Annotated in this window: 107 protein-coding genes and 2 pseudogenes (2 of these 109 only partly in view); 56 read left to right on the forward strand and 53 right to left on the reverse strand. The window is 67.9% G+C overall.

Features of this window, described 5'->3' with window-relative positions:
* The 3 genes from ACLBYA_RS05165 to ACLBYA_RS05175 form a co-directional block, all read right to left on the reverse strand.
* On the reverse strand, nucleotides 1–1039 hold the 5' portion of the coding sequence (locus tag ACLBYA_RS05165) for a DUF222 domain-containing protein (protein WP_447708291.1). The gene continues 251 nt to the left of window position 1, outside the view; only the first 1039 of its 1290 coding nucleotides appear in the window; its start codon is at nucleotides 1037–1039; the stop codon falls past the left edge of the window.
* Between the two features lie 382 nt (nucleotides 1040–1421).
* Entirely contained in the window at nucleotides 1422–2477 is a 1056-nt protein-coding gene (locus tag ACLBYA_RS05170; RefSeq protein WP_447708292.1) for a saccharopine dehydrogenase family protein, read from the reverse strand.
* Nucleotides 2474–3049 carry a TetR/AcrR family transcriptional regulator gene (locus ACLBYA_RS05175; RefSeq protein ID WP_447708293.1) on the reverse strand — a complete coding sequence of 192 codons (576 nt, stop codon included), beginning with the start codon at nucleotides 3047–3049 and terminating at the stop codon, nucleotides 2474–2476. Before ACLBYA_RS05175 ends, ACLBYA_RS05170 begins: the two co-directional genes overlap by 4 nt.
* A 46-nt stretch (nucleotides 3050–3095) precedes the next feature.
* Here ACLBYA_RS05175 and ACLBYA_RS05180 point away from each other — a divergent pair, with 46 nt between their 5' ends.
* Nucleotides 3096–3743, forward strand: coding sequence for a GNAT family N-acetyltransferase (locus ACLBYA_RS05180; RefSeq protein ID WP_447708294.1), 648 nt, complete (start codon nucleotides 3096–3098; stop codon nucleotides 3741–3743).
* On the opposite strand, the gene ACLBYA_RS05185 is transcribed toward ACLBYA_RS05180, so the two are convergent.
* Complete coding sequence (locus tag ACLBYA_RS05185; RefSeq protein WP_447708648.1) at nucleotides 3740–4828, reverse strand: phosphodiester glycosidase family protein; 1089 nt, start codon at nucleotides 4826–4828, stop codon at nucleotides 3740–3742. The two genes, ACLBYA_RS05180 and ACLBYA_RS05185, sit on opposite strands and share 4 nt — an antisense overlap.
* A gap of 172 nt (nucleotides 4829–5000) precedes the next feature.
* On the opposite strand from ACLBYA_RS05185, the gene ACLBYA_RS05190 reads away from it, so the two are divergent.
* Complete coding sequence (locus ACLBYA_RS05190) at nucleotides 5001–5279, forward strand: GlsB/YeaQ/YmgE family stress response membrane protein (RefSeq protein ID WP_447708295.1); 279 nt, start codon at nucleotides 5001–5003, stop codon at nucleotides 5277–5279.
* Here the strand turns inward: ACLBYA_RS05190 and ACLBYA_RS05195 are convergent.
* Together ACLBYA_RS05195 and ACLBYA_RS05200 are read right to left on the reverse strand one after the other, a co-directional pair.
* Complete coding sequence (locus ACLBYA_RS05195) at nucleotides 5272–6576, reverse strand: PQQ-dependent sugar dehydrogenase (RefSeq protein WP_447708296.1); 1305 nt, start codon at nucleotides 6574–6576, stop codon at nucleotides 5272–5274. The genes ACLBYA_RS05190 and ACLBYA_RS05195 overlap by 8 nt on opposite strands.
* On the reverse strand, nucleotides 6557–7318 hold the full coding sequence (locus tag ACLBYA_RS05200; RefSeq protein ID WP_447708297.1) for a pirin family protein: 762 nt from the start codon (nucleotides 7316–7318) through the stop codon (nucleotides 6557–6559). The genes ACLBYA_RS05195 and ACLBYA_RS05200 overlap by 20 nt, the downstream gene beginning before the upstream one ends.
* Nucleotides 7319–7385: 67 nt before the next feature.
* Between ACLBYA_RS05200 and ACLBYA_RS05205 the strand changes: the two genes are divergently transcribed.
* From ACLBYA_RS05205 to ACLBYA_RS05220, 4 genes are all read left to right on the forward strand, one after another.
* Complete coding sequence (locus ACLBYA_RS05205) at nucleotides 7386–7829, forward strand: MarR family winged helix-turn-helix transcriptional regulator (RefSeq protein ID WP_447708649.1); 444 nt, start codon at nucleotides 7386–7388, stop codon at nucleotides 7827–7829.
* 36 nt (nucleotides 7830–7865) lie between these two features.
* On the forward strand, nucleotides 7866–8108 hold the full coding sequence (locus ACLBYA_RS05210) for a hypothetical protein (protein ID WP_447708298.1): 243 nt from the start codon (nucleotides 7866–7868) through the stop codon (nucleotides 8106–8108).
* Nucleotides 8109–8161: 53 nt separating this feature from the next.
* On the forward strand, nucleotides 8162–8938 hold the full coding sequence (locus ACLBYA_RS05215) for an SDR family NAD(P)-dependent oxidoreductase (RefSeq protein ID WP_447708299.1): 777 nt from the start codon (nucleotides 8162–8164) through the stop codon (nucleotides 8936–8938).
* 346 nt (nucleotides 8939–9284) lie between these two features.
* A complete protein-coding gene (locus ACLBYA_RS05220; RefSeq protein WP_447708300.1) occupies nucleotides 9285–12014 on the forward strand; it encodes a hypothetical protein in 2730 nt (909 codons plus the stop codon).
* A gap of 56 nt (nucleotides 12015–12070) precedes the next feature.
* Here ACLBYA_RS05220 and ACLBYA_RS05225 read toward each other — a convergent pair whose 3' ends face one another.
* A complete protein-coding gene (locus ACLBYA_RS05225) occupies nucleotides 12071–13195 on the reverse strand; it encodes an NDMA-dependent alcohol dehydrogenase (RefSeq protein ID WP_447708301.1) in 1125 nt (374 codons plus the stop codon).
* 128 nt (nucleotides 13196–13323) lie between these two features.
* Here ACLBYA_RS05225 and ACLBYA_RS05230 point away from each other — a divergent pair, with 128 nt between their 5' ends.
* The gene (locus ACLBYA_RS05230; RefSeq protein ID WP_447708302.1) at nucleotides 13324–13824 is read left to right on the forward strand and encodes a VOC family protein; all 501 of its coding nucleotides are present in this window, start codon (nucleotides 13324–13326) and stop codon (nucleotides 13822–13824) included.
* Here the strand turns inward: ACLBYA_RS05230 and ACLBYA_RS05235 are convergent.
* Nucleotides 13807–14829, reverse strand: a complete 1023-nt coding sequence (locus ACLBYA_RS05235; protein ID WP_447708303.1) for a sigma-70 family RNA polymerase sigma factor — start codon at nucleotides 14827–14829, stop codon at nucleotides 13807–13809. The two genes, ACLBYA_RS05230 and ACLBYA_RS05235, sit on opposite strands and share 18 nt — an antisense overlap.
* A 44-nt stretch (nucleotides 14830–14873) precedes the next feature.
* Between ACLBYA_RS05235 and ACLBYA_RS05240 the strand changes: the two genes are divergently transcribed.
* The 5 genes from ACLBYA_RS05240 (at nucleotide 14874) to ACLBYA_RS05260 (ending at nucleotide 18696) form a co-directional block, all read left to right on the forward strand.
* Nucleotides 14874–15713: an alpha/beta hydrolase gene (locus ACLBYA_RS05240; RefSeq protein ID WP_447708304.1), complete on the forward strand. Its 840-nt coding sequence runs from the start codon at nucleotides 14874–14876 to the stop codon at nucleotides 15711–15713.
* Complete coding sequence (locus ACLBYA_RS05245) at nucleotides 15710–16762, forward strand: hypothetical protein (protein WP_447708305.1); 1053 nt, start codon at nucleotides 15710–15712, stop codon at nucleotides 16760–16762. The genes ACLBYA_RS05240 and ACLBYA_RS05245 overlap by 4 nt, the downstream gene beginning before the upstream one ends.
* Nucleotides 16763–16829: 67 nt before the next feature.
* Entirely contained in the window at nucleotides 16830–17576 is a 747-nt protein-coding gene (locus ACLBYA_RS05250) for a DUF2786 domain-containing protein (protein WP_447708306.1), read from the forward strand.
* Nucleotides 17576–18052, forward strand: a complete 477-nt coding sequence (locus ACLBYA_RS05255; protein ID WP_447708307.1) for a TIGR04338 family metallohydrolase — start codon at nucleotides 17576–17578, stop codon at nucleotides 18050–18052. Before ACLBYA_RS05250 ends, ACLBYA_RS05255 begins: the two co-directional genes overlap by 1 nt.
* Nucleotides 18049–18696 (forward strand): O-methyltransferase, encoded by a 648-nt coding sequence (locus ACLBYA_RS05260; RefSeq protein ID WP_447708308.1) that lies wholly within the window; start codon nucleotides 18049–18051, stop codon nucleotides 18694–18696. Before ACLBYA_RS05255 ends, ACLBYA_RS05260 begins: the two co-directional genes overlap by 4 nt.
* A gap of 13 nt (nucleotides 18697–18709) precedes the next feature.
* On the opposite strand, the gene ACLBYA_RS05265 is transcribed toward ACLBYA_RS05260, so the two are convergent.
* Nucleotides 18710–19252, reverse strand: a complete 543-nt coding sequence (locus tag ACLBYA_RS05265) for a hypothetical protein (protein ID WP_447708309.1) — start codon at nucleotides 19250–19252, stop codon at nucleotides 18710–18712.
* Nucleotides 19253–19473: 221 nt separating this feature from the next.
* On the opposite strand from ACLBYA_RS05265, the pseudogene ACLBYA_RS05270 reads away from it, so the two are divergent.
* A pseudogene (locus ACLBYA_RS05270) lies at nucleotides 19474–19733 on the forward strand (DAPG hydrolase family protein); the annotation flags it as partial.
* 5 nt (nucleotides 19734–19738) lie between these two features.
* Here ACLBYA_RS05270 and ACLBYA_RS05275 read toward each other — a convergent pair.
* The 3 genes and pseudogenes from ACLBYA_RS05275 to ilvD all read right to left on the reverse strand — a co-directional run bounded on the left by ACLBYA_RS05275 (nucleotide 19739) and on the right by ilvD (nucleotide 22362).
* A pseudogene (locus ACLBYA_RS05275) lies at nucleotides 19739–20337 on the reverse strand (SDR family oxidoreductase).
* A gap of 24 nt (nucleotides 20338–20361) precedes the next feature.
* Entirely contained in the window at nucleotides 20362–20619 is a 258-nt protein-coding gene (locus ACLBYA_RS05280) for an IclR family transcriptional regulator domain-containing protein (protein WP_447708310.1), read from the reverse strand.
* 27 nt (nucleotides 20620–20646) lie between these two features.
* Entirely contained in the window at nucleotides 20647–22362 is a 1716-nt protein-coding gene (gene ilvD, locus ACLBYA_RS05285) for a dihydroxy-acid dehydratase (RefSeq protein WP_447708311.1), read from the reverse strand.
* A 75-nt stretch (nucleotides 22363–22437) separates the two neighbouring features.
* Between ilvD and ACLBYA_RS05290 the strand changes: the two genes are divergently transcribed.
* Together ACLBYA_RS05290 and ricR are read left to right on the forward strand one after the other, a co-directional pair.
* A complete protein-coding gene (locus tag ACLBYA_RS05290) occupies nucleotides 22438–23031 on the forward strand; it encodes a DUF305 domain-containing protein (protein WP_447708312.1) in 594 nt (197 codons plus the stop codon).
* Nucleotides 23028–23321 (forward strand): copper-sensing transcriptional repressor RicR, encoded by a 294-nt coding sequence (gene ricR / locus ACLBYA_RS05295; protein ID WP_447708313.1) that lies wholly within the window; start codon nucleotides 23028–23030, stop codon nucleotides 23319–23321. Before ACLBYA_RS05290 ends, ricR begins: the two co-directional genes overlap by 4 nt.
* Here the strand turns inward: ricR and ACLBYA_RS05300 are convergent.
* The gene (locus tag ACLBYA_RS05300) at nucleotides 23318–23623 is read right to left on the reverse strand and encodes a thiamine-binding protein (RefSeq protein ID WP_447708314.1); all 306 of its coding nucleotides are present in this window, start codon (nucleotides 23621–23623) and stop codon (nucleotides 23318–23320) included. The two genes, ricR and ACLBYA_RS05300, sit on opposite strands and share 4 nt — an antisense overlap.
* Before the next feature lie 189 nt (nucleotides 23624–23812).
* Here ACLBYA_RS05300 and ACLBYA_RS05305 point away from each other — a divergent pair, with 189 nt between their 5' ends.
* Nucleotides 23813–24793 (forward strand): L,D-transpeptidase, encoded by a 981-nt coding sequence (locus tag ACLBYA_RS05305; RefSeq protein WP_447708315.1) that lies wholly within the window; start codon nucleotides 23813–23815, stop codon nucleotides 24791–24793.
* Nucleotides 24794–24854: 61 nt separating this feature from the next.
* On the opposite strand, the gene ACLBYA_RS05310 is transcribed toward ACLBYA_RS05305, so the two are convergent.
* The gene (locus ACLBYA_RS05310; protein ID WP_447708316.1) at nucleotides 24855–26822 is read right to left on the reverse strand and encodes a M13 family metallopeptidase; all 1968 of its coding nucleotides are present in this window, start codon (nucleotides 26820–26822) and stop codon (nucleotides 24855–24857) included.
* A 31-nt stretch (nucleotides 26823–26853) separates the two neighbouring features.
* Here ACLBYA_RS05310 and ACLBYA_RS05315 point away from each other — a divergent pair, with 31 nt between their 5' ends.
* Both ACLBYA_RS05315 and ACLBYA_RS05320 read left to right on the forward strand, forming a co-directional pair.
* Nucleotides 26854–27411: a hypothetical protein gene (locus tag ACLBYA_RS05315; protein ID WP_447708317.1), complete on the forward strand. Its 558-nt coding sequence runs from the start codon at nucleotides 26854–26856 to the stop codon at nucleotides 27409–27411.
* Entirely contained in the window at nucleotides 27408–28094 is a 687-nt protein-coding gene (locus ACLBYA_RS05320; RefSeq protein WP_447708318.1) for a hypothetical protein, read from the forward strand. The genes ACLBYA_RS05315 and ACLBYA_RS05320 overlap by 4 nt, the downstream gene beginning before the upstream one ends.
* A gap of 3 nt (nucleotides 28095–28097) precedes the next feature.
* On the opposite strand, the gene ACLBYA_RS05325 is transcribed toward ACLBYA_RS05320, so the two are convergent.
* Nucleotides 28098–28574 (reverse strand): XRE family transcriptional regulator, encoded by a 477-nt coding sequence (locus ACLBYA_RS05325; RefSeq protein WP_447708650.1) that lies wholly within the window; start codon nucleotides 28572–28574, stop codon nucleotides 28098–28100.
* A 2-nt stretch (nucleotides 28575–28576) separates the two neighbouring features.
* Nucleotides 28577–31420 (reverse strand): MMPL family transporter, encoded by a 2844-nt coding sequence (locus ACLBYA_RS05330; RefSeq protein ID WP_447708319.1) that lies wholly within the window; start codon nucleotides 31418–31420, stop codon nucleotides 28577–28579.
* Between the two features lie 272 nt (nucleotides 31421–31692).
* On the opposite strand from ACLBYA_RS05330, the gene ACLBYA_RS05335 reads away from it, so the two are divergent.
* From ACLBYA_RS05335 to ACLBYA_RS05345, 3 genes are read left to right on the forward strand one after another with little or no spacing between them, the layout of a single operon-like run.
* Nucleotides 31693–32223 carry a hemophore gene (locus tag ACLBYA_RS05335; RefSeq protein WP_447708320.1) on the forward strand — a complete coding sequence of 177 codons (531 nt, stop codon included), beginning with the start codon at nucleotides 31693–31695 and terminating at the stop codon, nucleotides 32221–32223.
* 29 nt (nucleotides 32224–32252) lie between these two features.
* A complete protein-coding gene (locus ACLBYA_RS05340) occupies nucleotides 32253–32963 on the forward strand; it encodes a response regulator transcription factor (RefSeq protein WP_447708651.1) in 711 nt (236 codons plus the stop codon).
* A 3-nt stretch (nucleotides 32964–32966) separates the two neighbouring features.
* Entirely contained in the window at nucleotides 32967–34382 is a 1416-nt protein-coding gene (locus ACLBYA_RS05345; RefSeq protein ID WP_447708321.1) for a sensor histidine kinase, read from the forward strand.
* On the opposite strand, the gene ACLBYA_RS05350 is transcribed toward ACLBYA_RS05345, so the two are convergent.
* From ACLBYA_RS05350 to ACLBYA_RS05360, 3 genes are read right to left on the reverse strand one after another with little or no spacing between them, the layout of a single operon-like run.
* Nucleotides 34303–34686, reverse strand: coding sequence for a DUF3054 domain-containing protein (locus ACLBYA_RS05350; protein WP_447708322.1), 384 nt, complete (start codon nucleotides 34684–34686; stop codon nucleotides 34303–34305). The genes ACLBYA_RS05345 and ACLBYA_RS05350 overlap by 80 nt on opposite strands.
* Entirely contained in the window at nucleotides 34679–35965 is a 1287-nt protein-coding gene (locus ACLBYA_RS05355; protein WP_447708323.1) for a M23 family metallopeptidase, read from the reverse strand. The genes ACLBYA_RS05350 and ACLBYA_RS05355 overlap by 8 nt, the downstream gene beginning before the upstream one ends.
* Nucleotides 35955–37037: a lysylphosphatidylglycerol synthase transmembrane domain-containing protein gene (locus ACLBYA_RS05360; protein WP_447708652.1), complete on the reverse strand. Its 1083-nt coding sequence runs from the start codon at nucleotides 37035–37037 to the stop codon at nucleotides 35955–35957. Before ACLBYA_RS05360 ends, ACLBYA_RS05355 begins: the two co-directional genes overlap by 11 nt.
* Before the next feature lie 107 nt (nucleotides 37038–37144).
* On the opposite strand from ACLBYA_RS05360, the gene ACLBYA_RS05365 reads away from it, so the two are divergent.
* Nucleotides 37145–38281 (forward strand): AI-2E family transporter, encoded by a 1137-nt coding sequence (locus ACLBYA_RS05365; RefSeq protein WP_447708324.1) that lies wholly within the window; start codon nucleotides 37145–37147, stop codon nucleotides 38279–38281.
* On the opposite strand, the gene ACLBYA_RS05370 is transcribed toward ACLBYA_RS05365, so the two are convergent.
* From ACLBYA_RS05370 to trmB, 3 genes are all read right to left on the reverse strand, one after another.
* Nucleotides 38241–41111, reverse strand: coding sequence for an MMPL family transporter (locus ACLBYA_RS05370; RefSeq protein WP_447708325.1), 2871 nt, complete (start codon nucleotides 41109–41111; stop codon nucleotides 38241–38243). The genes ACLBYA_RS05365 and ACLBYA_RS05370 overlap by 41 nt on opposite strands.
* A gap of 63 nt (nucleotides 41112–41174) precedes the next feature.
* Nucleotides 41175–41879 (reverse strand): NYN domain-containing protein, encoded by a 705-nt coding sequence (locus tag ACLBYA_RS05375; protein ID WP_447708326.1) that lies wholly within the window; start codon nucleotides 41877–41879, stop codon nucleotides 41175–41177.
* Entirely contained in the window at nucleotides 41876–42634 is a 759-nt protein-coding gene (gene trmB, locus ACLBYA_RS05380) for a tRNA (guanosine(46)-N7)-methyltransferase TrmB (protein ID WP_447708327.1), read from the reverse strand. The genes ACLBYA_RS05375 and trmB overlap by 4 nt, the downstream gene beginning before the upstream one ends.
* A gap of 129 nt (nucleotides 42635–42763) precedes the next feature.
* Here trmB and ACLBYA_RS05385 point away from each other — a divergent pair, with 129 nt between their 5' ends.
* The 4 genes from ACLBYA_RS05385 to ACLBYA_RS05400 all read left to right on the forward strand — a co-directional run bounded on the left by ACLBYA_RS05385 (nucleotide 42764) and on the right by ACLBYA_RS05400 (nucleotide 47791).
* Nucleotides 42764–43438, forward strand: a complete 675-nt coding sequence (locus ACLBYA_RS05385; protein WP_447708328.1) for a hypothetical protein — start codon at nucleotides 42764–42766, stop codon at nucleotides 43436–43438.
* Complete coding sequence (locus ACLBYA_RS05390) at nucleotides 43435–44739, forward strand: hypothetical protein (protein WP_447708329.1); 1305 nt, start codon at nucleotides 43435–43437, stop codon at nucleotides 44737–44739. The genes ACLBYA_RS05385 and ACLBYA_RS05390 overlap by 4 nt, the downstream gene beginning before the upstream one ends.
* 144 nt (nucleotides 44740–44883) lie before the next feature.
* The gene (locus ACLBYA_RS05395; RefSeq protein WP_447708330.1) at nucleotides 44884–46710 is read left to right on the forward strand and encodes a phosphoenolpyruvate carboxykinase (GTP); all 1827 of its coding nucleotides are present in this window, start codon (nucleotides 44884–44886) and stop codon (nucleotides 46708–46710) included.
* 130 nt (nucleotides 46711–46840) lie between these two features.
* A complete protein-coding gene (locus ACLBYA_RS05400; RefSeq protein WP_447708331.1) occupies nucleotides 46841–47791 on the forward strand; it encodes an SDR family NAD(P)-dependent oxidoreductase in 951 nt (316 codons plus the stop codon).
* A 7-nt stretch (nucleotides 47792–47798) separates the two neighbouring features.
* Here ACLBYA_RS05400 and ACLBYA_RS05405 read toward each other — a convergent pair whose 3' ends face one another.
* The 4 genes from ACLBYA_RS05405 to ACLBYA_RS05420 all read right to left on the reverse strand — a co-directional run bounded on the left by ACLBYA_RS05405 (nucleotide 47799) and on the right by ACLBYA_RS05420 (nucleotide 51636).
* Nucleotides 47799–48242 carry an SRPBCC family protein gene (locus tag ACLBYA_RS05405; RefSeq protein WP_447708332.1) on the reverse strand — a complete coding sequence of 148 codons (444 nt, stop codon included), beginning with the start codon at nucleotides 48240–48242 and terminating at the stop codon, nucleotides 47799–47801.
* Nucleotides 48239–49573: a DUF2867 domain-containing protein gene (locus tag ACLBYA_RS05410; protein WP_447708653.1), complete on the reverse strand. Its 1335-nt coding sequence runs from the start codon at nucleotides 49571–49573 to the stop codon at nucleotides 48239–48241. The genes ACLBYA_RS05405 and ACLBYA_RS05410 overlap by 4 nt, the downstream gene beginning before the upstream one ends.
* Before the next feature lie 38 nt (nucleotides 49574–49611).
* The gene (locus ACLBYA_RS05415) at nucleotides 49612–50796 is read right to left on the reverse strand and encodes a mechanosensitive ion channel family protein (RefSeq protein WP_447708654.1); all 1185 of its coding nucleotides are present in this window, start codon (nucleotides 50794–50796) and stop codon (nucleotides 49612–49614) included.
* A 93-nt stretch (nucleotides 50797–50889) separates the two neighbouring features.
* Complete coding sequence (locus tag ACLBYA_RS05420; protein WP_447708333.1) at nucleotides 50890–51636, reverse strand: hypothetical protein; 747 nt, start codon at nucleotides 51634–51636, stop codon at nucleotides 50890–50892.
* Between the two features lie 296 nt (nucleotides 51637–51932).
* Between ACLBYA_RS05420 and fadD4 the strand changes: the two genes are divergently transcribed.
* The gene (gene fadD4, locus ACLBYA_RS05425) at nucleotides 51933–53450 is read left to right on the forward strand and encodes a fatty-acid--CoA ligase FadD4 (protein WP_447708334.1); all 1518 of its coding nucleotides are present in this window, start codon (nucleotides 51933–51935) and stop codon (nucleotides 53448–53450) included.
* Nucleotides 53447–54349, forward strand: a complete 903-nt coding sequence (locus ACLBYA_RS05430) for an enoyl-CoA hydratase/isomerase family protein (protein ID WP_447708335.1) — start codon at nucleotides 53447–53449, stop codon at nucleotides 54347–54349. Before fadD4 ends, ACLBYA_RS05430 begins: the two co-directional genes overlap by 4 nt.
* On the opposite strand, the gene ACLBYA_RS05435 is transcribed toward ACLBYA_RS05430, so the two are convergent.
* Entirely contained in the window at nucleotides 54327–55037 is a 711-nt protein-coding gene (locus ACLBYA_RS05435) for an SDR family oxidoreductase (protein WP_447708336.1), read from the reverse strand. The two genes, ACLBYA_RS05430 and ACLBYA_RS05435, sit on opposite strands and share 23 nt — an antisense overlap.
* Before the next feature lie 86 nt (nucleotides 55038–55123).
* Between ACLBYA_RS05435 and ACLBYA_RS05440 the strand changes: the two genes are divergently transcribed.
* From ACLBYA_RS05440 to ACLBYA_RS05460, 5 genes are read left to right on the forward strand one after another with little or no spacing between them, the layout of a single operon-like run.
* Nucleotides 55124–55936: a helix-turn-helix transcriptional regulator gene (locus ACLBYA_RS05440; protein ID WP_447708655.1), complete on the forward strand. Its 813-nt coding sequence runs from the start codon at nucleotides 55124–55126 to the stop codon at nucleotides 55934–55936.
* 41 nt (nucleotides 55937–55977) lie between these two features.
* Complete coding sequence (locus tag ACLBYA_RS05445; RefSeq protein WP_447708337.1) at nucleotides 55978–57228, forward strand: MFS transporter; 1251 nt, start codon at nucleotides 55978–55980, stop codon at nucleotides 57226–57228.
* A complete protein-coding gene (locus tag ACLBYA_RS05450) occupies nucleotides 57164–57526 on the forward strand; it encodes an ArsR/SmtB family transcription factor (protein ID WP_447708338.1) in 363 nt (120 codons plus the stop codon). The genes ACLBYA_RS05445 and ACLBYA_RS05450 overlap by 65 nt, the downstream gene beginning before the upstream one ends.
* Before the next feature lie 60 nt (nucleotides 57527–57586).
* Nucleotides 57587–58693 (forward strand): CoA transferase, encoded by a 1107-nt coding sequence (locus tag ACLBYA_RS05455; protein ID WP_447708339.1) that lies wholly within the window; start codon nucleotides 57587–57589, stop codon nucleotides 58691–58693.
* Entirely contained in the window at nucleotides 58687–59988 is a 1302-nt protein-coding gene (locus tag ACLBYA_RS05460; protein WP_447708340.1) for an amidohydrolase family protein, read from the forward strand. The genes ACLBYA_RS05455 and ACLBYA_RS05460 overlap by 7 nt, the downstream gene beginning before the upstream one ends.
* On the opposite strand, the gene ACLBYA_RS05465 is transcribed toward ACLBYA_RS05460, so the two are convergent.
* Entirely contained in the window at nucleotides 59989–60129 is a 141-nt protein-coding gene (locus ACLBYA_RS05465) for a hypothetical protein (RefSeq protein WP_447708341.1), read from the reverse strand.
* A gap of 344 nt (nucleotides 60130–60473) precedes the next feature.
* Here ACLBYA_RS05465 and ACLBYA_RS05470 point away from each other — a divergent pair, with 344 nt between their 5' ends.
* A complete protein-coding gene (locus tag ACLBYA_RS05470; protein WP_447708342.1) occupies nucleotides 60474–60860 on the forward strand; it encodes a heme-binding protein in 387 nt (128 codons plus the stop codon).
* On the opposite strand, the gene ACLBYA_RS05475 is transcribed toward ACLBYA_RS05470, so the two are convergent.
* Nucleotides 60836–61756, reverse strand: a complete 921-nt coding sequence (locus ACLBYA_RS05475; protein ID WP_447708343.1) for an alpha/beta hydrolase — start codon at nucleotides 61754–61756, stop codon at nucleotides 60836–60838. The two genes, ACLBYA_RS05470 and ACLBYA_RS05475, sit on opposite strands and share 25 nt — an antisense overlap.
* A gap of 14 nt (nucleotides 61757–61770) precedes the next feature.
* A complete protein-coding gene (locus ACLBYA_RS05480; protein ID WP_447708344.1) occupies nucleotides 61771–62274 on the reverse strand; it encodes an HD family phosphohydrolase in 504 nt (167 codons plus the stop codon).
* A 107-nt stretch (nucleotides 62275–62381) separates the two neighbouring features.
* Here ACLBYA_RS05480 and ACLBYA_RS05485 point away from each other — a divergent pair, with 107 nt between their 5' ends.
* Nucleotides 62382–63440 carry an ABC transporter ATP-binding protein gene (locus tag ACLBYA_RS05485; RefSeq protein ID WP_447708345.1) on the forward strand — a complete coding sequence of 353 codons (1059 nt, stop codon included), beginning with the start codon at nucleotides 62382–62384 and terminating at the stop codon, nucleotides 63438–63440.
* Here the strand turns inward: ACLBYA_RS05485 and ACLBYA_RS05490 are convergent, their stop codons facing one another.
* Entirely contained in the window at nucleotides 63441–65609 is a 2169-nt protein-coding gene (locus ACLBYA_RS05490) for an acyl-CoA dehydrogenase (RefSeq protein ID WP_447708346.1), read from the reverse strand.
* A 125-nt stretch (nucleotides 65610–65734) separates the two neighbouring features.
* On the opposite strand from ACLBYA_RS05490, the gene ACLBYA_RS05495 reads away from it, so the two are divergent.
* The 3 genes from ACLBYA_RS05495 to ACLBYA_RS05505 all read left to right on the forward strand — a co-directional run bounded on the left by ACLBYA_RS05495 (nucleotide 65735) and on the right by ACLBYA_RS05505 (nucleotide 69240).
* A complete protein-coding gene (locus ACLBYA_RS05495; RefSeq protein ID WP_447708347.1) occupies nucleotides 65735–66973 on the forward strand; it encodes an alpha/beta hydrolase fold domain-containing protein in 1239 nt (412 codons plus the stop codon).
* Nucleotides 66974–67061: 88 nt separating this feature from the next.
* Nucleotides 67062–68405 carry a WS/DGAT/MGAT family O-acyltransferase gene (locus ACLBYA_RS05500; RefSeq protein WP_447708656.1) on the forward strand — a complete coding sequence of 448 codons (1344 nt, stop codon included), beginning with the start codon at nucleotides 67062–67064 and terminating at the stop codon, nucleotides 68403–68405.
* Nucleotides 68406–68457: 52 nt separating this feature from the next.
* On the forward strand, nucleotides 68458–69240 hold the full coding sequence (locus ACLBYA_RS05505; protein WP_447708348.1) for a hypothetical protein: 783 nt from the start codon (nucleotides 68458–68460) through the stop codon (nucleotides 69238–69240).
* A gap of 9 nt (nucleotides 69241–69249) precedes the next feature.
* On the opposite strand, the gene ACLBYA_RS05510 is transcribed toward ACLBYA_RS05505, so the two are convergent.
* The 3 genes from ACLBYA_RS05510 to ACLBYA_RS05520 are packed head-to-tail and all read right to left on the reverse strand — an operon-like array spanning nucleotide 69250 to nucleotide 72897.
* Nucleotides 69250–70452 carry an alpha/beta hydrolase gene (locus ACLBYA_RS05510; RefSeq protein ID WP_447708349.1) on the reverse strand — a complete coding sequence of 401 codons (1203 nt, stop codon included), beginning with the start codon at nucleotides 70450–70452 and terminating at the stop codon, nucleotides 69250–69252.
* Nucleotides 70453–70462: 10 nt separating this feature from the next.
* Entirely contained in the window at nucleotides 70463–72088 is a 1626-nt protein-coding gene (gene fadD12, locus ACLBYA_RS05515; protein WP_447708350.1) for an acyl-CoA ligase FadD12, read from the reverse strand.
* Nucleotides 72088–72897, reverse strand: a complete 810-nt coding sequence (locus ACLBYA_RS05520) for a 1-acyl-sn-glycerol-3-phosphate acyltransferase (RefSeq protein WP_447708351.1) — start codon at nucleotides 72895–72897, stop codon at nucleotides 72088–72090. Before ACLBYA_RS05520 ends, fadD12 begins: the two co-directional genes overlap by 1 nt.
* A gap of 83 nt (nucleotides 72898–72980) precedes the next feature.
* On the opposite strand from ACLBYA_RS05520, the gene ACLBYA_RS05525 reads away from it, so the two are divergent.
* Nucleotides 72981–73805 (forward strand): arylamine N-acetyltransferase family protein, encoded by an 825-nt coding sequence (locus ACLBYA_RS05525; protein ID WP_447708352.1) that lies wholly within the window; start codon nucleotides 72981–72983, stop codon nucleotides 73803–73805.
* Here the strand turns inward: ACLBYA_RS05525 and ACLBYA_RS05530 are convergent.
* Nucleotides 73783–74769, reverse strand: a complete 987-nt coding sequence (locus ACLBYA_RS05530; RefSeq protein WP_447708353.1) for an acyl-CoA dehydrogenase family protein — start codon at nucleotides 74767–74769, stop codon at nucleotides 73783–73785. The two genes, ACLBYA_RS05525 and ACLBYA_RS05530, sit on opposite strands and share 23 nt — an antisense overlap.
* Complete coding sequence (locus tag ACLBYA_RS05535) at nucleotides 74769–75923, reverse strand: acyl-CoA dehydrogenase family protein (protein WP_447708354.1); 1155 nt, start codon at nucleotides 75921–75923, stop codon at nucleotides 74769–74771. The genes ACLBYA_RS05530 and ACLBYA_RS05535 overlap by 1 nt, the downstream gene beginning before the upstream one ends.
* A 67-nt stretch (nucleotides 75924–75990) precedes the next feature.
* Here ACLBYA_RS05535 and ACLBYA_RS05540 point away from each other — a divergent pair, with 67 nt between their 5' ends.
* Both ACLBYA_RS05540 and ACLBYA_RS05545 read left to right on the forward strand, forming a co-directional pair.
* A complete protein-coding gene (locus tag ACLBYA_RS05540) occupies nucleotides 75991–76893 on the forward strand; it encodes a helix-turn-helix domain-containing protein (RefSeq protein ID WP_447708355.1) in 903 nt (300 codons plus the stop codon).
* Between the two features lies 1 nt (nucleotide 76894).
* Nucleotides 76895–77428 (forward strand): dihydrofolate reductase family protein, encoded by a 534-nt coding sequence (locus ACLBYA_RS05545; RefSeq protein WP_447708356.1) that lies wholly within the window; start codon nucleotides 76895–76897, stop codon nucleotides 77426–77428.
* Here the strand turns inward: ACLBYA_RS05545 and ACLBYA_RS05550 are convergent.
* On the reverse strand, nucleotides 77425–77550 hold the full coding sequence (locus ACLBYA_RS05550; protein ID WP_447708357.1) for a hypothetical protein: 126 nt from the start codon (nucleotides 77548–77550) through the stop codon (nucleotides 77425–77427). The two genes, ACLBYA_RS05545 and ACLBYA_RS05550, sit on opposite strands and share 4 nt — an antisense overlap.
* Nucleotides 77551–77717: 167 nt before the next feature.
* On the opposite strand from ACLBYA_RS05550, the gene ACLBYA_RS05555 reads away from it, so the two are divergent.
* A complete protein-coding gene (locus ACLBYA_RS05555; protein ID WP_447708358.1) occupies nucleotides 77718–79550 on the forward strand; it encodes an acyl-CoA dehydrogenase in 1833 nt (610 codons plus the stop codon).
* A 71-nt stretch (nucleotides 79551–79621) separates the two neighbouring features.
* On the opposite strand, the gene ACLBYA_RS05560 is transcribed toward ACLBYA_RS05555, so the two are convergent.
* The gene (locus tag ACLBYA_RS05560) at nucleotides 79622–80560 is read right to left on the reverse strand and encodes a LysR family transcriptional regulator (RefSeq protein ID WP_447708359.1); all 939 of its coding nucleotides are present in this window, start codon (nucleotides 80558–80560) and stop codon (nucleotides 79622–79624) included.
* Nucleotides 80561–80675: 115 nt separating this feature from the next.
* Here ACLBYA_RS05560 and ACLBYA_RS05565 point away from each other — a divergent pair, with 115 nt between their 5' ends.
* Entirely contained in the window at nucleotides 80676–81461 is a 786-nt protein-coding gene (locus ACLBYA_RS05565; RefSeq protein ID WP_447708360.1) for a maleate cis-trans isomerase family protein, read from the forward strand.
* Between the two features lie 16 nt (nucleotides 81462–81477).
* Entirely contained in the window at nucleotides 81478–82818 is a 1341-nt protein-coding gene (locus tag ACLBYA_RS05570; RefSeq protein WP_447708361.1) for an SLC13 family permease, read from the forward strand.
* A gap of 79 nt (nucleotides 82819–82897) precedes the next feature.
* On the opposite strand, the gene ACLBYA_RS05575 is transcribed toward ACLBYA_RS05570, so the two are convergent.
* The gene (locus ACLBYA_RS05575; protein WP_447708362.1) at nucleotides 82898–83701 is read right to left on the reverse strand and encodes a transglutaminase-like domain-containing protein; all 804 of its coding nucleotides are present in this window, start codon (nucleotides 83699–83701) and stop codon (nucleotides 82898–82900) included.
* A gap of 251 nt (nucleotides 83702–83952) precedes the next feature.
* Between ACLBYA_RS05575 and ACLBYA_RS05580 the strand changes: the two genes are divergently transcribed.
* The 3 genes from ACLBYA_RS05580 to ACLBYA_RS05590 are packed head-to-tail and all read left to right on the forward strand — an operon-like array spanning nucleotide 83953 to nucleotide 86490.
* Entirely contained in the window at nucleotides 83953–84321 is a 369-nt protein-coding gene (locus ACLBYA_RS05580) for a hypothetical protein (RefSeq protein ID WP_447708363.1), read from the forward strand.
* A gap of 35 nt (nucleotides 84322–84356) precedes the next feature.
* Nucleotides 84357–85853, forward strand: coding sequence for a sensor histidine kinase (locus ACLBYA_RS05585; protein ID WP_447708364.1), 1497 nt, complete (start codon nucleotides 84357–84359; stop codon nucleotides 85851–85853).
* On the forward strand, nucleotides 85825–86490 hold the full coding sequence (locus ACLBYA_RS05590) for a response regulator transcription factor (protein WP_447708365.1): 666 nt from the start codon (nucleotides 85825–85827) through the stop codon (nucleotides 86488–86490). Before ACLBYA_RS05585 ends, ACLBYA_RS05590 begins: the two co-directional genes overlap by 29 nt.
* A gap of 72 nt (nucleotides 86491–86562) precedes the next feature.
* On the opposite strand, the gene ACLBYA_RS05595 is transcribed toward ACLBYA_RS05590, so the two are convergent.
* The 6 genes from ACLBYA_RS05595 to ACLBYA_RS05620 form a co-directional block, all read right to left on the reverse strand.
* Nucleotides 86563–86742 (reverse strand): hypothetical protein, encoded by a 180-nt coding sequence (locus ACLBYA_RS05595; protein WP_447708366.1) that lies wholly within the window; start codon nucleotides 86740–86742, stop codon nucleotides 86563–86565.
* A gap of 204 nt (nucleotides 86743–86946) precedes the next feature.
* Nucleotides 86947–88416 (reverse strand): aldehyde dehydrogenase, encoded by a 1470-nt coding sequence (locus tag ACLBYA_RS05600; protein ID WP_447708367.1) that lies wholly within the window; start codon nucleotides 88414–88416, stop codon nucleotides 86947–86949.
* Nucleotides 88417–88463: 47 nt separating this feature from the next.
* A complete protein-coding gene (locus tag ACLBYA_RS05605) occupies nucleotides 88464–89225 on the reverse strand; it encodes a class I SAM-dependent methyltransferase (RefSeq protein ID WP_447708368.1) in 762 nt (253 codons plus the stop codon).
* 17 nt (nucleotides 89226–89242) lie between these two features.
* Nucleotides 89243–90001 carry a nuclear transport factor 2 family protein gene (locus ACLBYA_RS05610; protein WP_447708369.1) on the reverse strand — a complete coding sequence of 253 codons (759 nt, stop codon included), beginning with the start codon at nucleotides 89999–90001 and terminating at the stop codon, nucleotides 89243–89245.
* Nucleotides 89991–90515 carry a GXWXG domain-containing protein gene (locus ACLBYA_RS05615; RefSeq protein ID WP_447708657.1) on the reverse strand — a complete coding sequence of 175 codons (525 nt, stop codon included), beginning with the start codon at nucleotides 90513–90515 and terminating at the stop codon, nucleotides 89991–89993. The genes ACLBYA_RS05610 and ACLBYA_RS05615 overlap by 11 nt, the downstream gene beginning before the upstream one ends.
* Before the next feature lie 5 nt (nucleotides 90516–90520).
* On the reverse strand, nucleotides 90521–91450 hold the full coding sequence (locus ACLBYA_RS05620; protein ID WP_447708370.1) for an oxygenase MpaB family protein: 930 nt from the start codon (nucleotides 91448–91450) through the stop codon (nucleotides 90521–90523).
* Between the two features lie 120 nt (nucleotides 91451–91570).
* On the opposite strand from ACLBYA_RS05620, the gene ACLBYA_RS05625 reads away from it, so the two are divergent.
* Entirely contained in the window at nucleotides 91571–92197 is a 627-nt protein-coding gene (locus tag ACLBYA_RS05625) for a TetR/AcrR family transcriptional regulator (protein WP_447708371.1), read from the forward strand.
* Between the two features lie 12 nt (nucleotides 92198–92209).
* Nucleotides 92210–93382 carry a glycosyltransferase family 4 protein gene (locus ACLBYA_RS05630; protein ID WP_447708372.1) on the forward strand — a complete coding sequence of 391 codons (1173 nt, stop codon included), beginning with the start codon at nucleotides 92210–92212 and terminating at the stop codon, nucleotides 93380–93382.
* Here the strand turns inward: ACLBYA_RS05630 and ACLBYA_RS05635 are convergent.
* Together ACLBYA_RS05635 and ACLBYA_RS05640 are read right to left on the reverse strand one after the other, a co-directional pair.
* Nucleotides 93366–94934, reverse strand: a complete 1569-nt coding sequence (locus ACLBYA_RS05635) for a hypothetical protein (protein ID WP_447708658.1) — start codon at nucleotides 94932–94934, stop codon at nucleotides 93366–93368. The genes ACLBYA_RS05630 and ACLBYA_RS05635 overlap by 17 nt on opposite strands.
* A 50-nt stretch (nucleotides 94935–94984) precedes the next feature.
* The gene (locus tag ACLBYA_RS05640; protein ID WP_447708373.1) at nucleotides 94985–96199 is read right to left on the reverse strand and encodes a DUF3068 domain-containing protein; all 1215 of its coding nucleotides are present in this window, start codon (nucleotides 96197–96199) and stop codon (nucleotides 94985–94987) included.
* 103 nt (nucleotides 96200–96302) lie between these two features.
* Between ACLBYA_RS05640 and ACLBYA_RS05645 the strand changes: the two genes are divergently transcribed.
* Nucleotides 96303–97448, forward strand: coding sequence for an acyltransferase family protein (locus tag ACLBYA_RS05645; RefSeq protein ID WP_447708374.1), 1146 nt, complete (start codon nucleotides 96303–96305; stop codon nucleotides 97446–97448).
* On the opposite strand, the gene ACLBYA_RS05650 is transcribed toward ACLBYA_RS05645, so the two are convergent.
* The gene (locus ACLBYA_RS05650) at nucleotides 97442–98419 is read right to left on the reverse strand and encodes a phosphotriesterase family protein (RefSeq protein ID WP_447708375.1); all 978 of its coding nucleotides are present in this window, start codon (nucleotides 98417–98419) and stop codon (nucleotides 97442–97444) included. The two genes, ACLBYA_RS05645 and ACLBYA_RS05650, sit on opposite strands and share 7 nt — an antisense overlap.
* Nucleotides 98420–98505: 86 nt before the next feature.
* On the opposite strand from ACLBYA_RS05650, the gene ACLBYA_RS05655 reads away from it, so the two are divergent.
* Both ACLBYA_RS05655 and ACLBYA_RS05660 read left to right on the forward strand, forming a co-directional pair.
* A complete protein-coding gene (locus ACLBYA_RS05655) occupies nucleotides 98506–99426 on the forward strand; it encodes a metal-dependent hydrolase (RefSeq protein WP_447708376.1) in 921 nt (306 codons plus the stop codon).
* Between the two features lie 41 nt (nucleotides 99427–99467).
* Nucleotides 99468–100490 carry a PDR/VanB family oxidoreductase gene (locus ACLBYA_RS05660; RefSeq protein ID WP_447708659.1) on the forward strand — a complete coding sequence of 341 codons (1023 nt, stop codon included), beginning with the start codon at nucleotides 99468–99470 and terminating at the stop codon, nucleotides 100488–100490.
* On the opposite strand, the gene ACLBYA_RS05665 is transcribed toward ACLBYA_RS05660, so the two are convergent.
* Both ACLBYA_RS05665 and ACLBYA_RS05670 read right to left on the reverse strand, forming a co-directional pair.
* The gene (locus ACLBYA_RS05665) at nucleotides 100485–104630 is read right to left on the reverse strand and encodes an alpha-(1->3)-arabinofuranosyltransferase domain-containing protein (protein WP_447708660.1); all 4146 of its coding nucleotides are present in this window, start codon (nucleotides 104628–104630) and stop codon (nucleotides 100485–100487) included. The genes ACLBYA_RS05660 and ACLBYA_RS05665 overlap by 6 nt on opposite strands.
* A 25-nt stretch (nucleotides 104631–104655) precedes the next feature.
* A complete protein-coding gene (locus ACLBYA_RS05670) occupies nucleotides 104656–104829 on the reverse strand; it encodes a DUF2613 domain-containing protein (RefSeq protein ID WP_083056138.1) in 174 nt (57 codons plus the stop codon).
* A gap of 165 nt (nucleotides 104830–104994) precedes the next feature.
* Between ACLBYA_RS05670 and ACLBYA_RS05675 the strand changes: the two genes are divergently transcribed.
* Together ACLBYA_RS05675 and ACLBYA_RS05680 are read left to right on the forward strand one after the other, a co-directional pair.
* Nucleotides 104995–106149: a glycoside hydrolase family 3 N-terminal domain-containing protein gene (locus ACLBYA_RS05675; protein WP_447708377.1), complete on the forward strand. Its 1155-nt coding sequence runs from the start codon at nucleotides 104995–104997 to the stop codon at nucleotides 106147–106149.
* Between the two features lie 15 nt (nucleotides 106150–106164).
* The gene (locus tag ACLBYA_RS05680; RefSeq protein WP_447708378.1) at nucleotides 106165–106764 is read left to right on the forward strand and encodes a TetR/AcrR family transcriptional regulator; all 600 of its coding nucleotides are present in this window, start codon (nucleotides 106165–106167) and stop codon (nucleotides 106762–106764) included.
* A gap of 71 nt (nucleotides 106765–106835) precedes the next feature.
* On the opposite strand, the gene ACLBYA_RS05685 is transcribed toward ACLBYA_RS05680, so the two are convergent.
* Together ACLBYA_RS05685 and ACLBYA_RS05690 are read right to left on the reverse strand one after the other, a co-directional pair.
* Nucleotides 106836–107678, reverse strand: a complete 843-nt coding sequence (locus ACLBYA_RS05685) for a MaoC/PaaZ C-terminal domain-containing protein (protein WP_447708379.1) — start codon at nucleotides 107676–107678, stop codon at nucleotides 106836–106838.
* Nucleotides 107679–107682: 4 nt separating this feature from the next.
* Nucleotides 107683–109035: a 3-oxoacyl-ACP reductase gene (locus tag ACLBYA_RS05690; RefSeq protein ID WP_447708380.1), complete on the reverse strand. Its 1353-nt coding sequence runs from the start codon at nucleotides 109033–109035 to the stop codon at nucleotides 107683–107685.
* Nucleotides 109036–109080: 45 nt separating this feature from the next.
* Between ACLBYA_RS05690 and ACLBYA_RS05695 the strand changes: the two genes are divergently transcribed.
* Nucleotides 109081–110379 carry an acetyl-CoA C-acetyltransferase gene (locus ACLBYA_RS05695; protein WP_447708381.1) on the forward strand — a complete coding sequence of 433 codons (1299 nt, stop codon included), beginning with the start codon at nucleotides 109081–109083 and terminating at the stop codon, nucleotides 110377–110379.
* Nucleotides 110380–110582: 203 nt separating this feature from the next.
* Here the strand turns inward: ACLBYA_RS05695 and ACLBYA_RS05700 are convergent, their stop codons facing one another.
* Nucleotides 110583–111683 (reverse strand): TDT family transporter, encoded by a 1101-nt coding sequence (locus ACLBYA_RS05700; protein ID WP_447708661.1) that lies wholly within the window; start codon nucleotides 111681–111683, stop codon nucleotides 110583–110585.
* An 81-nt stretch (nucleotides 111684–111764) separates the two neighbouring features.
* Between ACLBYA_RS05700 and ACLBYA_RS05705 the strand changes: the two genes are divergently transcribed.
* On the forward strand, nucleotides 111765–112533 hold the 5' portion of the coding sequence (locus ACLBYA_RS05705) for a TIGR03564 family F420-dependent LLM class oxidoreductase (protein WP_447708382.1). It continues 146 nt past the right edge of the window; only the first 769 of its 915 coding nucleotides appear in the window; the start codon lies at nucleotides 111765–111767; its stop codon lies beyond the right edge, outside the window.

The following is a 112533-nucleotide window of genomic DNA, read 5'->3' on the forward strand; positions in this document are numbered from 1 at the left end:
CACACCCCGGGAAGGCACACCCACCGTCCCGGATCCCCAACGCTTTACGGATATGTGGCGGGAACAGGCGTTCGCTGCGGCCGACATCCAGTGGGACGCCGGTGTGGTCGACGATCACCGTGCTCAGCGTGCTGTCGCACGCGATCAGATCCGCGGTGGCGGCGCTGACGGGCCCGGTGAACCCGAGCTGATCCACACCTTCTTCGCCCCTGACACAGGTCTGTGGTGGCCGGATCAGGGTGACGTGCGGCAGCACGCCCCCGGACATGGGCCGGTCCGAGTGCGACAGATAGGTGCACACAATCTGCCCGAACGCATCCGCGCGGCGCCGCCCCGGCGGCCGCGGATCCGGGGACCCGTCCGGCAGCGGCACCGGTCGGGTCAACGGATCCGAGGCCGCCATGAACTCTTCTGCGGTCACCGCGTCCAGATCCATGGTCACGATCGACCGGCCGTCGCTGTTCCGCACGATAGCCACGACATTGAGGGCGGCGTCCTCCGCGACCGGCACCGCCCGCTCACCGGGTGGTTGTGTCGCGGTGCGGTCGATGGCGATCGCCCGCGCCTTCTCGGCCACCTCGGCCGGGGTGGTCTTGATCATCAACTTCCTCACCACCGTCGCCCGATCCTCCTCGGACAACGGCACCCGGGAATGCACATGGGCGACCCCGAGCCCGACCGCATCGGCGAACTCGATCCCCACCCCGCCCAGCCGTTGGGCCCGCGTCAACGCCGCCAGACCCGGCGCAGCTCGCCCGACCCGTACGGCCCGTTGCGCCGCACCCGGGGACATCCCGACCGAGGTGAGCAGGTCCGAACCGGATTTCAGGTGCTTACGCGCCGGCACCCCGAGCCGTTCCGCGGCGGCGACCGCGGACGCGATCACGAAATCGAACAGATTGCGCGCGGTCACCGCAGCCACCAACACCGCCAACAACGACTGCTCATCCACGATCCGCGGACACTCCAACAGGTGAAACAACGTCCGGCCCACATCCGCCTCCGGCGCAGCAGACGGCGTGAGATCGTCGATCAACATATTCAGAAAAGACTCAAGACAAGCGGCGTCCATCGCGGGACCCACCTTCCACACCAGGCCATCACGGCCCGCCCCAGCCAGCACCGCCCAACCACCCCGAAGGGTACGGTCGAACCTTGTCGACGACCGATGTCGCCGGCGCGTGCTCACCGAAGCGGGAGCAACAGCAATTCGAACTTGTGTTCGAGTCTACGCCTGAACGTCAACCCTGACAACGAAAATCCTTAAGAACTTCCTGAACATTTCGACGGGCGGCGAATACCGGCACGAAGCCCGCGTACTGGGGGTAGTAGCGGGGAACCCAACCCCGGCTACGCGGGTTTCGGCGCGGCAAGTACGCGGGGCATGTCTCAGGACATCGGTGACAGTTCTGCCACGCCGCTCAGCCGACGATCGCGCTCAGCAGATCCGGTGCCGAGTGCAGTTGCTCGACGTGCCAGACCCCAGGGCGTTCCTCCGTCTTCATCAGATGGGCCACCACAAGATGCGCGACCTGCGCGGTCATCGCCGCCTCGCCCCGGCCACGATGGAAGGCCCCGACCCGCAGCGAACGGCCGTCGCGGATGCCCGTCGCCTCGGCGCAGACGGCGAATCCGCCGGCCGCATGCGGAAGCCGCGACATCAACCGAACCAGTGGGTCGCGTACCGCGGCCGACCCGAGAATCCGGGCTGCTCCGATGCGCGCGCCGATCACGGCCGTCGTGTGCACCGCCCGCGGCTGTAGCGCCAGCCATGACCGCACGGTGGGAATCTCCAGCGTCCGAGCCAATGTGCGTTGTTCGGGAAAGTTGAACCCGGCGCCAGAGATTCGTGACGGTCCGCCGAAGTCGAGCTGTCGCCGCGTCGCGAACGGCAATTCCGTGCTCTGGCCACCACGCTGGGCCACCGCAAAGGGCACCGCGAGATTGGCCAACGTCCAGTCCATCGCCGCGACCCCGTGTTCGTCACCGATGCTGAGCTGAACCCCGATGTCGAGGCGATCGATCTGTTCCAATCCCGAGCAGACCTCCCGGGCAAGAAGATTCGTCAGCCCAGGCGCGACTCCCACACTGAGCACGCCGGTGGCTCCGTGCTCGATAGCGATCGGACGTAGGTCCTCCACCGCCGCGATTCCGTCGGCGTCCGCCGAGACGTCGGTGTAGTTCACGCCGGACTGCAGGCAGCCCGCGGCCAGTGCCGCCTCGGTCCTGGCGGCGCAGGAAACCACCAGGGCGGGTTGTTCGGTGCGGATCAGCATTTGTACCGACGCCGGGTCGGCTGCATCGAGATGAGCAGCGCGTGTGCCATATCCGAGCGCACCGGCCACGTCCTGTGCACGCGTTCGATCCCGTCCGCTGACGATCAGCTGACCCGGAAACCGTGGAGCGAGTCGCTCGCCGAGCAGGCGGCCCACCAGTCCGTAGCCGCCGGCGATGACGATTGCGCCCGACCCGGTCATGACTCGGCGGCCACATCGGCGAGGAGCGCCAGCGCATCCACCAGTTCGCTCGCGGCCGGGACGTTCTCGGGATCGAAGATGGACTGAACCGCCAGGCCGTCGAACAATGCGATGAGAATCGTTGCCACGGAGCGGACTTGTGCACCGTCGAGGGCGGCCATCGCTGGTCCCAGGCTGTCGCCGACGGCCGCGCGGAAGTCGTCGTAGGCGGACCGCAGCTCCTCGCGCAACGCGTCGCTGCGCTCTGCCTGGGCGAAGACCTCGATGGCCGCGACTGCGTCCGAGCGATCGGTGCGCAGGTCGTCCAGAAATCCTTGCAACACTGCCGTCAGTCTTGCCTTGGGGTCGGTCTCGCCGAGGTCGACCGCATTTCGCAGCGGTCCCTGCGCCCATCGACGGGTGGCATGCACGGCGGCCTGATGGAGCAGACCGTCCTTGGAGCCGAAATAGTAGTTGACATCGGGGGCGTGCGCGCCGGCCGTCGCCAGGATCCGACGAGTTGTCGTCCGTGCCCACCCGTCCTCGGCCAGGCAACGAACAGCCGCGTCGAGCAGCCTGTCACGTGTGCTCATGCAACCATCCTAGCGTGTGCTATTAGCAATCGCTAGGATGAGTCGTATGACAGCTTCCGTGATCCGCCCCGCACAACCGGCCGACCTCGACTTCCTGGCCTGGGTGATGCGTACCGCCGCGACATCCCATCTGCCGCAGTGTGTCTGGGACGTCCTGTTCGGACTGCCATCAGCAGATGTCGACGAACTACTACGGTCGGTGTGTACATCGCAGCAGGTGCACTGGTGTCACCTGGACCGATTCTGGATCGCCGAGGTGGCCGGACGGCCGGCCGCGGCGATGACCGGGTTCGACCCGGCCGCCGCCGGAAACCCCATGCTGGAACGGGCGATCCTGGAGCGCGTCGCCGCGTTGGGCCTGAATGACGAATCCCTGGCCGCGCTGCTCGGCCGCGCGGCGGCCCTGGCCCGCGCCACGCCACCCAACATCGACGGTAGCTGGGGCGTCGAGAATGTCGCGGTGGCGCCGAAGTACCGGGGAACCGGCATCATCGACGAGCTACTGGAGCATCTCCTGGCCACCGGCCGGGAGGCCGGCCATCGCGAAGCGCAGGTGCTCTGCCTCAACGGGAACGTGCGTGCCGAACGTACCTGGGAGCGCCACGGATTCGCGCTCACCACCGACTACCGCGATCGGAGCTTCGAGACGACGTTCGGGACAGCCGGCCTGCGGCTGTACACGCGCACGCTCTAATTGAACGCGAGCCAGCTGGGCAGTGCCCGCTCCCTGGAATCGCACAGCACCTGATAGGTGTCGCACGACCCTTTCGGCACCCCCGCGCCCGCCCACATGCCGCCGGTGTCGCGGCGCAACACGATCGCCGAGGAGCCGCCGCCGTCGAGCAGGATTGCGGTATCGGAACCCAAGCCGCGGAACAGATCCTGGATCTGGTCGGGTGTGTAGCTGCCGCCCTGGAAAACGTAGAACTCGTCGCGGTCCCGTACATAGGCCAGAGCGGTGCGGGCCGCCGACGGTCCCGGATCGTTCATCTGGCCGGTATCGCCCGGAGCCAGCAGGCCGAGTCCGGCGACGGCGACGAACCGGGTGCCCTTGCTCATCAGATCGGTGATCACGGGTGTGGCAGCGTCGAAATCGTTGTCCGAGCGCGGCATCACGATGAACGGGGCGCCTGAGGTCGGCAGGATCATCGTCGCCAGCGGCGTCCAGATCTCATTGCCGCCGGACAGTCCCTGCTTGCCCGCGTACGCGATGGTTCCGGTGAGCGGCAGGTTCAGCTTGCCGAGCCCACGGGTGGTGTCGACGTATGCACCCAGTGGAGAACTGCAGCCGGTGGTCTTCCAGGAGCCGCCCTGTTGACCGCGGATGTCGAAGAAGTTGGCGTTCACCGCGATCGTGGGCTGGCCGAGGGCCTGCCAGGCCGCGATCGGCGTGTACACCTCGGCCGCCTGTACCAAGCCCTCGCCGGTACGGGCACCGGGCGTGCGTTCGCAGCGGGCCTGATATCCGTTGTGCGTGTCGACGAGAAGTCGGGGCGCCAGTCGCTGGGAGGCGCCCTTGACGATCATCAACCGGCCACCGTTGCCCGATTCGTACCAGCGGCCGCCGGCGTCGAGAAGCGGGGCGGGATGGCCGCCGCCGAAGTTGTACACCAGATAGGAACCCTGGGTACCGGCCACCGCGGCGGCCAGCAAACTGCGGCCGTCGGCCGCGGTCGCGGCCGGCGCACCCGTGCTCGTCGCCAGTGCCGCGGTGACCGCAAGGGTGGCGGTACCAGCGGCAAAGCGCCGCAGACGGGTGGCAACGGTCGGCACGGTGATTCCTTCGGAAGAGGGTGAACAGGCGATCACCTTTAATCACAGCAGCAACACTGTCAACTTTCGTCACGAGTGCGTCACGGTTGGGCATCGGGTTATCCGCTTGGGCGTCAGCGGAATTGGGTATCCCCGCCGAACCAGTCAAGGCACTGATCCGCTCGACCTAGGAGTAGTCATGATCGGAACCATCCTCAGCGCACTACTTGTCGGCCTCGTCGTCGGCGCACTGGCGCGGCTGATCATGCCCGGCAAACAGAACATCGGCGTCCTCATGACGATCCTGCTCGGCGCCGTCGGCTCGCTCGTCGGCAGCTGGGTGACCTACCAGCTCGGCTACGCCAACGCCAACGGCGGGTTCGCGATCGTCCCGTTCCTTGTAGGCATCGTGGTGGCCATCGTGCTGATCGCGATCTACGTCGGTGCGACAGGTCGCCGCGGCACGCCGGTCAGGTAGCAGGTGTCAGCCGGTAGATCGCGTCGGCGTAGTCGTCGGTGATGTAGACCGAGCCGTCGGGGCCGGCGACGGCGGCCACCGGTCGGCCCCAGCGGGATCCGTCCTCGGCCTGGAACCCGCCGACCAAAGTCTGCTGGTCGCCCAGACTGCCATCGCGCCACGCGAAGTAGGACACCTCGGGTGCCTGCGGATCCTGCCGATTCCACGAGCCGTGCACACCGACCAGCGCGCCGCTGCCGTACGGTGCGGGCAGCTGGCCATCGGTGAAGGTCATGCCGAGCGGGGCGGAGTGCGCGGCCAGGCTCTGCTCGATGGGCGGCAGCGCGGCGCAATCCATGGCTGCCCCGTCCGCGTTCGTCTGCACATCGCGGATGAGCGGCAGGTTCGCCGGGCCGCCGTCGGGATTGCAGTAGGGCCAGCCGAGTTCGCGGCCGGGGGCGAGTTTGGCGACCGACTCGGGCGGGTTGTCGTCGACGTACCCGGGGTCGACCTGCCCGGTCGCCGGATCGGCGATGTTGTCGCGGTTGTTCACCGCCGTCCAGACGGCTCCGTCGGGTGCGATGGCCAGGCCGGTGCCGTTGCGCACCCCGGTCGAGAACGGTTGGGCCGGTCCGCCTTCGGGCGGCACCACCATGATGGTGGCCCGCGGCGGTGTCGCGGTGCGGTCGTCGGCCGAGATGTTGCCGGTGGACCCGATCGAGAAGTACACGGCCCCGTCCGGCCCGACCGCCACGCTCTTCAGCGCGTGCGAATAGGCGCCGCGCAGGTCTGCGCTCCGCCCGTCGGGCAGTCCGTCGGCGAGGGTGCGTGGGTCGGCGGCGGCGCCGTCGCGGTAGTCGTACGCACTGACCCGGTTGCTTTCGGCGAGGTACAGCGTGGAGCCGACGAAGGTGATGCCGTGAGGTTGGGTCAGACCGTCGAGCAGTGTCTCGGTGCGCCCCTCACGCATGGAAACCACTTGCCCGGTACTGGGAATGGTGACCAGCAGCGCTCCGTCGGGAGCCCAGGCCGCCAGTCGGGGTTTGTCGGTGCGGGCCCACACCGAGATCGTCCAGCCCGCCGGGACGAGTGCCCGGCGGGGCTCGTCGAACGGTGCCTGATCCATTCCTTCCGGCACGGTGAGGGTGACCTCGGCGAGCTCCGCGGCGCGTGGCACCCGCGGCGGCTCCCCGGCGGCCGAGGTCTCGGCCGTGGTGGCCGGTGTGCTGCCGGTCCCGGTGTCCCCCGAGCACCCGGCCACCAGCGCGACCCCGAAGAGGCCGTAGATGATTCGACGGCTAGCCTGCCAAACCTGCATGCATCTCCCAGATCAGAATTTCGGAGGATTCGGTGGCGGTGACCCGCTGGCCGCCGGTCGCGGTCAGTCGGGCGGCATCGCCCGCGAGTAGTTCGCCGGCGCCTTCGAGACTGACGGCGCCGCGGGGTACGAACAGATGCAGGTACGGGGCCTGCGGCAGTTCGACGGTCTCGCCGGCCTGCAGCCGCGCGCCGTGCAGCGCCGCGTACTTGTTACCGATCGTGATGGCCGAGCGATCCTGGTGCTCGGGCATCCCGGAGGCGATGGTGACCAGCCCGCCACGCAGCAGTTCATCGTCGATCTCGAGCTGCTGATATCCCGGATCGCGGCCCGACTCGTCGGGGACCACCCACATCTGCACGAAATGTACCGGCTCGCTGTGTGATTCGGTGCCCGTCAGGCGCCAGGAGTCGTTCTTCTCCGAGTGTAGGATTCCGCGTCCGGCCGACATCCGTTGTGCCAGTCCGGGATAGATGACACCCGAGTTGCCCGTCGAATCCTGGTGCACCAGTGAACCCTGCATGACCCATGTGACGATCTCCATGTCGCGGTGCGGGTGGGTATCGAACCCGGTCGCCGGCGCCACCCTGTCGTCGTTGTTGACCAGCAGCAGTCCGAAATGGGTGTTGGCGGGGTCGTAATGCTCGCCGAAGGAGAACGAGTGCTTGGAGTCCAGCCAGGAGATCTTGGTGGCGGCGCGGTCGGCGGCGGGTCGGATATCGATGGATGGGGTGCGGGTCATCTTGCTCCCTCGGGCTCAGTGCCAGCCTAGGTGGCGGCTCTGGACAGCACAACTTAAATGATGTGTCATATATTCCGTGTGGTTGACTACGCGCGAACAGACACTGTGGCGGGACTATCTGGCGATGACGGGCCGGCTGCAGGCGGCGATGAACCGGCAACTGCAGGCCGACTGTGGGCTGTCGCTGGCTGACTACGACGTGCTGGTCGCGCTCGACGAGGCGCCGGGGTGCCGGATGGCCGATCTCGGCGGACGCCTGGGGTGGGAGCAGAGTCGGGTATCGCATCAGTTGACCCGGATGCGCGATCGCGGACTCGTCGAGCGCCGTGGCGCCGACGACGATCGGCGTGCCGCGGTCGTCGACCTGACCGCGGCGGGGCGGGATGCGCTGGCCGCGGCCGCACCGGGGCATGCGTCCCTGGTTCGTAATGTGGTGTTCGACGGGATGTCCGAGGCGCAGTCGCGCTCAGTGCAACGGTGGTTGTCGACGGTGCTGGAGCGGCTGGAATGAAGTCGCCGTGCTGATCGACCGATAACATCGGCGGCCATGAGCCTGCCGCCGGAGGACACCTGGGACTATCCGGACTTCGACGATGTCGAGGAGATCCCACCCCGCCCGAGTAAGCGGATACCGGTCGCGATCTTCCTGCTCGGCTGGCTGGTGCTGCCCACTTTCGTGATCCTGATCGGCGACCTGGACAGCCCGTGGTTCGAGATCGGATGCGCCGTGACGCTCGCCTTCGTCGCCGTCTTCATCTGGGCCTGCGTGCGCGTGGTGAAGAACTTCTGAACAACCAACCGACCGGTGGATCGACGGCCCTCATCAGCCTTTAGTCTGTCGACGTGGATATCAATGGAGCTAGCGCAATCGTCACCGGTGGCGCGTCGGGTATCGGCGCCGCCTCCGCACGTCTACTTGCCGACCGGGGTGCCCGTGTCGTCGTCGCCGACCTCAACGCCGAACGCGGTGAGGAACTGGCCAAGGAGATCGGCGGTGTCTTCGTCACCGTCGACGTCACCAACACCGATCAGATCCTCGATGCGGTCAACACCGCCGCCGACCTCGGCCCGCTGCGGGCCCTGGTCAACTCGGCCGGCATCGGCTGGGCCCAGCGGACCATCGGCAAGGACGGTCAGTTCGAGTCGGCGCACAGTCTCGACGTCTACAAGAAGGTGCTGGCGATCAACCTCGTCGGCACCTTCGACTGCATCCGGTTGGCCGCAACGGCCATGAGCCGCAACGACTTCACCGAGACCGGCGAGCGCGGCGCCATCGTCAACCTGACCAGTGTGGCGGCCTTCGACGGCCAGATCGGCCAGGCCGCGTACTCGTCGTCCAAGGGCGGCGTCGTGGGTCTGACCCTGCCGGTGGCCCGCGACCTGTCGGCGGCGGGTATCCGTGTCAACACCGTCGCCCCCGGTCTGATCGACACCCCGATCTACGGTTCGGGGCCGGAGTCCGAGGCCTTCAAGGCCAAGCTCGGCGAGTCGGTGCTGTTCCCGCACCGCCTCGGCAAGCCCGAGGAACTCGCCTCGATGGTCATCGAGCTGCTCACCAACTCGTACATGAACGCCGAGGTCGTCCGCGTCGACGGTGGCATCCGGATGCCACCGAAGTAGTTTCCGAACCGCCGCAGAGCCCCCTGGCCCGTACGGGAGAGGGGGCCTTGTGTGTTCTGTGGCAATGCCGGCGAACATAGGTGCACTAAGTGACAGTTGCAGTCAAATTTGCCGGACGAGTAACTTGAAGAGTCTCTCGGCAAACTTTTGCTGGTCGGTGGCCCTCCGGGTGAACAAATCGCAGAGATCTTGATAATCCAGCTAAATAAGCAATTTTGTGTCGCAAGTCACGTGTACAGTCCCCCTCGAATCTTCTCGACATCAAACAAGGGGGCGCATCAAAGTGGCTGTGCATCGGCGATCGAAAGGTAACCATAAGATCCATAATTCGTTGCTGGGTCTCACCATGGCAACGGCCGTGGCCGCGACACTGACGGTTGCGGCTCCGGTACCGACACCGCCGGTACTGCTCGCGCAGGAACAGCAGCTCATCGAACAGCGCAATGTCAGCCTGGCCGCCGCCAGCACCCCCTACGAGCAGCTCCAGGCGGTCATCAATACCGTGCTGCCCGGTCTGGTCAACACCTTCGGCGCGCGGCCCCGCGTCACCCTGGACACCCTGCTGGCCCAGGTCCCCGACAGTCTGCTGACCGATCTGCTCAATGCCAACGGTGGCACCGTCAACGTGGCGACCTTGCTCAGCACGCTCGGTCTGAACGATCCCGGTTCGGAACTGAACGCAGCCGTCACCGAGGCGATCAGCGCGGCGCTGACCGACTTCCTCAACTCGGCGACGACAGGTGAGAATGCGGTGGCGCTGGAGGCGCAGCTGCGGGCGGCGATCGCCACGGCGGTGGACGCCCAGTTGCGAGCGGTGAGCGTCTCTGTGAAGCCGGTCAGCTTCTTGCCGGCGGTCACCATCCGACTGGTCGATGTCGTCGGCTCCGCCGGCGTCACCGACATCGCCAACGGGGTGGCCGGCTCCGTCGCCGGCAGCATCGTGAACAACCTGACCGTCATCCTGCCGACCGCCGACGAGCTGACCGCCGAGATCACCACGGTGCTGCCCGATCTGCTGACCACGTTGTTCAACGCCGCCGACCTGGCCGATGCTCAGGGCAACTTCCAGCTCGGCAATCTGCTGGAGCTGGTGGGGCTGAACCTGAGCAGCCTGGCCGACAGCGGTGCGCTGACCATGACGACGGCGGGTCCGCTGTTCACCATGGCGCGACTCCTTGCCGGAGTCGACCTGGGCTGGGTCCCGGGCACCCAGTCGGCGATCGCCGACTCGGTCAACGAAACCGCCTACCTGGACCTCGGTACGTCGACGTTGAAGACCAATCTCGCTGCGGCGCTTGCCGATGCATTGGCCGACGGCTCCTTGGCCGCCGATCTGGGTACCGTCCTGACGCCCGCGCTGAACAGCATCGTCGCGCAGATCGTGGTCAACGCGACCGACACGGTGGAGGCCGACCTGACGAACAGCATCCGCAGCGCACTGAGCGGATTGAACTTCCGGGTACTGGGCGTGAACGTCCCCGCCGGAAATCTACTCTTCGGCGCGCTGCAGCCACTCATCGCCGATCTGGCCGACGATCTGAGCGGTCAGTTGCAGGGCAACGTCTCCGAACTTGTGGACGGGTTGGTCGACAGCGGTACCGGCAGCATCGGCGACGCGCTCAACGAGGCTGTCAACGGTGCCATCGGCGCCATTCCGGACCAGGAGATCGCCTCGGTCCGAATCCCGATCGTCATCGGTACCGGCATGGGTGCCTTCTCAGCTGGTGCTGCCTATCGGGATGTGCTGGCGCAGCTGTCATCCCAGCCCGGCGGTGTCGACTACACCGGGGTCAATCCGCTGCTGGGCAGCCTGACCGTGTTGCCGGCGATTCTGCTCAACAACGCCGGCCGCGCCAACGGCGGCATCATGGCCCGATTCGCCGATCTGTTCGCCATGCTCGGAATCGACGGCGTCACACCCGACGTCGCGATCAGCAGCAGTGGCGGCACCCCGATCGGTGACACCGGTCTGGCGCTGGGCGGGGCGAACCTGATTCCGGTCAAGGTCGACGCGACCGTTCAGTATCAGCTGATGTCGGACTTCGCGGCCTGGGCGAACCCACTCTCGCTGCTCAACAATGTGGCCGCGGGCATGCTGCCCACCTACATGTTGCGGGGCCTGGATGTCGGCGGGGCGGCCGGCGATCTGACCGGCGCGCTGGAAGATCTGGTAGGCGACCTGGCCGACCAGAACGCCCCGAACACCAACATCTACCTGACGGTCCGGGCCAACACTTTGCCGATGTTGGAGCCGCTGTATCTCGTCGGTGACGTGCTGCGGCTGGTGGGCCTGGCCCCGGTCGCTAATGTGGTCAACGGGCTGGCCAACGCGTTGTCACCCGCGCTGACAAGCCTGGTGAACCTGGGCTACTCCGACGCCTTCTTCAACCCGGTCACCGGTGCGTATGAGCGCACCCTCGATACCGCCGCCACCCCGGTGCGTTTCGGCACGATGCCGACTGTCGACTGGAATCAGGTGCTGCCCAATGTGCTCAAGCAACTGGGTTCCGGATTCCAGAAGGCGATGACGTCGGACAACAACACCGCGCCGAACGCGCTCGAAGGTGTGGGGGACTTGCTGAACGGGAACTTCGACAACGTGCTGGGCGGGCTGACGGATGTGCTCGACGACGCGGTTGGTGACCAGCAGGTCCAGGGCACGGCGGACGCGCAGCTGACAGCGGCCGAGGTGGCCGACGACGCGCCCGCGGCAGAGCAGTCGAATGCCCCGGTGCTGCAACGCAATCACACGGCCCGGATCGCGGCGGCACCCACACCGCAGCCCGCCGCACCACCGGTGGGGCAGCCGGCCGAACCGGTGGTCGAGGAGGTCGAGGACGGAGTGGTCGTACCGCTGACGGCACAGGAGCGCGCCGCCGAACGAGCCGCAGCCAAGAAGGAAGCCAAGGAAGCTGCCAAGGAGGCTGCCAAGGAAGCCGAGAAGGAAGCCGAGCCGAACAACAACGATTCGCCAGCAGGGCCCAAGAGTGGCGACGGTAACGATTCCGCCGCAGGCGATTCCGATACCGGTGGCTCCGACAGCGGGGCCGGCGGCGGAAGTGAGAACGCCGCCTGAGTGACCGAACGCAGAAGCCCCCTACCGCGGTAGGGGGCTTCTGTGGTGCTGGAGTCTTACCAGTCGCTCTCGTCGTAGCGGATGACTCCGCGGATGTTGTTGCCGTCCAGCATGTCCTGATAGCCGGTGTTGATGTCTTCCAGCTTGTAGGAGCGGGTGATCATATCGTCGATGTTGAGCAGCCCGGACTTGTACAGCGCGGCCAGCCGCGGGGTCTCGACATGTGAGCTGCCACCACCGAAGATGTTGCCCTTCAACGTCTTCTGCAGCATGGTGAACAGGAACAGGTTCAGCTTGACATCGGCGTCCATCATCGAGCCCATTCCGGTGACCACGCAGGTCCCGGTCTTGGCGGTGAGGATCATCGCCTCCTCGACGTACTCGCCCTTCATCTCGCCGACGGCGATGATGACCTTGTCGGCCATCAGACCGTGGGTGGCGTCGATGACCGGCGCGATGGCCTCGGCCATCGACGGGTAGACATGGGTGGCGCCGAACTTGACGGCCTGCTCACGCTTCCACTCGTTCGGGTCGATCGCGATGACCTGCTTGGCCCCGGAGATCACGGCCCCCTGCAGTGCGCTCATGCCGATCCCGCCGACGCCGACGATGATGACGGTCTCGCCGGGCTGCACCTGGGCGACATTGGTGGCCGAACCGAAACCGGTCGGCACCGCACAGCCCATGATGGCGGCGGTCTCGAAGGGGATGTCGTCGTCGATCTTGACCACGGAGTCCTTGTGCACCGTCATGTACGGCGCGAAGGTGCCGAGCAGGTTCATCGGAGACACCTCGTGTGACCCCGCATGGATGCGGCTGGTGCCGTCGGCGATTGCCTTGCCGCCGAGAAGCACGGCGCCACGGTCGCACAGCGAGCGGAAGCCCTTCAGACACGGTGGGCAGGATCCGCAGGCCGGGATGAAGGCGAGGATGACGTGATCGCCTTCGGCCAGACCGGTGACGTTCTTGCCGACCTTGGTGATGACTCCCGCGCCCTCGTGACCGCCCAGCGCGGGCAATCCGATGGGGGTGGCGCCGGTGGTGATGTGGTAGTCGGAGTGGCACATGCCGGCTGCGTGCATACGGATCTGCACCTCGTCGGCGACCGGATCGCCCAGATCGATCTCGTCGACCTTGAACGGTGAGTTGAGCTCCCAGAGCAGGGCACCTTTGGTCTTCATGAGCAGTGATAATAGAACACGTTGCAAAACAACTGAATAGTTGCCTGTGAACTGCGAGTTTGAACGCTTTATTTCGTCGTCAACGGATTGTCCCGATGATTATTCGACGTGCCGCTGGTCATATCGGTATGACTGAGATCAGCGCGCGCATCATTCCCAACCTGTGGTTCAACACCGAGGCCGAGGAGGCCGCGGCCCACTACATCGCGGCGTTCGGCGGGAACGGCCGGATCCTGCGGACCCAGCCACCGATTCCCGGCTCGCCCGGCCCGCAGCACGTCCCGGTGGTCGTCGAATTCGAGCTGGACGGACAGCTGTTCGTCGGGATCAACGGCGGCCCGATGTTCACCTTCTCGGAGGCAGTATCGCTGGAGGTGCGCGTCACCGGCCAAGACGAGTTGGACCGGCTCTGGGCGGCACTCGTCGAGGGCGGGCAGGAGCAGCCGTGTGGCTGGTTGAAGGACAAGTACGGGTTGTCCTGGCAGCTCACGCCCACTGAGTACTACGACATGCTCGCCCGCGGTGACGTCGAGGCGAACGGCCGCCTGGACGCCGCGGTGATGGCGACCGTCGGGAAGTTCGATATCGCCGGGTTGGAGGCCGCCTACCGGTCAGAGGGTCGCGGGTAGCCCGAACTTCTCGAACTGCGAGGTGTCCAGAAAGGCCACCACGTGGGTGATCCCGGCATCGGTCACGTCCATGACGTGTAACTGGAACGGTTCGTGCACGCCCGTCTCGGGATTGCGCAGATACATCCCCGCGGCGGTCTGGCCGTTGGCCGTCGTCGGCACCAGACGCATATCCCCGGCGCGCTCGGCCGGGCACTTGTCGCGGGACAGCGCGCCGATGGCCGCCGGGCCGACGTACCAACTGTCGAACGGCGGCATCTCCCAGATGGCGTCGTCGGTGAACAGCCGCTCCAGCCTGTCGATGTCATACGCCTCGAATGCCGAGATGTAGCGCGTCAGCAGTTCCTGCGCCTCCGGCGATTCCGGGGCCTGCAGCGGCTGATCCTCGCTGGGGCCGACCGCGTCGAGTTGGGCCCGCGCCCGCTGCAGCAGGCTGTTGACGGCCGCCGTCGAGGAGCCCACCGCATCGGCGACTTCGGCCGCCCGCCACTGCAGCACATCGCGCAACACCAGCACCGCGCGCTGGCGCGGGGAAAGGTGCTGCAGGGCAGCGACAAAAGCCAGTCGCACCGACTCCTTGGTTCCCACCACGGTCTGCGGGTCGGATGGGTCGTCGGAGTCGGGCAGTGGCTCCAGCCAGGGCACCTCGTGGCGTTCGTAGATATCGGCATGCGGATCGGAACTCTGTGTGCCCAGCCCCGACGGCAGTGGCCGGCGCTGCTTGCCATCCAGCGCGGTCAGGCAGGTATTGGTGGCGATCCGGTACAGCCAGGTCCGCACCGAGGATTTGCCCTCGAACTTGTCGTAGGACTTCCACGCCCGCAGGTAGGTTTCCTGCACCAGATCCTCGGCGTCATGCGCCGAGCCGGTCATCCGGTAGCAGTGTGCGAGCAGTTCCCGCCGATACCGCTGGGCATCGGCCAGGAACGCGTCTTTGGAGTCGAATCTGTCGTCTACCGCTGTGAGGACGGTCACCCGGCTGAGCTTACCGAGCGCCACCGACACGTGCGTTGCAGCGACCGATCGGTGCCAGCCGATAGGCTCGTCGCGTGGCCACCACCCGTAGTGAACGCACCTTCGACGGTGTCGGCGGAACACCCATCGTGTACGACGTGTGGACACCGGCCTGCGACCCCACCGGGATCGTGTTGATCTGCCACGGGTACGCCGAGCACGCCCGCCGCTACGACCACGTCGCCCAGCGTTTCGGGGAGGCCGGCCTGCTTACCTACGCGCTGGACCTGCGCGGACACGGCCGCTCCGGGGGCAAGCGTGTCCATCTGAAGAACATCGACGAATACACCGCCGACTTCCACCACCTCGTCGGCCTGGCCACCGCCGCGCACCCGGAACTCAAGCGGGTGGTGCTCGGGCACAGCATGGGCGGCGGGGTGGTCTTCACCTACGGTGTCGAGCATCCCGACGACTATGCGGCGATGGTGCTCTCCGGACCTGCGGTCTACGCGCACGATGCGGTGTCGCCGGTGATGATCGGGGTGGCCAAGATCGTCGGCAGCGTGCTGCCGGGTCTGCCCGTCGAGAACCTGCCCGCCGATGCGGTCTCGCGCGATCCGCAGGTCGTCGCTGCGTACGAGGCCGACCCGTTGGTACACCACGGCAAGCTGCCCGCCGGTATCGCCAAGGCACTCATCGGCGTCGGCGAGACCATGCCGCAGCGGGCGGCCGCGCTGACCGCCCCGCTACTGGTGGTGCACGGTGGGCAGGACAAGCTGATCCCGGTCGCCGGCTCCGAGCGCCTGGTCGACTGTGTCGGGTCGAGCGATGTCAACCTCAAGGTGTACCCCGAGCTGTACCACGAGGTGTTCAACGAGCCCGAACGCGCTGTGGTACTTGATGATGTCACTACGTGGATTGCGACCCGATTGTGAAAAACGTTGTCCGGCAGTTGGTCTCGATCCTGGGGGCGGTGCTGCTGGTCGCCGGGTGCTCGTCCGGAGGCTCCGATGTCGAGGCAGTGCAGCAGGGTTGGGTCGAAGACGAGGTGTCCTTCACCGACTCCGCCGGTCTGACCATCTACGGCACCTACCGCCACCACGGTGACGACACCGGCCCCGCCGCGCTGCTGATCTCCGAGAGCGGCGCCACCGATCGCAACGGCGACAATGCGGTGGCCGGGCCGATCGGCAACATGCGCCAGCTTGCGGAATACCTGTCCGGCAAGGGAATCGCGTCGCTGCGGTTCGACAAGGTGGGGACCGGCAAGACCGCCCTGGGCCCGTACGCGACCAATCCCGCCGCTGTCGGCAGCGCCGCCTACTCCGAGGGGGCCCGCGCCGCGGTGCGTTACCTCGCGGGCCGACCCGGCACCGATCCCGATCGGATCTCCGTCTACGCCATCGGCGAGGGCACGGTGCACGCGATGACACTGGCCGACGATATCGAGCCCGACGCCCCGAAGATCCACTCGCTCGGCCTCTTCCAGCCGCTGCCGGGCCGCTATCTGGACATCGTGAGCGATCGGGTGCGCACCGATGTGCAGGCCGCCCTGGACTCCGGGGCCAAGACCCAGGAGCAGGCCGACCAGACGCTGGACGCCTGGGCAGCGGCCGTCGCCGACGCCAGGACCCGGGGCACCGCACCCGAGAAACTGCCGGATGGTCTGAGCGCAATCCTGAACCCGGGCAACGTGCAAGCAGTCGCCGAGGCCGACGCGATCGATCCGCTGCAGTTGGCGGCGAAGGTGCCCACCGAGACCCGGGTGCTGTTGACCTGTTCGGATTCGGACGGTCAGGCCTCATGCACCGCGGTGCGACCGTTGGTCGACGCGTTGCGGCGGACCGCGCTGACGGTGGTCGAACTCAAGGGCGTCAACCATGTGCTGCGCGACGATCCGACCGACAACGTCGCCAACTACGCCAACCAGGACCCGCTGTCGCCGCAGCTGATCACCGCGCTGGACAGCTTCGTCGGCCGGTGACCGTGGGCCTGTGGATAACTCCGTCTCCGGGGCCGTTTCTGTCGGTTCGGCGTCTTAGCGTGCGCCCATGAGCAACGACAAGATGCTGGCCCGGATAGCCGCACTGCTGCGACAGGCCGAAGGCACCGACAACACTCACGAAGCGGACGCCTTTCTGGCTGCCGCCCAACGACTGGCCACCGCGACCTCGATCGACCTGGCGGTGGCCCGCGCGCATTCGGCGCAACGAACCGCCGCTCAGGAGCCGGCGCAACGCACCATCAGCATCGGCGATCCGGGTACCCGCGGGCTGCGCACCTATGTGCAACTGTTCGTGGTCATCGCGCTGGCCAACGATGTGAAATGTGATGTGGCGTCGAACTCGACCTTCGTCTACGCCTACGGCTTCCCCGAGGACATCGACGCCAGCCATGCCCTCTATTCGAGCCTGGTCATGCAGATGGTGCGGGCGTCCAAGGATTACCTGGCCACCGGTGCACACAAGCCGACACCGACGATCACCGCGCGGATCAACTTCCAGTTGGCCTTCGGTGCGCGGGTGGGGCAGCGGCTGTCCGAGGCCCGGGAGGAGGCGCGGCAGTCCGCGGCCGCAGCCACCAGCAGTCCCGGCACGGCGCTGGCTCTGCGAAACAAGGATCTCGAACTCACGTCCTTCTACCGGACAGCCTCGGCGGCGCGCGGAACCTGGCGGGCCAGCAGTGCTTCGGCGGGGTATTCCTCCGAGGCGCGCCGCGCCGGTGACCGGGCCGGCCGGCGCGCGCGGCTGGGCCCCAGTCAGGAGCTGTCCGGAGCACGGGCCAAGCTGGAGCGTTAGTGCGTGATACCCAGCGGGCAAAGGTTTATGCCGCAGAGGATTTTGTTCGTACGCTGTTCGAACGTGCCGATGGTCGCGGGTCACTGGACTTCTTCGGCACCACACTGACGCTGCCGCCGGAGGCCAGGTTCGGTTCGGTGGATGCGGTGCGCGGGTACGTCGAGCAGGTGCTGGCGATGCCGGCGGTGCGGCAGCGTTGGCCGCAGGCGGGGACGTGTGCGGTGCGCAGCCGACGCGGGGTGACGGCCGCACATTACGAGAGCGGTACCATCGCGGTGCCCGATCGGCACACCACCTGGGCGCTGCGCGAACTCGTCGTGTTGCACGAACTGGCGCACCACCTGGCCGGTGCGGGCGTGCCCGCGCACGGACGGGAGTATGTCGCGACGATGGTCGAGCTGGCAGGCTGTGTGATGGGACCCGAGGCAGGCCATGTGCTGCGGGTGATCTACGCAAAAGAGGGGGTGGCCGGATGACCGAGCCGGCGGCTGTCGACACACTGTTCGATGAATTGCTGCACACCGAGGACGAGGCGTTGCGGCTGGCGCGGGAGTCCACGCGCCCGGCCGGCATGCCTGCCATCGAGGTATCTGCGCAGCACGGCCGGCTGCTGAACCTCTACACCCGGATCATCGGGGCTCGTCGTGTTCTCGAGATCGGCACGCTGGCAGGCTATTCCACCATCTGCCTGGCCCGTGGCGTCGGTGCGCAGGGGCAGGTCATCAGCCTGGAGTACGAGCCCCGGCATGCCGAGGTGGCGCGGGCCAACCTGGCCCGCGCCGGCGTCGCCGACCGGGTCGAGGTGATCGTGGGTGCTGCGCTGGAGAGTCTGCCGACCCTGCAGGGGCCGTTCGACCTGTTCTTCATCGACGCGGACAAGGAGAACAACCGGGCCTACGTCGAGGCCGCGATCGGGCTGGCCCGCCCGGGAGCGTTGATCGTGGTGGACAACATCGCACGCGGCGGGCGGGTGCTGGACCCGGCACCCGAGGATCACCAGGCGACCGCGGTACGCGACATGCTCGCCATGATGGGGGACCACCCGCGACTGGATGCCGCGGCGATTCAGACCGTCGGCGCCAAGGGCTGGGACGGTTTCGCGGTGGCGCTGGTCAACTGAGTCCGGACTGGTCTCAGGGCTGATCCGCCGGCGGCGGACCGAGGCCTTCCTCGGGCGCGGGTTGAGTGACCGTCTCGGTTTCGGTCTGCGTTTCGGTGACGGTGCTGGGCGGCGCCGTCGTTGTCGTGGTGGTCGTCGTTGTGGTGGTTGTCGTGGTCGTACTGGTGGTGCTTGGCGTCGTGGTGGTCGTCGGCTCCGCTGTTGTCGTCGCCGGGCCCGGTGTGGTGACGGTTTCGGTGACACCGGGCACCACCGGAGTCGACGTGTCGGCGGTGGTGGTCGTCGTGGTTGTGCTCGTCGAGTCTGTCGTCGACGAATCGCTTGAGGTCAGGCTGACGATGCCGAAGACAGCCAGCGCCAGTACGACGACGGCCGCCGCGCCGATCCCGATGAGCGCCGCGGGCTTGCGGTACCAGGGATCGGCAGGCACTTCCTCATGCGGTGCGGGCTCGCCGTACGGGTCGTAACCGTCGCTGTAGTTGGCGCCGGTGTAATTGGCGTACTGGGTCGGCTCGTCGTCGGAGTAGTAGCTCGGGTCCTCGGGTGGCCTCGACATAGTCGCGATGCTAGCCCTTGTTCGGGCCTGAACTTCGGATCTCACCAGGGGCCGCGGCTTACGCTCGCATTTCGGACACCACAACCGGACGGGAACACGGTGATGGCCTACCTCGGATATCGCGGCGCCGATGCCGACTCCCCGCTTGCCGCCTACTTCGATCCGGAGACGGCGCCTCTGCCCGGACATGTGGTCGTGGCGCTGGAACACGGCCCGCAGGCGGGACCGGTGCTGCCCGGGTGTGCAGCAGTTGGTTGGTCCACCACGTCCGCCCCACCACCGGCGGCGCTGAGATGCGTTCCCGATTCTGGATGGGCGGCCGGCACGTGGCGGTGCGTAAGGGTCCGGGCCTCGCCGACCGGCTGGTTCGTCCCGTTGCTGCCCGACAGATACCCGACCCCGCGACCTGCTGGTGCACTGCGCCCAGGAGATGAATCACCTGGCCGGGTTTCTGCCGGCGTTGTACGAACAGTTCAACTGAGGTCGTCAGCGCGCCAGCCAGCCGCCGTCCACCGGGATCACGGTTCCGTGGATGTACCGCGCATCGACGGTGGCGAGAAACGCGACCGCACCGGCGATGTCATCCGCCTGATCCCAGCGTGACGCCGGAATGCGTTGAGAAATATGCTCATTACGTGTGGCGTCGGCGAGCAGGGCTTCGTTCATATCGGTGACGACGTATCCCGGCGCGATGGCATTGACATTGACACCTCGGCCCGCCCATTCGTTGGCGAAGGCCTTGGCCAGCTGGGCCACCCCACCCTTGCACGCCGCGTAGCCGGGCACCGTCACACCGCCCTGGAAGCTGAGCAGCGATGCGATGAAAACGATGCTCCCCGAGCCCTTTCTCAGCATGCCCCTACCCAGTTCCCTGGTCAGGAGAACGGTGCGGTGAGGTTGACGGCGAGGACCTCGTCCCAGAGGTCGTCGCCGTGGTGTTCGGCGGGGGCTCGCCGATTGACGCCCGCGGCATGTATCAGGATGTCGGGGTCGTGCGGCTGGATCTCACCGATGGCGGCGTACAGCGCGGGACGGGATTGCAGTTCGGTTGCCACCGCGGTGAATTTCCGCCCAGCGGCGAGCACCCCGGTGCGGCACTCGGACTCGGGTCAGCCATCCTCGGCGTTCTCCCGGATACCTCGATACCCCATCAGCGCGGAAATGGCCTCGGCGGCTTCGACAACGGCTTCACCCAACCGATGGTCGCCGGCCACGTCGATCCGGTCCGCCGAGCCGCCGACGCTGACCGTCGCCGCGACGACGCCGGTGTGATCGAAGATCGGCGCGGCGAAGCCCCGGATGGCGGGATAGCCCCCGGCGAGTGACCGTATACCGTCTCCGGTTGCGGCGTGTCGGTGTACCGACACGGCCGCTCGCGGGTAGGTCAGCGAGTGTTACATGCAGACGGCGCCGACGGCCGCGGATTGCACCAGCTTGGTGTACTTGGCCAGCACGCCGGTGGTGTAGCGCGGCGGTAGTGGCTCGAAACCGACCTTGCGCGAGTCCAATTCGGCCTCGTCGACCAGCAGGTCCAATGTTCCGTTGGCGACGTCGAGGCGGATCCGGTCACCGTCGCGGACAAACGCGATCGGTCCGCCGTCCACGGCCTCGGGGGCGATATGCCCGACGCACAGTCCGGTCGTCCCGCCGGAGAACCGGCCATCGGTCATCAGCAACACGTCCTTGCCCAACCCGGCACCCTTGATCGCACCGGTGATGGCCAGCATCTCGCGCATCCCCGGGCCGCCCTTGGGGCCCTCGTAGCGGATGACGACGACGTCGCCGTGGGTGATGGTGCCGTCCTCCAGTGCATCCAGCGCTGCCCGCTCCCGCTCGAAAACCCTTGCGGTGCCCTCGAACACGTCGGAATCGAAACCGGCGGACTTGACCACCGCGCCCTCGGGTGCCAGCGATCCGTGCAGGATGGTGATCCCGCCGGTCGGGTGGATCGGGTTGTTCATCGCGCGCAACACCTTGCCGTCGGGATCCGGCGGCTCAATATGCGCGAGGTTCTCGGCCATCGTCCTACCCGTCACGGTCAGGCAATCACCATGCAGCAGGCCGGCATCCAACAGCGCCTTCATGACGACGGGCACGCCACCGATCTCGTCGACATGCTTCATGACGTGCTTGCCGAAGGGTTTCACATCGGCCAGGTGCGGCACCTTGTTGCCGACTCGGGTGAAATCGGCCAACGTCAGCTCGACCTCGGCCTCGCGGGCGATGGCCAGCAGGTGCAGCACCGCATTGGTGGACCCGCCGAATGCCATGACCACCGCGATGGCGTTCTCGAACGCCTCCTTGGTCAACAGGTCGCGGGCGGTGATGCCGCGGCGTAGCAGGTCCACGACGGCCTCGCCGGAACGGGCCGCGTACTCGTCGCGGCGCCGGTCGATCGCGACCGGAGATGCGCTGCCGGGCAACGACAATCCCAGTGCCTCGGCCGCCGAGGCCATGGTGTTGGCGGTGTACATACCGCCGCAGGCGCCCTCACCGGGACAGATCGCGCGTTCGATGATGTCGACGTCCTCCGGCGACATCAGCCCGCGCGCACACGCCCCGACCGCCTCGAAGGCGTCGATGATGGTGACTTCCTTCTCGGTGCCGTCGGTCAACTTGGCCGTGCCCGGCATGATCGAGCCGTTGTACAGGAACACCGATGCCAGATCGAGTCGGGCTGCGGCCATCAGCATGCCGGGGATCGACTTGTCACAGCCGGCCAGCAGCACCGTGCCGTCGAGGCGTTCGGCCTGCACCACCGTCTCGACACTGTCGGCGATCACCTCACGCGAGACCAGCGAGAAGTGCATGCCTTCGTGGCCCATCGAGATGCCGTCGGACACCGAGATGGTTCCGAATTCCAGCGGATAACCGCCCCCGGCGTGCACACCCCCCTTGACCGCTTGGGCGAGGCGCTGCAGTGACATGTTGCACGGGGTGATCTCGTTCCACGACGAACCGACACCGATCTGCGGTTTGGCCCAGTCGTCGTCACCCATGCCGACGGCGCGCAACATCCCGCGCGCGGCGGTCTTCTCAAGACCATCGGTGACGTCGCGGCTGCGGGGTTTGATATCGACGCCGGGAAGAGATTCGGAGGCTGAGGGCATGAATGCAAGTATGGCGTCTGCGGCTCGGCAAAACCGAATATCGATACCCCTGTGGGGTACCGGTAATCTGGTTGTATGAATGGTGCCCGAGTGCTGACCGCGGTCCTGCTGACCGTGCTGTCGGCGGCCTGCGGTGCGCCGAACCCCGCGCCCGAGTCGACCGGAGCCGACTCCGCCACGTCCACATCCGCCGCGGTGACACCCGGCGTCAACGCCACCGACCGCGCCTTCGCCTACGGACTGCTGGCGCAGCGGCCGCAGGTGGAGAACATGGTGGCGCTGGCACACGCGAACTCCGAGAACCCTGCGGTGATCGGGGCGGCCGACGCGTTGGCCACCAGTGAGAAACAGCAGAGCGACACCGTCAATGCGTTGTTGGTGCAATGGACCGACGGTGAGGAGGGCGGCCAGGGTCCGCCACCCGAGGGTGGGCCGACACTCTTCGACCGTGGCGCCCTGGAACGGCTCGGCTCGCTGCGGGGCCCGGAGTTCGACAAACTGTGGTTGCAGGCCATGCTCAACCACCACCAGGCGGTCATGGTGATGGCCAGTTCCGAGATCAGGGACGGTGAGGACATCAACGCCAAGACGCTGGCGCAGGCGATCATCGAAACCCGTCGAGCCGAAACCGCACAGATGCAGCAGATCCTGGGAGGGCTACCCCGATGAGCGATTCGGAACACGGTTACTCGCCGCAGAAGGAGAACTACGCCAAGCGATTGCGGCGCATCGAGGGGCAGGTCCGCGGGATCGCCAAGATGATCGATGACGACAAGTACTGCATCGACATCCTCACCCAGATCAGTGCCGTCAACAGCGCGTTGCAGTCGGTGGCGCTCGGGCTGCTCGACGAGCACCTCGGCCACTGCGTCACCCAGGCGGTCGCCGAGGGCGGCGATCAGGCGGACGCCAAGCTGGCCGAGGCGTCGGCCGCCATCGCACGGTTGGTCCGGTCTTAGCTGTCCCCGAGGGCCGCCTCCAGCCGGCTGAGCTTGCCGTCCATCTCGCCGTCGTGGCCCGGCCGGATATCGGCCTTCAACACCAGCGACACCCGAGACCCGAACGGCAGCACCGCTTCGGTCGCCCGTTTGACGACGTCGAACACCTCATCCCAGGAACCCTCCAGCTCGGTGAACATGCTCGAGGTCCGGTTCGGCAGACCCGACTCGCGCACCACCTTGACGGCGGCCGCGACAGCTCCGCTCACCGAGCCGTCCTGGCGGCCGTCACCGGATGGGCTGACACTGAAGGCAACGATCATGGAGCCATTCCAGCACGACCCCGACTGAGACTTCCCTCAGCTGTAACGGTCGACGCCACACCTGCGATGAACGGTGCAGGTCAGTGGCGTGGGTCGGGCGGCGATGAGGGGTCCGTCCGGCCTCGCCGGGGTTAGCCGGTCCGCATCCTATGTCAGACTGGACTGCAGATATGCCAGTGGAGGTGACATATGTCGCAGCGGACGAGACGGAAACTCGCCAGCGCGATCTTGGCGACCGGTTTGATGGTCGCAGCAGGTTTCGGTAGCCCGTCGGCCCTTGCGGAGCCGGCTCCGCCGCCACCCCCGGCCCCGGCCTTCCCCAATCCGTTCGCCCCGCCGGCTCCACCCGCGGAGCCCACCGCGGCCGATCCGTTCGCCCCGGTCGGTGGACCCGGCGCACAGCCGTTGCCGATCCCCGAGGGCACCCCACCCGGGCAGAACCCCAACCCGTTCCGCGGGCTGCCCCCGTTCGTACCGCCGTCATTCAACCCGGTCAACGGATCCATCGCGGGCGCGGCCAAGCCGATCTATATCAACTTCCAGCGGCCCATCGCCAACCGGCAGATGGCCCAGGACGCCGTCCACATCTCGTCCAACCCGCCGGTGCCCGGCCAGTTCTACTGGGTCACCGACACCCAGCTGCGCTGGCGCCCGCAGGACTTCTGGCCGACCGGCGCGGTGGTCACCATCGACGCGGCGGGCACCAAGTCGAGCTTCACCGTGCCCGAGCAGCTGACCGCCACCGTCGACGATGCCACCAAGACGATGACCGTCACCCGCAACGGCGAGGTCGAGAAGGAATTCCCGGTATCGCTGGGCAAGCCCGGCCACGACACCAAGAACGGCACCTACTACGTGCTGGAGAAGTTCGCCGACATGGTGATGGACTCCTCCACCTACGGTGTCCCGGTCGATTCCGCCGACGGGTACAAGACCCCGGTGAAGAACGCGGTGCGCATCGACAACAGCGGCATCTTCGTGCACGGGGCTCCGTGGTCGGAAGGCGCGCAGGGTAATTCCAACGTCAGCCACGGCTGCATCAACCTCAGTGCCGAAGACGCGAAGTGGTTCTTCGACAACTTCGGCAGCGGTGACGCGGTTGTCATCAAGAACACCGACGGCGGTGTCTACGACCAGCCCGACGGAGCGTCGGACTGGCAGATGTTCTAGGCGCACAACAAAAATCCCCCGCAGCCGGTTCGGCCGCGGGGGATTCTTATGCGAGTGTCAGCTACCAGATCCGCACCCGCTGTTCGGGTTCCAGATACAGCGCATCATCGGTGCCGACCTCGAAGGCCTCGTAGAACGCATCGATATTGCGGATGACGCCGTTGCAGCGGAATTCCGGCGGTGAATGCGGATCGGTGGCCAGTCGCCGGATCGCCTCGGCGTCACGAGATTTGGTCCGCCACACCTGCGCCCAGCCGAACAGCACCCGCTGCACGCCGGTCAGCCCATCGATCACCGGTGCCTCGGCACCGTCGAGCGACAGTTCGTAGGCCAACAGCGCGATGGACAATCCGCCCAGGTCGCCGATGTTCTCACCGACGGTGAAGGCGCCGTTGACATGATGTGAGGTATCCAGCGCCCGCGGTGTGAACGTCTCGTACTGGTCGATCAATGCCGTTGTGCGGTGCCCGAATTCGGTGCGGTCGGCATCGGTCCACCAATCCACCAGGTTGCCGTCACCGTCGTACTTGGCACCCTGATCGTCGAATCCGTGTCCGATCTCGTGCCCGATCACCGCGCCGATGCCGCCGTAGTTGGCGGCGTCGTCGGCTCCGGCATCGAAGAACGGCGGCTGCAGGATCGCGGCCGGGAAGACGATCTCGTTCATCCCCGGGTTGTAGTAGGCGTTGACCGTCTGCGGTGTCATGAACCACTCGTCGCGGTCCACCGGGCCGCCGAGCTTGGCCAGGTCGCGGTCGTACTCCGCGGCATAACCGCGCCGGTAGTTGCCGTACAGATCGCCCGCGTCGACCACAAGTGCCGAATAGTCGCGCCAACGGGCCGGGTAGCCGATCTTCGGGGTGAACTTGTCCAGCTTCTCCAGCGCGCGGGTCCGGGTCTCCGGGGTCATCCACGGCAGGCTGGTGATGCTGACGCGATAGGCCTCGCGCAGATTGGCCACCAATTCGTCCATCCGGGACTTGGCCTCCGGCGGGAAATGCCGCTGCACGTACAGCTTGCCGACGGCATCACCCATCAGCGACTCCACCAGACCCACACCGCGCTTCCACCGGTCCCGGATGGCCTGGGTGCCCGACAGGGTGCGGCCGTAGAAGTCGAAGTTCTCGGCCACCAGATCGTCGGTCAGCAGCGAGGCGCGGGCACTGATCAGCCGCCAGCTCAGCCACTGCTTCCACAGGTCCAGATCGTGTGACGCCCACAGCGCGGCGAACGCGGTCAGATAGTCGGGCTGGCGGACCACCACCTCGGCCGGTGCGGCGCCGAGCGCGCCCACCCAGCCGGACCAGTCGAATCCCGGGGCCTCGGTGGGCAGTTCGGCGAAGGTGCGCAGGTTGTAGGTCAGGTCGGCATCGCGGCGTTTGACGACATCCCAGTGCGCGGCGGCGAGTTCGGTCTCGAGCGCCACGATGCGCGCGGCGGTGGCGTCATGGTCACCGCCCCCGTAGACGAGGGTGAACATGGCCGCGATGTGCTTGGGGTAGGCGGCCAGGATCTCGGCGTGCGCCGGGTCGCGGTAGTAGGACTCGTCGGGCAGCCCGAGCCCGGACTGCGACATGTGCAGCAGGTAGCGGGTGGAGTCCTTGGAGTCGGTGTCGACGTAGACGCCGGCCCCGCCGCCGACCCCGGTGCGCTGCAGGGCGCCCACCACGGCGGCCAGCGCGTCACGATCGGCCGCGGCGGCGACGGTGTCCAGTTCGGCCAGCAGGGGAGCGACCCCGACGCGGGCGACGGCGGCCTCGTCCATGAAGCTGGCGTACAGGTCGCCGATACGCTGGGCGTCCGGTCCGTCGGCCGCGGTGGCGCCGGTGATGATGTCGCGGACCTGCTCTTCGGCGCGGTCGGCCAGCGTGCGGAAGGCGCCGTCGGTGGCCCGGTCGGCGGGTATCTCGTAATCGTCCAGCCAGCGGCCGTTGACGTGGCCGAACAGGTCGTCCTGCGGGCGCACATCCGTGTCGACGAAGCTCAGATCGATACCGGAGTTCGGTTTGACTGCAGTCACCCCATTCATGGTGCCAGAGCGCACCGGTAGCCTCACGGCCATGCCCGACGAGCAAACCAGGATGCTGTCCCGGTACGGCATCGCCGCGATGGTGCTGGGCGCCCTCGCCCTCGCCGCGACAGTGCTGGGAGCGATGGTCTGGACGACGCACCGCGGTGAGGTGGCCGAGCGGACTCATCAGACCGAGGTCCTGCAAACCGCCGCGGACTGGACCGGCCTGCTGATCAACATGACCAAGGACAACGCCGCGCAGAATCTGCAGCAGCTGCGCGACGGCACCGTCGGGCAGCTCAACGTCGAATTCGACAACACCATGGCACCGTTCACCGAACTGGTCGGCAAGCTGCAGTCCCAGACGGTGGGTCAGGTGGAGTCGGTGTCGATCGAGCGGATGCACCGGGTGCCCGACGGTACCGATCCCGGGCCGCCACCGGAGCTGGCGACGGTCGCGCAGCGTACCGACACGGTGCTCGTCGTCGCCACCTCGATCAGTCAGAACGCCGGTGCCGAGCCCACCGCGGTGCGCTGGAATCTGCGCCTGGGTGTGTCGGAAGTCGATGGTGCACTGCTGGTTTCGCGACTGGAGTCGATCCGATGAACCGGCTCAGAGTGCTCGGCGTCGACGTGCTGGCGCCGGCATTGGCGATCCTCGCGCTGCTGTTCATCGGGTCCGCACTGAGTTGGCCGCGGTGGTGGGTGGCGGTCTGCACCGCGCTGTGTCTGCTGGTCGTGCAGGGCGTGGTCGTCAACGCGGTGCTGTTCCGTCGGGACGGGGTGACCGTCGGCACCGACGACGACGGGCCGGTGCTGCGGTTGGCCGTGGTGGCCACGGCGACGGTGCTGGCCGCGGCGACGGTGTTCGTGGGATACACCCGCTGGACGGTGCCCGACCGGGCACTGGGCGCCGATAGTGCCGAGGTGGTCGGAATCGCCAGCAGTGTCGCCGAGGCCTCGGCGACATTCAGCCCGAGCAGCCCCAATGCTGCGATCGACCGGGCCACCGGGCTGATGTCACCGCAGCGAGCCGAGTCCTACCGCGCCGAATTCCAAGCGGTGGCAAAGGATTTGACGAGCCGCAACATCTCCGGCCAGGCGCAGACGGTGTCGGCGGGGGTCGAGGCCATCGGACCGTCGGTGGCCAGCGTCGCCGTCGTCATGCGCGGAACCCAGAACGCGCCGGGCAAACCGGCCGATGTGGCGGTGCTGGCGCTGCGTGTCACGCTGGCCAAGGAGTCCGGAAAGTGGCTGGTGACCGACGTGACGCCGATCAACGCGCGCTGAACGTCAGCTGGAACCCGCGGAACGTTGGGCGCGGATCCGGGCGAACCGGTCCGACAGCCGACGCATCCGGATCATCATCGTCGCCGGCGGTGAGTCGGCGGCCTCCAACCAGCGGCTGAACTGATCGCCGGCCACCCCGATCCGGGACGCGAACTCCGGCATGCCCAGCCCCGATCGGTCCAGTAGCTCGCCGATATGGCGGGCCACCTCGGCACGCTCGTTGGCCTCCAGATGTCCGCGTGCCTTGTCGAGCACCTCGGCGAGCGCCTTGGACACCCCGTACGGGCGGGCGGTGTCCAGTACTTCCTCGACCTGGCGGGCGGTGCGGCCGAACGGGTCCCGCTTGATGGCCGCGGCGATCCGCTGCCAGACCGCCAGATCGTCATTGTCCAGCGCGGCCCGGATCGCCGATGTCGGCCAGAACTCGACCGGACGATCGTCGGCGCCGCGGCTGGATCCCGACGCCGGCTGTGCCGTCACGGTCACCTCGCCTCCTCCAACATCGCCACCGCCACCGACAGACAGCGCTGTCGGACCGCATCCCAGTCGGCCTCGGTCGGTGCGGGTTCATCCGGGTCGTCCGACGGTTGCGGGTCGGCCAGCCGGCGAACCAGTTGGGTCGCGACCTGCGTCCGTGGGCGTTGTCCACAGTAGTACCGGTCGATACCGGTGAGGACACGAGCCGCGGTATCGGTTTCCATCGAGTCGACCAACCGGGCGAACTCGGTGTAGTCGCGGGTGCTGTTGCGACACATCAACAGATAGCTCTTCAACCGCAGGGTCTCCGCGCCGGTCGGGATGAGCAGTCGGTCACCGGTGGGCAACTGGACGTTGGTGGCCTCCATCGGACCGCGCCGCTGCACGGGCAGCTCCTCGGAATCCGACGCGGTCGCCAATGCGTCCAGCGCGACATTGATGCGGCCGCGCCACATGGTGACCGGATGCACCGGCCGGGCGACCGACCCGGTGATCGTCATGCGGCTGGCCAGCCGGCGATCGGATCCGGGGCCGACCCCGCTGAAGGCCAGCGGATCGGCGACGACGACGGTCTGCGGGGCCAGCCGCTTGAGCTTGGCGGCGGATTTGACCACCATGCGCAGATCGGCGCCAGGGGCGGCCAGCGCCGTTTCCGGCACCAGCACCAGGTCGCCGATGTCGACCTTGGGCAGCGGCTTCTCGAAGTCCACCGACGGCAGGATGCGGTCCAGCCAGCGCGGCAACCACCAGTTCCATTCGTCGAACATCGCCATCAACGCCGGCACCAGCACCAGCCGCACGATGGTGGCGTCCACCGCGATGGCCGTCGCGCAGGCTACGCCGATCTGGGCGACCAGCGGCATCCCGGCGAAGGCGAACCCGATGAACACCGCGATCATGATCAGCGCGGCGCTGGTGATGGTGCGTGCGCTGGTGGAGATGCCGTAGGCGACGGCGTCGCGGGTGTTGTTGGTGATCAGGAAGCGTTCCCGGATCCGGGTCAGCAGGAAGATCTCGTAGTCCATCGACAGGCCGAAGGTCATCGCCAGCACCAACGGCGGCACCGTGCTGTCCAACGAATCCAGCGGGGCGAAGCCCAGGTCCTCCAGCCAGCCCCACTCGAAGACGACCACCAGGCTGCCGTAGGCCGCGGCCACCGACAGCACCGTCATCATTACGCCCTTGAGTGCCAGGAACACCGAACGGATGGCGATCAGCAGCATCACGAAAGCGATGACGGCGACGAACACGAAGACCCACGGCTGGGCGGCCGAGACCTCGTCGTCGAAGTCCTTGATCAGCGCCGTCGGGCCGCCGACGTCGATCTGGGCGTTGCCGATGTCCAACTGCGGAAGTTCGGCGCGCATCCAGTCGACGGCCTGCCGGGCGCGGAAATCCTCGGGGTCCACCGTCAGCACGGCCGACAGCAGCGCGCTGTCGTTGTCCTTGCCCAGCACCGCCGGTGTCACGGTGGCGACGTCGGGACCTTGCGCCATGCGCTCGCCGACGGCGGTCAGTGCGGCCTGGGCCGTCGGGCCGTCGGCCTGCCCGTCGGGGAAGGTGACCAGCACGCGCACCGGGCCCAGCGCACCGGGGCCCAGCGCCTCCGCGGCGGCGTTCACCCCGCCGCGGATCTCATGGCTGGGGTCGAACTGCCGCAGCATGCTGTTGCCCAGCGTCATCGCGAACGCGGGGGCGGCCATCACGAGCAGCACCACGGCCGCGACGGACGCCGAGAGCCAGGGCCGGCGCATGACCGCCCCGATCCAACGGGTCCAGAACTTCGACTGCGTGGTGTCCGGGCGGCGCGACCACTGCAGCAGCCGGGACCGTTTGGCGGTCGACCGGCCGAAGGTGGCCAGCACGGCCGGGACCAGTGTCGTCGAGGTCAGCACCGCGACCGCGACCGCCAGGATGGCGCCGGTGGCCATCGACTGCAGGATCGGGGTGTTGATGAGGTAGATACCGGTCACCGAGGCGATGACGGTCAGCCCGGAGAGCACCACGGCCAGGCCGGAGGTGGCCATCGCCGCGTCGATGGCCTGCGCCGAATCGCGGCCGGCCCGCAGCTCCTCGCGGTAACGCATCAGGATGAACAGCGAGTAGTCGACGGCCACCGCGATGCCGAACATCGACACCGTCGACGTGGCGAACACCGACATGGCCATCACATGGGACAGCAGGAAGACCACACCCATGGTCACCACCACGGTGCAGATACCCAGCAGCAGGGGCATCGCCGCCGCGGCCAGCGAGCCGAACACCGCCAGCAGGATGATCAGGACGACCGGCACATTCCATTTCTCGGCCTGCACGATGTCGTGTTTGGTGGCCTGCTGGGCCGCGGCGCCCAACGCGCCCTGCCCGATGACGTAGAGGCGGACCTTCCCGTTCTCGGACTGCCCGGCGTTCTCGCCCTCGATCCCGACCTTCTCGCGCAGCTGTTTGGCGATATCGACCGCACCGCTGTTGTCGAAGCCGAGTTGCAGCTGAACCACATAGGGACGGTCCGGCGCCGGCGGTGGCTGCCGCGGGTTGGGGATCTCGGTGACCGAGGGCACCTCACCGGCAATGCGCTGCAATTGCGCGACGGCGGCGTTCATGTCCTCGAAGGACGCGTCGGCGCGCGGGACGGCGACCAGGGCCAGCGGGGACGCCCCCTGATCGGGGTACTGTTCCTCGAGCTGATGCTGGAGGTCCAGGGACTGGGACCCCGCGACTTCGAACCCGCCGCCGGTGAGCTTGTCGGAATGGTTGAGCGCGAGGTAGATCGCGGGCACGAGGAGCAGCACCCAGACCACGAACACGGCCCAGCGATATCTGCGCAGGCTGCTGCTCAAGCGCATCATGAACTGCTGGATGGCGAGCCTCCGCCTTTCTCCCCGACTGGTAGCGAGAGCGTACCGCAGCAGGCTGAGACACGATCGGTGCTCGAACCGCGCTGTGACCAGCTTGGAATGTTCACCCCGGCCGGTCACCTGCCTGTTTGCTGTGTGGATTGGTCCCGGTGCGGATCGGATGGCATGATGGCGGCTGGTCGTTTCTGGGTCGGGGATACGAGCCTTGCTGATCGCGCTGTTCGCGAGCCGCTCAGCGGTGTGCCACCCGAAGGAGATATCTCGTGACGTTCCTCATCAGCCGTACCGCACCGATCCGCCGCGGCCTGACCGCGGTATTCGCTGGCTGCCTGATCGGCGGAGCCGCGGGGGCGGTGGCTCTGGCGCCGTCGGCGGTCGCCGAGACCGACCCGTGCGAGGCCAGCGAGATCGCCAAGACCATCGGGTCGGTGGCCACCTCGATGGGTGACTACCTCGACACCCACCCGGACACCAACCAGGCCCTCACCGCCATCGCCGCGCAGCCCGCGGGCCCGCAGTCGTTGGCCGCCGCGAAGACCTATTTCGACGCCAAGCCCGGGGCCGCCCGCGATATCCAGAAGTTGCAGGCGCCGTTGGTCAAGCTGACCACCCAGTGCAATCTGCCGATCTCGCTGCCGCAGGTGCTCGGACTGATGCAGGCTGTGCAGACGCCGGCCGCCGGGCTGCCCACCGCGGGACTGCCCGCCGGTGCCGCCGCGGCCGCCGAATCGGTGGCCTCGGTCGCCCAGGGCGCGGGCCCGCTGCCCGGACCTGTCCTACGCGCGATCCCATAGCGCGCCATAATCCATAGGTGCGCACCACAATGGAACACTCCTCGTCGGACAACACCGGCCGGACGGTTCTGATGGTCGACGACGATCCGGACGTGCGGACCTCGGTCGCCCGCGGACTTCGACATTCGGGTTTTGACGTCCGGGTGGCCTCCAACGGGCGCGAGGCGCTGCGGCTGTTGGCCAACGAGGCGCATGACGCGCTGGTACTCGACGTGCAGATGCCCGAACTCGACGGTGTCGCCGTGGTGACCGCGTTGCGGGCGCTGGGCAACGAGATCCCGATCTGTGTGCTGTCGGCGCGCGATACCGTCAACGACCGCATCGCCGGCCTGGAGGCCGGGGCCGACGACTATCTGACCAAGCCGTTCGACCTCGGTGAACTGGTCGCCCGACTGCATGCGCTGTTGCGCCGGGCCAGTCACGCCGAACGGGAATCCGACGTGATGATCGTGGGTCCGCTGACCATCGACACCGCCCGCCGACTGGTGTACGTCGACGGGGAGCGGGCCGATCTGACCAAACGGGAATTCGACCTGTTGGCGGTGTTGGCCGAGAACGCCGGGGTGGTGCTGTCCCGGCAGCGGCTGCTGGAACTGGTCTGGGGTTACGACTTCGACGTCGACACCAACGTCGCCGACGTGTTCATCTCCTATCTGCGGCGCAAGCTGGAGCGCGAGGACCGGCCCCGGGTGATCCACACGGTCCGCGGAATCGGTTACGTGCTCCGGGAGGAGGCGTAGTCCGTGGCGCGGTTGTCCCTGCGCACCCGGGTCGCCATCGCCTCGGCCGTCGCTGCCGCCGCCGTCGTCGCCGCGTTCACCGTCCTGACATCGGTGGTGCTCGCCAATAACGATGCGGCCCAACTGGATCGGCGTCTCGACTCGATCGTCGAGGCGAGCATGTTCCCGGAGCAGTTATCGGACCCGCGGCGCGGGGTGCTGACCACCGGCCGGTCCCGATCGACCGGGCAGGTGGTGTTCCAGCGCGGATTCCAGTTGCCGGCCCTGCCGCCGGGCACCGAGACCGTCGAGGTCAACGGCATCGAGTACCGGGTGCGCACCATCCCGATGAACCAACAGGGCGGCGGAATCATGCTGTCCCTGGGCATCCGGGCCGACAGCATCCTGTTGAACCGGGCCAGGATTCCGATCTACATCTCGGTCGGTGTGCTGACCGTGCTGGTGGCCGGCGGGCTGGGCTGGCTGTTGGCCGGTCCCGCGGTTCGGCCGCTGCGCAGGCTCACCGAGCAGACCAAGTCGCTGGGCAGCGGTGGTGTGCCCAACGTCAGGGGTGCGCGCGAGGCCGAGGAACTGTCCGACGCGATGGCCGGGATGCTGAACCGGCTGGACGCCGCGCAGCAGGAGACCACCCGATCACTGCAGACCGCACAGGATTTCGCGGCCAACGCCGCACATGAGCTGCGCACACCGCTGACCGCCATGCGCGCCGATCTGGACACCCTGCGCATCCACGACCTGCCGACCGAGGAACGTGATGAGGTGGTTGCCGACCTACTGCGGGCCCAGCGTCGGGTCGAGGCGATCATCACGGCACTGGGCCAGCTCGCCTCGGGTCAGTTGGCCCAGGCCGAGGACCGCGAGCTCATCGATGTCACCGATCTGCTGGATCGGGTGGCCCGCGAGAACGCCCGGGTCGATCCGCCGGTGGACATCACGGTGGTCGCCGACGACGATCTCGGCTCGGTGTGGGGATGGCCCGGTGGGCTCCGATTGGCGGTGGACAACCTGGTGCGTAACGCCGCCACCCACGGCGGGGCGACCCGCATTGTGCTGACCGGCCACCGACCGCCGGGCACGGCCGGGCAGGTGCAGATCGTCGTCGACGACAACGGGCGGGGGTTGCCTGCCGAGGAACGCGCGATGGTGTTGGAGCGGTTCTCCCGCGGCAGTACCGCGGTGCCGGGTGGATCGGGGCTGGGACTGGCGCTGGTCACCCAGCAGGCGGCGCTGCACGGTGGACACCTCGAGCTCGGCGACAGCCCGCTCGGTGGGTTCCGTGCGGTGTTGACGATCGCCGAGCGCGCACCCGATCAAGCCGGGCACGGTGAGGAGACACCGGTCAGCGACGCACCAGAGCCGTCGCGATGGCGCGCCAGCCTAGCAGCAGTGCGGCGGTCGTCAGAGTCGCCACCACGATGAAACTCGGTGCGGTACCGGCAGATGTCGCCTTGCGCAGCAGCATGCCGAGCACCACCGTGCACACCCAGATGATCAGCCCGGTCGGGTAGATCGAGGTCGGTGTGCGCCAGGCCCGCGCCGCCAACCAGCCGGCGACGGTGCCGGTGATGAACGGCCACGCGGTCTCGGCAATCCCGCTGACGGTCAGCCCGTGCTCGTGGCTGCGGCGGCCGATGGTGCAGAACACCACGACGCACACCAGATCGGCTGCGAATGCGACGGCGGGACGGGTGGCGGGTCGACGCTCGGTCGCAGGATCAGGCACCCGGATACTCCATCACATCGGAATCCAGTGGGCTGACCCGGGTTTCGTCCCGCGCGGCGAAGCCCGGTTCGGTGGGTGTCGGTTCACCGGTCAGCGCGATGTCGATGGCCTCGCCGTCGGGGGTGTTGACCGTGTGGGTGGTGAGGCGGAAGGCGTCGAGCAGGAACGGCAGGCCGTCGGCCTTGAGCGGGTCCGGTCCGTTCATCACGTGGAAGTGCAGGTGTGGCGCGTCGGAGTTTCCGCTGTTGCCCAACGAACCGACCCGTTGTCCGGCGGTGAGCCGGTCACCGGGCTTGGCCTCGATGGTCCCGCCCTGCAGGTGTGCGTAGAACGCGTAGTTGCCGCCGCCGATGTCCTGCACCACGTGGTTGCCGCCGTATTCGGCCAGCGCCAGGCCGGTCGGTGACTTGCCGGGGACCTGTTCGGGCAGCCCGTCGAGGATGGCCACCACCGGTCCGTCGGCCACCGCCACCACGTCGGCCCCGTAGTACCGATAGCTGTTGACGTCGTCGACGGCCCCGTTGAACAGGCGGTTGTCGCCCTGCAGTTGGACGTAGTCGATGGCGAATCGTTCGGCACCCCAAAGTTCACCGTCGATCGGGTTGATCGCCATCCGGTGGGCGGACATACCGCAGCAGCCGTCGCCGTTCCACCAGTTCGGCCCGCGCAGCGGTGGTGCGATGACCACCGGTTCGCGGTCGGACACGGTGACCGGGGCGACCGTCTCGGTGATCTTTGCCGGCAGCAGTGGTGGCATCGGGTCGGTGAGGGTGACCTTCACCTCGTGGGTGAGTTCGGTTGGGGCCTTGCCGTTCTCGGTGCTGAGATCGAGCCAGACCAGCGCCGACTGGGAGGGCCCGAGAGTCGCCGTCGGGGTGCGGGTGCCCAGGATCCGGGTGCGCTCGGCCAGGTCCGCGCCGGCTAGGGTCAGCAGGGCGTCGCCGTCGGCCGGGCGGACCGCCAACGAGTCCACCGTGACGTCTTGATCCATCGAATTGGTCAGCAGCAGTTCGTAGGCCAGGTGGGTGCGGCCGTCGGTGGCCGGCGTCGGGATCGGTGCCGACACCACCCGCGCCAGCAGCGGGGTCGCCACGGGGGCGTCGGCGGCGGGTGTGGCGGGCGGTTCGGTGGATGTCCCGGTGGGGGTGGCGGTGGCAGAAGTGCTCGCCGGTGGGCTCTCCGGTGGGGCGGTGCTGGGTTGTTCGGTGGTCGGCGAACAGGCCGCCACCAGCGAGGCCGCACCGAAAAGTGTTGTGGCGAGCAGAATCCTACGTTTCACGGCGCTCCTTGGATTCGGATTCGGGTGCAGGTTCGGCATCGGCGGCATCCGGGTCAACATCCATCTCGGTGCGGAACATGAAGAAGAACACCACCCAGCCGATCGCCGAGATGAAGATCCAGCTGACCAACCGGTAGATGAGCATCGCCGAGATCGCCGAGGCCAGCGTCATCCCGCTGGACACCAGGCCGGGCACCAGTACCGCCTCGACCACCAGCAGTCCGCCCGGCATCAGCGGGATCGAACCGACCGCGCGGGCCGCCGCATAGGCCACCGTCAGCGCGGCCAGTGACGGATGACCGCCTGCGGCATACGCCGCGAACGCCAGACAGGCGACATCGGCGATCCAGTTGAACAGCGACCAGCCGAACGCATTACCGAGTGCGCGACGGCTCAGCCGGACCGATTCCAACTGGCGCAACAGCTCCCGCCACTTGTCCAGCCAGGTGTCGGCGGGTTTGTTGCGCAACGCGTTGAACCAACTGAGCAGCCGCACGCCGATACCGTCGAGCTGCGCAGGGTTGGCCGCCACCGACTGGGCCAGCACCAGCAGCAGGAAGAAGCCACCCAGGGTGAAGATCAGCGACAGCGGATTGCGGCTGGCGCCCAACAGGAATGCCCCGCCGAGGCCGAGCAGCGCCAGCCCGACCGCCTGCAGCACACCGGACATCACGAGTTGCCAGGACGCCACCACCGGGGAGGCACCCCACATCCGCTGCTGGCGGTATACGAAGGTCGCCGAGAGCACCGGGCCACCGGGCAGCGTCGTGGACAACGCGTTGCCTGCGTAGAACGCCGCCTCGGAACGCCACTGCCGCACCTGCACCCCGGCCGACCGCAGCAGGGTCCGCTGGATCTGGGCGAAACTGTGCATCGAGGCCATGGCGGCGACAACAGCCGCCAGCACCCACCACCAGTTGGCGGACAGCAGACTGCGCCACGCTTTGGCCAGCTGATCCCACACCAGTGTCAGTTCGACGGTCAACACCACCACGGCCACCGCGAGCACCGCCCACCGCACCCACCAGTACTTGCCGCGGGTGCGGGCATCCTGACGATCGGCGTCGCTCATCGGCGCGTCGTGCGACACGCGTCTAAGGGTATACAGCCAGACCCGCGGGCGGGCCGTACAAAACGCGGTTCCCGCGGTGTGGTGTATCCCGGTCGTACGCTACGGCGATGACGGTAGATTCGGTCACCGATCAGGCGGTGCATCCGCTGGTCCGCAAGGCCGCGGCCTGGTCGTGGCGGTTGCTGTTGCTCGGCGTGACACTGGTGGCGTTGCTGTGGGTGGTCGGCCAACTCAAATTGATCATCGTGCCGGTCTGTCTGGCGGCACTGCTGGCGGCGTTGCTGCTGCCCGCGGTCGACTTCCTGCAGCGCCGCCGGGTGCCGCGGGGCTGGGCGGTGGCCGCCGTCCTGTTCAGCGCGATCGCTGTGGTGGGCGGCATCCTGACCTTCGTCGTCAGCCAATTCATCTCCGGCGCACCGGGTCTGGTGGAGCAGGTGACCCGCAGTGTGGACGGGCTGCGCAACTGGCTCATCGAGGGACCCGTCCACCTGAGCCGCGAGCAGATCGATCACGCCGGCGACGCCGTCATCAAGGCATTGCAGGAGAACCAGGCCCGACTGACCAGCGGGGCACTGTCCACCGCGGGGACGGTCACGGAACTGGTCACCGGCGCGGTGCTGATCCTGTTCACCCTGATCTTCCTGCTGCACGGCGGGCGGGAGATCTTTGCCTTCGTCACGAAGATCTTTCCCAAGACGGTGCGCGAGCGGGTTCGTGATGCCGGGCGGGCCGGGTTCCGGTCACTGACCGGGTATGTGCGGGCGACCTGTCTGGTGGCCCTCGTCGACGCCGTGGGGATCGGCACCGGCCTGGCCATCATGGGGGTTCCGCTGGCCCTGCCGCTGGCCTCGCTGGTGTTCCTGGGTGCGTTCGTCCCGTTGATCGGTGCGGTGATCGCCGGTGGTGTCGCCGTCATCGTCGCGCTGATCGCCAAAGGGTGGGTGTACGCACTCATCACCCTGGGCCTGATCCTGGCGGTACAACAGCTGGAATCCCATGTGCTGCAACCGTTGGTGATGGGCCGCGCGGTCGCGGTGCATCCGCTGGCGGTGGTGCTGGCCATCGCCGGCGGCGGTGTGCTGGCCGGTATCGTCGGCGCGCTGCTCGCCGTCCCGATCGTGGCCGTCGTCAACAGCGCGGTGCGGGTGCTGCTGGCACCGGATCCCGCGGCGGAGGCGGAACTCCTCGACCCGGACCCGGCACCTACAGGCGACCCTCCCGGCGCAGCAGATCCGCCGCGCTGACCCCACCGCCGCGGCGGGTGGGGGTGTCATCGGCATCGCGGGCGCCGCGGGTGTCCATCTTCTCGGTCGACGACTCCGCTTCCCCCGAACTGCGTTGGGTGGGAATGGCAGTCGTGGCGTCGCTCTCCTCGGACTGCGGCGCCGGACTTGCGGTGGGGATGGCCGTGGTCGGCGCCGCGCTGCCGCGCAACTCGCCGAGCCATGACTCGATCTCCCGCTTCTCGCGCGCAGGATTCTGCTCGGTACGGCCACGCCGCTCCGGCGGGGTGTTCACCGCGTTGATCGCCGTCGTTGCAGCCGAATCCGGTTGGGCGGCAAAACGAGTCGTCGGCGGCTCCGGTGGCGGCGGTGCGCTGGGCGCGGTCGGCAGTCGGGTGGTGCCGACCGCGGACGGGCCGACGGGCCGCGGGGCCGGCGGCAGCGCGCCGCGCGGTGGCGGCGGCACGGCCGGATGGCCCGGATCGTGTTGCGGGCGTGCGGGTGCGCCCGCGCCGACCAGGGCAGCCTCATCGGCCGGCTCATCCACGGGCTCCCGGAACCCGGGGCGCTTGCGTTCATCGGGTAGCTCGGTCTCGCCGAGACCGATCTTCTCCTGGACGCGTTTCATCCACTGCGGCGCCCACCAGCAATCGTCGCCGAGCAGTTTCATGATGGCCGGTACCAGGAACATCCGGATGACGGTGGCGTCCAGCAGCAGGGCGATCAGCAGGCCGAAGGCCAGGTATTTCATCACCACCAGGTCGGAGAACGCGAACGCACCGACCACCACGGCCAGCACCAGGGCGGCGCCGGTGATCAGGCGGCCGGTGGTGGCGGTGCCGATCCGGATGGCCTCGGCGGTGGACAGCCCGCGCTCGCGGGCCTCCACCATGCGGGACACCAGCAGCACCTCGTAGTCGGTGGACAGACCCCAGATCACCGCGATGATCAGGCCGATCATCGGCGCGAAGAGCGGCTGCGGGGTGTAGTTGAAGATTCCGGATCCGTGCCCGGCCTCGACGAACATCCAGGTCAGGATGCCCATCGTCGAGCCCAGCGTGAGCGCGGACATCAACGCCGCCTTGATCGGCAGTACCAGCGAACCGAATGCCAGGAACATCAGGATGGTGGTCGTCAGGACCAGGATCACGACCATCAGCGGCAGCTTGTCGAACAACGTCAGGATGCTGTCCTGTGCGAGCGCCTGGGTACCGCCGACCAGGATGGTGGTGTCCCGGGGCGGGGTCAGCGCACGCAACTCTTCGATCTTCTTGGGTGCGGTGCTGTTGTCCACCAACCCGTTCTGGATCACCCGGACCGCCGGATCCTTGGATCCGGTCTCCTGCGCGGAGCGTTCCTGCCACATCGTCGACGGGTCGTTGCTACCGGCGAATCCGGACACCGTCTGGGCCTCGGCGCGGACCGCGGCGAGCTGTTGATCGGTGACGGGCTCACCATTGTCGTTGCGGATCACGAGGGTCAGCGGTTCGGTACGGAACCCTGAGAAGTCGCGGTCGAACTGCTCCTGCGCCATTCGCACCGGGTTGTCCGGCGGCAGGTACTTCTCGCTCAGCCCGCCGAGGGCCAGCTGTCCGATGGGGATGACCAGCAGCGTCATCACGATCAGGATCGGCGTGGCGAACGCGATGGGTCGCTTCATCACGACGTTGACGAGCTTGCCCCAGAAACCCTTCTCGACCTCTTCGCGGGTCATGGTCTTCTGGGTCTTCTCGATGAACCAGTCGATGATCTTGCGGGAGAACGGCCAGTTGGCCAGGAACGGCACCTTGAGGAGCGTCCGCACACCCAGCGCGTCGACATTGTGCCCGAGGATGCCCAGTACCGCGGGCAGCACCGTGATCGACAGGAAAGCTGCGAGCAGTACCGAGGCGATGATCGCGTAGGTGATCGACTTGAGGAAGCCGAGCGGGATGAGCAGCAGTGGCAGCGAGGACGCCACGATGATCACGCCTGAGAATGCAACGGTACGCCCGGAGGTCATCACCGATCTTCGGACCGCCGCGGGTACGTCGTACCCCTCGGCCAATTCCTCACGGAACCGGCTCACGACGAACAGGCCGTAGTCGATGGCGATACCGAAGCCCATCATCGTCACGACTGGTTGGGCGAAGAAGTGCACCGAGCCGAACTCGGCCGTGAATCGCAGGATACCCAACGCACCGGCGATGGTCAGACCGCCGATGATGGCGGGCAGTGCGGCCGCAACCGCGCCACCGAAGACGAAGAACAACACCACGGCCACCAGCGGGACGATCGCGATCTCGGCGCGTTTCTGGTCGGTGCCGATGGTGCCGGTGAGCTCACTGGCCAGCGGGTTCAGGCCGGCGAGCTGGATGGCGCCGCCGTTGACCTGCTCCAGGTCGGGCTGGATGGCCTGGTAGTTCTTCAGGATGGTGTCGTCATCGTCACCTTGGAGCGGGACGCTGATGAAGGTGCTTCGCAGATCCTCGGTCTTCATCTGGCTGACCGTGGGATTGTCGGTGTCGGGCGCCTTCAACCAGCCGACCCAACCGACCACCTGGTCCGGATGATCCTCGACGACCTTGTCCAGCTCGCCGGTGACCTTCTCCTGCCATGCCTTGTCGGTGACCTTCGTGTCACCCGGCGGCGTCAGGATGGCGACGACGTGGCTGGCACGGTCGCGCCCGTACACCTCGTCGCTCAGCAATGACGCTTGGACCGACTCGCTGCTGTCAGCGTAGAAACCGCTCTGGGTGACGTGTTGGCCGAGACTGGCTCCGTACACGCCGCCACCAAGGCACAGTGCGACCATGACACCGATAACTATGTATCGGTACTGGTACACCGTTCGACCCCACCAGGCGAACACGTCAGCTCCTTAATTCTTCTTATCGGCTAAATTTTGCTGCGCGCGAATTGTCGCTTCAATTGTTCAAACGCGCGAGGTCAGAAGCGCGGACAACGGCCGGAACGGCTGCAGCCACGCGCCCTGCTCGGGCAGCGAATCAAGGCCGATTCGCGGTAACGGCTCCCGGAAGACACCAGGGATGTCCTCCAGGTCGACGAACTCCAAGGTATCCGACGCTAACGCCCAACTGGCATGTTCGCGAAATCCGAGCACCTGCACCGGAACGCCGTCGTGAGCGATCTCCTCCAGCGGTGCCCGGAACGCCTGACCGTCCGCCGAGGCCACCACCACGCCGGCCAGCCCCTCGCCGCGGCGCAGCTCGATGTGCTCCAACATGTCGCTGTCGACGTCACTGTCCTCGTCGACTTTCGGCTTGGCGAAGACGGCGAAGCCGACGTTACGCAACGCCTCCACCCACGGCCGGACGACGTCGGCGCTGCCGGGCGCGATATTGGTGAAGACCGTCGCCTCGGGTTCCAAGGTGGGCAGGGTGCCGGTGTCTGTATCGCGCCGACTGGACAGCTCCGCGGTACGCGACAACAGCCAGCGGCCCAGGGCGTCGAACCGAGGACGGTGCGCCGCGGTCGGGCGGCCGCCCAGGATCGAGCCGAGGCCCATGTCCAGATTGGGCGCGTCCCACACCAGCAGCACCCGCTGGGTGGCCGGTGGTGTGCTCGGCGCCGGAAGGTCGGGGACTGAAGAAACTTCAGCGTCGGTCGGTGCCGTCATAGTCGCTCCCAGAGCAGTTCTGTCACGATCGGACCCGCCAGTGCCTTGCGCTCGTACTTGGTTTCCGGCCGGGTCGCCGAGATCGGCAGCCGGTCGTCGATCTCGATGCGCCGCAACCGTGGCTCACCGGCTCCGACCTCGGCCATCTGTTCGGCGTACTCCATGTGATCGGTGGCCGCGTGCAGGACGCCACCCGGACGCAGCCGGTCGGCGATCAATGCCATGGTTGCCGGCTGGATCAGCCGGCGCTTGTGGTGGCGGGCCTTGGGCCACGGGTCGGGGAAGAACACCCGAACCCCGGTCAGCGAACCGCTCGGCAGCAGGTGTTCGAGCACGTCGACCCCGTCGCCGCGGATCAGCCGGATGTTGGTGATGCCGTCCCGGTCGATGGCCGACAGCAGCTGGGCCAGCCCGCGCTTGTAGACCTCGACGGCGATGACATCGAGATCGGGTTCGGCCAGCGCCATCGCCGCGGTCGAGGTACCGGTGCCGCAGCCGATCTCCAGTACCAGCGGGGCCTGGCGTCCGAACCACTGCACGGGGTCCAGAACCACGGGCCGGCCGTTGCCGTCGAGTGCCTCGGCGCCCAGCTCGGGCCAGCGCCGGGCCCAGGTCTGCTGCTGGTTGTCGCTCAGCTGGGAGCGCCGCGCCCGGAAGCTCGTGACACGTCGGTGGTGGTGGGCGGGCACATCCGGTGCCGGGTCGGTTCCCCCGGGCTCCTCCCGCTGGGCATACATCGGTCCATCGTCGCTCATCGGGCCTGGGGTACCCGCATCGCGGTGCAGATTGATACCCAACAGTTGCCTGAGTCCGCGTGCGGCCCAAATCACCGCGTCGGGAGGTGCCCGCCCGATGTCACGATGAAGTGGGTGGAGGGGGACCACATGACGGCCGAGTTCATCGCCGCGCTGCGCGCTCACACCGCGCCCGCCGGGAGCCGGTTGGCGTCGGTCATCACCGGTCTGGGACAGCCGATCAGGGTCCGGGTGACCGGCCGCCCCGGCGTCGGACGGGCCACCATGACCGCGGCGCTTCGCGCCGCCGGGGTGGCGATGGCCCCCGCGGCGTCGGCGGATGTGACGGTGCTGGTCATCGCCGAGACCGTCAAACCCGAGGACCGCCGTATATATACGGACAGCGCGACGCCGGTGCTGATCGTTCTGAACAAGGCCGATCTGCTCGGTGACCCGGCCGGTCGCGCCGCGATGATCGCGCGGCAGACCGGGCTGCCGGCGGTGCCGTGTTGCGCGCACGCCGATATCGGGGCGGTGCTGGCCGGGATCGCGTCGGTGTCCGCACCCGTGCGCTATCGGCGGATGCGCACGGCACTGCGGCGGTTGCACGCGGTCGCGGCAACCGATCCCGGGCTGGCCGATCTGTTGGCGGGGGATACCGCGGTGTCGGCGGTGACGACGGCAGCCGCCGAGGTGATCCGGGCGGCCGGCCTGGACCCGGATACCGGGGACGCGGTGCGCTGGCAACGCTACAGCCGGGGCCCGGTGGACGCGCTGCACCGCGACTGCGGCGCGGATCTGGCGCGCCGGGCGTTGCGGCAGTGACGGTGGTGCTGGTCACCGGGCCGGCCTGGTCGGGGGTGTCCCGCCTGGTCGGAGCACTTCAGACCGCACTGCCCGGGTGGACCGTCGCCGAGTCGGTCGACGGCCCCGATGTGGTGGTCTTCGCGGTGTCTGCGGCCGCCCCGCTGGTCGGCTCGGATCTGGCGGTGTTGGACCGTGCTGCCGCCGGCACCGATCTGCTGATCGGTGCGGTCACCAAGACCGACGTGCACGAGGACTGGCGGCAGGTTCGGGCCGTCGACGCCGCGGCGGCCGGGCAGCACGCGGCCAGATACCGCACCATGCGGTGGGTCGGGGTGGCCGCCGCGCCACCGGAAGGAGCTCCTGCGCTGGCCGACCTGATCGCAATGCTGACCGATATGGTGGCCGACCCGCAGCGGGAAAGGCGAAACCAGCTGCGCGCCAACGCAACCCGGCTCTGTGCTCAGATCGCCGAGGCATCCGCGACCGATCTGGTGGCCGCCGGTCTGCACCGTCGCCGCGACGACGCGCTGCGTGGCGCCCGGCAGCGCCGCGATGTGCAAGCTCGCACGTTGCGCAGCCGGCTGCAGCAGGCCCGGACCGAGTTCGGTCACCTGGCCCGGCACGGGTGCACCGCGCTGCGCCTGGAGCTGACCGAGGATGCCGCGGGCCGGTGGCGGTCCGCGACCTTCGTGACCCACGCCGCCGACCGCGTCACGCAGGTGATCACCGAGGTCGACGACGCCGTCACCGTCGGCCTGCAGGGTGTCGCCGACGACCTGGGTTTAGCGCCACCGCCGGACCCAGGTCCACCGACCACGCCCGACCTCGGGACACCCGGGGTGACGTCGCGACGTCTCGAGCTGCAGTTGATGGCACTGCTGGGGGCCGGTTTCGGGTTGGGCGTCGCGCTCGCGGCGGGCCGACTGCTCGCGGATCTGGCTCCCGGCGCCGCGGTGCTCGGTGGTGGGCTGGGTTTGCTGCTCACCGCCTGGGTGATCGGTATCCGCGGGCTGCTGCATGACCGTGCCCAGCGTGAGCGCTGGATCTCGGCGGTGTTCGCGGTGCTCAGGGATGATCTCGATGCCCGGGTCGCGACGCGGTTGTCGGCGGCCGAGGCCCATTTCGGCGCGGAGTGCGCCCGGCGGGCCGAGGATGACATCCGGCGGACGGCGGCCCAGGTCGCGGCGATCGATGCCCAAATCCGTGCGCGCGCCGTCACCGCCGCGGCTACCGCGACTGCTGCCCGAGGCCGGTTGTCCTCGGCACGTGCGGCGCTGCGGGACGTTCAGATGGAATTGAATCGGTACAACTGCGAGTAGCCGATCTTTCTGAATCGTTCCTGTGAGTGATCGGACATTGTCCCGATTCCCCAGACCAAAGTCACCCGCGTTAACCTCTAATTCAGGGACGATCGTGACCTGCCGGTTATCGGCAGACGCACGGAAACTACGCAGGAGACTTTGATGACCTCAGCGACCATTCCCGGTCTCGAAAACGCACCGACGACGCATGAGGGGCTGCTGGCCTGGGTCCGCGAGGTCGCCGAGCTGACCCAGCCCGACCGCGTGGTGTTCGCCGATGGATCCGACGCCGAGAACGAGCGGCTGACCGCGCAGCTCGTCGAGGCCGGAACCTTCGAGAAGCTCAACGACGAGAAGCAGCCGAACTCCTTCCTGGCGCTGTCGGACCCCTCCGATGTGGCGCGCGTCGAATCGCGCACCTACATCTGCTCGGAGAACGAGGTCGACGCCGGCCCCACCAACAACTGGATGGCCCCGGCCGAGATGCGCGGGATCATGACCGACCTGTATCGCGGCTCGATGCGCGGCCGCACCCTGTGGGTCGTCCCGTTCTGCATGGGCCCGCTGGACGCCGAGGACCCGAAGCTGGGTGTGGAGCTGACCGACTCCGAGTACGTCGTCGTCTCGATGCGCACCATGACCCGGATGGGCAAGGCCGCGCTCGACAAGATCGAGGAGGGCGCGTTCTTCGTCAAGGCGCTGCACTCCCTGGGCGCGCCGTTGGACGAGGGTCAGGCCGATGTGCCGTGGCCGTGCAATGACACCAAGTACATCTCGCACTTCCCGGAGACCCGGGAGATCTGGAGCTACGGCTCGGGCTACGGCGGCAACGCGCTGCTGGGCAAGAAGTGCTACTCGCTGCGCATCGCGTCGGCCATGGCCCACGACGAGGGCTGGCTGGCCGAGCACATGCTGATCCTCAAGCTGATCAGCCCCGAGAACAAGGCCCACTACGTCGCCGCCGCGTTCCCGTCGGCGTGCGGCAAGACCAACCTGGCGATGCTGCAGCCCACCATCGAGGGCTGGCGCGCCGAGACCGTCGGCGACGATATCGCCTGGATGCGGTTCGGCAAGGACGGCCGGCTCTACGCCACCAACCCCGAGTTCGGCTTCTTCGGTGTCGCGCCGGGCACCAACTGGGATTCCAACCCCAACGCCATGAAGACCATCGCCGCGGGTAACACCGTGTTCACCAACGTCGCCAAGACCGACGATGGCGATGTCTGGTGGGAGGGCCTGGAGGGCGACCCGCAGCACCTCATCGACTGGAAGGGCGCCGACTGGACCCCGGCTTCGGATGCCAAGGCCGCCCATCCCAACTCGCGGTACTGCACCCCGATGTCGCAGTGCCCGTCGCTGGCGCCGGAGTGGGACGACCCGCAGGGTGTGCCGATCTCGGCAATCCTGTTCGGTGGCCGCCGCAAGACGACGGTGCCGCTGGTGACCCAGGCCCGCGACTGGCAGCACGGTGTGTTCATCGGCGCCACCCTGGGCTCCGAGCAGACCGCCGCCGCCGAGGGCAAGGTCGGCACCATCCGACGCGACCCGATGGCCATGCTGCCCTTCCTGGGTTACAACGTCGGCGACTACTTCCAGCACTGGATCGATATCGGCAAGAACTCCGACGAGTCGCAGATGCCGAAGATCTTCTTCGTCAACTGGTTCCGCCGCGGCGACGACGGTCGCTTCCTGTGGCCGGGCTTCGGTGAGAACAGCCGTGTCATGAAGTGGATCATCGACCGGGTCGAGCAGAAGGCCGGTGGCCGGACCACCCCGATCGGCATCGTCCCCACCGCCGAGGATCTGGATCTGTCCGGCTTGGATGTGGATGCCGCCGACGTGGACCTGGCGCTGGCGGTCGACGCCGACGAGTGGCGCGCCGAACTCCCGATGATCGAGGAGTGGTTCGAGTTCGTCGGTGAGAAGCTGCCGACCAGCATCAAGGACGAGTTCGACGCGCTGAAGACGCGACTGGCAGAAGCGGACTGATCCGCACACGCTTCACAATCATCGCCCCCGGGGACATCACCCGGGGGCGATGATTTTTTGTGGGCGACCGATACACGACGGCCGCTGCCTCGAATCATCAACAAGTGATGACGACGGGAGCTTTGACAATATGGCCGGCATGTTTCAGAAGGTGCTCGACGAAGTGCTCGACCGGACCATCGCGCCCGGCTACACCAGCCTGGGTATGGCGGTGCGACAACGCTTCTGGGATGAGTTGGCACCCGATGCGCTGGCCGGCCACACCGTCATGGTCACCGGGGCCAACTCCGGGATCGGCAAGGCCATCGCCGCCGGGGCCGCCCGGTTGGGCGCCACCGTACTGCTCACGGTGCGCGATATCGAGCGTGGCCAGGCCGCCCGTTCGGACATCCTCGCCGACGTCCCGGCCGCCGATATCCAGGTCGAGCGCTGCGATGTGTCGGATCTGGCCGCGGTGCGGGCCTTCGCTGCGGATCTGGTGCCCCGCCGGCCCCGGCTGGACGCGGTGATCCACAACGCCGGGGTGATGCCGCCGGAGCGCACCAGAACCGATGAGGGGCACGAACTTTCGCTGGCCACCCATGTGCTGGGCCCGATACTGCTGACCGAGCTGCTGCTGCCGGCGCTGGCCGGCGCCCCGGATCCCCGGGTGGTGCTGATGTCCTCTGGTGGGATGTACACCCAGTCGCTTCCGGTGGACGATATCGAGTACCGGACCGGGAAGTACCGCGGCGCAGGCGCATATGCGCGCAGCAAGCGGATTCAGGTGGCGATCACCGAACTGCTGGCCCGGCGCTGGCCGGTGATGGTCGCCTCGATGCATCCTGGCTGGGCCGATACCCCGGGCGTCGCCGAATCACTGCCCGGATTCCGCCGGTTGACCGGCCCCGTGCTGCGCACCGCCGAGCAGGCCGCCGACACCGCCGTCTGGCTGGTGGCCACCGAACCGACCCCGCCGTCGGGCAGGTTCTGGCACGACCGCGCAACCCGGCCCCTGCACTATCTGCCGACCACCCGCTATTCGGACGCCGGGCTGGACCGGGTGTGGCGCTACTGCCTGGACGCCGTCGGGCTGGAGTGAACGGGCGTCATTCGCGGGTGCTGAGCTTGGCCAGTTCGCGGCGCAACCCGTCGACGCCGTTGTTCACCAGATTGGAAACCACCAGGCGCAGAACCGGTTCGGCCCACCGCAGCCAGCCCTGGAACGCGAATTCGATGCGATAGGTGACCAGCGCCCCGGCGGGATGCGGTGCCACGGTGATGGTGTCGTGCGCAATCAGGGAGGAGTTCTCGCCACGCAACCGGATCGATTTCCCGGGCGTCAGCGCGATCACCTCGTAGGCGACATCACTGGTGCGTCCGGCGAACTTCGAGGTGTTCGCGTAACGCGTGCCGACACCGCCGTCGCCGGAGACCCGCACCGTGCGGATCGAACCGGGATCCCACTGCTCGCTGGTGGTGAAATCCGCGAGATAGTCGAAGGCCGCCGCGGGGGCGGCGGTGGTGATGACCTCACGCTGCATCTCGATCATCGGTGCTCCTTGGCGTCGCCGGCAACGGCCCGCAGAACGCGGCCCAGCCTGATTCGATGCAGAGGCTTCAACCCGTGCCAATACAGCTGGCCGGGAAGACCTTTCGGTGTCACGATGGCTCGCTGCCGCAACCTGGTGTGCGGGTTGCCGTAGGTGTCGCGGCCCGCGGCGGTGCGCCATTGCAGCCGTGTCCGGCGCGGACCGCACACCTGGAGCAGGTCCGGTTCCAGTTTGTGCTCGACCTCCCACTGCGGGTGACTGTCCGTCCACCGCAGCAGGGACTGCCACACCGCATCGACGCCGGTGTCGCAGTCGATATGGCGGTCCTCGGTGTGGACGATCTCGCCGGTCCAGTCGGGGTCCGAGGGCAACGGATCGGCGGGTGAACCGTCCCAGCCGATATCGACGGTGGACCGGTCGGCGCTGCGTAGCGCGAGCGCGACCGCAGCGCGGTAGGGCGTCGCGCCGCCGGGCGGTGGCGCGATCAGGTCGTCGATATCGTGCTCGCCGGCGATCGCGTCGGTGCTCAGCGATTCGATCAGTGCCCGACCGATGCCGAGCGGCACCGGGGTGACCAATCCGATCCACAGCCCGGCCAGTTTCGGTGTGAGAACCGGTAAGACGAGGATGCGGCGGCGGGCGAGCCCGGCGACCTCGGCGTAGATCTGCATCATCTGGCCGTACCGCAGGACGTCCGGCCCGCCGATGTCATAGGTGCGGCTGCGTGGCAGCTCAGCGGTGGCGGCGGCGATCAGATAGTGCAGCACGTCGCCGACCGCGATGGGCTGGATGTGGTTGTTGACCCAGCGCGGTGTTGTCATCACCGGTAGCCGGTTGGTCAGGTGCCGGATCATCTCGAATGATGCCGAGCCGGAGCCGATGACCACTCCGGCCTGCAGCACCAGGGTCGGCACCGGAGAATCGATGAGGATCTGCCCGACCTGGGTTCGTGAGCGCAGATGGGTGGACAGGCGGTCGGACTGTTCGTGCAGGCCACCGAGATACACGATGCGGCCGGCTCCGGCGTCGGCCGCGGCGGTGGCCATGTTCTGCGCGCTGCGGCGTTCGGTGTCCTCGAAGTCGCCGGCGCTGTTCATCGAGTGCACCAGGTAGTAGACGACGTCGATATCCCGGCAGGCCTCTGCCAGGCTGTCCGGTCGGGTCAGATCACCGCGGGCGATCTCGACCCGATCGGCCCACGGCACATCGCGGATCTTGTCCGGATTGCGGACCAGCACCCGCACCCGGTACCCGGCTTCCAGCAGTCGAGGCACCAGACGCCCACCGACATAGCCGGTGGCCCCGGTGACCAGAACGTGCAGCGACCCCATATCTGTCATTCGGTGTCGTTACCCCACCGGATGGGTGTTCAAGCGTGCTTGTCGTCGGCGGCGCCGTCGAATGCCCGCCCGCGCTCCTGCGCCGCCCGGTCACCGGAGAACACTCCGGCCTCCGGTGGTGTGGCGGTCGGTGCGAGGCCGAACGCCATCGCCGGGGCCGGTTCGAAACGCCACCGCGGCAGGGCACCGTTCTGGCTGTTCTGCAGCCAGATGACCATGCCCTCGCGGACGAAGCACTGCAGGTCCCACAGAGCGGGCGCGTTGGGCGCACTGACCAGCAGCCGGACCCGGACCGTACCGCCGACGGCGTCGACCACCTGCAGCAGACCCGTCCGGCCGTCCCACAGGTCGGTGCGGGCCAACAACCGGTCCAACTCGGCGCGCATCGCATCGAGCGACACCGTGAAATCCACGTCGAGCATCACGGTGCCCAGGATCTCGGTGGCGCTGCGGGTCCAGTTCTGGAACGGGGTGGTGGTGAAGTAGGTGCACGGCAACACCAGCCGGCGCTCGTCCCACACCCGGACCACCACATAGGTCAGGGTGATCTCCTCGATGCGGCCCCATTCCTTCTCCAGCACAACAACATCGCCGACCCGGATCGCGTTGGTGAAGGCGATCTGCAGGCCGGCGAACACCGAACCGAGCGAGGTCTGGGCGGCCAGGCCGGCCACCACCGACAACACACCGGCGGAGGCGAACAGGGTCTTGCCGACATCGGTGAAGGACGGGAAGGTCATCAGAGCGGCGGCGGTACCCAGCAGCACCACCACGGCGATGGCGAGTCGGCGCAGCACCGTCAACTGGGTGCGTACCTTGCGGCGTTGCAGGTCGGCATCGGTCAGGCCGGTATCACCACCGGCGAACCGGGCGATCATCCGGCGTTCCACCACGATGACGAGTTTGATGATGAACCAGGTGACCGCCGCGATGGTCGCGATGCGCAGACTCTGGTCGACCCAGGGGCGCCAGGACGCCTCGGCCGACGAAGTCCGTTGCAGCGCAACAGTTGCGCCGAGAACCATCATCCAGGCCCGGATGGGGCGTTGGGTCAGTTGGGCGATATCGGCGATCCACCCGCTGCGGCGACCGACGCGATGCAGCGTCCAGGACACCGCGACGCCCAGCACGTAGGCGATGACCACCGCCCCGGTGGTCCAGGCCAACGTGACGGCAAGATCGGTGGCGTCGTTGAGCTCTATCTCCTCGGGCATGGCAGCTTTCGGGTAGGGGTGCAGGACCGTGCTGCGGTGCACGATCGCCCGGCTACCCGAGCCGGCCGGCCGCCAATCAGATTGCGATGTGGCTCACGCCGGGCGCAACCGGGCGCGGATGCGCTTGGCCTGCTCGATCAGCCGACTGTTGGGGTGCACATTGCGGTAGTGCAGGACCACCGTGACGCGGCTGGTCCCGGGCGCACACGGCAACGTGGCGTGGTACGAGCGGTAGCCCCAGAACAGGTAGGCATTGCCGGGTTGCAGCGACACGATCTCGGTATCGCGGTCCCAGCGAAGCTTGCGCAGGAAGCGGCGGCGGTAGGCATCACTCTGCACGACGAGCTTCTCCAGCAGATTGGTCAGCGCCCAGGAGCGGTAGGGCCGCTGATTGGGGCAGAGCACCAGTTCGCCGGACTGCCCGGGCGCGGCCACCGGCACCACGACCGGGATCACCACGGTGACCACACTGGCGTCATAGTGCAACCACAGCGGCCGACGCTGCGGGTCGGGTCCGTTGATCATCCGCAGCGCACAGTCGAAGGCGCGGTCACCGGTATCACCATCGGGATAGGTCCGCCGGGCCACCGACTCGACCAGATCCTGCAGGCCGGTATCGGAGGTCAACTCACGTAGGAACGGCAGGTCGGCGGCATCGGCGCCCTCGATCATCACGTCGTGCTCGTCGGGGGACACCTGTGCGGCAAAGGCGCGCACAGTTTCCAGCCAATCGTCGGTCACCAGACCGGGCAGGCAGGCGGTTCCGGAGGAATCGACCTCGGCAACCAGATCATCGACGACGGGGTCGACGAGCGGGTGCGATCCGACTGCGGTGTCCATGCGTGGCGTCATGTGTACCTCTCGTCGATTCGACTGCCGCAACGTGCAGTGAAACTAGCACAGTGTTTCGCCAAAATGTAACCAGCAATGACAGCAGCGAACAGCAATATCCATCTTGAACAGCAATTAATGTATAGACCGGAATAATTGGCGAGACTGTAAGAATTTGCCATCACTGAAAAGATCGAGCTGCGGGTGCCGTGCTGCGAGGGGGAGGCCTGGCGCAAAGTTGACGGATGTCAAGTTTTTCGGGCCTTGCCCGCCGTACGTGATCTGCGACACCGTACAGTCGCCTCATGCAGATCCGTGAAACGGCCATCGCCAGCCCCGACAAGCCTGCCGTCATCATCCATCCGACCGGCACCGTGGTGACTTTCGGCGAGATGGAGGCGCGCGCCAATCAGCTGGCGCACTACTTCCGCGAGCACGGACTGGTCGAGGGTGACGCGGTCGCCATCCTGATCGAGAACAACGAGCACATGCACACGGTCATGTGGGCGGCCCGGCGCAGCGGTCTGTACTACGTGCCGATCAACACGCATCTGACCGCGTCCGAGGCGGCCTACATCATCGACAACAGCGCTGCCAAGGCCATCGTCGGTTCGGCCGCCCTGACTCCACTGCTGGCGGGCCTGGCCGAGCACCTGCCGGGCGGGATGCCGCCGGTCCTGCTGACCACCGGCGAATTGGACGGCTGGGCCCGGTATCCGGAGTGCGTCGCCGATCTGCCCGTCACCCCGATCGCCGACGAATGGGACGGGGATCTGCTGCAGTACTCCTCGGGGACCACGGGCCGGCCCAAGGGCATCAAGCGGGCGCTGCCGCACCTGCCGCCCTCGGAGACACCGGGCCTGATGGCGGCCCTGGTCTCGTTCTGGATGAATCCCGAAGCCGTCTACCTGAGCCCCGCGCCGCTGTATCACACCGCGCCGTCGGTGTGGTCGATGCAGGCGCTCGCCGGTGGCATCACCACCGTGGTGTTGGAGAAGTTCGACGCCGAGGGTGCCCTGGAGGCGATCCAGAAATACGGTGTCACCCACGGCCAGTTCGTCCCGGTGATGTTCACGCGGTTCCTGAAACTGCCTGCGCAGGTGCGCAATTCCTACGATGTGTCGAGCCTGCAGCGGGTCATGCATGCTGCCGCGCCGTGTCCGGTCGAGATCAAGAAGCAGATGATCGACTGGTGGGGGCCGATCGTTGACGAGTACTACGCATCCTCGGAGGCGATCGGTGCGACCCTGATCAGTGCCGACGAGTGGCTCGCCCATCCCGGCTCGGTGGGCAAGGCGATGACGGGCATCGTGCACATCCTCGATGAGGACGGTAACGACCTACCCGCCGGGCAGGCCGGTGAGATCTTCTTCGAGGGCGGCCAGGACTTCGAGTACCTCAACGATGCGGAGAAGACGGCGTCGTCACGGGACTCGCACGGCTGGAAGACCGTCGGCGATATCGGTTATCTGGACGAGGACGGCTACCTGTACCTCACCGACCGGCGGCATCACATGATCATCTCCGGCGGGGTGAACATCTACCCGCAGGAGGCCGAGAACATGCTCGTCATCCATCCGAAGGTGATGGACGCCGCGGTGTTCGGCATCCCCGACGACGAGATGGGGCAGTCGGTCAAGGGTGTGGTGCAGACCGTGGATCCGGCCGATGCCACCGAGCAGTTCGCCGAGGAGCTGCTCGGCTGGCTGCGGGATCAGCTGTCGCACTACAAGTGCCCGCGGTCCATCTCCTTCGAGGCGCAGCTGCCGCGCACCGACACCGGCAAGCTGTACAAGCAGGAGCTGATCAAGAAGTACTCGTGACCGTTCTCGAACTGCCCGGTGGGATCACCGTCGGCATCGGAGATCCGCTCGACGCGGCGTCCTTCACGCTGACCGAGCAGCCCTGTGATGACCGGCGGGCGGTCACCGTGGCATCGATCGACGACGCCGTCGCCGAACTGCGGCAACGCTGCACCCGCTGGCCGCAGACCGCGGCGGTGTTGGATGACGTGTTGCGCAGCTTCGACCCGGCCTGCTCGACCTTTGCAGGGGTCATCACCGAGTCGCTGGCGTACTCGACGCTGCAGTCCGGGCCGGAGTTCGCGCGCTGGCTGGCCGAACGCGGTTCGGCCCGGCTGCCGGTCATCCCAGAGCCGGTGCAGGTCGAGCGCACCGGTGCCACCCTGCATGTGCGGTTCAACCGGCCGCAGCGGCACAACGCGTTCACCACCGATGCGCGCGCCGCCCTGTTGGAGGCGCTCGAGATCGCCCGCCTCGACGATTCGGTGACCGGACTGCTGCTCACCGGTAACGGTCGATCCTTCTGCAGCGGAGGCGATCTCGCCGAGTTCGGGACGTTCGACGATCCGGCGAGCGCGCATCTGGCCAGGACCCGGCACAGCCCGGCGCTGGTGCTAGCCGAGCTCACCGGGCGCCTGGGGCCGGCCTGCCGAGCGCACGTGCACGGCCAGGTGTTGGGCAGCGGCCTGGAGATGGCGGCCTACTGCGGGCATCTCAGCGCCGACCCCGACTCGGTGATCGGCCTGCCGGAACTCGCGCTCGGGCTGATCCCGGGGGCCGGCGGCACCGTCAGCATCACCCGCCGGATCGGCCGGTGGCGCACTGCGTATCTGGTGCTGTCGGGCGCCACCATCGACGCCGCGACCGCGCTGGCCTGGGGTCTGGTCGACGAGATCGTCAGCGCTGCCGGGCCGGCCTGATCACCAACTCGTTGACATCCACATCGGCGGGTTCGTCGATGGCATAGCAGATCGCCCGGGCGATCGCGTCCGGGTTGATCGCTGCGGCCCGGTATTCGCGCATGGCCTCCGCCGCCGTCTCGTCGGTGATCGTCTGGACCAGTTCCGACTCCACGACGCCCGGCGAGACCGTCGTGACCCTGATTCCCGGATCCAGTTCCATTCGCAGCCCCTCGGTGAGGGCCCAGGCCGCGTACTTGGTGGCGCAATACACCGCGGCGGTCGGGACCACCTCGTGCGCTCCGACCGAGGCGACCGTGACGAAATGGCCACTGCCACTGCGCTGGAAGTGCGGCAGGGCGGCCGCGATGCCGTTGAGCGGGCCGCGGATGTTGACATCGATCATGTTGTCCCACTGGTCGACCAGCAGGGCGTCAAGTCGCGACAGGGGCATCACCCCGGCGTTGTTGACCAGCACATCGATGCGCCCGTGCTCGGCCACCGCGTCATCGACGAAGGAGGTGAAATCGGCGCGGTCGGTCACGTCCAGTCGGCGGACCTGAAGATTGTCACCGGCCAGTTCGGCAAGCCGATCGGTCCGCCGCGCCCCGGCGATGACGTGATGGCCGCGGTCGGCGAGCATACGGGCGGTGGCCGCACCGATTCCGCTGGTGGCTCCGGTGACGAGAACGATCTTGGTATCGGACATGTGTTCCAGATTCGGCCGGCTGTCGTGAGCGTGCCAGGGTGCATGACACCCAGGCAGCGGCTTCGGCCGCCGCCTACTGTGGCGGTATGCCGGACCTCGGTGATTTCCTGCGCAGCCGACGCTCGCGACTGAACCCCGCCCAGGTCGGACTGGTCAGCGTCGGGCAACGCCGCGTGCCGGGTCTGCGCCGTGAGGAGGTCGCCCTGTTGGCGGGCGTGAGCGTCGACTACTACGTCCGGTTGGAGCAGGGCCGGGAACGGTCGCCGTCGGCTCAGGTGGCCGACGCGCTGGCCACGGCGCTGCGCCTCGATGACGACGCCCGCGGGCACCTGTTCCTACTCGCCCGGCTGACGTCCCGGCCACGTTCGGCACCGGCGTCGCAGCGGGTGGATCCGGCACTGCTGCAACTGATGTCGTCCTGGCCGGACAATCCGGCGCTGGTCTACAACCGGGCCTATGACGTATTGGCGGCCAACCCGATCGCCGAGGCACTGTTCGGCGACTTCGGCGCGCGCGGCAACCTGATGACGTTGGTGTTCACCGAGCCCCGATCCCGGCACTTCTATGTGGACTGGCCATCGATCGCCGCCAACTCGGTCGCCGGGTTCCGCCGCAACCATGGCGAGGACCCCGGCGATCCCCGCGTGGTCGCGGTCCTCACCGAACTGCTGGCCGGCAGTCCCGAGTTCGCCGACCTGTGGGCCCACCATGACGTTCGGGGAAAGACGCAGGACACCAAGAGCTTCCGACACCGGGCGGTGGGAACGCTCACGCTGAGCCTGCAAACATTCGCGGTGCGGTCGGCCCCCGGGCAGGAGTTGGTGGTCTATCAGGCCGAACCGGATTCGCCGAGCGCGGATGCGGTCAAGGTGCTGGGAAGCCTCGCCGCCTCCATCTGAGTACATGTGCGCAATTGCGCACATGATGTGCATACTGAGGTATGCCCGTCTTTCGTCGGTTGTTCACCGCGCAGGTCCTCGCCCTGACCGGAACCGGCCTGCTGACCGTCGCCCTGGGGTTGCTGGCCTACGACCTCGCGGGTAGCTCGGCGGGAGCGGTGCTGGGTACCGTGCTGGCCACCAAGATGCTGGCCTATGTCTTTGTCGCGCCGGTGATGGCGTCACTCACCGACCGCCTGTCACCGCGGGCGGTGCTGGTCGCGGCCGATGCGGTTCGCGCCGCCGTGGCGCTGCTGCTGCCGTTCGTGGGCCACACCTGGCAGATCTATCTCCTGGTGTTCGTCCTGCAGGCGGCCTCGGCGACCTTCACACCGGCGTTCCAGGCCGTCATCCCGGCGGTACTTCCCGACGAACGTGACTACACCCGGGCGCTGTCGCTGTCGCGGATGGCCTACGACCTGGAGGCCATGCTGAGCCCGCTGCTGGCCGCGGCCCTGCTGACCGTGGTGTCCTACTCCAACCTGTTCCTGGCCACCGCGATGGGCTTTGTGTGTTCGGGCCTGTTGGTGTGGCGCACGACGCTGCCTGCCGCCGCCTCGCCGGTCGACCGAGCACCATGGCGGCGCCGAGTGCTGTCCGGGGTGCGGATCATGTTCGCGCGCCGTGAATTACGTGCCCTGCTGGTCATGAACCTGACCGTGTCCGCCGCCACCGCGCTGGTGATGGTCAACACCGTCGTGTACGTCCGGGACATGCTCGGAGGCGCGGATACTGCGGTGGCCCTGACCCTGGCCGCCTACGGCGCCGGGTCGATGACGGTGGCGCTGATGATGCCGCGGCTGCTGCGGGTCGCCACCGATCTGCGGATCATGGTCCTCGGATCGGCCGGGGCGGCGATCGGCCTGATCGGCACCGCGATCGCATTGTGGTCGGCGGTGGTGACGCCGATGGTGCTGATCCTGTTGTGGGTCGGTCTGGGGGCGATGACATCGCTGGTGAGCACCCCGACGGGACGCCTGCTGGCACGCTCCGGCCCCGACCGGACGGCGGTGTTCACCGCGCAGTTCGCCCTCTCGCATGCCGGGTTCCTGCTGACCTACCCCATCGCCGGGTGGGTCGGAGCGGGTGTCGATCAGGGGCTCGCGGCAGCGATTCTGGCTATCCTCGCTACAGGTGCGGCCGTTGTCGCGGCCCGCATCATCATCGGCGGAAGGGGTGGGCGTCTCGATGGACAGCACCCCGGACGCCGCGATCTCGCCCAGTCTGGTGCACGACGGGGCACCCGATCGTGAGCGGCTGGACGCCGCCAGTGACACGTTCCGGATGCTTGCCGACCCCACCCGGTTGCACCTGCTGTGGTTGCTCACCCACGGCGAGGCGGATGTCAGCGCACTCGCCGAGGCCACCGGCGCATCGCGCACCTCGATCAGTCAACACCTGGCGAAATTGCGCTTCGCGCGGCTGGTCGATACCCGCAAGGACGGGCGCCGCGTCTACTACCGGTTGCGCGACGGGCACCTCGGCCGGTTGGTGCGAGAGGGGATCAACCACGCCGATCACCGGGTGACCGGCGAACCGCCGCACCTGTAGAAACCAGGATCCTGGCGGTTACGGCTCCAGCCCTGGCGAACCACCCGGCACAATGAACCCGTGAGCCCCGTGCAGATCCCGGCGGCGCTGTGCGCGCAGGCCCAACGGGTGGCCGACGATTTTTCCGCCGCCACCGGAGTGCCGGTGGACGCCGCGACGGTGCTGACGGGCCGGGCCGCCTTGCTCGGCCTGCAGTCCGGGGGCCGGGTCTCCGCCGGCGGCGCCACCCGACTGCTGCGTGCGGCCGACGGTTGGTGCGCGGTCACCTTGTCACGCACCGACGATATCGATGCCGTCCCGGCGCTCGTAGAAGTCGAGGATGTCGGAACCGATCCCTGGCGGGCCGTGCAGAGTTGGGCGGCGCGGCGACCTGCAGCGGCACTGACCGAGCGCGCGCAACTGCTGGGTATCCCGGCCGCCGCGCTGGCCGAGACCACGGCCGGCGCGCCGCGGGTCGTGCCGATGGGACCCGGCCGGGCACCGACGGACCGCCCCCTGGTCGTCGATCTGTCCTCGATGTGGGCCGGACCGCTGTGCGGGCAGCTGCTGCACCGGGCGGGTGCGGTGGTGGTCAAGGTGGAAAGTCCCGGCCGGCCCGACGGAACCCGCACCGGACCACCGGCCTTCTTCGGCTGGATGAACCACGGAAAGCTCTCGTATGCAGTCGATTTTGATGACCACGACGCGCTGCGAGGACTGCTGTCGGTGGCCGACGTGGTGATCGAGGGCTCGCGGCCCGATGCGCTGGAACGCCGGGGTCTGGGGCCCGGGGGTATCGCACCCCGGCCGGGGCGGGTCTGGCTGCGCATCACCGGATATGGGACCGCCGCCGCGCAGCGCACCCGGGTCGCCTTCGGCGACGATGCGGCAGTCGCGGGCGGTCTCGTCGAATATGACTCGGGGGGACCGGTTTTTGTCGGTGACGCGATCGCCGACCCGTTGACGGGCCTGCATGCCGCGGTAGCGGTTGCCGAGTCCCGCGCGCGGGGCGGAGGCGAGCTGGTCGAGATGTCGATGGCCGCCACCGCGGCCGGCTACATCGGATCGGTCGGTGGATTGCGACGCGAATCCGTCGCACCGGCGCTCGTGGCGCCGGCCGCCCCGCTCGGGGTCGACAACGCGACGGTCCACAGGTTGGTCGACGAAAGGCGATCCGTACCATGTTGATCCGACAGGCGGCGTTACTCGACGGGCGGACCGTCGATATCCGCACCGGCCCGACGATCACCGAGGTGGACTCAGGCCTGGCGCCGGAACCGGATGACCAGGTGATCGACGCCGCCGGTGGAGCAGTCATCCCCGGTCTGCACGACCACCATCTGCACGTGCATTCGGCTGCTGCGGCCGCGGATTCGGTACGGGTGGGCACCGGTGAGGTCAAGGGCCGCGAGGACCTGGCCCGCGTGCTGGCCGGTGCCGATGTGGGCACCGACGGCTGGATCCGCGCCGTCGGGTATCACGAGGTGGTGGCGGGACCGCTCGATCGCGCCACCCTGGACCGGTTGTCGCCGGCGGTGCCGGTGCGTATCCAGCACCGCAGCGGCGTGTTGTGGACGCTGAATTCGGCCGGGCTGGCGGCCGTCGGGTTGGCCGATCACCCCGACGGCCGGCTACGCAGCGCCGACCGGTCCTGGTCGGACGCCCTACAGCGGCGTGACACCGTGCTCGACGAGCTGAGCCGCCGGTTGAGCCGTTACGGGGTCACCGGAATCACCGATGCCACACCGGATCTCGATATCGTGGACATCGTCAAACTGGAGGAGGCACATCGGCACGGTGATCTGCGTCAGCGGGTGCACCACCTGGCACCGGGCAAGCGCATCCTGCACGACGACAGCCTGGACCTCGGTGAGCTCACCGACTGGATCCGTGGACGGCACACGGCCTCCATCACCGTCGCACTGCACTGCGTCACCGCGGCGCAACTGGTGGTGTCGATCGCCGCGCTGCAAACGGCAGGCTGCCACCCGGGCGATCGCATCGAGCATGCCGCCGTCGTGCCCGACGACTGCCTGGCCGATCTCGCGGAACTGGGGGTCACGGTGGTGACCCAGCCGAACTTCGTGGTCGAACGCGGCGAGCAGTACCGCGCCGACGTCCCCGCCGAGGAGCAGCACGAACTGTGGCGGCTGGCGTCACTGCTGGACGCCGGTATCCCGGTCGCCCTGTCGACCGACGCCCCGTTCGGCGACGCCGACCCCTGGGCGGTGATGCGCGCGGCGGTGCTCCGGCGCACCGCCGATGGCGAGGTACTGGGTGCGGTCGAGCGCATCGATGCGCGCACAGCCCTGGAATTGTTCTTCGGTACCGCCGCCGCACCGACCGTGCCGCGGACGGTGACTCCCGGTCAGCCCGGCGATCTGTGCCTACTCGACGTGACACCGGAGCGGATGCTGGCCGACCTCGACGCCCGGTCGGTCGTCACCACGGTGATCGCCGGTCAGATCGTCCATCAGCGCTGATCAGTCGGGCGGCTCGATCTCCGGGTCGGGTTCGGGGACGTCGGGGGTCGGGTCTCCGCGTTCGGCCCGCTCGGCGGCCTTGTCCTTGGCGTCCTGTGAGTCGTCGTCTTCGTCGACGTACACACCCTTGCCACGTGGCATGGCGATCCCTCCTTCCGTGCGGATCGGCTGACTACCCGGCAGCGCGGGCCCACAAACGGTCACCGGGTCGATCGACGGGAGGTTTCGATCACAATCCGGTCACAGTGCTCCGGCTGCAGATCACGATCAATTAAGTGTTTGCCCGTTGCTCTGAGAACGAGACCCCGAAATGGGATCAGGCTCACGCCCGCCAGTTGTAACACCGTTGGTATCGGGTTGTTGCGGCGTGATTGCCGGCACGGGGTACGTTGCCGACGCGCGTACCGTGGGTTTCGGGTCTGGGAAAGACATCAGGCGTGTCTAGGTCGAGGCACGCGAAAGTCCGAGTCTGAGGACACCACATCATGAAATCCACGAATACCTTTGCCCGCCGTTCCGCTGTCGGTGCCCTGCTGGGTGCCGCGACGGCAGCACTGGTGGCCGCACCGGCCGCCTCGGCGGCCCCCAACTGCAGCCCCGACGCGGTTGCCGGCACCGTCAGCTCGGTGACCGGTGCGGCCAGCGCCTACCTGAGCAGCCATCCGGGCGCCAACCAGGTGGTCCAGGCCGCCCGCACGCAGCCGCGCGCCGAGGCCGCGGCGAACATCCGCGCCTACTTCACCGCCAACTCACAGGAGTACTTCGAGCTGCGTGGCATTCTGGCGCCGATCGGGGAGACCCAGCGCGCCTGCAATGTCTCGGTGCTGTCACCCGAACTGGCATCCGCCTATTCGGAGTTCATGGCCGGATAACCGGTCAGCGTGCGGCTGAGCCAGGCACGTTGCGCATCGGAAAACGATTGTGAGACGGCTGTTTTCGGTGCGATCTGATCAAAACCGTGGAAGGCGCCCTCGACCACCTCGACATCACACGGCACCCCGGCCGCGCGGAGTCGTTCCGCGTAGGCGAGGTCCTCGTCGTGGAACAGGTCGAGGGTGCCGACCCCGATCCAGGCCGGCGGCAAGCCCTGCAGGTCGTCGCGCCGGGCCGGCACCGCGACCGCCGGATCGGCGGTGCCCAGATAGGCCGACCAACCGAACCGGTTGCTCTCATGCGTCCACAGCCGGTGTCCGGGATCGTCGAGATGCGTTCCGACAGAACGGTCGTCGAGCATCGGGTAGACCAACAGCTGGGCTGCAGGGGACACCTCGCCGCGGTCGCGGGCCAGCAGGGCGAGCGCCGCGGCCAAGCCGCCGCCGGCGCTCGCGCCGCCGATGGCCAGCCGGCCGGGGTCGACGGCGGGCAAGCCGGCCAGCCAGGTCAGCGCGGCGTAGCAGTCCTCGAGGCCGGCCGGGTACGGGTGCCGGGGAGCGAGTCGGTAGTCCACCGAGGCCACGGTGGCGCCGAGGGCCTCGGCGAACCGGCGGCACAACAGGTCGTCCTGGGCGGCGCTGCCGATGACATACCCGCCGCCGTGGATCCACAGCAGCGCCAGGCCGGGTGCGGCCGGTGTCGACCGGGGCCGGTAGAGCCTGACCCCCACCCCCGAGGTCAGGGTGAGCACCTCCACCCCGGCCGGGACACGACGGTCGGTCAGCACGTTCATCCGTTGCAGCAGGCCGATACTCGTGGGGGTGACGATCTTGCGGGGCAGATAGCGGGCGATGCGGGACAGGTCGCGATGAAAGGCGGCTGTGGTCGTCGTCACATCGACAGTATGGCTTACCGCCCAGCCACCCGGCGCGCAACCGCCAGCACATCGTCGACAGTGGCACCGCTGGCCTGCGGGTCCTTGGCGGCGTCGTCGTACCGGCGCAACCGCACCGCGTCCGGCCACCACGGGTGCGCGATCCACTCCGCATCGACACCCGCGCCGCCCTGATGCTGCAGTGACAGCGCCGATGTGCCGCTCAACTCATAGTCGGGCTCGGTGGCAGCCAGATACCGTTTGGCGGCCACATGCGCCCCGGCCAACCAGCCGACACGGGTTCCGTAACGCGGGGTGAGCCAGTCCCGGGCGAGCACGTCGTGGGCAGGTGTGTCCGGGAGCAGCGGGCTGTGTGCGATGTCGTGCAGGGCGGCCGCCGGCACCAACTCGTCGTCGGCGCCGTCCTCGATCGCCCGGGCCGCGCACTGCAGGGCGTGGTCGAGTTCGTCGACCGCCTCCTCGTCCCACACATCGCGCAGCGAGCCCAGGATGCGGGCCAGTTCGGTCTGCTCGGCCATGCCCGCAGTGTAGCGAAATTGGTCTATACCAACTGTTCATCGAGTGTTGGGCGCACCCACATGCCGCGGACGGGGTGGCGTCGGGCGCGCCCGTCAATCTCGTGCGGGTGAGCTTCGACCGGGTCGGGGTCGCCGATACGCTCGTCGACTTCGATCTCCAGGTGGCCGACGGTGAGACGGTCGCGCTCCTCGGACCTGCCGGGTGCGGCAGTTCGGTGGCGCTGCGGATCCTGGCCGGGCTGGTGCGTCCGACCGCGGGCACCGTCACGGTGTCCGGCCGGGCCCTCGACACGGTGGCGCCGGCCGACCGCGGCATCGCCCTGGTGCCCCGCTCCTACGGACTGTTCCCGCACCTGCGGGTCGGTGAGAACATCGCCTTCGGGTTGCGTCGCCGCCGGGTGTCCCGCCGCGACCGTGCCGCACGCGTCGGTGAGGTGCTGGCCCTGGTCGGTCTGAGTGGGCGGGAAAAGCAATGGCCACAGCAGCTTTCGACAGTGGACCAGCTGCGGGTGGCGCTGGCCCGGGCGTTGGCGATACGGCCAGCCGTGCTGCTGTTCGACGAACCGCTGATAGCCCTGGACGCCGCGGTACGTCAACCGATGCTCGTGGAACTGCAGCGGCTGCGGGCCCTGCTACCCGGTCTGGCGGTGCTCTACGGCACCGCCGACCACATCCAGGCGCTGGCTTTGGCCGACCGGATCGCGGTGATGGACGCGGCGAGGGTGCTGCAGGTCGGCGACGCCGAACGGTTGTGGCGCAGGCCCGGCAGCACCGCCACCGCGGCACTGCTCGGTGCGGCCAACTTGATTCCGTGCACCATTCGCCGGGTCATCGGATCCTCGGCGCTGGTGACCGTCGCGCACCGCACCGTGTGTGCGCAGACGACGCCCGGCGGCACCGAGTGGACCCCGGGCACCGGGGCCCTGCTGTGCATCCGTCCGCATGCGCTGCGGATCGTCTCACTCGGTGACCGAGATGCGCTGCGCGCCAACGTGAAATCCGCGGTCTGGTGTGGTGCGACGACCAGGGTGGAGTTGGCGCTGACCAGCGTGCGGGACCGACCGGTGACCATTGAGGTACCCGGGCATGCCGAGGTCGGCATCGGCTCCGAGGTGGGTGTGCGCATCCCGGAGCCCGCCGGCGTCGTGCTGCCGATTGCGAGTTGACTACTTGAGCAACGGATCTCGCGGCAAACCGAGTATCCGCTCGGCGATGGTGTTGCGGGTGATCTCGGAGGTGCCACCGGCGATCGTCATCGCCCGGTTGCCCAGGTAGGCCCGGGTCAGCTGGTCGTTCTGCCCGGTCACCGCGGACACCCCGGCCAGCGCCATACCGAGTTCGGTCAGCCGTTGGGACTGCTCGGCCAGCAGCAGTTTGGTGACATTGCCCTCCGGGCCCGGCTCGGCACCGGCGATGGCCCGGCTCACCCGGCGCAGATTGAGCATCGGCAGGGTCAGGGTCTCGGCGATCACCGCACCCGCGTCGTGCACGTGGCACACCGCGACTTCGGCGGGCACCCGGTCCAACAATTCGATCAGGTCGGTGGTGGTGAACCCGGTCGGTGCACCGGAACCACCGCCGATGGAGACCCGTTCGTTGCCCAGTGTCGCCCTGGCCACCAGCCAGCCCTTGTTCACCTCGCCGACAACATCGGCGTCGGGCACGAAGACGTCATCGAAGAAGACCTCGTTGAAATGCGCGTCACCGGTCAGCCCCTGAAGCGGGTTGACTTGTACACCGGGCGTTTTCATATCGATTGCCATCATGGTGACCCCGGCGTGTTTGGGCGCGTCCGGATCGGTGCGCACGGTGGCCAGACCCCACTGGCAATGCTGGGCCAGGCTGGTCCACACCTTCTGCCCGGTGACCCGCCAGCCACCGTCGACCTTCTTGGCCGAGGTCCTGACCGCGGCGGCATCGGAGCCGGCCCCGGGCTCGGAGAACAGCTGGCACCACATCACCTTGCCGCGCAGCACCGGTTCGACCCACCGTTCACGCTGATCGTCGGTCCCGGCCTGAGCAATGGTCAGCGTGACCCACCCGGTGATGCCCATGTCCGGTACCTCGACATCGCGGAACTCCTCCTCGATCACCAGTTGCTCCAGGACATCGGCCGCCCGGCCCCACGGCTTGGGCCAGTGCGCCACCATGTACCCGGAGTCGACCAGGAAATCCCGCTGCTGATCGGCGGGCAGCGACCGCACCGTGGCCGCGGCCTCGGCGGCCGCCGCGCGGTACTGCTCGGCCTCGGGCGGAACGCTGAACGACACACCCTGGGTGATGCCGGCGCGCTGGGCGTCGACTAGTTCGGCGAGCGGATCGTTGCCGTCGGCCAACAGCGCCGCCAGCGTGCGGGCCCGGCGCAGATACAGGTGGGCGTCGTGTTCCCAAGTGAAGCCGATACCGCCGTGCAGGTGAATATTGTTGTGGGCATTGAACACCTGGGCGCGGATCGCGTGAGCCGCGGCGACCGTGGCGGCCAGCGCGGCCTCGTCCAGATCGTCGGAACGCGCCGCAGCCCAGGTGGCGGCGGTGGTCTGCTCGGCGGCGACCAGCATGTTCGCGGCGTGGTGTTTGACCGCCTGGAAGGTGCCGATGGTGCGGCCGAACTGCTCACGCACCTTGGCGTACTCCACCGCCATCTCCAGCGCTGCCCAGCTGATGCCGACGGCCTCGGCGGCGGCCAGGATGCGGAACGCGGTGCGCGCCCGCCGTGTTGCGCCACGGAGCACCCGATCCGCGGGGATCTCGGCGCCGTGCATGGACACCGCGCCGATCGAACGGGTCGGGTCCAGTGCCTCCAGCGGTGCGACGGTGATGCCCTGGGCTCGGGCGTCGACGATCAACAGGTCGTCGCCGGCGGCGAGAACCAGGATGTCGGCGTCGGGTGCACCCAGGACGGCGGGCCAATCCGCGGTGGCGGTCAGGTCGGTCTCCACGTTCACCCGGATGTTGAGCCCCAGCGCGGCGACGGTGCTGCCGTCGGCCAGGCCCGGAAGAAGCTGGGAACGAACAGAATCGGGCGCACACCGGTCGATGACGACGGCGGCGGCCACGGTCGGCAGGAACGGTCCGGGGGTGAGTTCGCGACCGGTGATCTCGGCGACGACGGCGAGTTCGGCCAGACCGAAGCCCGCGCCGCCGAACTCCTCGGCGATCGCGAGTCCGTTCCACCCGAGTTCGGATCCGGCCGTCCAGATTTCCCGCGGATGGCTGCCCGGTTCGGTCAGCGCTGCGCGGGCTGCGGCGCGACTGCCCAGCCGCCGCAACTGGCCGATGGCCGAGGCGGCAAGATCGTTGTGTTCTTCGGTGATTGCCAGCGCTGACTTGGTCATGATGGATCGAAGTTACCTGGACCGCTGAGGCCCAGATAAGTGATACAGGTCACATTTGGAAGTCAGGTAGACAGATCCTCGGAAATGTCTGCTTAGGACCGGTGGTGCGCGGGTACGCTCGCGCCATGACGGCACAGGCCGATATGAAACAGAAGGCCGATATGAGCTCCGGACCATCCCTTGTGAGCCGCGCATGTTGGCTGATGAAGGCCAACCATGCCGACCGCATGCTGGCGCTGTCGGTGGCCTCGGCCTCGCTGCCGGTCATCGGCAAACAACTGGAACCGCTGGGCGGCCTTGCGGCCATGGGTGTATGGGGTTTTCGCCACATGCCCGACTTCGTCACCAACTCGGCGAAGTCCTGGTTCGCACCTGGAAACGGAGCGATTCGCAAGGCGCAGCGCGACCAGACCACCATTGTCGCCAAGGAAGGATTGCGCGGCGTGGTGCCGGCAGCCGAACTGGCCGGCGACTGGCCTGCCCCGCAGCAGTTACCTCCGCTGTGGAACACCTTCGAGTACCGGCGCAACGTGCACCGGTCCTCGGTGCGTTACGGCGACAGCCCGACCCAACTGCTCGATGTCTGGCGTCCCGCCGAGCTGCCCGCAGAACCGGCGCCGGTGCTGCTGTTCGTGCCGGGTGGGGCGTGGGTGCACGGCAGCCGCATGCTGCAGGGTTACGCGCTGTTGTCGCATCTGGCCGAGCAGGGCTGGGTATGCCTGTCGATCGACTACCGCGTCTCACCGCACCACCGCTGGCCGCAGCACATGCACGATGTGAAGGCGGCCATCGCGTGGGCGCGCGCCAACGTCGACAAATTTGGCGGCGATCGGGATTTCGTGGCGATCGCGGGCTGCTCGGCCGGTGGGCACCTGGCCGCCCTGGCCGGATTGACTCCGAACGATCCGGAGTTGCAGGGCGAGCTCGATACCGATGCCGATACCTCGGTGGACGCCGTGGTCGGCATCTACGGACGTTACGACTGGGAGGACCGGTCGACCGTCGAACGGGACCGTTTCGTGGACTTTCTGGAGCGCGTGGTCGTCGGACGCAAGATCGCCCGGCACCCGCAGATCTTCCGGAATGCCTCACCGGTCGCGCGGGTACATCGTGATGCCCCGCCGTTCCTGGTCGTGCACGGCTCGGCCGACACGGTCATCCCGGTCGAGCAGGCCAGGCACTTCGTGGATCGGCTGACGGCGGCCTCGGCGGATTCGGTCAGCTACGTCGAGTTCCCGGGTGCCGGACACGGCTTCGACATGACAGACGGGGCGCGCACCGGCACCATGGCCAAGGCCGTCGGACTGTTCTTGAATCAGATCCACCGAAACTCGACGGCACGCAAGGCCAAGGCGGTTATATAGACTCCTCCACCCAGGGGAGGATTTGGCCGTGAAGAGGCTCAGCGGTTGGGACGCGTTCCTGCTGTACACCGAAGCGCCCAACGTGCACATGCACACCTTGAAGATCGCGGTCATCGACCTGCACGGTCTCGGTGACCGAACCTTCGGGGTCGAGGACTTCCGGAAGGTGTTGCACAGCAGGCTGTACAAGCTGGAACCGTTCCGCTACCAGCTGATCGACATCCCGTTCAAGTTCCACCACCCGATGTGGCGGGAGAACTGCGATGTCGACCTGGATTACCACATCCGGCCGTGGCGGGTCGCCGCCCCCGGCGGCCGTCGTGAACTCGACGAGGCAATCGGTGAGATCGCCAGCACCCCGCTGGACCGCAGCCGGCCGTTATGGGAGATGTACTTCGTCGAGGGCCTGGCCGATGACCGGATAGCGGTCGTCGGCAAGATCCATCACGCGTTGGCCGACGGGGTCGCCTCGGCCAACCTACTGGCCCGCGGTATGGATCTGCAGGACGGCCCGCAGCGCGACCGTGACTCCTATGCCACCGACCCGGCGCCGTCGACCGGTGAGTTGGTGCGGTCGGCGTTCTGGGATCACATGCGCCATATCGCCAAGGTGCCCGGGTTGGTGAAGTACACCGCCGACGGAGTCGGGCGGGTGCGGCGCAGCAACCACAAGTTCGGCCCGGAACTGACCCGGCCGTTCACCCCGCCGCCGAGCTTCATGAACCACGTGCTGACCCCCGAGCGCCGGTTCGCCACCGCCAGCCTGGCGCTGGCGGACGTCAAGTCGACCGGAAAACAGTTGGGCGCCACCATCAATGACATGGTGCTGGCGATGTCTTCGGGTGCGTTGCGCAAGCTGCAGTTGCACTACGAGGGCAAGGCCGACCACCCGCTGCTGGCCTCGGTACCGATGAGCTTCGACTTCTCGCCGGACCGCATCTCCGGCAACCGGTTCACCGGGGTGCTGATGGCGCTACCGGTTGATATCGACGATCCGCTGGAGCGGGTGAGGAGCGCCAGCGCGGCGGCGTCACTGGCCAAGGAGAGCAACCAGCTGATCGGCCCGGAACTGGTGGCGCGCTGGGCGTCCTATATGCCGCCGGCCGGTGTCGAGGCGTTGTTCCGGCGGCTGTCGAATGTGGATGGGCAGAACAAGATCCTGAACCTGAACATCTCGAACGTGCCGGGCCCGCGCGAACTCGGCCGGGTGGGCGGGGCGACGGTGTCCGAGATCTACTCGGTGGGACCGCTGACCGCGGCCAGCGGTCTGAACATCACCGTGTGGAGCTATGTCGACCAACTCAACATCTCGGTGCTCTCGGACACCGCGACGGTGGAGGACCCGCACGAGGTGACCGACGCGATGGTGCAGGAACTCCGCGATATCCGGGCTGCGGCAGGGATTTCCGAGGAGCTGACGGTTCACGGGTGAGTTCCGGGCATGCGGACCCGCCGACCGGGTCGAAGTACGTCAGAATGACCACATGGAACGGCTGAGAGGGCTGGCGCGCGCGGTGACCGCCGTCGTCATCGCGCCCGCTGTACTGGTCGGGTGCTCGTACGGCCCCGCCCAGAACTCGTCGCCGCGCACGTCAGAAGACGTGGTCACGAGCACCGGGTCGGGGGCGGTGTCGATCCTGCCCGGGACGGCCCCGCTGGGGTCACCGCTGACCGCGAAGGGCGCCACCATCACCCCGCGCGCCGACAATATGGCGATGATGCGCGCCGGGGACGACCTCGAACTCGGCATCGAGGTGGCCTTCACCGGAGTGACGACCCCGATCGACGCGACGGGTGACAACGGCGGATTCCGCCTGCACGTCAGCGGTGGTGAACAGCTCGCGACATCACGGCCCGTGGAGATCAAGACCCTGCCGCTGGCCTCGAAGGTGCGCTCGGACGCCAACGGCTGGGTGTTCTTTCACCTCAAACCAGGCATGCTGCCGACCCAGTTGCAGTTGACGGCCGCACCCGAGGGCTTCGGGATGGAACCGGCCGCGATCGCGATCTGGACCATGCCGACCAAGCTGCCCGCGGCCTCGACACCGGCGCCACCCCCGCCGCCCCCGCCACCGCCGGGCGAGCAGGCCCCCGCGCCCGTCGAATCCGGTGGTGGCGACGCGCCGCCGGCACCGCGGGGTCCGCGGCTGCCACCGCCGCCGAGACTTCCGCCGCCGCCCCGGCTGCCGCCCCCGCCACAGCTCCCCCCGCCGCCGCAGCTTCCGCCGCCACCGGCCGAACTGTGCCGGCACACACCGATCTGCTAGGCGCAGCGGTCAGCCGCGCACCCAGTTCAGGAACCGCTCCACCGCAGCGGCAGTGTTGTGCCCGTGCGCTGAGCCGAAGAAGTCGAAGGCGTGCTGGGCATGCGGGATCTCGGCGTAGATCACCGGTGCCTTTGACACGGCCTTGAGCGCATCGACGAAATCGCGCCCCTCCTGCACCGGGATCACCGAATCGTCGGCCCCGTGCAGCACAAAGAACGGTGGGGCGTCGGCGTGCACCAAGGTGATGGGGGACGCGTCGAGGTAGACCTGCCGGTTCGTCGCAAACGGTAGCTTGACGATGAACTTCTGCAGCACCCGCACGAATTCGCCACGGCCCGAGCCTTTGTCGGTGAACCAGTCGTAGCGCCCGTAGATGGGCACGGCCGCGACGACCGAGGTGTCGGCATCCTCGAACCCGGGTTGCCACTTCGGGTCGTTCGGGGTCAGCGCCGCCAGCGCGGTCAGATGCCCACCGGCCGAACCGCCGGTGATGTAGATGGATTCGGGGTCCCCGCCGAAGTCGGCGATGTTCTCCTTGATCCAGGCGATCGCACGCTTCACATCGACGATGTGATCCGGCCAGGTGTGCTTGGGGCTGATCCGGTAACCGATCGACACACAGATCCAGCCGTGTTCGGCCAGCCTGCTCAGCATCGGGTAGGCCTGCGGGCGCCGCATCCCGATCATCCACGCACCGCCCGGAACCTGCAGCAGCACCGGCGCTTTCCCGTCCTTGGGCAGGTCCGGTCGCATCCAGATATCGGCCAGGTTGGGGCCGTGCGGTCCGTAGCGCTTGGTCTTGTGGACGTAGCGACGCCGTGTCCACGAGGTGCCGATCACGCCGCGTGGGCGGCGTTCGGGTTCCTTGGCTTCCTGATAATCGGCGCCCAGGGTCTCGCGCAGGGGGTCCTCGAAGTACTTCTTCGATTCGTCCTCGCGGCGCTGCAGCAGCACCAGCAGAACCCAGGTGATTGCCTTGAGCACCAACGAGAACCGGCCGTTGCGTGTGCGGTAGTGGCCGAGCACCGCGCGTCGGCCGACGTCGAGCACCGAACCGGTCAGCAACAGCGGCGCGTTCTCCGATGTCGGCCAGCCGAACGCAAACGTCGGCAGGGTCGGGTAACCCTTGCGGCCGAGTGGATGAACGGCGTTGGTGGCGTTGATCAATTCGGCGAGCGCGCCCAGCACAGGGCGAGGTTTCAGTAGACCCATACCGACTCGATTACCCACCCAGCAGGGTGTTCAACTCGCGGCGGTCGATCTTGCCGGTGCTGTTACGCGGCAGCTCCGCCACGATGGTGATCTCGCGCGGCACCTTGTAGTTGGCCAGGTTGTCGCGGACATGGGCCTTCAGTGCCTCGACGGTCACCGGATTGCGCAGTACCACGAAGGCCGACAGGCGCTGGCCGAACTGCTCGTCGTCGACCCCCAGCACCGCGGCCTCGGCGACATCGTCATGTGCCACCAGAGTTTTCTCCACCTCGATCGGGTAGACGTTCTCACCGGCGGAGACGATCATCTCGTCATCTCGGCCGACCACGAACAACCGGCCTGCCGCATCGAGATAGCCGACGTCACCGGAATTCATGAACCCGTCGTGGAAGTCTTTGGTCTTACCGGAGGTGTAGCCGTCGAACTGCGTCGAGTTGCGCACGTAGATGGTGCCCACCTCACCGGTCGGCAGCGTCTGCAGATCGGCATCCAGGATCCGGATCTCGGTGCCCTCGGCCGGTTTTCCGGCGGTGTCCGGTGCCGCCCGTAGATCGGCCGGTGTCGCGGTGGCGATCATTCCGGCCTCGGTCGCGTTGTAGTTGTTGTAGATGACGTCACCGAACTGGTCCATGAACTTGATGACCACATCGGGACGCATCCGCGAACCCGAGGCCGCCGCGAACCGCAGCGTCCGCCCGCTGTAGCGATTACGGACCTCATCGGGCAGTTCGACGATGCGGTCGAACATCACCGGCACCACACACAATCCGGTGGCCCGGTGGGTGTCCACCAGCGCCAAGGTGGCCTCCGGATCGAACTTCCGCCGGGTGATGATCGTGCACGCCATCGACGCAGCGAAGGCCAACTGCGAGAACCCCCAGGCATGGAACATCGGGGCGACGACGACCACCGGTTCTTCGGTGCGCCACGGGGTTCGGTCCAGGATGGCCTTGAGCACCTCGGGGCCGCCACCGGAATGCCTGGCGCCCTTCGGGGTTCCGGTGGTGCCCGAGGTAAGCAGGATGACCTTCGACTTCTCCTTGGCCCGGCGGGGTTCGCGGCCCGCGTACTCGGTGATGAGCTTCTCGACGGTGAACAGCGCGGTCGTGGTGTCGGTCCAGGCCACCACCCGGGTGGTCTTCGGTGAATCCTCCAGTGCCCGTTCGACGGTCGCAGTGAACTCCTCGTCGTAGATCACCGCACCGGGCCGGTCCGCGGTCTCGCGCTGCCAGACCTCGGCCAGCGCGGGGCCGGCGAACGCGGTGTTGAGCAGCAGCACGTCGGCGCCGATCCGGTTCGCCGCGATCAGGGCCTCGACGAAACCGCGATGATTACGGGCCATGATGCCGACCACGGCGGGCTCACCCGAGGGCAGACCCTGCAATCCGGCGGCCAGGGCATCGGCGCGTTGATCGATCTCGCTCCAGGTGAGCGCTCCGAGTTCGTCGATCAGACCGATCCGGTCCCCACAGCGTTGCGCCGCGCTGGCGAAACCCGAGGTGATGCCCATGTTCTCGCGGGCCATCGCGGCCGCGATGCGCAGGTATTTGTCGGGCCGCAGCGGGGCGATCACGCCCGCGCGCACCATGGTGTCGATCAGTCCGACGGTGCCGGTGACGCGATCGAAGACCCCCATCAGCCGATGACCGGCAGCCGGCGTTCACCGGCGAGTCCGTCGAGGGCGTCTTGCATGACGTGGCGGATGTGCGCGTCGACCTCGTCGATATCGGGGGTCTCGCCGAATTGGGCCTCGATGTGCACCGGCGGCAGCACGGACATTGTGATCTTCGCGGGCAGCGGCACATTTGGCGGCACCACGGCCGACAGTCCGAACGGGAAGCCGAACGACAGCGGGACGATCTTGGTGCGGGCCAGTCGGGCGATCGGCCCGAGTGCCTTGGCCACCGCGGTGCCGCGCGACAGGAAGAACTGGGTCTCCTGGCCACCGATCCCGACCATCGGCACGATCGGCACCCCGGCGTTGAGGGCCGCGCGGATATAACCCTGCCGACCGTCGAAGTCGATCTTGTTGGCGGCGAAGGTGGGTCGGTAGACGTCGAAGTCGCCGCCCGGGAACACCACGACGACACCGCCGGAGCGCAGTGCCTCGTCGGCGTTCTCATGGCTGGCCAGGATGAAACCGGTCTTCTTGAAGAAGTCGCCGGTCGGACCGATCATCAGCATCTGATGACTCAGGGTGTAGACCGGGCGACCGTAGCCGAAACGGTCGTAGAAGTCGGCGGCGAAGATCGGCACGTCCATCGGGAACATGCCGCCGGAGTGGTTGCACACCACCAGGGCGCCACCTTCGGGGAAGTTCTCCAGACCGCGGACCTCGGAGCGGTGATAGGCCTTCAGGAACGGCCGGAGCAACCCCATCACCTTTTCGGTGAGGCCCGGGTCGAACTTGGTGATCTCGGTCGGTTCGATGTCGGTCGAGCTCATGGCGCTGCCTCCGGCGGTCAAATTAGAACGTGTTCTAGTTTTGCACGGGACCCGGGCAACGGTCAAAAGGCACCATGGAACCCATGACGACCGATGTGTCCGCGTACTTCGCCCGCGTCGGGTACCCGGGGGACGGCACGCCGACACTGGATACCCTGCACGCTCTGCACGCCGCGCACAATCGGTCCATCCCGTTCGAGAATCTCGACCCGGTGCTCGGCACACCCGTGGTCGACCTGAGTGCGGCCGCGCTCACCGACAAGCTGGTGCACCGCCGCCGCGGTGGCTACTGCTACGAGCAGAACGGTCTGTTCGGGTACGTGCTGGAAGCGCTCGGCTTCGGTGTCGAACGGCTGGCCGGTCGGGTGATCTGGATGAGCGCACCCGGCGCTCCGCTGCCGGCCATGACCCACAACGTGCTGGCGGTCACCGTGCCGGGCACCGACGGCCGGTTCCTGTGCGATGTCGGTTTCGGTGGGCAGACGCTGTCCTCGCCGATCCGGCTGGCGGCCGGCCCGGTGCAGCAGACCCGACACGAGCCCTACCGGCTCGTCGACATCGGGCCGGACAGCTACCGGTTGGAGGCGTTGGTCCGGGAGCAGTGGCAGGCGCTGTACATCTTCACCACCGAACCGCGCCCGCAGATCGACCTGGAGGTCGGCAGCTGGTACGTCTCGACGTTCCCGAAATCGGTGTTCGTGGTCGGGCTGTCGGTGGCGCTGGTGACCGATGACGCCCGCTGGAATCTGCGGGGCAGGCAGCTGGCCGTGCACACCGCCGATGGGACGCAACGGTATGAGCTGAGCGGCGCCGCCGAGGTCGTCGATGAACTGGTGAACCGGTTCGGCATCGATATCACCGGTCTCGGTGACGTCGCGGCCGGGATCAGTCCCGTCCTGGCGAACTGACCAGGACATCCCACGGATCGTCGGCCGCCATTGCGAGCCGACCCAACCGCCGGGCGTAGGACGCCGTGCTGCCGAACTCGTCGGGCCAGGCACGTGCCCGCATGGTCACCGACCACAACGGATGCTCGATGGTGACGCCGATGGCCCCGTGCAACTGGTGCGCGATCGTCGTGACCGGTGTGGCGGCGCGGCCGACGGCCACCTTTGCCACCGTCACCGCATACTCGGCGCGGGCGTGGCCGAAGCCGTGTTCGGTGACAGCCGCGGTCGCCAGTTCGGTTGCCGCGCGCGCCTGTTCGATCTCGCCCGCCATCGCGGCCAGCGAATGCTGCACGGCCTGGAACTTGCCCAGGGGCCGTCCGAACTGCACCCGCTCACCGGTGTGGGCGACGGTCAGCGCCAGCGCGGCATCGAAGGCGCCGACGGTCTGCACGCAGCGCGCCCACGCACCCCGGCGTACCAGTTCGGCGCCGATACTCGCGTGGAGTCGGACAAGCCCGGTGGTGTCGTAGGCAAGCGTGCCGCGCGGCTCGCCGCCCAGGTTGTGCCCGACGGTCACCTCGGGGTCGGCCAGCCAACCGACGTGCACGCCGTCGTCGTCACAGGAGGCCAGCAGCACCGTGGCATCCGTCGGCCAGGGCACATCCCGGGCCGTTCCGCCCGTCCCGATGGCCACCGTCAGGGGTCCACTCGGCACGTCGAGGCCGGCCTTGTGGGCTAACCAGGCGGCGAGCAGATCGGTCTCGGCGATCGGTACCGCCGCGGCGTGGCGGGCCAGCCCGGCCAGCACCACGGCCATCTCGGCCGGCCCGGCCTCCTGCTCGGTGGTCAGCCGGCTCAGCCCGGTGTCCTCGAGGTTGCGCCACAGTTCGGCGTCGAACGTCTCGGGCAGCCGACGCTCGCCGAACCTGGCCTGCGCCGACCGCGCCCCGAGATCCTCGACGAGTTGTTTCAGCTCATCCACTACCGCACCCCCAGTCCGCGTGCGATGACCCCGCGCAACACCTCATTGGTGCCGCCGCGCAGGGTGAACATCGGCGAATGCTGTCGGGCGGTGCCCAGCACCGTGCGCAGCCGCTGGGCGGCGGCGTCATCGGTCACGTAGTGGAGCAGTTCGGCGCAGATCTCGACCGACTGCTGCTCGAACCGGGTGCCCAGGTCCTTGACCAGCGCCGCGCGCGTCGCCGCGTCCTCCCCGGCGGACAACGCGCGGGCCACCGACACCGACAGTTGGCGCAGTGCCATCGCACGGCCCAGCAGATCGCCGACCTCGGCGGCGGTGCGGTCGTCGACGTCCTGGCCGGAAAGGCCTCGGATCACATCGAAGATCAGCGTTGCGGTGGACAGGATGCGTTCGGGCCCGCTGCGCTCGAACCCGAGTTCGGCGGTGACCTGATGCCAGCCGTCGCCCACCTCGCCGAGCACATCGGCATCGCCGACGCGCACCTCGTCGAAGTTGACCTCGTTGAAGTGGTGGTGGCCGTCGAGCGTGACGATCGGGCTGATGGTGACCCCTGGTGCGTCCAGCGGGACGATGAACTGGCTGAATCCGGCGTGCCGGTGCTCGGGGTCCAGCGCGCTGGTGCGGGCCAGCACGATCGCGAAGTGCGCCCGGTGCCCGCCGCTGGTCCAGACCTTGGTGCCGCTGATCAGCCAGCCGTCGTCGGTGCGGGTCGCCTTGGTGGAGGTGGCGGCGAGATCCGATCCGGCGCCGTGTTCGCTCATGCCGATCGCCGAGTACAGCCGGCCGGTCGCGATCCCCGGCAGCAGCCGGCGCCGCTGTTCCTCGGTGCCGTAGCTCAGCAGTGAGGGGGCGACCTGCCGGTCGGCGAACCAGTGCGCGGCCACCGGGGCACCCGCGCCGAGCAGTTCCTCGGTGACGACGTAGCGGTGCAGGAAACCCAGCCCGTGCCCGCCGTATTCGGTGGGGATGGTCAGCCCGACGTAGCCGGCGTCGGCCAGTCGTTCACTGAAGGCGGCATCCCAACTGGTCAGCCAGGAGTCGATCTCGGGCTGCCAGCCGAACGTGGCCCGGTCGGTCACCAGGAACTGCCGGACCTGCGACCGTAGCTCGGCCAGGTCGCCGTCGTTGGCGCACAGCGCGTCGAATTCACTCACCGAGGAGGATTATTGCAGCAGGAAATGTCATGTCGTGAGCGCCGGTGGACGGCAATACTCGGAAACCGTGAATGCCCCTCGGCGCGACCGGCTACGCGAGCTGCTCGATGCGGTGGTCGATGCGCAGAACACCGATGTCGCCGGGATGGCACGCAGCAGTTTCGCCTCGGAGTTCCACTTCTCCCGCGAGGTCAGCCGGCTCACCGGCGAGCCGCCGGCCGCATTGCGCCGCCGGGTCATGCTGGAACGCGCAGCCTGGCGGCTGCAACGCGGTGCGGGGGTGGCCGCGGTCGCGGTGGAGGAGGGCTGGTCCTCACCGGAGGTGTTCTCCCGGGCGTTCCGGCGTGCGTTCGGGGTGCCGCCGTCGCAGGCCGACGCGGTCGGATTCCGGTTACCGGCGCCCAACGGTGTGCATTTCCATCCGCCCGAATCGCTGTGGCTGTCCGCGCCCGGCGACACGGCGCAACCCGACGTCTCGCTGTTGATGATCGCGCATGACGCCGCCGATGCCGGGCATCTCATCGGGGTGGCCGCAGGATTGACCGAAGAGCAATGGGCGCAGGAAGTTTCACCGGGGCAGGTGGTCCTGGACTGGGACGGTCCGGAACCCAGCGTCGGTGCCGTGCTGGACACGTTGGTGTGGACCAAGGAGGTCTGGCTGGCCAGTATCGAGGGCCGCGACTTGCCGGTGCGCGGTGGTCTGCGGACGGCGCAGCAGTTGGCTGCCGACCACGAGGACGTGTCGACGCGCTGGACCGCAATGGTCCGCGAGCACGGCGAGCAGGGGCGTCTCGGTGACACGGTGATCGATGCGCTGTGCGACCCGCCGGAATCGTTCCAGCTGTACGGGATCATCGCCCACGTCCTCACCTACTCCGTGCATCGGCGAGAACTGTTGCGCGCCATGCTGTCCCGCCTCGGCATCCAGGTGCGCCGCGGCGACCCACTGGAATGGATGAGAGGTACCTGACATGGCATGCATTTACTTCACCGCCTCGACGCTGGACGGATTCGTCGTCGACGAGGCCGACAGCCTGGACTGGTTGCTGACCCGGACCTTCGACCCGAACGGGCCGTTCGGGTACGAGGCCTTCGTCGCGGACATCGGCGCCCTGGTGATGGGTTCGGCCACCTACGAGTGGATCGTGAAAAATCAACCGGGGGAATGGATGTACAGCCAGCCGAGCTGGGTGTTGACCAGCCGCGCCGGTGTCGTGCTCCCGGAGCATCCGGTGCGGACCTTCGACGGTGACGTGACCGCACTGCACGCCGACCTGGTGGCGGCCGCCGGTGACAAGGACGTCTGGGTCGTCGGCGGTGGTCGGACAGCGGCGCAGTTCGTCGAGGGCGGGTTGGTCGACGAGCTGGTGGTCACCTATGCGCCGTGCACGTTGGGTGCCGGGGCCCGGCTGCTGCCGGTGCGCTCGGAATGGGAGCTGGCCGAGGTGGACCGCAACGGGGAATTCGTCTGCGCGCGCTGGCGGGCCGTGGCCCAATCGGCTTAAGCGGCCCGGTCGGTGCGAGGGGTCCGGCTGAGTGGGTTGAGACGCAGCACCGACGGACGCCGCACACCGACCTGCCGGGTGAATCGACGGCCGGCGAGGTTGAGCTCGATGAGCATCATCACTGCGCCTCCTTTCTGTGATTCCAAGCTTAGGGAATGGAACGCCCCTGGATGAACTGGTTATTCCGACATATGCCCAGGTGGTCGGTGAACAACTGATGAATTACGGTTACCTGGCAACCCGCCGGTCGGGTGGGACCGACGGGGGTTGTCGGTTTATCCTCACCCGCATGGGGCACTACCTTTCCAACCTTCGCGATGTCGAGTTCAACCTCTTCGAGGCGCTGAATCTCGACAAGGTGCTGGCAACCGGCCAGTTCGGTGATCTTGACGGCGCGTCGGTGCGCGAGATGCTGGCCGAGGCGGCCAGGCTGTGTGAGGGGCCGATGGCCGAGGCGTTCGCCGAAACCGACCGCAACCCGCCCACTTTCGACCCGAAGACGCATACGGTCAGCTACCCGGAACCGTTCAAGGCCGCGCTGCAGGCCTGGCAGGACGGCGAGTGGTACCGGGTTGGCCTCAACGAGGCTGTCGGCGGCCTGCCGGCTCCGGCGGCACTGACCTGGGCGATCGCCGAGTTCGCTCTCGGCGCCCAGCCCGCGGCGTATATCTGTCACGCCGGGCCGGTGCTGTCCGACATCGTATACAGCCTGGGCAACGAGCAGCAGAAGCACTGGGCGACGTTGATGGCTGCGCGCAACTGGGGCGGCACCATGGTGCTCACCGAACCTGACGCTGGATCCGATGTCGGGGCGGGCCGTACCAAGGCCGTCGAGCAACCCGACGGCACCTGGCACCTCGACGGGGTCAAGCGGTTCATCACCAACGGCGACACCGGTGACGTCTACGAGAACATCGTGCACGCCGTGCTCGCCCGGCCCGAAGGGGCCGGCCCCGGGACCAAGGGGTTGTCGCTGTTCTTCGTGCCCAAGTTCCATTTCGATCCGGAGTCCGGCGAGATCGGGGAACGTAACGGTGTCTATGTCACCAACCTGGAGCACAAGATGGGGCTCAAGGCGTCGGCGACCTGCGAGCTGACCTTCGGCCAGCACGGCACGCCGGCGGTGGGTTGGCTGGTCGGCGATGAGCGCAGCGGTATCGCGCAGATGTTCAAGATCATCGAGTATGCGCGGATGATGGTGGGCACCAAGGCGATTGCGACCCTGTCGACCGGTTACCTGAATGCCCTCGAGTATGCCAAGACGCGGGTGCAGGGTGCCGATTTGACCCAGATGACCGATAAGGCGGCACCGCGGGTGACGATCCTGCACCACCCCGATGTGCGCCGTTCGCTGCTGACGCAGAAGGCTTACGCCGAGGGATTGCGAGCGCTGTACCTCTACACCGCGGCGCATCACGATCCGGTGGTGGCCGAGATCGTGTCCGGGGCAAATCCCGAAATGGCGGCCCACATCAACGATCTGCTGCTGCCGATCGTCAAGGGGTTCGGCTCCGAGACCGCCTACCGGTACCTTACCGAGTCGCTGCAGACCTTCGGTGGATCCGGCTATCTGCAGGACTACCCGATCGAGCAGTACATCCGCGACGCCAAGATCGACTCGCTGTACGAGGGCACCACCGCAATCCAGGCACAGGACTTCTTCTTCCGCAAGATCGCCCGCGACCAGGGGGCGGCGCTGACCCATCTGCTGACGCAGGTGCAGGCCTTCCTGGACCGGGAGTCGGCCCGGCCGGAACTGGCCGAGGGGCGTGCGGCGCTGGCCGCGGCGGTGGCCGACGCTCAGGGCATGGTCAGCGCGCTGATCGGTTATGTGGTTGCTTCACAACAGGATCCTCGCGAGCTGTACAGGGTGGGCCTGGGTTCGGTGCAGTTCCTGATGGCGGTCGGTGACCTGCTGATCGGCTGGCTGCTGCTGGAACACGCCGAGATCGCCCTTGGTGCACTGGATTCGGCGTCGGCCAAGGACCGGGTGTTCTACGAGGGCAAGATCGGGGCGGCGGAGTTCTTCTCCCGGCACATCCTGCCGCGGCTGAGTTCGGACCGCGCCGTCATCGAGTCGGTGCAGCTGGACACGATGGAACTGGCCGAGGAGGCGTTCTAAAGCGCTGCGAAACTCGCGTACCCGGGGTGAATCCGGCCGGAATCACCCCGGGTACGCGAGTTTCGGCAGTGTCACGCTTTGCCCGGAAGCCCATTGGCACGCGTCGTTCCGTCCGGAGATCGATGAGCGGCGATGAAATCGCGGAGTTGGTCGGCCGCAGGCATGCTCTTCTGGTCACGTCGCCAAGCCAGCACCGTGTGCCGGATGACTCCCGGATCGTTGAACGCGAGTACGTGGATCCCATCGGCGCCGGTGAGGCGCACTGCAAGATCGCTGAGTACTCCGACACCCAGACCGGAGCGCACCATCGACACCAGTGTGTGCGGACTGGCCACCCGTCGCGCGGACGTGACAGCGACCCCTGCCTCACCCAGCAGTGCTGCGATCTCGGGAGAAAGCCCGCGGGCTCCGTCGCCGCTACCAGGGGTGATGACGGTCTCGCCGGCCAGCTCCGAAAGGGTTGTGCCGTCGGAGTCGGCAAGTCGGTGTGTCGGATGGACCAATAGCCGCAGCGGCTCGTCCCACAGCGGAACCGATTGGAGCTCAGGGTCATTGAGCACATATGCCAACGGCACCACGGCCAGATCGGCATCGCGACGGTGCAACATGCCGGGCAGTGTGGAGGTCGGACCTTCCAGCACCCTGACCTCGATGTTGCGCTCCGCCCTGCTGAATCGGTCGATGAGTCGCGGTATGAAGGCACCGGCGACGCTGGACATGCATGCCAGTCGGACGGTGCCGTAGGTGGACCCACTCAATGCCAGTGCTTCGGCGCGGGCGGTCTCCAGAGTTGTGAGTATGTCCTGGGCATGGCCGAGGAACAGTTCGCCGGCCACCGTCAGGCGGACGGGGCGCACTGCGCGATCTATCAGCACTACGCCGAGGTCGGCTTCGAGTTTGGCCACCTGCTCGCTGATCCGGGACTGGGCGCGCCCCAGCGACTGCGCTGCCTGCAGGAAGCCGCCCCTCTCCGCGACCGTGACAAAAGCGGTGATCCAGTCGGTCTGCACACACGGACACTATCCGGATATCGGATCTCATCTATCCGGATCTGACGGGTTCAGCGGGATGTCCCCGCTCTTACGCTCGCCCGGTACGTGACCCCACTCACATCAGGAGACCGATATGACCGCCGCGATCACCGGAACCACTCATGACCGCACCCGCTACCGCAACGCCATGGGGCCGCGCGGTGTCATCGGCGTCATGACGCCCGGCCCGAACGTCGTCGTCGAGAACGAGATGATGGACATGCGGCCCGAAGGTGTCATCAATGCCGTCGACCGGTATTACGTACCGAACCAGTCCATCGCCGAGGACGAGGACTGGTCGATCATCATGCGCCATGTCGCGGCCAATCTCGACGATTCGGTGAACCGACTGAACGAAGCTCTGATCGACCACCTGGTGCTCGGGATGTCCTCGCAGAGCTTCATGGGTGGGGTGGAAGGCAGCTTCGCGCTGCTCGATCACCTGCGGGAAGTGTCCGGCGTCGACGTGTCCCAGGGGGCCCAGGCTGCCGAGGCGGCGCTGCACGAGGTCGGCGCCAAGAAGCTCGCGTTGGTGACGCCGTATTACCCCGTGATCGAGAAGAACGCCGTCGCCTATTTCGAGGGCCGCGGTTTCGAGGTCGTCGCCGTCGAAGGCCTCAAGTGCCGCAGCATCATCGAGGTTGCCTCCCAGACCGAGGACCGGCTGCGCGAAGCGGTCCGGGTTGCCGACTCTGACAATCCGGACGCCATCATCCAGCTCGGCACCAACCTGCGTTTCGGCCGGCTGGCGCCGGTGTTGGAGGAGGAGCTCGGAAAGCCTGTCTGGGCGGTGGGAACGGTGATCTACTGGCATGCACTGCGGGCCATGGGCATTGGTGACCAGTTCGATGGGTTCGGCAGTCTGATCGCGAAGCACTGAGACCGAGGAACCCACCATGTCGATCGAATTGATTTCCATTCTGGGACTTCTCGCGGTGTTCCTGATCGCGACGTTTCTCAATGTGCACATGGGGGCGTTGGCATTCGTCGCCACCTTTGTGATCGGTCTGGGCGTCGCCGGCCTGTCCGAGAAGGAGATCCTGTCGGGATTTCCGGCCGGTCTGTTCGTGATCCTGGTCGGGGTGACCTATCTGTTCGCCATCGCCCAGGTCAACGGAACGATCGACTGGCTGGTCGACCGGGCAGTCAATCTGGTCAGGGGAAGAGTGTGGGCGTTCCCCTGGATCATGTTCGTGGTGGCCGCCGGATTGGCCGGAATCGGGGCGGTTCCACCGGCGGCGGTGGCCATCCTGGCGCCCACAGCCATGCGGCTTGCCCATCGATACGGGATCAGCCCGCTGCTGATGGGGCTAATGGTGGCCAACGGCGTCAGCGCCGGTGAGTTCTCGCCGATCGGCCTTTTCGGCATCATCGTCAACGACGTCGCGGTGGAGAACGGGGTGCAGTCCTCTCCCCTGGTGCTGTTCATCAGCTGCTTCCTGGCCAACGCGGTGCTGTGTTATCTGCTGTTCATGGTCGTCACCCGCCGCGCTCGTCGGCGAGACGGGCTAGCCGAGCAGATATCTGAGGGCGGTGCCGCGGTAGGCGGTGAAGGCATGCCGGGCGTTGGCGGCCCGAGCCCGCGTGGTGGTCAGTTGGTGGCAGAACGCGTCGTTGACCCGGTGCTGTCGGTGCGTCCGACGATGACCCGGCAGATCGCGGCGACCCTGACCGGTCTGGTGGTCATGGTGGGAATCGTCGTCTTCACGAACCTGGATATCGGATTCGTGGCGATGTCCCTTGCGGTGCTGCTCAGCATCTTCTCACCGGAGGTGGCGAAAGCCGCTCTGCCGAAGATCGCCTGGCCGTCGGTCTTTCTGATCGTCGGCATCGTGACCTACGTGGGTCTTCTGCAGGATGTCGGGACCGTCGCCTATCTGTCCGACACGGTGGCCCTTCTGAATTCGCCACTGTTGATCGCATTGCTGATCTGCGTGATCGGCGCCGTGGTCTCGGCATTTGCTTCCACGACGGGAATCCTCGGAGCGTTGGTCCCGCTGGCCGTGCCGTTCTTGCTGTCCGGCGACGTCAACGCGGTGGCGATGCTCATCGCGCTGAGCCTGGCATCGTCGATCGTCGACGCGTCACCCTTCTCCACCACGGGGGCGTTGATCGTGGCGAACTCCGCTGAGGAGGACCGGGACCGGGTGATGAGTCAGCTGCTGCGCTGGGGAATGTCGATGATCGTCGTCGCCCCACTCGTGGCCTGGGCGGTGTTCGTCCTTCCAGGTTGGTGACGTCCCTGAGCTCGGCGAAACTCGCGTACCCGGGGTGATTCCGGCCGGAATGACCCCGGGTACGCGAGTTTCGGCAGTGTCAGCGGATGGACACCAACTCGCTGATCGGATCCTGCGGAAGGTCGCCGTCGACCACCGCGGTCACCGTCGCACTGTTCAGCGTGATCGACCCGCCGTGGTTGTCCAGGAATGCGGTGTCCGCGGCGTCGCGTCCGGTGGCGATGCGCACCATGGTCTGCCGTGGTGCCAGGCAGGTCGCGTCGACCACCCGCCACTGCCCGTCGACATAGGCCTCGGCCACGGCGTGGAAGTCCATCGGCGCGCAACCTGGCGCGTACACCGCGACCAGCCGGGCCGGGACGTTCACCGCGCGCAGTAGCGCCACCACCAGATGTGCGTAATCGCGGCAGACGCCGGCTCCGGCCAGCAGGGTGTCGGCCGCGCCGTCGATCGGATCGCTGGATCCCGGAACGTAACTCAGACGGGTGCCCACCCAGGACGACACCTTCTCCAGCAGCGTCGCCGAATCGGCGAACTGACCGAATTCCGTTGCGGCGAAACCGTAGAACTTGTCCGCCTCGGCGTACCGGCTGGGCCGTAGATAGGTGGACAGATCGACATTGTCGACCGGGGCCGGGTCGGTCTGCCCGATCACGGTGGCGGCGTAGCTGACCTTGAGGTTGCCGACGGGTGCGTCGAAGATGTGGATCCGGCTGCCGTGTGCGCTGGACAGCTCACGCGCGGCGATCTCTTTGCCGTCCAACAGGAAGGACAGCGACTCGGTCACCTCGGCCCCGGGATGCGGGGCCACGGCGATCTGGAATTCCAACGTGGTCGGTGCGGTGATATCCACGTCGAGTTCGGCTGCGACGTCACGCTTCATGGGTCCGGGCTTTCTCTTGTGAAATCTGAGGGGCACGCCGGTCTATGCCCGGTGTTTCGAGGGCACAAACTGTGATCCGCGCCGCACCAGCGGGCCGGCAGTCCCGGCCTCGGCGAAACCCGCGTACCCGGGGTGAAACCGCCGCCCGGATCACCCCGGGTACGCGAGTTTCGGCAGCCTCGGTGGGGCAGATGAGAGCGTTCTCATCTCCGTCTCACCTGCCGGACACCGCCGCCACCGAGGCTGGATGTATGAGGGCGACGATCCTGGTACCTATTGCGGCCGTGCTGGTCGCGGGTGCCGCCACCGCGGTCGGCGTATCCATGACCAGCAGCGCCGACGAGGCACCCGCGTCGCCGATCGTCGTGCATGCCCCGCAACGGCCAGAGGCACCTGCGGACCCCGCCCGCCCCGGATCGGATCTGCCGGGGGCCGACGGGCCGAACGTGCCGCGCTCGAATCCCCCGACCGCCCCCGCCCCGGGCATCCCCGCCCCGCGCGTCACCGCCCAGCCGAAGGTGCCACCGCCACCTCCACCGCCGCCCCCGCGCATGGATGTGCCCGCCCCGCCCCCGGCGATCACCAGCGACGACGACGATGACGGGGGCTGGGACGACTGAACGCATCGGATGGGCCGCCGGGCAGGATGGACGACATGCCCCCGCACCCGCCGGCACGCTCGGTCTGGCGACGACTGGTGCCCGCGACGGCACGCACCCGCATCATCGCCTGGATGTTGCTGCTGGTGCTCGCCGCACTCGGCATCGTCACCTTCGTGACCTGGCGGCTACTGGTATCGGGCATCAACACCCGGATGGACGAGGCGTTGCGCTTCGAGGTGCAGGAGTTTGCCGAGATCAGCGCGCCGGGCATCAACCCGCGCACCGGCGAGCCGTTCGCGGCGGTCGACGAGGTGATCCTCGAGGCCATCGCCTACAACATCGCCCGCCCCAACGAGAAGTTCCTCGGCTACGTCGACGGGCAGTACCGCGCTCAGAGTCGGCAGGAACCCGGCACTCCCGAGATCCTGGCCGGCGACGCCGCGTTCACCGCGCTGGTCGCCGACATCGCCGCCCCCACCGAGGGGCGTTACGAGCACCCGGACGCCGGAGAGGTGCGCTACCTTGCCATCCCGGTCATCCTGGATGGCAACGCCGGCCGCGGCGTCATCGTCGCGGCCTACCTCGGTGACGCCGAGCGCGCCAGTGCCGACGAAGCCGCCCGACTCATGCTGGTGGTCGGCGCGCTGACCGTGCTCGGCGCGGCCGGTGCCGCCTGGCTGGTGGCCGGACGCATCCTGGCACCACTGCGCGATATCGTCGACACCGCCCACAACATCACCGAAACCGATCTGTCCCAACGTATCCCGTCGACCGGTGAGGGTGACGAACTGGATGCGGTGGTCGGCACCGTCAACGGCATGCTGGACCGGGTCGAGGCGGGGGTGTCCGCGCAGCGCAGGTTCATCGACGATATCGGCCACGAGTTGCGCACCCCCATCACGATCGTGCGCGGGCACCTCGAGGTCGTCGACGCCGACGATCGTGACGACGTGCTGTCCACCGTCGCCCTGGTGGACGACGAACTCGACCGGATGAACCGCATGGTGTCGGATCTGATGCTGCTGGCCCGCGCCGAGCAGCCGGCCTTTCTGCAGCCGATCCCGGTCGACATCGGGGCATTGACCGCCGATGTCTACGGCAAGATCGGACGCCTGGGTCAACGCGAGTTCGCACTCGATGCCTCGGCGCAGGTGGTCGCCGTCGTCGACCCGCAGCGAATCACCCAGGCGCTGGTGGCCCTGGCGGACAACGCCTGTCGGTACACCCGGCCGGGTGACCGGATCAGTGTCGGATCGCAGATCGCCGGTGGCTGGCTGCGATTCTGGGTCGCCGATACCGGGCCCGGGGTCAACGAAACCGACCGGGCTCGTATCTTTGAGCGCTTCGGCCGCGGCAGTGCCGGCGGAAAGCGTTCCGACGGAGCAGGACTGGGTTTGGCCATTGTGCGTGCCATCGCGCACGGACACGGCGGCGAGGTACTGCTCGACAGCACACCGGGACGTGGGGCCGCGTTCACCGTTGTCGTTCCCGCACATGTCGCACCACCGGAAGGGGAGGGCCATGGCCCGCGTTCTGATCGCCGAGGATGAACCGCGTATCTCGTCATTCGTCGAGAAAGGATTGGCCGCCAACGGGTTTGCGGTCACCGTCGTCGCCGACGGAGTCTCCGCCTACGACTACGCCGTGACCGGCGGATTCGACTTGATGATCCTGGATATCGGGCTCCCCGGCCTCGACGGCTTCGCGGTACTGCGCAAGCTGCGCGATGCGCGCAACACCATCCCGGTGATCGTGCTGACCGCCCGCGACAATGTGCAGGACACCGTGGCGGGATTGGAGGGCGGTGCCGACGATTACATGCCCAAGCCGTTCCGGTTCGAGGAACTGCTGGCCCGGGTGCGCCTGCGGCTGAGCTCCAACCGGGCCGCCGAGTTGACGGTGTTGGCCTATGGCGGACTGCAATTGGACCTGCGGACCCGGCGCGCCGACGTCGCCGGCCGGACGGTTGATCTGTCGGCACGCGAGTTCGCGCTGGCCGAGACATTTCTGCGGCATCCGGGCCAGGTGCTGTCCCGGGAGCAGTTGCTCAGCCATGTCTGGGGTTACGACTTCGACCCCAACTCCAACGTGGTCGACGTCTACGTCCGCTACCTGCGGCGAAAACTGGGGCCCGATCGTTTCGTCACCCTGCGCGGTATGGGCTACCGCCTGGAGGACATCCCCTGACGGCCCAAACGAACAAACGGGCGGGGAAACCTCGGAATTTCCCGCCCGTTTGTTCGTTTCGGCGGAACAGGATCAGTCGTCCCAGCGGTCATCCCAGTCGTCGTCGTACCAGTCGTCCCAGTCATTGTCGGCCAGGACGGTGGTCCCGATGGTCGTGAGGGGTGCCGGCGACTCGGCGAATGCCGCACCGGCGCCGACGAAGCCCATACCGGCCAGGGCCAGCGCGACGACGAGCAATTTCGGGTTCTGCATGCCAACTCCTTGTGAGGTGTTTTTTCTGACACCACAAGGTTCGCCGCCGAGCATGAGGCACAAAGGAGGCCCGGATGAGTGGGCTCTCATGTTCCGGTGGCCCCGCGAGAAGACGCAAATGGTCGCCGAAACCCAGGTTTCAGCGACCATTCACGTTCCCCCGCAAGCGGGAGGTGCGCCCAGCTCGCGCAGAAAGGGTGAGTGCTAATCCGGGGTGTACCCGAACGGCAGCAGTACGCTCTTGGACTCGCAGTAGGCCGAGATGCCCTCCGGGCCACACTCACGGCCGATACCGGAGTTCTTGTAACCACCGAACGGGGCGCCGGCATCGAAGGCGTACATGTTGATGCCGTAGGTGCCGGTGCGGATCTGCTTGGCGATCTCGATGGCCTTGGGGAAGTCGGTGGTGTACACCGAACCGGCCAGGCCGTACACCGAGTCGTTGGCGATGCGCACCGCGTCAGTTTCGTCCTCGTAGGGGATCACCACGAGGACCGGCCCGAAGATCTCCTCCTGGGCGATGGTCATCGAGTTGTCGACATCGGCGAACACCGTGGGCTGCACGAACCAGCCGTTGTCCACACCCTCGGGCCGGCCACCACCGGTGACCAGTCGGGCGCCCTCGTCGAGGCCCTTCTTGATGTAACCCTCGACGCGCTCGCGCTGCTTCTCCGAGATCAGCGGGCCCAACATGGAGGCCGGGTCATCCGGCGGGCCGGCCTGCATGCCGGCGGCCGCGGCGGCCACCTTCTCGACGACCTCGTCGTAACGCGAGCGGGGCGCCAGGATACGGGTCTGGCCCACACACGCCTGCCCGGAGTTCATCAGACCGGAGAAGATCAGCATCGGCAGCGTGGAGTCCAGGTCGGCGTCCTCCAGGATGATCGCCGCGGACTTACCGCCGAGTTCCAGTGTGCACGGCTTGAGCTTCTCGGCCGCGATCTTGCCGATCTCCTTGCCGACGGCGCTGGACCCGGTGAAGGTGAACTTGTCCAGCGCCGGGTTGTCGGTCAGCGCCCGACCGGTCTCGACGCCGCCCGGGACGACCGACAGCACGCCCTCGGGCAGGCCGGCCTCGGCGAACACATCGGCCATCAGGTTGGTGGTCAGCGGGGTCTCGGCGGCGGGCTTGAGCACGATGGTGCAGCCGGCCAGCAGGGCCGGGCCCAGCTTGTTGGCGGCCAGGAAGAACGGCACATTCCAGGCGACGACGGCGCCGACGACGCCGACCGGCTCCTTGAGCACCAGGGTCTGCCCGTATAGGCCGTCGCGGATGTCCTGCCAGGCGAACTTGTCCGCGCCCGCGGCGTAGAACTGCAGCGTCGTCATCGCGGCGCCGTACTGCATCATGTCGACGATGGTGGCCGGCTGACCGGTCTCCAGCTTGAGCAGGTGCTTGAACTCCTCGGCGCGGGCCTCGATCAGCTCGACGGCCTTGGCGAGGACGGCCTCGCGTTCCTTCGGTGTCATCCGTGGCCACGGTCCCTCGTCGAAGGCCTTGCGGGCGGCGGCGCAGGCGGCATCAACATCCGCCGTCGCGGCCAGCGGCACCTGCCCGACCTTCTGCTCGGTGGCGGGAGAGAAGACCTCGATGACCTCCGAGGTCGACGGTTCGACCCACTGACCACCGATGAACAGCTTGTCCCACGTTGTCTTGAACGCCGTCTGTGTCATATCCGTCACACTACCCAGAAATCGGGGAAACGAGAACCTGTTGCAGTTCAGGGCTGCAGCACCAGCACCAGATTGCTCACCGTGAACTCCCGAAACCCTGGCACCGCGGTCATCCACCAGGCCCATCGTGGGTGGTAGCGCGGATATGCGTGGACCAGCGCTCCGGTGGAACGCGCCCACCGCAGCCCGTCGGCCGCGGACACCGCGAACAACGACGAGCCGTAGTCGTTCTTCGGCCGGTGCCCGTGTTTGCGGGTGTACCGCTCGGCGGCCCGCGCCCCGCCCAGATAGTGCGTCAGCCCCATCTCGTGGCCGCCGAACGGGCCCATCCACACCGTGTAGGACAGCACCACCAGCCCACCGGGTCGGGTGACGCGCAGCATCTCGTTGCCCAGCCGCCATGGCTCGCGCACATGCTCGGCGACGTTGGAGGACAGGCAGATGTCGACGCTGCCGTCGGCGAAGGGCAGCGCGGTGCCGGAGGCGCGGACGAAGGTGCCGGCACCGGGTTCGCCGGCCGGGCCGGCGTGCATCTCGCTGGGGTCCGGCTCGACACCGATGTAGCTCATCCCCGCTGCGGTGAACGCCGATGCGAAATAGCCTGGGCCGCCGCCGACATCGAGCACGGTGCGCCCCGCCGGTGTCGTCGCGTTCACACCGGTCCACAGGTCGGCCACCATGTCGACGGTGTCGGAGGCCAACGCACCGTAGAACCGGGCCGGGTCGGTCTGCTCGAACCGGAACGAGCTCAGCAGGCCGATCGACCGCCGTAGGGTGGCCCGGCGGGCGAAGTCACGGGTGGGCCGCACCCGGCCAAGCCTACTTTTCAGCCGCGGCCGACCAGCGAGCCCAGTCGGCGTTGCAGCCGCGACGCCGCCGCCGGGACCTTGGACGCGGCGAACAGCGCATGCAGCTGCCAACTGTCGTCGCGGGGCAGCACTCCTCCGCGCTGCAGCGCATCGAGGATGTCGTAGAGGGTCTCGCCCTCGTCCATCAGTCCGTCGGCGTTGAACTGGTAGCGGTCCACCGCCGGCGCCTGGATGAAACGGCCGTCGCCATGGATGGCGGGTGCGGTGTCGTCATACGGGAACAGTCGCAGTGGGCCGGTCCAGTGCCCGCTGCCGATGTAGCGGATGACGAAGCGGAACTTGCCTTCCGGGGTGACATCCATGAACACTTGGTCCGGCAGCGGGTCGTAGCGCCAGTCGGGGATTGCGTCGAAGAAGGCGAAGTTGTAGGTCACGAAGTCGTCGATGCCGACGATGGTGCGACCGAAGGTGGTGACGTCGGTGTAGCGGATGTCGGGGGCGTACAGCTCGTGGTTGCTGTCCATATCGCGCACCAGGAAGCTCCACCAGTACTTCTTGGCCCAGGTCATCACCCAGGACATGTCGGTGTCGAAGGCCTTGCTGTAGTGCTCGAGGCGGCGGTCGAAGTCGACGAACCACTGGGTGGTCATCGCCTGCAGTTCGTCCTCCTGCAATACCCGGATCGGCTCGGCCCGATTGGATTTCAGATACGTCGGCACATGCCCCTGCAGCCGTGGCCGGGCCAGCGCAGCCTGGAACTGCTCCTCATCGAACATCGGTACCTCCGTTATCTCGTTGTAGGACAAAGAAATGTGGGCGCGGCATGCCGGGGTACTCCATGCAACCGAGCACGGTGTTCTGGTCGATGGTGCGGAACACATCGACGATCGGCCGGTCGTTGTAGGCCATCGCCGCGGTATGGACGCTGCGGTGGCGAATCTCGTCCACCCGCGCCCCGTGACCCCGCGCCTGGACCAGTGGCCGCAGCAGCGTCATTGCCTTGGGGGCAAGGGTTTTCACCAGCGACGGAGTGCTGATCGGGTGGCTGATCAACAACATCGGGACCAGCGAGGGGTCGAGCGGAAACGGATTGCCCCCGGAATCGGCCACCAGTAGCGGGTGTACCTCGGCCGGGCTGTCGAACTGTTTGCCGTACCAGGAGACATTGGCCAGCGAACCGTCCAGCGGATGGCCCGTGAAGATCTCCTGTCCGGACCACCTGCCCTGCAGCAGATCCGTACGGCACGGGGGTAGCTCGTCGAACCGGGCCAGCGCCTCCCACGGGGCCATGGTGTTCACGCGGCCTCTCCCGCACTCAGTCGGTCACGGGCCGCGGCCAGTACCGCCGCATCCGCCGCACCGAGATAGCCGCGCACCAGTGCTCGGCGCACCGCCCCGATGCGCAGCAGTGCGAACGCCGGTAGTGATCCCCAATAGACCGCGGCCAGAAGGGGATCCGCCGCGCGCGGCAGTCCGTTGACCCGCCGGGACGGCCTGGGCAGTGCCGCGTAGGCGACGATGACGGAAGCGATCAACACGATATCGGTGAAGGTCGCGCGGATGTCCGCGTCGCCGTCTGGGCGCAGCAACGCCAGTGCGGTCTGCACCTGTGCACGCTGAAATCCGGGCAAAGCGGTGAATTTTGATGCCGCCGAACGGTAATAGGCCGCCACGTCGGCGACCGTGGTGGGGATCCGATCGGCGGGCGCCCCCATGAGCAGCGCCAGTTGCGCCATCTCGGCGAAGTACCGGTCGCGGTCGTTCGCCGGCAGTCGGGCCGGGCGACGGCCGTCCACCAGGTCGAACTTCTCGTAGGCGATCAGGGCGGCATGGCTGATGGTGACCGCGGCGAACAGCATCGATTCGGGGGCGATCGCGGCATAATCGGGTCCGGTCATCGGGCGGTGGTAGTCGAACAGTCGGCGTGCACACGAATCGGCGGCGGCACGGTCGCCGAACACGATCGGCAGGGGCACCGCCAGGGTGCGGCGAAGTCGGTCGTGGAAATGTCCGGTCTTGCCGGTGCGGTGGCCGCGTTGACGACGGGAGTTGGTCGGAAACAGTGGGTCATGGTGCAAGAGCACCCGCTGGAAGTCGATATGCGGAACCTCCAGCAGATTGGTGATCTGCGCGATCATCAGCGCCGCGGCCGGTGAGGTGAGCACCCGCCAGGTGACCGACTCTGGACCGAAGTAACCGCACTCTGGTGTGACGGCTGGATTCATGGACAACGGTTGATTCCTCTTCGTGGCATAGGCAGTGTTCTGAGCCTCAGAGCAACTGGAAGCATACGATTCCACTTGAGTGTGGGCAAGGCCCGATTGGGCCGTGAGAGGATCGTGGCCGTGACATCGCCGAAGCGCTGGCGCGGCCAGACGCTGCGTGACCGTTCCGCGGATCGGCGTGCCCAACTGCTCGACGTCGGCGAGAGTCTGCTCGGTTCCGGCGGAGCCGCCGGGGTCACCATGCGCGCTGTGTGTCGCGAGGCGCAGCTGAGCCCGCGCTACTTCTACGAGAGCTTCGAGACCAGGGAAGACCTGCTGGTCGCGGTGTACAACCAGGTCGAAGAACGATTGTTGGCCCATATCGTCAACCAGCCGGCCGGCTCGGTGCGCGAGGTCCTGGAGAGCTGCGCGGACTTCTTCGAACAGGACCCCCGACGGGCGCGGATCCTGCTGCGCGAACCGCTCGCCGACGACACCCTGCACAAGCACAGCGTCAACCGCACCCCGGCCTTCGTCCGCGCGCTGATACCGGTGTTGGGCGCGCACCTGGGCGATCTGCTGACCGGCGATCCGGCCCGCATCCAGATCCTGTCGACCGCCCTCGGCGGCGCGCTGGTCGCGCTGTACCTGGATTGGGCCGACGGCAGGCTCAACGTCAGCCGCGAAGTCATCTCCGATGCCGCGGTCTCGGTGGTCACCGCCCTGACCGGTTTCAGCGCGGAACCCACCGGCACCACCGCAGGCTAGGCTGGCCGGGTTATGAGTTCCGGACCCCGCGATGCCCACGTGCAGCGTGTGCTGCTGCTGTGTTGGCGCGACACCGGACACCCGCAGGGCGGCGGTAGTGAGGCGTACCTGCAGCGCATCGGCAGCCAACTTGCCGCCACCGGGATCGACGTCACCCTGCGCACCGCACGGTATCCCGGTGCCGCCCGGCGCGACATCATCGACGGCGTGGCCGTCAGCCGCGGCGGCGGACCGTACTCGGTGTACATCTGGGCGGGCCTGTCGATGTGGGCAGCCCGCATCGGTCTGGGACCGCTGCGGCGCAGCCGGCCCGACGTCGTCATCGACACCCAGAACGGCATCCCGTTCCTGGCGCGCCTGGCCTACGGCAGACGCTCCGTGCTGCTGGTGCACCACTGCCACCGCGAACAGTGGCCGGTGGCGGGACGGCGCACCGGCCGGTTCGGCTGGTTCGTCGAATCACGGCTGTCACCACGGCTGCACCGACGCAACCAGTACGTGACGGTGTCGCTGCCGTCGGCCCGTGAGCTGACCGAGCTGGGGGTCACCCCCGACCGGATTGCGGTGGTGCGCAACGGACTCGACGACATTCCTGAGGCGACGCGGCCCGCACCGCGCTCGGTGACTCCGCGGGTCGCGGTGCTGTCCCGGTTGGTGCCGCACAAGCAGATTGAGGATGCCCTCGATGCCGTCGCCGCGCTGCGCCCCGACATCCCCGACCTGCACCTGGACATCGTCGGCGGCGGCTGGTGGCGACAACGGCTGGTCGACCATGCCGCGGCGCTGGGTATCACCGATGCTGTCACGTTCCACGGCCACATCGACGATGCGGCCAAACATGAAGTCGTCCAACGCTGCTGGGTGCATCTCATGCCGTCGCGCAAGGAAGGCTGGGGGCTGGCGGTCATCGAGGCCGCCCAGCACGGCGTGCCGACCATCGGCTACCGCGGCGCCGGCGGGTTGACCGACTCGATCGTCGACGGGGTGACCGGTCTGCTGGTGGACGGTCCGCCGGATCTGGTCGACGGTCTGCGTCGCCTGCTGGCAGACCCGGTGCTGCGCAACGAACTCGGTGCCAAGGCGCGCATCCGCAGCGCGGAGTTCTCCTGGGCGCTCAGCGCCGAGTCCATGCGCACCGTGCTCGACGAGGTCGCGGCCGGGCGGCGCGTCAGCGGCGTCGTCTGAACGCGGCCACCACCCCGGCGCCGACCAGCGTCACCAACCACACCAGGTGCGCCCCGATCAACAGGCCGCGCTGCTGGGCGCCCGGCGCCCCACCGCCGACGTCATACAGCGTCAACTCCGAATCCCGGTAGGCGACAGGAAGATCCAACGGCTCCCCGGCACCCTCGACCACCACCCAGCCCACCCCGACATCGGCCAACTCCTGCTGGGTGGCGCCGAGCAGCACCATCTGGGTGATCGCCCGGCCCATCGTCCCCTCACCCGGGATGGTCTGCCCGCCGATCAACAGGTCACCGCTGCCCAGCACATCCGCGGACACCCAGCGCGGCAACGGATCCAGCACTGGTGCGTCCCCGGCCCAGCCGAACTGGCGCATGCTGTCCGGGGGTAGCACCGCGACCGGCCGTGGATCGGCATTCACCATCGCGGCCACCGCCGGCCAGGCCGCCGGATACTGCACCGCGCGCATCTGCCCGCCCACACCCCAGGCCAGATCCGGGAGCACCGCGATCAGCGCGACACCGCACACCGCCGCCACCGACCGGCCCAACCGGGCGACCCCGGCCGCGGCCAGCGCGTAACCGGGCATGGCCAGCGCCACCCACTTCTGGCCGTCCCGCAGCAGGCCCAGTCCCGGCAGTTGCTGCACCACCCATTCCAGCGCCGCCTGCCCGGGCCCGGTTGCCAAGCCCGCAGAACCCAGGACCGCCACCACGGCCAGTACCAACAGCGGTCGCGCCTCAGGAACGCGCAGCGCCGACGGCAACCCCAAACCGACCACGGCCAGCAACACCGCGGTGGCCACCACCGCGAAAAGTGTTGCCCGCGAATCGGGTACCGCCTGACCGTTCCAGATGCCGCCCAGCCCGGCCAGGCTGCCGAGCGTGCCCAGCCCCGGCTCGGCGCGCGCCGCGAACGCCGCCACCCCGGCACCCGCCGACGGCGACAGGGAATCCGAGACCATCGCAGCCACCAGCCACGGCAGCGCCGACGCCAGCGCCGCACCGAGTGTGACCGCGACCGCGCGCCACGAGCGGCAGCACACCAGCCCCACCACCGCCGCCAGCAGCACCCCCGTGGGGGTCAGGCCGGCCAGCGCGATCCAGAACACGAGAGCCCACCACCGGCGCCCCAGCACCGTCGCGGCCACCCAGGGCAGGCAGCCGTACCCGACCAGCAGACTCCAGTGCCCCTGCAGAAGCCGTTCGGCGACATAGGGATTCCAGATGGCCAACGTCGCCGCCACGAACTGGCCGGGCAGTCCCACCGCGGGCAGCACCTGGGCCACCAACCGGGCGGCACCCCAACCGGCCAGCGCCAACCCGGCGACCAACAGCACCTTGACCAGCACACCGCCGTCGATCACCCGGGAGCCCAGCGCGATCAGGAAGTCCTGCGGCAGCGCCCGCGGCGCGGCCGGGGTCAGGCCGAGCGCGGCATCGGACAGATACGACCGCGGTGTGGACACCGCGTCGCGCAGCAGCAGATACCCCGGGGTCAGCAGGGGCCCGTTGATCAGAAGGGAGAGCGCCAGCGCGTAGACCGGCGCAATCCAGTGACCTCGGCGGGCAGGAGCGCAGCGACCGGGGGATGTGGTCGGCGTCAGACCGGTCGGTCCGGCGGCAGGTCGGTGGGCCGCCGGGTGGGGATCTTCTCGGTCTGCGCTTCGGCGGCCGGCATCGGGCCGGAGTCGGCGTCATCCCGGCGACCGAAGAAGCCGCGATCCGAGCCGTCCAGTCCGGGATCGATCAGCGCGGACTCGGCCCGCAGCGCGAACGAACCCAGCAGCACACCGCCCACCAGCGTCACCAGGCCCAGCGCGGTGAACGTGATCGGCAGGATCCGGGTCCACAACGCCAGGGTGTCCGATTCGTCGCGGGCCGCGGCGACCTGTGATGCCACCGTCTTCTCGGTCGAGGTGACATCGAACTCGGCGAAGGTCACCTCGGGTGCCAGCGCGTCACGCGAGTAGTAGTGGAAGCCGTGATCCTCGGCGCGCACGATGGTGCCGGTGACCGGGTCCACCCAGAACGTCCGCTTGGCGGCGTAGTAACGGGTCATGGTGATCGGGTCTTCGGGGTTCTCGGCCTCCACGCCCCACAGCGAGGCGCGCGCGGTGACCTCGGAGTCCTCGTCGTTGTCGTACAGCGACGCGTACTTCAGCGGGTCGGCCAACTCGCCGTCGGCGTCATAACCGATGTTCTGGGTGAACCGGTAGGTGGTCAGCCCGTTGACGTCTTCTTCGCCGTCGTAGTTCGCGTCGAACGCCTTCTGCGCGATCGGATCGAAGACGGGGTAGGTCTTCTTCTCGGTGCCGAACGGGAAGCGGTAGGACAGTCCCTCGTGCGGCAGCGCGATGTTGGTCGGCGGGTTGTCGTCCTCGATGGTGCGTGGCTTCTGCACCGCACCGCCGGGGTTGGTGTCGCTGGACACGGCCTCGGCCGTCGTCCGGTCCAGGGTCACGGTGTCGACCATGGCCAGCAGCAGCCCCTGGTCCTGCTGCTGATCGGTGCGGCGCAGCGTGCTGCCGACCTGCAGTGTCACGACGTCGGCGTTGGCCGGCGCCTCGACGGTCAGCTGCTGCTGCAGCGCCACCGGGACGTCCTCGTTGATGACAAAACGCTCTGGAGAGGACAGCGACGCCGGATCCAGTGCGGTGGCGGTGCCCTCGCTGACCAGATCGGCGTCCAGGTTCAACGGGATCTTGGCGATCTTGCCGTTGGTGTAGGTGGACAGCAGCAATGCTGCGATGAGAAGGGCAGCACCCAGCCCCAGAAGTCCACATGCGGCAATGCGCAGGGCCACTGCTCGGTTCAACCCGGGCTCCCTTCGGTCGCCACCGACCCTAACAGCACAGCGTGAAGGTGAGGCTCATGGCGAGGTTTATGAGAACGCATGCGCATTCTGCACACTGGTCTTCATGAGTTCGGCTGCGACCTCGGGTGCCGCGCGGGGGTTCCTGCCCGCGGTCGAGGGCCTGCGGGCCTGTGCGGCCATCGGAGTCGTCATCACCCACGTGGCCTTTCAGACCGGCCATACCGGCGGCGTCGTCGGACGGCTGCTCGGCCGATTCGACCTGGCCGTTGCGGTGTTCTTCGCGCTGTCGGGGTTCCTGCTGTGGCGCGGGCATGCCGCCGCGGCCCGCGGCCTGCGCTCCCGCCCGCCGACCGGGCACTATCTGCGGTCCCGGCTGGTGCGCATCATGCCCGGCTACTTGGTGGCCGTGATCGTCATCCTGATCTTGATGCCGGACACGAATGCCAACCTCACGGTCTGGCTGGCCAACCTGACCTTGACCCAGATCTACGTGCCGCTGACGCTGACCTCGGGGCTGACGCAGATGTGGAGCCTGGCGGTCGAGGTCAGCTTCTACCTGGCCCTGCCGCTGCTGGCCCTGCTGGCCCGCCGGCTACCGGTGTCGGCCCGCATCCCGGTGATCCTGGGCCTGGCCGCGGCCAGCCTGGCCTGGGGCCTGCTCCCGTTCGACCCGCCCTACGGCGTCAACCCGCTGAACTGGCCGCCCGCCTTCTTCTCCTGGTTCGCCGCCGGCATCGTGCTGGCCGAGCTGTCGGTCAGCGAAGTGGGCCGGGTGCACCGGCTGGCGCGCCGCCCGCTGCTGATGGCCGCGATCGCGGCGGTGGCGTTTGTGGTGGCCACCTCACCACTGGCCGGTCCGGAGGGTCTGACGCCGGGCACCGTCGGGCAGTTCGTTGTCAAGATCACCATGGGGGCCATCGTGGCGGGCGCGTTACTGGCCCCGTTGGTGCTCGACGCCCCCGACACCGAGCACCGACTGCTCGGCAGCCGCGTCATGGTGACCCTGGGTCGCTGGTCCTACGGGTTGTTCATCTGGCATCTGGCCGCACTGGCCATGGTGTTCCCGGTCATGGGGTACTTTCCGTTCGACGGGCACATGCCGGTGGTGCTGGTGCTGACGCTGATCTTCGGTTTCGCGATCGCCGCGGTCAGCTACGCGCTGGTCGAGTCGCCGTGCCGGGAGGCACTGCGCCGCTGGGAGGCCCGTCATCACCGCAGCGCACCGCTGGACAGCGCCATCACTCAGTAGCCGCCGCCGTGGGTGAAGATCCGGCGCGGGTTGTCCACCAGCATGGTGTGGAGCTGTTCGTCGGTGACGCCGCGCTGCCGCAGCGCCGGGATGACGTCGTTGTGGATGTGCAGGTAGTGCCAGTTCGGCAGCACCAGCGGTGTCAGATCCTCGGGGAGCGCGTCGAAATAGCAGGACGCGTCGTGGGAGAGCACCATCTGTCCGGCGTGCCCGCGTTCGCACATCCGCGCGACGGTCTGCACCCGGTCCTCGAAGGACAGGATCGAATCCAGACCAAAGCGGTCCATGCCCAGGTAGGACCCGCTCTTGATGAGCTCTTCGAGGTAGTCCAGATCGGTGGTGTCACCCGAATGCCCGACGACCACCCGGCTCAGATCCACACCCTCCTCGGCGAAGATGGCCTGTTGTTCCAGGCCGCGCCTGGTGCCGGCATGGGTGTGGGTGGAGATCGGCACCCCGGTCTCGCGATGCGCGGCCGCGACCGCCCGCAGAACCCGCTCCACCCCGGGGGTGACGCCGGGTTCGTCGGTGGCGCACTTGAGGATTGCCGCCTTGATATCGGTGCCGGCGATGCCCTCGCGGATATCGCGGACGAACAACTCGGTCATGATCTCCGGGCCGTCGAGCAGCGTGCCCGGGCCCTGGAAGTGGAACCGGAACGGCACGTCGTTGTAGGTGTACAACCCGGTGGCGACGACGATGTTCAGATCGGTTTGCGCCGCGATCCGGGCGATCCGCGGGATGTAGCGGCCAAGGCCGATGACGGTGAGGTCGACGACGGTGTCGACCCCGCGGGATTTCAGTTCGTTGAGCCGGGCGACCGCGTCGTCGATGCGGTGCTGCTCGTCGCCCCAGGCATCCGGATCGTTCTGGGCGACCTCGGTGGACATGATGAAGACGTGCTCGTGCATGAGCGTCACACCCAGGTCCGATGTCTCGATGGCCCCGCGTGCGGTACTCAGCTTGGACACGTCGCCGATGGTAGGAGGCTCATACGATGCCCGGGCCGGTTCACCGGTATCGACATCTACCCGGTACCACGGGTACCGTCTTGCCGATGGAACTGTTGGACACGGACACCCCGGACGGCGAGGCGATCGCCCTGCACGCACGTGCCGTGCAGTTCGATCTGTCCGACGTGCCGGCACACTACGTCTACGGCAATCCGGTGGCCACCCATCTGTACAACGCCTTGTCGCTGCTGCTGCCGGCCGGTGAGGACTGGTTCATCACCGTTCTCAAGGAGGCGCTGCCGCATATCGAGGACGGCAAGCTGCGCGAGGACGTCATCGGCTTCATGGGGCAGGAGAGCCAGCACGCCAATGCCCACGCCGGACTGAACGAATATCTGGCCGCACACGGTATCGATCCCGCCCCGATGGTCGAGCGGGCCGACTATGTGTTCGGCAACCTGTTGGGCCCCCGCGATGCCACCGGCGCGGCGGCACACAACTATCTGGTCGAGCGGCTGGCCGTCATCGCCGCGCTCGAGCACATCTTCGCGTTCCTGGGCGACTGGGTACTCAACGCCGAACGCCTGAACGAGCAGACGGTGCACCCGGTGGTATTGGATCTGCTGCGCTGGCACGGCGCCGAAGAGGTCGAGCACCGGATGGTCTCGCACAACGTGCTGCATCATTTCGACGGCAGCTACCGGCGCCGCGCCCGTGCACAGTTGGTGGTCGCCCCGATCCTGCTGTACCTGATCTGGCAGGGCATGCGCTTCCTGCTGCGCGTCGATCCCAATCTGAACTGGTCACCTCGCAGACGTAAGCATGTGTGGCGCAACCTGTTCCGCTCCGGACACAAAGGTCTGACGCCGCGCTTCCTGCTGATCGTGTTGCGGGCCATGCAGTACTTCAAGCCCACCTACTCGCCGGGTGATGTGGGAAACACCGCGCAGGCCGTCGCTTACCTGGCGTCCTCGCCGGCGACACGCGCCGACGCGCCTCCCGCCGCCCGCCCCGAAGCGAAGTGAAACGCGTCCCGCCCGTCGGTGCTCCCATCGACGACCGGGCCATGAACGTCGTCGCGACCGTGCTGGACCGGTTCTGGCTACGCCCGGCGGCACGCGCCGACTACGCCGGGCAACACGCCGTGCGCACCCCCGATGACCCCATGGCCCTGGTGCTCGTCGGCCGCGAGATCGTGGCGCACGACAAAGATGTTGTGGCGCTGATCTTCTCGGATCCCGACGGAAAGTCGCTGCCGCGGTGGCAGCCCGGCAGCCACCTGGATCTGCACCTGCCGTCGGGCCGGCGCCGCCAGTACTCGCTGTGCGGCGACCCGCAGGACCCGGACCGGTACCGGATCGCGGTGCGCCGCATTCCCGATGGCGGTGGCGGATCGCTGGAGATGCACGCACTCCAGGTGGGTGACCGGGTGACCGTCCGCGGGCCGCGCAACGGTTTTCCGTTCATCCCGTACGAGCGGGCGCTCTACATCGCCGGCGGTATCGGGATCACCCCGATCCTGCCGATGGTGCGGGCGGCCCAACGGCTGGGCACCGACTGGCATTTTGTGTACTGCGGTCGCAGTGCCTCGACGATCCCGTTCCTGGAAGAGATCTGGAAATGGGACCCGGCCCGGGTCAGTGTTCGACTGGACGAGGAACACGGTCTGCCCACACCGGCGGATCTGCTGGGTAGGGCGGCCGCCGGTGGCGCGGTCTACGTGTGCGGGCCCCCGCCGATGATCGAGACCGTCCGGCAGCATTTCGGCGAGTCCGGTGCCGCGGCGCTGCATTTCGAACGGTTCAGCGCCGCACCGGTGCGCGACGGCACCGCCTTCGAGGTCGAGCTGGCCCGCAGCGGCGAGGTGCTCACCGTTGCCGCCGACGAGACGGTGCTCGACGCCTTGGTCCGGCTGCGGCCCGACACGGCCTACTCGTGCCGGCAGGGCTTCTGCGGTACCTGCCGGGTCCCGGTGCTGGCCGGGACGCCGGATCACCGGGATGCCCGGCTCACCGACGCCGAGCGGCAGACATCGATGCTCGCCTGCGTATCCCGTTCGCTCAGTGAGCGTCTCGTCCTCGATCTATAAAGAGCGGCGACCTATAGCAACCACCGAGGCCGCCAGCATCGCCACCGACAGCAGCGCCAGCATCTGCACCCCGGCCGAATGGCCGATATAACCGTCCACCGACCGCCACGGATTACGCGAGAGCACCGCGCCGGCCGCGATCAGGCCACCGGCGGTCGCACCGACGGTGAACCGTTCGTCCAGGACGGGGCGCCGCACCAGCAGGTAGCGCAGTCCGACCGCGGCGGCCACGACCACGGCCCCGGTGATCCCACTGATCAGCGTCCCCGCCACCAGCACGGCCCCCGCCACAATCACCGGCCGAGGTCGCCACGTCGGCACCGCCATGCCCGGTTGCGGGCGTCGGGTCGGCAGCAGTGCCAACAGGGCCAGCAGGGGGAGCAGCGCCAGACCGCCGAAAAGCCCGATCCGGTAGGGCGTGTTCGATGGGAAGCTCAGCGTGAGCGTGCCGTCGGTGCCCGCGGGGACAACCCAGCCCTGCTGCCAACCGTTGACCGTGACCGGCCGCAGCGGGCTGCCGTCGGGCGCGTGGGCGACCCAGCCCGGGCTCACACTCTCTGGAACGACGACCACCCGATCGCGGTCGGCTGCCGCCACCATGACCTCGCGGTGATCGGCCGTCCACCTCCCGGTTTCTGCGGGTGTCGTTGCGGCGGGCCGCACCTCGGCCGCCCGTGCAGTAGGCAGGCTGACACCATCGACGACGAATGCGTCGCCCGGGCTGACCAGCAGCTCCTGCGGGCCGGACGGCAGCGAGATGGACTCTGTGTCACAGGGTTTCGCGGCAATGGGTTCGTCGTCCAGCAGTGCGCCGACGGTGGTGCGCAGCGAGGTCTGGATGAACTGCCCCGCCACTCCGATGATCGGTCCGCGGCCACAGGCCAGCTCGACCGGTCTGCTGCGATCGGCCGGTTCGGCCGCGGCGATCGGTTTCCCGGCTGCGTCCAACACCGTCACCTCGGCCAGGCCGGGCGGTTTGAGCTGATCGAAACCCAGTGCGGTGCGGTCGATCACGTCGCGCCAGTCCAGGATCGACAACGTGATCGTGTCGGTGACGGTCGGTCTGAGCTCGATGGTCTGCGGTTGCCCGGGATCCAGTCGGCGCACCTGCGGTCCGGCCCCGAGGTCGACCGCGACCAGCGTCGGGTTCGCGGGCAGTTCGGCCCGGCTGGGTGTCAGCGTCAGTGCGGCCACCTCGGCGGCCTTGGGCAACCGCACCGTCAAGGTGGCCGGCTTCTTGAGTTGCACACCGTTCTGCGGCGCGACCCACGAGGTGCGGGGATCCCCGTCGGTCGCGGCATAGGCCGACCCCAGCACATCGATCAGGTCGGATTCGCCTTCGGCGCGGGCGGTTTGAGGTGTGTGCAGCAGATCGGCCAGTCGCGGGCCCTGCCGCGGGCGCACCCACACCGTCGGGGTCACCGTCGTCGGCTCCGGCACCGTCAGGGTGCGACTCAGGTTCACCGGTTCCTCGGGTGAGATCCCCATGGTGGCCGCGCAGCGGACCGCATCGGGACCGTCCGCGCAGCCGGGGCGGCCCAGCAGTTCCGAACCCAGATCCCAGCCCGCCACCGCGGATCCCGGCGGCGGGCCGGGTACATCCAGGGTGCGGCGCAACGGGATCTGATGGGCGAAGCCCGATGCGTCGTACTGGGTGACGGTCAGATCGGTGACGCCGAACTGCACCCCCGGCGAGCCGTCGTCGGTGCCGACCGCGGTGATCCGCAGCCAGGGTGTCTCACCGAACGGCAGCGCGGCGGCCAGCGGTTTGCCGGGCTCGTCGAAGCGCAATGTGGTGGTGCCGTTGATCGTCGAGACCTCGATACGTCGCACCTGCGCGCCGACCGCGGTAGCGCTCGGGGTGATGGTCACCGCGGCGTTGGTGACCGGGTTGTCGAAGTCGACCTGCATCCACTGTCCCACGGCCGTCTGCAGAGAACTGGACACCCAACTGGTCGACGGATCGGAATCGATCGCGGCAACCGGACCCGCCGACGGCGAGACATCGGGCAGCGCAGTCGAATCCGCGGCCGAACTGGACACGCTGAGCCGTCCACCCGACCACCGGGTGTACAGCGGGTCGGTGCCGGCCGGATAGTCCATCACCCGGTTGAAGGTGTGCCGCGGATCGTCCGGGGAGCGCATCTCCGAGGAATGGTTGTCGACCCGGCCGTAATCGGTCTCCCGGGCGACCGGAGTGTCGGTGATGGTGACCAGCGGTGCGGGCAGAACCGCGCGCTGCGCATCGGCGGTCAACAGCATCGGGCCCAGCGGCTCCTGCCCGGCCAGCCGGCGCCGTTCGGCGATCCGCAGCAGCGATTCCGGACCGCCGTCGACGCGGGCCATCCCGTCGGCGTCGGTCAGGTACGGGCCGGGCTGTGCCCCGTCGACACGGTAGATCTCCACCGCCGGATACCGCGGCCGCAGACCGCTGTCGGTGACAAAACCCTCCAGCGTGCCGGGGCCGACCGGATCGCCGAACTCGGCCACCCGGGTCAGGCCGGGTGAGTTGTCGACGACCCGGTGCACCAGCAGCGGACGGGCCGAGCGGGAGGTGTCCGGGTCCAGGTCGTTGCGTACGACGACGTAGGAAATGCCCTGTTGGGCAAGGGTATCGGCCAGGCCGGCCGAGGGGCGGCCGGCAGCGAACAGCCGTTGCACCGCGTCGAGGGCCCGGATGGTCTCCGGCGGGGTCAGCGGAATCGAATCGCGCACACCCCATGGGCTGTGGCCCAGCACCTGCAGGGGCTCGTCGTGGCTGTTACCCCACACCTGGGTGGCGAACGGCGCCCCGGGCGCCACCAGCACCCGCCCGCCGTCGGTGTTGTGTTCGTCGAGCCAGGCGGCGGTCTGATGCCAGTGTTCGGGGATCGCATCGAAGCTGCCGGGCGGGGTCAACCGGCCCGTCCAGGCCAGCGAGGTCGCCGCGACCAGCGCCGTCAGCACCACGATGCCGACCGCCACCCGCCTGTCCCGTTCCGGATAGGCGACGGTGCGTACCCAGGACCTGTTGCCGGACAATGGGATCCGACCCAGCAGATGTGCCAGGCCGAGCGCGATCGGCAACCGCAGCAGCGGTTCGAGCTTGTGCACGTTGCGCAGCGGGGTGCCGTCGGCGTCGAGGAACAGCTGGATCTGCGCCGCGATCGGCGAGCCCAGCCCACCGGAGTACCCGACCGCCAGCAGGGTGATGCCGACGAACAGGATGGTGATCAACCGTCCGCGCGCCGGCATTGTCCGCATCGCCAGCCCGGCCAACCCGGCCGCGGCGACCAACGTGGTCGCCAGCACGGCGACCGAACCGGTCACCAGCGGCGAACCGGCGGTGGCCGACGGCGCGACATACGGTGTCCAACTGTCGGTGCCGCGCAGCATCTCGGTCAGTGAGAGCCAGCGCGTGGTCACGCCGGAGGACTCGATGTAATCCAGGAACGGTGGGCTGATCCGGCCCAGCAGCACCAGTGCGACGGCCCACCACGTCACCGCCAGCACGGTGGCGCCCAGCCACCATCCGGTGAACCGCCACCATTGCCGGTTCGGTTTGTGCGCCGCCCACCAGATGATCGCGGCCAGACAGCCGGTGAGGGTCGCGACCGCGTTCACCGCGCCCATCAATGCAACGGCGGCGGCCGAGCGGGCGGCCAGCAACCGGACCCGGGGATCGCCCCGCATCACCAGGATCACCGGCAGCAGCACCCACGGTGCCAGCATCATCGGCAGCGTCTCCGAGGAGATCGCGCCGAGGGTGGTCAGCACGCGCGGGGACAGCGCGAAGGCGCCTGCCGCGATCACCCGCGATGCGGTGGTGCCGATGCCGAGCACCTCGGCGACCCGGAGCAGCCCCCAGAACCCGACCGTCAGTAGCAGCGCCCACCACAGCCGCTGGGTCACCCAGCCCGGGATGCCGAGCACGTCGCCTGTCAGGAAGAACGCGCCGTGCGGGAACAGGTAGCCATAGGCCTGGTTCTGCGCCTGGCCGAACGGCAGATCGCTGTTCCACAGGTCGGCGGCGCGCGCCAGGAACCGCAGCGGATTGGCGGTCAGGTCGAGTTTGGTGTCCGGCGAGATCTGGCCGGGGGACTGTAGGAAGGTCAGGACCAGGAAAACGGTGCCGACCAGCCACAGCCAACGCCGCGACAGGGGACTTTCTGCGGGCGCGCCCGGGCTAGGCCCGGTCGCCGTATTCAACGCGGTTGAGCACCGACGACGCCGGATCCCCGGACTGCACGGGCGGCTTGGTGTCCTGCTGGACCATGAGGGTCACGCCGAAGATCGCTGCCGCGCCGAGCAACAAACCGACCACGATGCTGGCGGCAGCGGGCACGACGAACCGATCCATGCGGCCAACCTAGCACGCGACAGTGAGTGCATGACCGCACCTGAGCGGGAGCCGGCGGTCGCCGACCGCCCTGCGACATTGCGGTTATCGACGACCTCACTCGTCGCACTTTCACTCGATAAGTGGAAACTCGCGGGTTGCGACAGCCCGTTACTGTGGGGAGCCATGTCGATGTCACGCACGCTGTGTGCCCTGACCGCACTGTCCGGCCTGCTGATGGCCTGCGCACCCGCCCCCGAGGTTGACGACACCGCCTCGCCGGCGCCGGTGTCCAGCACGGCCCCCGCACCGACCAACGCCTCGCTGGACAAGCCGCTGCCGGCGGCCCCCGCACCTGGCAGCTGCGACATCGCGACTCTGTCCACTCGGGACAAGCTTGCCCAGCTGCTGATGGTCGGGGTCACCGGCGCGGCCGACGCCCGCGCGGTCGTCACCGAGCAGCACGTCGGCGGCATCATGATCGGCAGCTGGACCGATATGTCGATGTTGGGAGCGCCGTTGGCCGGGATCGCCGCCGACGCCGGGCCGCTGTCGCTGGGTGTCAGCGTCGACGAGGAGGGCGGCCGGGTGTCGCGGCTGGCCGGGATCATCGGCAGCCAGCCCTCGGCCCGCGTGCTCGCCGAGACCAAGACGCCCGACGAGGTCTACGGGATCGCGTTGGAACGTGGCCGGGCGATGCGTGGCCTCGGGATCACCGTGGACTTCGCCCCCGTCGTCGACCTGACACAGGAAAGCGCCGCCATCGGGGACCGCTCGTTCGGTGACGACCCGGAGACGGTCACCGAGTACGCCGGCGCCTACGCCCGCGGCCTGCGCGACGCCGGGGTCCTGCCGGTGCTCAAACATTTCCCCGGCCACGGACGCGCAGCCGGTGACTCGCACACCGGCGCGGTGTCGACGCCGCCGCTGGCCGAGCTGCAGACCGCCGATCTGGTGCCTTATCGCACGCTGGTCCATCAGCCGCCGGTCGCCGTCATGGTGGGCCACATGCAGGTCCCGGGGCTGACCGGCAGCGAGCAGGCCAGCCTCAGCCCGGCGGCCTACGGTCTGCTGCGCGGTGAGGTCGGGTTCGGTGGCCTGGTCTACACCGATGACCTGTCCAGCATGGCCGCGATCAACCAGCAGTACGGGGTGGCCGAGGCGGTGCTCAAGTCGTTGCAGGCCGGGGCCGATGTCGCGCTGTGGATCACCACCGGTGAGGTGCCCGCGGTGCTGGACCGCCTCGAGCAGGCGGTCGCCTCCGGTGAGCTGCCGCAGGCCCAGGTGGATGCCTCATTGCAGCGGGTCGCGGCGTCCAAGGGGCCCAATCCGAACTGCTAGTCGTAATCTGTTCCGATGGCCGGAGGAACGAAGCGGTTGCCGCGCGCGGTGCGCGAGCAGCAGATGCTCGACGCCGCCGTGCAGATGTTCTCCGTCAACGGCTATCACGAGACGTCGATGGATGCCATCGCGGCCGAGGCACAGATCTCCAAGCCGATGCTCTACCTGTACTACGGCTCCAAGGAAGAGTTGTTCGGTGCCTGCCTGGACCGTGAGCTGAACCGCTTCGTCGAGACGGTGCGGGCCAAGATCGACTTCACGCTGAGCCCAAAGGACATGCTGACCAACGCCGTTGGCGCGTTCCTCGGCTACATCGACAGCAACCGGGCGTCCTGGATCGTGCTCTACAGCCAGGCGACCAGTTCACAGGCCTTCGCCCACACGGTCCGCGAAGGCCGCGAACGTATCATCGACCTGGTCGGCCGCCTGTTGCAGTCCGGCACCCGAAACCCCGGACCGGACACCGATTTCAATATGATGGCCGTGGCTCTGGTGGGTGCCGGCGAGGCGATCGCCGACCGGGTCAGCACCGGGGACGCCGAGGTGGACGAGGCGACCGAGCTGATGATCAACCTGTTCTGGCGTGGTTTGAAGGGCAAACCCGCCGCCACCTGACGCCGAAAATGAAGAAGATCGCGAGGATTCGGACTCTTCTCGCGATCTTCTTCAGGTTGGGCCGGCGGGGATCAGAGCGCGGACACCGTCGCGGTCAGGTGCGGATAACCCTTGGACAGGTGCCGCAAGGCCAGCTCCCAGCCGCCGTCGACGTGCTCGACGTAGAGGCCGGCGCGGGCGGGCAGCAGTACCGGCTTGCCGAACCGCACCGAGTACGTCACGGATTCCGGCAGCTGACCCTCCACATTGGCCAGAACCGCCGCCGCACTGAACATTCCGTGCGCGATCGCGGTCGGGAAGCCGAACAGCTTGGCTCCCAGGCTGCTGGTGTGGATCGGGTTGTGATCCCCACCGATCGAGGCATACGAGCGGATCTGGTCGGGCGAGATATTCAGAATCGCGTTCGGCGGCGGAAGTTTGGGCTGCTTGGGCGGTTCCAGGCGCGGCTCACCGGACAGGCTGGTGCGCTGCTGATGCAGGAACGTGGTGGTCTGCTTCCAGGCCAGGTCGTAGCCGACCTTGATCTCGGTGATGATGTCGACCAGCAGACCCTTGCGGTGCTCGCGCAGGTTCTCCGCGTGCACTCGGACGTCGAGGACATCACTGACCGAGATCGGCCGGTGCTGGGTGATGTGGTTCTCGGTGTGCACCGAACCCATTGCCGCGAACGGGAAATCGAACCCGGTGGCCAGTGACATCACGCTCGGGAAGGTCAGCGCGAACGGGTAGGTCAGCGGCACCGTGTCGCCGAACCGCAGTCCGGTGACGTGGGCGTAGGCGGCCACATTGGCCGGGTCGATGCGCAGTTCGGGCACGTGCACGGTGCGGTCGGGCAGGCCGCCGGCGCGTGGGACGAACGGCAACGCGCCGGCCACCGCGCGCGCCATGTTGAGCAGACCGTTGGGCTGTGACATCGCCTCAGGCTCCCAGCAGGGCCTGGCCGCAGACCCGGATCGTGTTGCCGGTCACCGCATTCGACGCCGGGCTGGCGAAGTAGGCGATGGTCTCGGCGACATCGACGGGCTGCCCACCCTGGAACAGCGAGTTGAGGCGGCGGCCGACCTCGCGGGTGGCCAGCGGGATGGCCTCGGTCATCTTGGTCTCGATGAACCCGGGGGCGACGGCGTTGATGGTGATGCCGCGTTCGGACAGCGGCCCCTGGAGCGCTTCCACGATGCCGATCATGCCGGCCTTGGTCGCCGCGTAGTTGGTCTGGCCGCGGTTACCCGCGATACCGGCCATCGATGACAGCCCGATCACCCGGCCGCCCTCGCCGAGCGTGCCCGCGGCCACCAGTCCTTCGGTAAGGGTCAGCGGCGCAATGAGATTGACGGCGATCACGGAATCCCAGCGGGACTCGTCCATATTGGCCAGCAGCTTGTCGCGGGTGATCCCGGCGTTGTTGACCAGCACGTCGACCTTGCCGCCATGGTGCTCACCGACATGCGCGATGATCGCGTCGACTGCACCCTCGGAGGTGACATCGAGCGTCAGTGCGGTGCCGCCGACCTTCTCGGCGGTCTCCTTCAGCGCCTCTTCGGCCTGCGGTACGTCCACCGCGACGACGGCGGCGCCGTCGCGGGCGAACACCTCGGCAATGGTCGCGCCGATACCGCGGGCCGCACCCGTCACCACGGCCACCTTGCCTGCCAACGGCTTGTCCCAATCCGTCGGCGCCACAGAGTCGGCGGCGCCGACCCGGAACACCTGGCCGTCGACGAAGGCGGACTTGCCGGACAGGATGAAGCGCAGCGTGGATTCCAGGCCGGACGCACCGGCGCCGGCATCGGCGGCCAGGTACACCAGCGACACCGTCGAGCCGCGACGCAGTTCCTTACCGAGCGAACGGGTGAAGCCCTCCAGCGCGCGCTGCACGATGTGCTCGTGAGCACTCGCCGTGCCCGCCGGGGTGGTCCCGACCACCACGACCCGGCCGCACGGCGCGAGGTTGCGCAGCACCGGGGTGAAGAATTCATAGAGCTCCTTGAGCCCGGACGGTTCGGTGATTCCGGTGGCGTCGAGCACCAGCCCGCCGAACGAGTCGGCCCACCGTCCGCCGATGTTGTTGGCGACGACGTCGTAATCGTCGGCCAGTGCCGCACGCAGCGGTTCCACCACCCGACCGGAGCCGCCGATCAGCAGCGAACCGGGCAGCGGCGGCTGACCGACGCGGTGCCGGCGCAGCTCCTCGGGCTGCGGGACGCCGAGTTGTTTGGCCAGGAACGATCCGGGCCCGGAATTGACCACTTGGGAGAACAGGTCGGATGCCATGGGTCTAACTTACTCCAGAGTAAGAACGGTGGGTAATATTGGGATATGGCTAACACGAATTCTCGTCGCGTCGCTGTGCTCGGCGGAAACCGCATCCCGTTCGTCCGCTCCGACGGCGCGTACGCCAACGCCTCCAACCAGGACATGTTCACTGCCGTCCTGGACGGGCTGGCTGATCGCTTCAACCTCAAGGGCGAAAAGCTCGACGCCGTGATCGGCGGCGCGGTGCTCAAGCACAGCCGCGATTTCAACCTGATGCGCGAGAGCGTGCTGGGCAGCTCGCTGTCCCCGTACACCCCGGGCATCGATCTGCAACAGGCTTGCGGCACCGGCCTGCAGTCGGCGATCGCCGCAGCCGACGGTATCGCGCTCGGCCGCTACGAGGTGGCCGCCGCGGGTGGTGTGGACACCACCTCCGATGCGCCCATCGCGTTCGGTGACGATCTGCGCGGGGTGCTGCTGAGCCTGCGTCGCTCCAAGTCCAACCTGGACCGGCTCAAGCTCGTGGGCAAGCTGCCCGCCGCGCTCGGTGTCGAAATCCCCACCAACGGCGAACCCCGCACCGGGCTGTCCATGGGTGAGCACGCCGCGATCACGGCCAAGCAGATGGGCATCAAGCGCGTCGACCAGGACGAACTCGCCGCCGCCAGCCATCGCAACATGGCGGCCGCCTACGACCGTGGGTTCTTCGACGATCTGGTGACCCCGTTCCTCGGCGTCTACCGCGACAACAACCTGCGCCCCGATTCCTCGGCCGAGAAGCTGGCCAAGCTCAAGCCCGTGTTCGGCGTGCGCAACGGTGACGCCACCATGACGGCGGGTAACTCGACCCCGCTGACCGACGGTGCCTCGGTCGCGCTGCTGTCGAGCGAGGAGTGGGCCGCCGCGCACGATATCCCGGTGCTGGCCTACTACGTCGACGGTGAGACCGCCGCCGTCGACTACGTCAACGGGTCCGACGGCCTGTTGATGGCGCCCACCTACGCCGTGCCGCGCCTGCTCGCCCGCAACGGGCTGGCCCTGCAAGATTTCGACTTCTACGAGATCCACGAGGCGTTCGCCTCGGTGGTGTTGGCCACCCTGGCCGCCTGGGAGTCCGACGACTACTGCAAGAACCGGCTCGGGCTGGAAAAGGCGCTGGGCAGCATCGACCGCAGCAAGCTCAACGTCAACGGCTCGTCGCTGGCGGCCGGGCATCCGTTCGCCGCGACCGGCGGGCGCATCGTGGCCCAGCTGGCCAAGCAGCTCGCCGAGAAGAAGAAGCAAACCGGTCAGCCGGTGCGCGGCCTGATCTCGGTGTGTGCCGCCGGCGGGCAGGGCGTGACGGCCATCCTGGAGGCCTGACCCCTCTTCCGCCCAAACGAACAAACGGGCCAAGAAATGCGAGTGGACCTGGCCTTTTTGTCGATCTCGGCGCGGGCGTGCTGAGGCCCGGAAAACTTCCCAAAAGAACTTTTCGGATCTGTGTAACGCCCGCGGGAGCACCGTCGATACATGGGATAGCTCCGTGTTGCCGTCTGACCCCCCGACCCGACGGCAACACGGGGCTATCTCTTTGTCCCGTCGCTTCGCTCGCCCCGGGGCTGACTTCCGGAGGCCTCCGGGTCTTTCGACGCGACCACCGGCCCCGCTCCCGGCGGCGCGAACAGACTCCCGGCCACACTGCCGCGGGCCGTCCGCACCGCGACCAGTGCCCAGGTGCACAGCAGCCCGGCGTAGGCCGCGACCGCCGCCACCTCGAAGGCCGGCAGCCCGGTGTGCACCGCGAGCTGAGTCGTGCCGGTGACGAACGTGCCGACCGGGAAGGTCAGGCTCCACCACGTCAGCGCGAACGGCATGCCGCGACGCAGGGTGCGCACCGTCAGCGCGGTCGCCAACGCGATCCACAGCACGCTGAAACCCCACACCGGCACCCCGAACAGGATCGAGAAGATCCCCACCCCATCGGCCAACTCGGCGCTCACCGCCAGATGTGCGTGGGTGGCCAGCAGCCCGGCCACCGTCACCGACTGCCCCAGCGGCCCCAGCACGATCCACAGCGTCGGCACCCGCGCGGTGCCCGAGGTGCCGTACAGCGCCAGCCGGCTCCAGATCATCGTGATGATGATGAAGGCGGCGATCAGCGACAGCCCGAACATGGCCAGGCAGCCGTAGAACATCGTGGTCCGGCCGGTGCCCGGCGCCATGTGCGGGATCAGCATCGCGCCCGCGGCCGCCGACACCATCGGAGGGACGACGGGCATCAGCCAACCGCCGAACGCGGCGTCCGGCCCGACGTTCAACTGGGTGAACATCAGGTACGGAATCGAGACGGCGGTGTACAGCCCGCCCAGCGTGCCGGCCCCCCACAGCACCCAGTTGATGTCCACTGCCAGCCGCTCACCCAGCAGGTCGCTGCCCACCAGCATCGTCGCGCTGCCGACGGTCATCAGCGCCATCGGTGCCGCGCCGTAGAAGTGCGCCATCTGCGGGTTGTGCGCGTGACCACGAGCCACCGTAGGGTGCCGGAACCATTGCGCGCTCACCGCGATGATGAGCGCGACCAGCAGGACCGCGGCCACCGCCCAGACGACCTGCGTGAACACCCGCAGGCCGGGCACGTGCAACGGCAGGGTCGCTCCCGCGACCACGAGGATGCCGGTGCCCATCACCGACGAGAACCAGTTCGGGCCGAAGTTTCCCAGCCGAGTTCCGGTATCCGTCACGGCAGTACCGGCATGATCAAGTGCATGGAGATCAGCATCCTCGGGTCACTGTCCGGATCGGGCGGCACGTCCCTGATCGACACCGTGGTGTCGGAATTCGCCGAACGGCGCGACGAAGGTTTCCGCCGGATCTGGATGACCCAGATGCCGTATGAGCCCGATCTGTTGACGGTGCTGGCGGTGGCGATGCGCGAGGTCGACACCATCGAGGTCGGCACCGGCGTGGTGCCGATCCAGAACCAGCATCCGATGCAGCTGGCCCAGCGTGCGCTCACGTTGAATCTGATTGCGGGCGGCCGGTTCATCCTCGGTCTCGGCATGACGCACGCCGCCGTCACCGAAGGCATGTGGGGCATTCCGTGGGACCGCCCGGTGCGCCGGCTCAACGAATACCTCGACGGGCTGCTGCCGCTGTTGGGCGGTGAGCCCGCCAACACGACCGGCGAGCTCTATACGACCCGGGGCGCCCTGCAGATCCCGGGCGCACCCGCACCCGCGGTGTACATCGCCGCGCTCGGGCCGCAGCTGCTGAAGATCGCGGGCCGCCGCACTGCGGGCACCGTCACCTGGATGACCGGACCCAAGACGCTGGCCGACCACGTCGGGCCGGGGCTGCGGGCCGCCGCCGACGGCCGTGCTGTCCGGGTGGTGGCGGCACTGCCGGTGAGCGTCACCGATGACGTCGATGGCGCTCGTGCCGTGGCCGCCGAGCAGTTCGCCATGTACGGGCAGCTGCCGTCCTACCGGGCAATGCTCGATCGGGAGGGTTACGCGGGGCCCGCCGACGCCGCGC

Source organism: Mycobacterium sp. C31M (assembly GCF_053345865.1).

Excerpts from the sequence above, each read along its gene's own strand:
- ACLBYA_RS05170 (WP_447708292.1), bottom strand. The coding sequence starts at position 2,477 with ATGACCGGGTCGGGCGCAATCGTCATCGCCGGCGGCTACGGACTGGTG.
- ACLBYA_RS05175 (WP_447708293.1), bottom strand. The coding sequence starts at position 3,049 with ATGAGCACACGTGACAGGCTGCTCGACGCGGCTGTTCGTTGCCTGGCC.
- ACLBYA_RS05180 (WP_447708294.1), top strand. The coding sequence starts at position 3,096 with ATGACAGCTTCCGTGATCCGCCCCGCACAACCGGCCGACCTCGACTTC.
- ACLBYA_RS05190 (WP_447708295.1), top strand. The coding sequence starts at position 5,001 with ATGATCGGAACCATCCTCAGCGCACTACTTGTCGGCCTCGTCGTCGGC.
- ACLBYA_RS05195 (WP_447708296.1), bottom strand. The coding sequence starts at position 6,576 with ATGCAGGTTTGGCAGGCTAGCCGTCGAATCATCTACGGCCTCTTCGGG.
- ACLBYA_RS05200 (WP_447708297.1), bottom strand. The coding sequence starts at position 7,318 with ATGACCCGCACCCCATCCATCGATATCCGACCCGCCGCCGACCGCGCC.
- ACLBYA_RS05210 (WP_447708298.1), top strand. The coding sequence starts at position 7,866 with ATGAGCCTGCCGCCGGAGGACACCTGGGACTATCCGGACTTCGACGAT.
- ACLBYA_RS05220 (WP_447708300.1), top strand. The coding sequence starts at position 9,285 with ATGGCAACGGCCGTGGCCGCGACACTGACGGTTGCGGCTCCGGTACCG.
- ACLBYA_RS05225 (WP_447708301.1), bottom strand. The coding sequence starts at position 13,195 with ATGAAGACCAAAGGTGCCCTGCTCTGGGAGCTCAACTCACCGTTCAAG.
- ACLBYA_RS05230 (WP_447708302.1), top strand. The coding sequence starts at position 13,324 with ATGACTGAGATCAGCGCGCGCATCATTCCCAACCTGTGGTTCAACACC.
- ACLBYA_RS05250 (WP_447708306.1), top strand. The coding sequence starts at position 16,830 with ATGAGCAACGACAAGATGCTGGCCCGGATAGCCGCACTGCTGCGACAG.
- ACLBYA_RS05260 (WP_447708308.1), top strand. The coding sequence starts at position 18,049 with ATGACCGAGCCGGCGGCTGTCGACACACTGTTCGATGAATTGCTGCAC.
- ACLBYA_RS05265 (WP_447708309.1), bottom strand. The coding sequence starts at position 19,252 with ATGTCGAGGCCACCCGAGGACCCGAGCTACTACTCCGACGACGAGCCG.
- ilvD (WP_447708311.1), bottom strand. The coding sequence starts at position 22,362 with ATGCCCTCAGCCTCCGAATCTCTTCCCGGCGTCGATATCAAACCCCGC.
- ACLBYA_RS05290 (WP_447708312.1), top strand. The coding sequence starts at position 22,438 with ATGAATGGTGCCCGAGTGCTGACCGCGGTCCTGCTGACCGTGCTGTCG.
- ricR (WP_447708313.1), top strand. The coding sequence starts at position 23,028 with ATGAGCGATTCGGAACACGGTTACTCGCCGCAGAAGGAGAACTACGCC.
- ACLBYA_RS05300 (WP_447708314.1), bottom strand. The coding sequence starts at position 23,623 with ATGATCGTTGCCTTCAGTGTCAGCCCATCCGGTGACGGCCGCCAGGAC.
- ACLBYA_RS05305 (WP_447708315.1), top strand. The coding sequence starts at position 23,813 with ATGTCGCAGCGGACGAGACGGAAACTCGCCAGCGCGATCTTGGCGACC.
- ACLBYA_RS05310 (WP_447708316.1), bottom strand. The coding sequence starts at position 26,822 with ATGAATGGGGTGACTGCAGTCAAACCGAACTCCGGTATCGATCTGAGC.
- ACLBYA_RS05315 (WP_447708317.1), top strand. The coding sequence starts at position 26,854 with ATGCCCGACGAGCAAACCAGGATGCTGTCCCGGTACGGCATCGCCGCG.
- ACLBYA_RS05320 (WP_447708318.1), top strand. The coding sequence starts at position 27,408 with ATGAACCGGCTCAGAGTGCTCGGCGTCGACGTGCTGGCGCCGGCATTG.
- ACLBYA_RS05330 (WP_447708319.1), bottom strand. The coding sequence starts at position 31,420 with ATGATGCGCTTGAGCAGCAGCCTGCGCAGATATCGCTGGGCCGTGTTC.
- ACLBYA_RS05340 (WP_447708651.1), top strand. The coding sequence starts at position 32,253 with ATGGAACACTCCTCGTCGGACAACACCGGCCGGACGGTTCTGATGGTC.
- ACLBYA_RS05360 (WP_447708652.1), bottom strand. The coding sequence starts at position 37,037 with ATGAGCGACGCCGATCGTCAGGATGCCCGCACCCGCGGCAAGTACTGG.
- ACLBYA_RS05365 (WP_447708324.1), top strand. The coding sequence starts at position 37,145 with ATGACGGTAGATTCGGTCACCGATCAGGCGGTGCATCCGCTGGTCCGC.
- ACLBYA_RS05375 (WP_447708326.1), bottom strand. The coding sequence starts at position 41,879 with ATGACGGCACCGACCGACGCTGAAGTTTCTTCAGTCCCCGACCTTCCG.
- trmB (WP_447708327.1), bottom strand. The coding sequence starts at position 42,634 with ATGAGCGACGATGGACCGATGTATGCCCAGCGGGAGGAGCCCGGGGGA.
- ACLBYA_RS05385 (WP_447708328.1), top strand. The coding sequence starts at position 42,764 with ATGACGGCCGAGTTCATCGCCGCGCTGCGCGCTCACACCGCGCCCGCC.
- ACLBYA_RS05395 (WP_447708330.1), top strand. The coding sequence starts at position 44,884 with ATGACCTCAGCGACCATTCCCGGTCTCGAAAACGCACCGACGACGCAT.
- ACLBYA_RS05400 (WP_447708331.1), top strand. The coding sequence starts at position 46,841 with ATGGCCGGCATGTTTCAGAAGGTGCTCGACGAAGTGCTCGACCGGACC.
- ACLBYA_RS05405 (WP_447708332.1), bottom strand. The coding sequence starts at position 48,242 with ATGATCGAGATGCAGCGTGAGGTCATCACCACCGCCGCCCCCGCGGCG.
- ACLBYA_RS05410 (WP_447708653.1), bottom strand. The coding sequence starts at position 49,573 with ATGGGGTCGCTGCACGTTCTGGTCACCGGGGCCACCGGCTATGTCGGT.
- ACLBYA_RS05415 (WP_447708654.1), bottom strand. The coding sequence starts at position 50,796 with ATGCCCGAGGAGATAGAGCTCAACGACGCCACCGATCTTGCCGTCACG.
- ACLBYA_RS05420 (WP_447708333.1), bottom strand. The coding sequence starts at position 51,636 with ATGGACACCGCAGTCGGATCGCACCCGCTCGTCGACCCCGTCGTCGAT.
- fadD4 (WP_447708334.1), top strand. The coding sequence starts at position 51,933 with ATGCAGATCCGTGAAACGGCCATCGCCAGCCCCGACAAGCCTGCCGTC.
- ACLBYA_RS05435 (WP_447708336.1), bottom strand. The coding sequence starts at position 55,037 with ATGTCCGATACCAAGATCGTTCTCGTCACCGGAGCCACCAGCGGAATC.
- ACLBYA_RS05440 (WP_447708655.1), top strand. The coding sequence starts at position 55,124 with ATGCCGGACCTCGGTGATTTCCTGCGCAGCCGACGCTCGCGACTGAAC.
- ACLBYA_RS05445 (WP_447708337.1), top strand. The coding sequence starts at position 55,978 with ATGCCCGTCTTTCGTCGGTTGTTCACCGCGCAGGTCCTCGCCCTGACC.
- ACLBYA_RS05450 (WP_447708338.1), top strand. The coding sequence starts at position 57,164 with ATGGACAGCACCCCGGACGCCGCGATCTCGCCCAGTCTGGTGCACGAC.
- ACLBYA_RS05460 (WP_447708340.1), top strand. The coding sequence starts at position 58,687 with ATGTTGATCCGACAGGCGGCGTTACTCGACGGGCGGACCGTCGATATC.
- ACLBYA_RS05465 (WP_447708341.1), bottom strand. The coding sequence starts at position 60,129 with ATGCCACGTGGCAAGGGTGTGTACGTCGACGAAGACGACGACTCACAG.
- ACLBYA_RS05470 (WP_447708342.1), top strand. The coding sequence starts at position 60,474 with ATGAAATCCACGAATACCTTTGCCCGCCGTTCCGCTGTCGGTGCCCTG.
- ACLBYA_RS05480 (WP_447708344.1), bottom strand. The coding sequence starts at position 62,274 with ATGGCCGAGCAGACCGAACTGGCCCGCATCCTGGGCTCGCTGCGCGAT.
- ACLBYA_RS05490 (WP_447708346.1), bottom strand. The coding sequence starts at position 65,609 with ATGACCAAGTCAGCGCTGGCAATCACCGAAGAACACAACGATCTTGCC.
- ACLBYA_RS05495 (WP_447708347.1), top strand. The coding sequence starts at position 65,735 with ATGACGGCACAGGCCGATATGAAACAGAAGGCCGATATGAGCTCCGGA.
- ACLBYA_RS05500 (WP_447708656.1), top strand. The coding sequence starts at position 67,062 with ATGCACACCTTGAAGATCGCGGTCATCGACCTGCACGGTCTCGGTGAC.
- ACLBYA_RS05505 (WP_447708348.1), top strand. The coding sequence starts at position 68,458 with ATGGAACGGCTGAGAGGGCTGGCGCGCGCGGTGACCGCCGTCGTCATC.
- ACLBYA_RS05510 (WP_447708349.1), bottom strand. The coding sequence starts at position 70,452 with ATGGGTCTACTGAAACCTCGCCCTGTGCTGGGCGCGCTCGCCGAATTG.
- fadD12 (WP_447708350.1), bottom strand. The coding sequence starts at position 72,088 with ATGGGGGTCTTCGATCGCGTCACCGGCACCGTCGGACTGATCGACACC.
- ACLBYA_RS05520 (WP_447708351.1), bottom strand. The coding sequence starts at position 72,897 with ATGAGCTCGACCGACATCGAACCGACCGAGATCACCAAGTTCGACCCG.
- ACLBYA_RS05525 (WP_447708352.1), top strand. The coding sequence starts at position 72,981 with ATGACGACCGATGTGTCCGCGTACTTCGCCCGCGTCGGGTACCCGGGG.
- ACLBYA_RS05545 (WP_447708356.1), top strand. The coding sequence starts at position 76,895 with ATGGCATGCATTTACTTCACCGCCTCGACGCTGGACGGATTCGTCGTC.
- ACLBYA_RS05555 (WP_447708358.1), top strand. The coding sequence starts at position 77,718 with ATGGGGCACTACCTTTCCAACCTTCGCGATGTCGAGTTCAACCTCTTC.
- ACLBYA_RS05565 (WP_447708360.1), top strand. The coding sequence starts at position 80,676 with ATGACCGCCGCGATCACCGGAACCACTCATGACCGCACCCGCTACCGC.
- ACLBYA_RS05570 (WP_447708361.1), top strand. The coding sequence starts at position 81,478 with ATGTCGATCGAATTGATTTCCATTCTGGGACTTCTCGCGGTGTTCCTG.
- ACLBYA_RS05575 (WP_447708362.1), bottom strand. The coding sequence starts at position 83,701 with ATGAAGCGTGACGTCGCAGCCGAACTCGACGTGGATATCACCGCACCG.
- ACLBYA_RS05580 (WP_447708363.1), top strand. The coding sequence starts at position 83,953 with ATGAGGGCGACGATCCTGGTACCTATTGCGGCCGTGCTGGTCGCGGGT.
- ACLBYA_RS05585 (WP_447708364.1), top strand. The coding sequence starts at position 84,357 with ATGCCCCCGCACCCGCCGGCACGCTCGGTCTGGCGACGACTGGTGCCC.
- ACLBYA_RS05590 (WP_447708365.1), top strand. The coding sequence starts at position 85,825 with ATGGCCCGCGTTCTGATCGCCGAGGATGAACCGCGTATCTCGTCATTC.
- ACLBYA_RS05595 (WP_447708366.1), bottom strand. The coding sequence starts at position 86,742 with ATGCAGAACCCGAAATTGCTCGTCGTCGCGCTGGCCCTGGCCGGTATG.
- ACLBYA_RS05600 (WP_447708367.1), bottom strand. The coding sequence starts at position 88,416 with ATGACACAGACGGCGTTCAAGACAACGTGGGACAAGCTGTTCATCGGT.
- ACLBYA_RS05610 (WP_447708369.1), bottom strand. The coding sequence starts at position 90,001 with ATGTTCGATGAGGAGCAGTTCCAGGCTGCGCTGGCCCGGCCACGGCTG.
- ACLBYA_RS05615 (WP_447708657.1), bottom strand. The coding sequence starts at position 90,515 with ATGGCCCCGTGGGAGGCGCTGGCCCGGTTCGACGAGCTACCCCCGTGC.
- ACLBYA_RS05620 (WP_447708370.1), bottom strand. The coding sequence starts at position 91,450 with ATGAATCCAGCCGTCACACCAGAGTGCGGTTACTTCGGTCCAGAGTCG.
- ACLBYA_RS05630 (WP_447708372.1), top strand. The coding sequence starts at position 92,210 with ATGAGTTCCGGACCCCGCGATGCCCACGTGCAGCGTGTGCTGCTGCTG.
- ACLBYA_RS05645 (WP_447708374.1), top strand. The coding sequence starts at position 96,303 with ATGAGTTCGGCTGCGACCTCGGGTGCCGCGCGGGGGTTCCTGCCCGCG.
- ACLBYA_RS05655 (WP_447708376.1), top strand. The coding sequence starts at position 98,506 with ATGGAACTGTTGGACACGGACACCCCGGACGGCGAGGCGATCGCCCTG.
- ACLBYA_RS05660 (WP_447708659.1), top strand. The coding sequence starts at position 99,468 with ATGAACGTCGTCGCGACCGTGCTGGACCGGTTCTGGCTACGCCCGGCG.
- ACLBYA_RS05670 (WP_083056138.1), bottom strand. The coding sequence starts at position 104,829 with ATGGATCGGTTCGTCGTGCCCGCTGCCGCCAGCATCGTGGTCGGTTTG.
- ACLBYA_RS05675 (WP_447708377.1), top strand. The coding sequence starts at position 104,995 with ATGTCGATGTCACGCACGCTGTGTGCCCTGACCGCACTGTCCGGCCTG.
- ACLBYA_RS05680 (WP_447708378.1), top strand. The coding sequence starts at position 106,165 with ATGGCCGGAGGAACGAAGCGGTTGCCGCGCGCGGTGCGCGAGCAGCAG.
- ACLBYA_RS05685 (WP_447708379.1), bottom strand. The coding sequence starts at position 107,678 with ATGTCACAGCCCAACGGTCTGCTCAACATGGCGCGCGCGGTGGCCGGC.
- ACLBYA_RS05690 (WP_447708380.1), bottom strand. The coding sequence starts at position 109,035 with ATGGCATCCGACCTGTTCTCCCAAGTGGTCAATTCCGGGCCCGGATCG.
- ACLBYA_RS05695 (WP_447708381.1), top strand. The coding sequence starts at position 109,081 with ATGGCTAACACGAATTCTCGTCGCGTCGCTGTGCTCGGCGGAAACCGC.
- ACLBYA_RS05700 (WP_447708661.1), bottom strand. The coding sequence starts at position 111,683 with ATGGGCACCGGCATCCTCGTGGTCGCGGGAGCGACCCTGCCGTTGCAC.